Consider the following 115343-nt stretch of genomic DNA (forward strand, 5'->3'; position numbering starts at 1 on the left):
GCATCGAGCGCGAAGCCGGCTCGCTCTACCGCATCAACGGCAAGGAAGCCCGCGCCAAGGACGTGCAGCTTCTGTTCGCCGACCAGTCGACCGGCGCGCGCTCGCCTTCCATGGTCGGACAGGGCCGTATCGGCGAACTGATCCAGGCCAAGCCGCAGGCGCGCCGCGCGCTGCTCGAAGAGGCCGCCGGCATTTCCGGCCTGCACACGCGCCGTCACGAGGCCGAGCTTCGGCTGAAGGCGGCCGAACAAAATCTGGAACGGCTGGACGATGTCGTCGGCGAACTGGAGAGCCAGATCGAAAGCCTTAAGCGCCAGGCGCGCCAGGCATCGCGCTTCAAGAACCTGTCGGCCGATATCCGCAAGGCGGAAGCCACGCTCTTGCATCTGCGCTGGACTTTGGCCAAGACCCAGGAGGGCGATGCGCGTTCGGCATTGGCGGTTGCCACAGCTCTGGTCGGCGACCGCGCCGCCGCCCAGATGGCTGCCGCCCGTGAGCAAGGCATCGGCGCCCACCGGCTGCCCGATCTGCGCGATGCCGAGGCCGCCGCGGCTGCCGCCTTCCAGCGCCTGTCGATCGCCAAGGCTCAGATCGAGGAGGAGGCTGGCCGCATCCGCGCCCGCCAGGCCGAACTCGAGCGCCGGCTGCAGCAGCTCGACGGCGACATCGCCCGCGAAGAGCGCATGGTGCGCGACAATGCCGACATCCTCGAGCGCCTGCGCGAGGAAGAAGCGACACTCAACTCCGAAAATGCCGGTGCCGCCGAACGCGAAGCCACCACGCGCGCCGCTTTCGAGCAGGCCGGCGCAACGCTTATAACAAGCGAAGCAAAGCTCGCTGCGCTGACCGCCGAACGAGCAGAGGCCGCCGCCTCGCGCAACCAGATCGAGCGCACGCTGCGCGACACCGCCGAACGCCGCGATCGCTTTGCCCGCCAGCTGGCCGATGTCGACCGCGAGCTATCGGAGATCGTCTCGAAAGTCGCCGGCCTGCCCGATCCCGCCGAGAAGCGCGCTTTGGTCGAGGACGCGCTCGCCCGGTTGGAGGAAGCCGAGGCCGGCGCCATTGCTGCCGAACAGGCCGTCGCCGAGGCGCGCGCCACCGAGAGTGCCGCCCGTCCGCCGCTGCAGGATGCCAGGGCCGAACTCGCCGGCATCGAGACCGAAGCCCGCACGCTGGCCAAGATCCTCAATGCCGCCAGCGGCGATCTTTTCCCGTCGGTACTGGAGCAACTCAGCGTCGAACGCGGCTATGAGACGGCCCTCGGTGCTGCGCTTGGCGAGGATCTCGACGTGCCGCTCGACCGCAGCGCGCCGGTGCATTGGGGCGAAAGCCAGGTTGAACCAGGCGATGCGGCTTTGCCGGAAGGCCTCAAGAGCCTCGCCAGCGTGGTGCGCGCGCCTTCGCAGCTTGCCCGCCGGTTGGCGCAGATCGGCATCGTCGATGCGGCGGACGGCAAACGCCTGCAGGCGCTGCTTGCCCCCGGCCAGCGGCTGGTCAGCCGTGACGGCGCGCTGTGGCGTTGGGATGGCTTGACCGCCAGCGCCGATGCACCGACCGCGGCCGCGCAGAGGCTGGCGCAGAAGAACCGGCTGGCCGAGCTCGATGCCGAGGCGGTGCAGGCGACGCAGATGATGCGTGAGGCAGAGGCTGCCCTTGCCCAGGCCGAACAGGCGCTGCGTGAGGCGAGCGAGGCCGAACGCAACGCCCGCCAGGCCGGGCGCGATGCCCAGCACGGCCTGGACGCCGCCCGCAGCGCGCTGGCCGAGGCCGAAAAGGCCGGTGGCGAGCTGGCAAGCCGCCGCGCCGCCCTGGACGAGGCGCGCGCGCGAATCGTCGACAGCCATGAAGAAACGGCCGCCGCCTTCGCCGAGGCCGAAATGCTGCTGCAGGACGCCCCCGATCTCGGCGACCTGCAATTGCAGCTTGAACAATCCGCCGCCAATGTCAGCCGCGATCGCGCAACCTTGGCCGACGCGCGCGCCGTCCATGAAGGCCTGCGCCGCGAAGCCGAGGCGCGCACGCGCCGGCTCGACGCCATCGGCGCCGAGCGCAGCAACTGGTTGCAGCGGGCCGAAAACGCCTCGACGCAGATTGCCTCGCTGGGCGAGCGCAGGGCCGAGGCCGAGGCCGAGCGCGAAACGCTGGCCGACGCCCCCGACGAGATCGACTCCAGGCGGCGCGCGCTGCTGTCGCAGCTGACCGAGGCCGAGACCTTGCGCAAGGCGGCCGCCGACCGTTTGCAGGAGGCCGAGAACAAGCAGGCCGAGCTGGACAAGGCCGCCACCGCGGCCATCCAGTCGCTGGCCGATTCCCGCGAAACCCGCGTCCGCGCGGAAGAGCGATTGACCGCCGCCGATGAGCGCCGGCTCGAGGTCGAGGCGCGCATCCAGGAAACGCTGAACACGCCGCCGCATCTGGTCATTCGCCATACTGGCCTGGAAGCCGACAGCCCGATGCCGGAAATGGCCGAGATCGAGCGCCAGCTCGACCGGCTGAAGGTTGAGCGCGAGCGGCTCGGCGCCGTCAATCTGCGCGCCGAGGAAGAGCAGAAGGAATTGTCGGACCGGCTGGAGACCATCGTCTCCGAGCGCGAGGACATCATCGAGGCGATCCGCAAGCTCAGGCAAGCGATCCAGAGCCTGAACCGCGAAGGCCGCGAACGGCTGCTTGCCGCTTTCGAGGTGGTCAACGGCCATTTCCAGCGGCTGTTCTCGCATCTGTTCGGTGGCGGCACGGCCGAACTGCAGCTGATCGAATCCGACGACCCGCTCGAAGCCGGGCTCGAAATCCTGGCACGTCCGCCCGGCAAGAAGCCGCAGACCATGACGCTGCTGTCGGGCGGCGAGCAGGCACTGACGGCGATGTCGCTGATCTTTGCCGTGTTCCTGACCAATCCGGCGCCGATCTGCGTGCTCGACGAAGTCGACGCGCCGCTCGACGATCACAATGTCGAGCGCTTCTGCAATTTGATGGACGAAATGGCCGCGACCACCGAGACGCGCTTCGTCATCATCACCCACAACCCGATCACGATGGCGCGCATGAACCGCCTGTTCGGCGTGACCATGGCCGAGCAGGGCGTCAGCCAACTGGTCTCGGTCGATCTGCAGGCCGCCGAGGCGATGCGCGAGGCGAGCTGACGCAGCATGCTTTGTTGATTTCGTCGGCGATGGCGTCGATCCGACTGTTGCAACAGGACCGTCGCCCTTGCGACCTGCTTGCGACGCGCATTCTGTAAGGTTCGAAGAGAAGGAATTTAAGCGCCACCTGAGAGCGAACGCCAAAGCCCACATGCAAAGCGCCCGGCCAACGCGAAAGCGATGCCTACAAGGCGCAGATGGCAATAGGCTCCGACCGCAATTCAGCTGCCACGTTTATCGGAAGCCCAGGAAGCTCAGTATCGCAATCACGATAACGACTGCTCCGATGAGCCAGATTATGTTGTTCACCGTATCTCTCCCGAACTAGTTGCTGGGAGTGAACTCGTAAGAGCCTACTAATGTTCCCGCATTTTCTGCGTCGAAACAAAATGGCGGCCATCGCTTCGTCGATTGCCAGACCAAGGTCCGAACAGGGTATGACTGAAGTCCTGACGTCGGAGCCATAGGCCTGAAGGCGGGCAACCTATGCCCTCCCGATGCATTGGAACCGGGCTGCCGAGCATGAGTCCCTTCATCGGTGGTCAATCGGGTGCCCGCCATTCCTGAGAGGTTAGCGGGCACCCGATTGTCGTGAGACCGCCAACGGGGTGCGTTTCAATAGCGAGGCTAACAGTGACCTTTGTCCAGAGATCTGTGCGTGACGGCGCAACCCGACCCGCAAACGACAACGACAGTCCTGCGGAAGTTTCTTCCGTTCTTGACCTCATACCATCGGCTGACGACGACAACGTCGCTGAACTTGTCAGGCGAACAGAGCGCCTGGCAATCGCAGTGGTTATCGGAATCGCGGTTCTGCTGATCTTGGCGCCGGTGGTTTACCTTGCACTTTCTTACGGGATCTGAGACGGCCCGACTTAGGCGATCTAAGATGGCCTGATTGGTCGTATTCTCGTAAATCTGAAAAGTTGTGCCGACGGTCCTCCTCGCAAGACAAGTGTTTCCCGTTACAGATCATGAGATCGAACGCGACGACATAGAATGGTCGTGCGCAGCGCTGCTTTGTCGAGTTGCGTAACCTTGGTGGCCGGCTTGAAAGAGCGTGCTGAACAGAATTTGCCAACAAGAGCTGTTGTCGCAATTACTTCCTTCACACTGCCGTGTTGCGCGGGAGCAGCCGTCACTGATCGCGCCCGTGGACCAACGACGCTACTCGGAACCAAAGGGATGGGACGCGGTTATCCCCGCGAAGGGATAATTAGCAGATGGAGATATTACAATGAAAACAATGATCGTGAGCGCCTTGGCGCTGTTCATTGCCATGCCGACGATAGCTCCGGCAGCCGAAGCTGACGTGGTCATCACGACCCACCATCGACATCATCACAGGAGCGTAAAGGTCATCAATGACCAGGGTCAACGCCTTCATCACCGCAGACACGGCACGGTTGCCTTCTACGACCACGGCCGCAGACATCATCGCCGGGATACGGTCATCGTGACCGGCTCGATCGAGCGCAGCCATCATCGCTATTATCGACATCATCGGCATCATCCCGTCGTCATCCAGGACGACAACGATTACTGATCCTCTCCGCACGGCCCCGGCTCTGTCAACGGAGTCGGGGTCGCGTGGGAGTCAGATAGCTCCTGACGGCAGCCATCGATAAGGTCGGTAAATCATTGATTCCAAAGGCATGTGATTTGGCTGGGGCGCCAGGATTCGAACCTGGGAATGTCGGTACCAAAAACCGATGCCTTACCACTTGGCGACGCCCCAGCAAGCGAGCTTTGCCCGTTGCGCGCGGCCTTATAAGACGAGCGGCACGAAAGCTCAATGCCGAGTTGGCCACTGTGCAAAACTGATCCACCGCTTCGCGCGGGGAAGCGCTATTCGCCCCAGACCGCCAACTCGTTGCCGGCGGGATCGGCGAAATGGAACCGCCTGCCGCCCGGGAACGAGAATATCGGCTTGACGATCGTGCCGCCGGCGCTTTCGACAACGTCGAGGGTTGCTTCCAGATCCTGCGAATAGAGCACCGGCAATGGTTTCGCCGGAGCCTCGCCTGCATCGGCCTGGAAGCCGCCATCGAGCCCTTCGCCGAAGGCTGAATAGGTCGGCCCGTAATCGGTGAACGACCACGAGAAGGCGGCGCTGTAGAAAGCCTTGACGCTGTCCAGCGTCGCGCCGGTCGCGGGCAGTTCGAGATAGTCGAGTTTTCCGTTGAGTTTCATCACGCTGCTCCCAACTTGTTCCCTATATGTTCTATATCTTGGGCAGCGATACGGCAAGTCTTTTTGATGCGGCTTTCCTTAATCGATTGTAGTTGGCGCGCCTGGCCGGCCACGCCTTGCCTTTCGCACTGCAGCATAATAACGCTCGGGTCGGAGCGCGGGGGAACCGGGTCTTGGCCCCGGGGTTCTAATCTTCCGAGACCTTGGAGGGCGAGCATGACCAAATGGGTCTACACCTTCGGCGATGGCGCCGCGGAAGGACGTGCGGGCGACCGCAACCTTCTCGGTGGCAAAGGCGCCAATCTGGCCGAGATGTGCAGTCTTGGCCTGCCGGTGCCGCCGGGCTTTACGCTCACCACCGAAGTCTGCAACGCCTATTACGCCAACGGCAACAGCTATCCGGCCGGGTTGCAGGCCGATGTCGTCAAGGCGCTGGACCATATCGGGCAACTGACCGGGCGCCGTTTCGGCGATCCGTCGAAGCTGCTTCTGGTCTCGGTCCGCTCCGGGGCCAGGGCCTCGATGCCGGGCATGATGGACACCGTGCTCAATCTCGGCCTCAATGACGAGACGGTCGAGGCGCTGGCAGCCGATTCCGGCGATGCCCGCTTTGCCTATGACAGCTACCGCCGCTTCATCCAGATGTATTCCGATGTCGTCATGGGTCTCGACCACGAAGTGTTCGAGGAAATCCTCGAGGACCAGAAGGCGAGCCTCGGCCACGAGCTCGACACCGAACTGACAGCGCAGGAATGGCAGAGCGTCATTGCCCTCTACAAGGCCAAGGTCGAGGAGGAGCTCGACAGGCCGTTTCCACAGGACCCGCACGAGCAGCTGTGGGGGGCGATCGGCGCGGTGTTTTCCAGCTGGATGAACAACCGCGCCATCACCTACCGGCGCCTGCACGACATCCCGGAAAGCTGGGGCACGGCGGTCAATGTCCAGGCCATGGTATTCGGCAACATGGGCGAGACGTCGGCCACCGGCGTCGCCTTCACGCGCAACCCCTCGACCGGCGAAAAGATGCTCTATGGCGAATTCCTGGTGAACGCGCAGGGCGAGGATGTCGTAGCCGGCATCCGCACGCCGCAAAACATCACCGAGGCGGCGCGCATCGCCGCCGGCTCCGACAAGCCGTCGCTGCAGAAACTGATGCCGGACGCGTTCCGGTCCTTCGTCGACATCTCCGACCGCCTGGAACAGCACTACCGCGACATGCAGGATCTCGAATTCACCATCGAGCGCGGCAAATTGTGGATGCTGCAGACGCGTTCCGGCAAGCGCACCGCCAAGGCGGCGCTGAAGATTGCCGTCGAAATGGCGCGCGACAAGCTGATCACGACGGAGGAGGCGGTCGCCCGCATCGATCCCGCCTCGCTCGATCAGCTGTTGCATCCTACCATCGACCCCAAGGCCGCGCGCGATGTCATCGGCGTCGGCCTGCCGGCTTCTCCGGGCGCCGCGACCGGCGAGATCGTCTTCTCGTCCGCCGATGCCGAGGATCTGAAGACGCAAGGTCGCAAGGCAATCCTGGTGCGCATCGAAACCAGCCCCGAAGACATTCACGGCATGCATGCTTCAGAAGGCATCCTGACCACGCGCGGCGGCATGACCAGCCACGCCGCCGTGGTCGCGCGCGGCATGGGCAAGCCTTGCGTTTCGGGCGCCGGCTCGCTGCGTGTCGACTACAAGGCCGGCACGCTGATGTCGATGGGCCAGACCTTCCGCAAGGGCGACATCATCACCATCGATGGCAGCAACGGCCAGGTGCTGAAGGGCGCCGTGTCGATGCTGCAGCCGGAACTGTCGGGCGATTTCGCCGCCATCATGGAATGGGCCGATGCGGTGCGCCGCATGAAGGTGCGCACCAATGCCGAGACGCCGCTCGATGCGCGCATGGCGCGCTCCTTCGGCGCCGAAGGCATCGGCCTCTGCCGCACCGAGCACATGTTCTTCGACGGCGAGCGTATCGTCGCCATGCGCGAGATGATCCTGGCCGATACCGAGAAGGACCGCCGCACCGCGCTTGCCAAGCTGTTGCCGATGCAGCGCTCGGATTTCCTCGAACTGTTCGAGATTATGGCCGGCCTGCCGGTGACGATCCGGCTGCTCGATCCGCCGCTGCACGAATTCCTGCCCAAGACGGAAGCGGAGGTGGCGGAGGTCGCCGCCGCCATGAACGTCTCGCCCGACAAGCTCAGGCAGCGCACAGAAGCCCTGCACGAGTTCAACCCGATGCTCGGCCATCGCGGCTGCCGTCTCGCCGTCTCCTATCCCGAGATTGCCGAGATGCAGGCGCGCGCCATTTTCGAGGCAGCCGTCGAGGCCGGCAAGAAAGCCGGCGCGCTGGTCGTTCCCGAGATCATGGTGCCGCTGGTCGGCCTGGTGAAGGAGCTCGACTACGTCAAGGCGCGCATCGATGCGGTCGCCAAGGCTGTCATGGACGAGACCGGCGTCAAGATCGACTATCTCACCGGCACGATGATCGAGCTTCCGCGCGCGGCGATCCGCGCCCACGTCATCGCTGCTACGGCCGAGTTCTTCTCCTTCGGCACCAACGATCTCACCCAGACCACTTTCGGCATCTCGCGCGACGATGCGGCGTCCTTCCTCGAGACCTATCGCCAGAAGGGCATCATCGAGCAGGACCCGTTCGTCTCGCTCGACATAGACGGCGTCGGCGAACTGGTGCGCATGGCTGCGCAAAAGGGCAGGGCGACACGGCCCGACATCAAGCTCGGCATATGCGGTGAACATGGCGGCGATCCGGCCTCGATCCGCTTCTGCGAAGAGGTCGGCCTCGACTATGTCTCGTGCTCTCCCTACCGCGTGCCGATCGCAAGATTGGCCGCAGCCCAAGCCGCGGTGCAGATTGCCAAAACAGCAGTGCCGCGCCCCAAAAAGAGCGCCGCGGCATCCTGATTTCGACACAGTCCTTTCGGTATCGATGAAACGGCCACCCCTGGGTGGCCGTTTGGCGCTAAGCTTACGATTTTGTAAGCAAATTCACGCTGATGTGCGCGCCCCAACACGCAATCCCGACATCGTTTCTTCCCAATTTCACGGCCCCCCAACCCGCCCGGTGCCGAGAAAAAGATGTTACAGATTTCGCCCAGACCCTTCCGCTCGATCCTGATTATCCAGACCAAGTTCATTGGCGATGTTGTTCTGTCCTCCACGCTCGCCAAGAACCTGCAGCTCGAATATCCCGGTGTCAGGATCGTCTTTCTCTGCGAGGCGCGCCTCGCCAGTTTCGTCACCGCGCACGGCATCGCCGCCGAGGTCGTCAGCTTCCGCCGCGCCGCCATGCGCGGCACCCCGCTGGAGCGTGGGCGCGAGCTCTATTCTATGATCAGCAAGCTGCGCCAATTCCGTTTCGACCTGACCATCGACCTCACCGATTCAAAGACATCGCGGCTCATCGTCAGGTTCCTCAACGCCAGCACCCGCATCGGCTACAATCCTCCGGAAAGGCCGCTGCGCTGGCATGAGCGCCAGCCCGCCAATGTCTTTGCCGAGCCGTTCGGTTTTGGCGAACGTCACTATCTCTACCGCTACCTTTCGCCGCTCGAGCCGCTCGGCGTCGGCCTGCGCGTGCGGGTGCCGTCGATTCGGCCATTGCCGATGGAGACGGCGAGGGCCCAGGCATTGCTGGACAAACACCATTTGCGGCCAAACGGGTTTATCGCGGTGCATGCCGGCGCCAGTTTTCACGGCCGGCGCTGGCAGCATGAACGCTTTGCCGCCGTGATCGACACGATTTCGCGCGAAACCGGACTGGATTTCGTACTCGTCGGCGGCCCTGACGAGCGCAAGCCGGCCGAGCAGATCCTCGCCAGTGCCGCGTCGATCGTCAACCTCGTCGGCGCGCTGTCGCTGGAAACGCTGCTGGCGGTGTTGCAGCAGGCGCGGCTGTTTGTCGGCAATGAGAGCGGCCCCATGCACATGGCAGCAGCGGCCGGAACGCCGGTTGTCGGCCTGTTCGGCCTGACCAGCCCGGCCGTCTGGGGACCGGTCGGCGTGCCCAGCCTCGCCTTGCAGCCATCCATGCCGTGCAATTGCGTGGCGGGCAGCCTGTGCAATCCGCTCGATCCCAGCAAGGCCTGCTGCGTCTGGCGCCTCGAGGTCGAACCGGTCGTCGCGGCCGTGCGCGAAGTCCTCTCACGGACGCATGTGGAACTGGAACACGCCGTCTGACGGTGCGCGGCGGTCACATTGTCGGGATATCAGCTTTCTCACGGCCACTATCCCAATTTCCGCCTTGTTGCGGGTCCTGGGATGCGGCTATGACAGCGCCGATTCTCAGACAAGACAGGCATCCCTTGCAAAAGCTGTTTTGCGCCTTGGCGCTATCTATCCTGGCCGTGTCCTCGGCCCAGGCCGCGCCGCTTGTCGAGCCGACGCTGCATCTGAAGGCTGAGGATGGTGGCAGTGGCAATGTCGGCCGCGTCGCGCTTACGCTCGACGCCTGCGGCGGCCAGACCGATACGAGGATCCTGTCGGCGCTGGTGGAGAACCGGATTCCGGCGACGATCTTCGTCACCGGCATCTGGCTGAAGCGCAACGCCGCCGTCGTCGAGATCATGCGCGCGCATCCGGACCTGTTCGAACTGGAAAACCATGGCGGCCATCACATCCCGGCCGTCGACACGCCGCGCAAGATCTATGGCATCCGCAGCGCCGGCAGCCCGGAAGCGGTGCGGGCCGAAGTCGAATCGGGCGCCGCCGCTCTCGCTGGCACCGGCGAGCCGGCGCCGAAATGGTTTCGCGGCGCGACCGCCGAATACAGTCCGTCTGCCATCGCCATGATCCGCAGGCTCGGCTTCAAGATCGCCGGCTTTTCGATCAACGGCGATGGCGGCTCGTTGCTTGGTGCAAAAGAAACCGCTCGGCGCATCGCCGCCGCCAAGGATGGCGATGTCATCATCGCCCACATCAACCAGCCGACCCACGCCGCCGGCGAGGGCGTCGTGCAAGGTCTGCTCGCGCTGAAGGCCAAGGGGCTGATGTTCGTGCGGCTGGATGACGCCGACGGTGTCGGCAACGACGGGACGACTGATTAGGATTGGGCGGCGGCAGGCAGTTTCATCGCCTTTGGACTAACGTCGCCGACGTTTGAGATTAGCCGAGGCCTCTAAACTTCGTCATCCCAGGATGAAACAGGAGCGAAGCTCCGTCGCGAAGACCCTGGGATGACGAAGCGAGCAACGGCGGCTTGAGTCGCTTGCTCAGGCCGGTGCTGCTTCGATAGTGACCCTGTTGGGATAAAACGCGCCGTGGTCGCGAATCTCAGCCATTTCGTCGAAGGGCTGCTCATAGCCCCACATCGCGTCCTTGCCGGTCTCACCGGCCGGCAGCACGCTCCAGTAGCTGGCGTCGCCCTTGTAGGGGCAGTGGGTCGACAGGGTGGTTTTGCCGAGCTGGGTGAAGTCGATGTCTTCGAAGGGGATGTAGAATGCCTGGGGGTAGGGCGGTTCGGACAGAAGCTTCGCCCGCGTCGATGAGGCGATCACCGTATCGCCGGCACGCACGACCACGGTACCGCGATAGGGTTCGACGGTGATGACCTTGCCGGGATTGCTCTGAAAGCCGGGGGCGGGGTTGGCGATCTGGTCCATGCGGGGTTCTCCTTCTTCGATTGGGAGCACAGTCCGATTGAGAGCGTGCGGGATTGCTTCCCATGTCTCTAAAATGTGTCTGGAGAACCCGTTGCGCAAGCATTTGCCAGATAGGCCAGAGCTGGCCTTCCGATCACTAAAAACGATCCCGCGTGGAATGCTCAGGCTGCGGTCTTGAACACGTCCATGAGGCCGGCATAGGCCGCGGCAATACCGGCTACCGGGTTGGTGCTTCTTGACGTCGTCTCGACCTTCAGTGGGCCGCCGCCTGTCGGCAAGGTGAGCAGCAGGAACTGGCGATTGCCGCCGTCGCCGATCGATGCGGCGGCGACATGCTGGCCTTCGCCTTCGTTCTGGACGCACATTTTGAACAGCAGCGTGCCGCCGACCGCCTCAAGGGCGCCGCCGACCACCTCGACAAATTCGTCTTCGGAAACCTTTTTGGCCTCCGGCACGAGATCGGCCAGACTTGCGGCAAGCGTGTCTTCAAGCTCTTTGTCGTCGAGTTGAATATCGTCCAACTGCACGTCTTCGGCCCCGCTGTCAGCCAGCTGCCTGCCGTCGATCTGCCTGTCGTCGATCTGCCTGTCGTCGATCTGCCTGTCGTCGATCTGCTTGTCGTCGAGCTGCGTGTCCATGCGAACCTCTTTCAGTCGCCAATCCGCACCCCTACCCCGTTAACGAACCTTAACGTCGACGATGGCCGGATTGTGGCGGTTTTCCCCGCCTTTCGATCACTGCTTGCTTCAGCCGTTAACGGTTGGAGACGTCATGGCTGGACAATCCGTCCGTTCGTCCCACAATGGAACAAAAGACGGGAAAAACGAGGAAGCAATGGGAGGAACCAGATGCTCGGACTGATGCAGGAATGGCCGCTGCTCTGCCACAAGCTGATCGACAATGCCGAGCGGCAGCACGGGACGCGCGAGATCGTCTCGCGCTCGATCGAAGGTCCTGTCGTTCGCACCACCTATGCTGAAGTTCATCGCCGCGCGCTCAAGGTCGCTCAACGGTTGGAGCGCGATGGCTTTGTGCTCGGCGACCGCATCGCGACCCTGGCCTGGAACACGGCGCGCCACATAGAGGCCTGGTACGGCATCATGGGCATCGGCGCCATCTACCATACGCTTAACCCGCGTTTGTTCCCCGAGCAGATCGTCTGGATCATGAACAATGCGCAGGATAGAGGGATCTTCGTCGACCTGACCTTCATGCCGCTGCTGGAAAAGATCGCCGGCGCGGTCAAATCGCTGAAAAAGGTGATCGTCCTGACCGACAAGGCGCATCTGCCTGAAACGACGCTGCCGAATGTGGTTGCCTATGAGGACTGGTTGAACGAGGCCGATGGCGACTTCGCCTGGAAGGTTTTCGGCGAAAACACCGCAGCCGGCATGTGCTACACCTCCGGCACGACGGGCGATCCCAAAGGCGTGCTCTACAGCCATCGCTCGAATGTGCTGCATGCCATGATCGCCGCCATGCCCGACGCCATGGGCCTATCGGCGCGGGACACGATCCTCCCCGTCGTGCCAATGTTTCATGCCAATGCCTGGGGCCTTGGCCAGAGCGCGCCGATGATCGGCGCCAAGCTGGTCATGCCCGGTTGCAAGATGGACGGCGCCTCGATCTACGAGCTGCTCGACACCGAGAAAGTGACCTTCAGCGCCGCGGTGCCGACCGTCTGGATGATGCTGCTGCAGCATCTCGAAGAGACCGGCAAGAAGCTTCCCCATCTCAGCAAAGTCGTCATCGGCGGCTCGTCCTGTCCGCGCGCCATCACCAGGAAATTCCAGGACAATTACGGCGTCGAAGTCATCCATGCCTGGGGCATGACCGAAATGTCGCCGCTCGGCACGCTGTGCACCATGAAGCCGCAATATCAAGCGCTCGAGGGCGAGGCCCGGCTCGATATCCAGGGCAAGCAGGGCTACCCGCCCTTCGGCGTCGAGATGAAGGTGACGGACGATGACGACAAGGAACTGCCCTGGGACGGCAAGACCTTCGGCCGGCTGAAGGTGCGCGGTCCAGCCGTCGCCAGCGCCTATTATGGCGGCGTCGGCGCCGAGCAGTTCGACAAGGACGGCTGGTTCGACACTGGCGATGTCGCCCATATCGATTCCGGCGGCTACATGCAGATCACCGATCGCGCCAAGGACGTCATCAAGTCGGGCGGCGAGTGGATATCGACCATCGACCTGGAGAACCTCGCCGTCGGCCATCCCGATGTCGCCGAGGCCGCGGCGATCGGCGTCCATCATTCGAAATGGGGCGAACGGCCCTTGCTGGTCGTGGTCGCCAAACCCGGCAAGGAGCCGAGCAAGGCGGACATACTGGCGTTCATGGACGGCAAGGTGGCGAAATGGTGGATGCCCGACGACGTCGCTTTCATCAGCGAAATCCCGCACACCGCCACCGGCAAGATCCAGAAGATCACCTTGCGCAAGCAGTTCAGCGACTACCGCTTGCCGACGGATTGACCGGGACCGTGCGTTTCCTTGACCTTCAAGCTACCGGCGGCAAAAACGTTAGGGCAGGGGATGTTCAATTTGAGCATCCTTTGCTCTAAGCGTCTGTGCGGGTTGGGGCGGTGCTGAAGACAATGGAAATTGACGAGCGGCAGACATCGAAGGCGGCCGGCTGGTCGCGGCGCACGGGCGCTTTTGCCCTGGTCCTGCTGCTGACCGTGCTGGCCGGCCATCATTTCGAACTGGTCGAAACGCCGGCCTTCCTGTGGGTGCTGGCGATCGTCGCCTTGCTTGCCGCGTTCGCTTTGCTGTTTGCCGGCCTCGCTTTGTCCCGGCTGTGGCATTTCGGTGACCGTGGCGGCCGCGACCTCTCGGTCGGCGCCCTGCTGGCGCTGCTGGTGCTGACGCCCTACGGCTTTGCCACCTATTTGGCGGCGACCACGCCGCCCCTGAGGGACATCACGACGGACCTCGACAATCCGCCAGTGCTCGACACCAGCGACCGCACCAAGGACATGAACGTGCTCGCGCTGCCAACGCCGGGCGAAGCGCGCCTGCAGGCCGACGCCTATCCGCTGGTCACCGGGCATAGCTACAATCTGCCTTTCGAAACCGTCGTCGACGCCGTTGAAACCGTGCTCGACCGCCGCGATTGGCAACTTACTGCGCCATATCCGGTGACGGACGGTCAGGACGAGGTGACGATATCGGCCGTTGCCCGGAGCTTCGTGGTCGGCCTGCCCGCCGACGTCGCCATCCGGGTCAGCAATGACGGCGACACGATCGTCGTCGACATGCGCTCGGCCTCCCGCTACGGCCGCTACGACCTCGGCGACAATGCGGCGCGCATCGTCGGGTTCCTCGCCGAACTCGACCAGGAGGTTGCAGGGCAGGTGGGTGCCGCGCCGGCTGAATAGTTCTCTACCCCACCGGCACAAAAACGCCGTCGATGGCCGGGTCACCCTGGGTAGCAACCAGGCCGCGCGCCACCAGGTCCTCGAGATGGGCAAGCACCGACAGGCCGGCGGCGCCATGCAGGCGCGGGTCGGTGTCCCGGTAGATAGCCTTGACCATGTCCGGGATCGTCCGGTCGCTGTCGCGGATCCGCTCGAGGATCGCCCGTTCGCGCATCTTGCGATGGGTCTTGAGGCCGCGCATGAAGCTGCGCGGCGCGGTCACCGGGCCGCCATGGCCGGGCAGCAGCAGGCGATCGCCGCGCGCGATCAGCCTGTCGAGCGAGGCCATGTAGTCGGCCATCGCTCCGTCCGGCGGCGCCACGATCGATGTCGCCCACGCCATCACATGGTCCGCTGAAAACAGGATGCCAGTGCCTTCGAGCGCAAATGCCGCGTGATTGGCGGTGTGGCCCGGCGTCAGCACCGTCCGGATCGTCCAGTCATCGCCCTCGACCAGCGCATTGTCGGGCAACGCGATCTCCGGGACGAAAACCGTGTCGGCGCTGGCGTCGAGCGGGTTGATCTCGCCGATCCGCAGCGGCCTTGCCGGGCGGTGCGGGCCTTCGGCCAGTACAATAGCGCCGGTGTGCGCTTTCAGCCGGGCGGCCAGCGGAGAATGGTCGCGATGCGTGTGGCTGACGAAGATATGGCTGACCGGCCGGTTTGCGATCACCTTGAGCAGCGTCTGGAAATGCGCCTCGTCATCGGGGCCGGGATCGATCACCGCCAGCGTATCGCGCCCGACGATGTAGCTGTTGGTGCCGTGAAAGGTGAACGGGCTGGGGTTTTTGGCGGTGACGCGCAAGACGTCCGGCGCAACGGTGACGCCCTCGCCATAGGCCGGATCGAAGCTGGTGTCGAATTTGAGCGCCATGGCGGTGTCGTTGAATCTCTGTTCAGGAAGACGGCAAAACTGATTGCCGCATAACACGGAAGCCAATATAGAAAAACGCAAGGCCGCGATCTGCGGCAATCCGGATTGGGGAAGACCATGGCACTTGCAACGACGATGCGCCCGCTTGTTTCTCTCGCTTTGCCCCAGGAGGGCGCGCAGCGCCTGGCAACCCAGCTTTTGCTGGCGATCGCCGGAACGCTGCTTTTGACCCTGTCGGCCAAGACGAAAGTCGTGCTCGGGCCGGTCGACATCTCGATGCAGACGCTGGCCGTCCTGCTGATCGCCACCGCATTTGGCCTGCGGCTTGGCGTCGCTACCCTGCTTCTCTACATGGCCGAAGGCGCCATGGGCTTCCCGGTCTTCCAGAGCACGCCTGAAAAGGGCATCGGCATCGCCTACATGATCGGCGGCACCGGCGGTTATCTCGCCGGCTTCGTCGTCATGGCAGCCATTGTCGGCTGGGCCGCCGACCGCGGCTGGGACCGCCACCCGATCAAGCTGTTCAACGCCATGCTGGTCGCCGAAATCGTCATGATGGCCATGGGCTTTGCCTGGCTGGCCACCCTCATCGGCGTGGAAAAGGCGTGGCAGTTCGGCGTTTTGCCGTTCGTCCTCGGGGATTTGATCAAGGTTGCGCTCGCCGCCAGCCTGGTGCCGGCGGTATGGTCGCTGCTGCCCAAGCAGCCCTGAAACCGGACAAATGAATGAGCCGGCGGGCCCAGGGCCCGCCGGCTTTTTGTTGTCACGCGTCCGCCAGCCGATGGTGCAAGCCGGTTGCCAAATCGCCACGCCCATTTGCATCGTCAGCTTGTGCCTGGTCGGTCAAATTGCCGCGAGGCGGCAGATGCAGAGCAATTCTGGCGCCGATCCACGGCCGAGATTGAATTGACAAGCCATTGCGCGAAACCTAAGCACGGGCAACTTGATTTCGAGGCGGGGGCCGGTAATTCAAGGAGAGCTTGTTGAAGGGAATAATCCTTGCAGGAGGCAGCGGGACGCGTCTGTATCCCCTTACATTAGCGATCTCTAAGCAGATTCTGCCAATATACGACAAGCCGATGGTTTTTTATCCGCTGAGCGTCTTGATGCTCGCCGGTATCCGCCAGATTTTGATCATTTCGACACCTCGCGACTTGCCGGTGTTTCGGGAGTTGCTGGGCGACGGTTCGGAATTCGGGGTCGAATTCTCCTATGCCGAGCAGGCGCAGCCCAACGGGCTTGCCGAGGCCTTCATCATCGGCCGCGACTTCATCGGCAAGGATAATGTGTCGATGATTCTCGGCGACAACATCTATTTCGGCGAGGGCCTGTCGCAGCTCTGCCGCACTGCTGCGCAGCGCCAAAGCGGCGCGTCGGTGTTCGCCTACCATGTCGAGGACCCGCAGCGCTACGGCGTGGTGTCGTTCGACAAGCTCAGCGGCACGGCTTTGACAATCGAGGAGAAGCCGCGGGAGCCGAAGTCCAACTGGGCGGTCACCGGCCTCTATTTCTACGACAATGAGGTCGTCGACATCGCGTCGACGATCAAGCCCTCGGCGCGTGGCGAACTCGAGATCACGGCGGTCAACAACGTCTATCTCGAGCGCGGGAAATTGCACGTGCATCAGCTCGGCCGCGGCTATGCCTGGCTCGACACCGGCACGCATGACAGCCTGCATGAAGCCTCTTCCTTCGTGCGCACGATCGAGCACCGCCAGGGGATCAAGGTCGCCTGTCCTGAAGAAATCGCTTTCGAGCAGGGCTGGCTGACCGCCGACAAGGTGCTTGAGCGCGCCACGCGCCTGGGCAAGAACGAATACGCCGCCTATCTGCGCCGGCGTGTCGCCGAGCTGACGGAGACATAGAGTGCTGGAAGTCAGGCAGCTCGGTTTGGACGGCGTGCTGGAAATCGTGCCGAAGCGGCACGGCGATGCGCGCGGTTATTTCACCGAAACCTGGAATGCCGAGGCCTTTGCCGAGGCCGGCATCGATCTGCGTTTCGTCCAGGACAATCATTCCTATTCGGCTGCCGCAGGTGTCGTGCGGGGGCTTCACTATCAACTGCCTCCACGCGCGCAGGACAAGTTGCTGCGTGTGATCCGAGGCAAGATTCTCGACGTGGCGGTCGACATCCGCCGCAGCTCGAAAACCTTCGGCAAATGGGTCGCGCTCGAAATATCGGCCGAGAGAGGCAACCAGATCCTGGTGCCGAAGGGTTTCGCGCACGGTTTCGTCACGCTCGTGCCGGACACCGAGGTTCTGTATAAGGTCACCGACACCTATTCGCCGGCGCATGATCGATCGATCCGTTTCGACGATCCTGATATCGGCATCGATTGGCCGTCGCCGGCCGGCGCCTTCGAGCTCTCGGCCAAGGACCTCAAGGCGCCGGCGCTTGCTGAGGCCGAGGTGTTCGCATGACGCGCGACGATGTGAGGAGAGCGCCATGAATTTTCTGGTGACAGGCGGTGCCGGCTTCATCGGCTCGGCCGTGTGCCGGCATTTGTGCGCCAATCCGGCCTACCATGTGACCAATCTCGACAAGCTCACCTATGCCGGCAATCTGGCCTCGCTGCGCACCATCGAGAATGCACACAACTACAAATTTGCGCAGGCCGACATCTGTGACGAGCGGGCGGTTCTCGACATCCTCCACCGCGACGAGATCGACGTCGTCATGAACCTCGCCGCCGAAAGCCATGTCGACCGCTCGATCGACGGACCCGGCGCCTTCATCGAGACCAACATCGTCGGCACCTACCGGGTGCTGAATTCGGCGCTCGAATATTGGCGCGGCCTTGACGAGGACAGGAAGGCGCTCTTCCGCTTCCACCATGTCTCGACCGACGAGGTGTTCGGCGATCTGCCCTTCGATGGCGGCATGTTCGTGGAGGAGACGCCTTACGCGCCATCCTCGCCCTATTCCGCCTCCAAGGCCGCATCCGACCATCTGGTGCGGGCCTGGCACGAGACGTACGGCCTGCCGGTCGTGCTCTCCAACTGTTCGAACAATTACGGGCCTTATCACTTCCCCGAAAAGCTGATCCCGCTGGTCATCCTCAACGCGCTCGACGAAAAGCCGCTGCCGGTCTACGGCGCTGGCGCCAATGTGCGCGACTGGCTGTTCGTCGAGGATCACGCCCGTGCTCTGGAACTGGTCGCCACAAAGGGCCAGCCCGGCGAAAGTTACAATGTCGGCGGCAATTCCGAGCGTACCAACCTTGGCGTCGTCGAGACGATCTGCGGCCTGCTCGACATCAGGCGTCCGCGCAGCGGCGGCAGGAGCTACCGCGATTTGATCAGCTTCGTCACCGATCGTCCCGGCCACGACCGCCGCTATGCAATCGATGCCTCCAAGATCGGCCGGGATCTCGGTTGGGCGCCGGCGGAGAGTTTCGACAGCGGCCTTGCAAGGACCGTCGACTGGTTCCTCGACAACAAATGGTGGTGGGGACCGATCCGCGAGCAGCGCTACGCCGGCGAGCGGCTGGGGCAAGCCCGGTCGCGCGGCCAGGTTGAAGGCAGGAAGGGCGCGGCGTGAGGCTGGTTGTCACCGGACGCGACGGTCAGGTCGCTGCCAGCCTGCTGGAGGCCGGGCAGAGGCGCGATGGCATCGAGGTCGTCACCCTCGGCCGCCCAGTGCTCGATCTGGCGCGGCCCGATACGGTGTTCGACGCACTCGCGGCAGCGCGGCCGGATATCCTGGTGTCGGCTGCCGCCTACACCGCCGTCGACCAGGCCGAGGACGAGCCCGATCTTGCCTTCGCTGTGAACGCCGTCGGCGCCGGCAAGGTCGCCGAGGCGGCCGCGAAGCTCGGCGTGCCCGTAATCCATCTGTCGACCGACTACGTCTTCGATGGCACCAAGGACGGCGCCTATGTCGAGACCGACGCCACCGCACCGCTCGGCGTCTACGGCGCCTCCAAGCTTGCCGGCGAGCTGGCCGTGGCCGCCGTCAATCCGCGCCATCTGATCCTGCGCACCGCCTGGGTCTACAGCCCGTTCGGCAAGAATTTCGTGAAAACCATGCTGCGGCTGGCCGGCGACCGCGACGAGATCGCCGTGGTCGCCGACCAATGGGGAAATCCGACATCCGCACTTGATATTGCCGACGCGATCCTGCATGCGGCGGCGGTGTTGCGCGGCGACGACAGCTTCGACGGCTATGGGATCTACCATCTCGCCGGAGCCGGAGACGTCAACTGGAGCGGCTTTGCACGCCACATTCTGGAGGCAAGCCTGTCACATGGCGGGCCGTATGCTGCGGTACAGGATATTACGGCGCGCGACTACCCGACCAAAGCGCGTCGCCCGGCTAATTCGCGTCTTTCGACGCAAAAATTCACAGCCGCATTCGGATCGGAGGCACAGGGGTGGCAGCAATCGACGGGGCTTGTGGTGCGCCGCATCTTGCAAGCCCAGCCGGCAGCATGGAAAGACGTAGCGATTGTGTCTGTTAAGCGATGAAACAGCTTGTCGCTATCTTTATGTCGGCCGAGTCGCCATATCGCGGCGCCTTCATGCCTGTCGCGGAAATTACCAAGCCTGAGCAAGTTACACTGAAGGAAGTATCATAATGTCGGGTGTATCAATGGTTTGGCTTCGGCTCGCGCAGTTTGACATACGGCTTCGTTACCGGAATTCGACTTTCGGGCCTTTCTGGATTACGCTGAACACGGCAATATTTGCCCTTTCAGTTGGGCTTCTATATGCTGTGTTGTTTAAGCAGCCAATAAGGGAGTTCATACATCACTTGGCTACGAGTGTAGTCTTGTGGCAATTTCTGTCTGGAGCAATAATTGAAGGTTCGGAAACTTTAATTGGATCTCACGATCTTCTTCTAAATACGAAGATCTCGCCGGCCTCATGCATATTTCGTTGTGTCTCTAAGAACATAATAATATTGATGCACAATGTGCTAATTATATTTATAACTCTAATTATTGCGTATCCGAACTCCGGCTTGAACATACCAATGTTCATCGTCGGAACCGCGCTGTTGGCTGCCCATGCCGCCTGGATATCGACAATCGTAGCGATTGTTTCTGTGCGATACAGAGACGTTCCGCTGATCACCGCTGCCGTTATGCAGCTTCTGTTCATGCTTTCGCCGATTATCTGGACGGCAAAGGTTCTCCCTACCAGCTCTCCGTTCCTGGTCTACAATCCTGTCGCCTACATCATCGATGCAGCGCGAACTCCACTGATGAGCGACGGCACCGACTACATGAGCGTGCTCGTGTCCGCCATTATTGCCGGCGCGGGGAGCATCGCCGCCTATATTCTCTATCGAAGGACGGAGCACCGAATTCCGTACTGGCTTTGAATTCTGACGCCGTCACACAATTGTATTGGAAGCCCCATGTCACCGCCATCCATTCATCTGAGCGACGTCACCGTCCGAATTCCGGTCTGGTCCGCTCCGGCAAATCGTTCTCTCAAGCAAGCCGCGCTCCGTTTCACCACGGGCGGGCGTTTGCTGGCCGGTGACTCCGGCCGTTTCGAAGTCGCGGCTCTCGATGGCGTGTCGCTCGATCTTAAACCCGGCACCCGGCTGGGGCTGAGCGGGCACAACGGTGCTGGCAAGACGACACTGTTGCGCGTCTTGGCAGGCATTCTCAAACCCACCAGCGGGACAGCTGTGATCAACGGGGACTCGGCCGTTCTGATAGCGCCCTCCATGGGTTTATCTCCCGAACTCACGGGCCGAGAGTTCATCCGGCTTCAGAGCCTCATGACCGGTATCGCCCCCCGTGAAATCGAGCGCCAGACCGAATCGATTATCGAGTTCTCGGAACTGGGCGATTTCATAAATTTGCCGGTACGCACCTACTCGTCCGGCATGCAGACACGGCTGTCGTTTTCGGTTGTCACCGCATATCCGACCGATATTGTGCTTCTTGACGAAGGGCTGGGCACGGGCGACGCGTCATTTCAAAAGAAGGCCAGAGAGAGAATGGAGCATTGGCTCAACAATGCCGCCATCGTCGTGCTGGCATCGCATTCCGATGCCCTGATCCGGTCAATGTGCAGTTCCGCGGTGTTTCTCGAGAAAGGTCGCGTCGTGAGAGAGGAGACCTTTGGCTAATGCGTCGTCAGCTGACTGCAACGCTCGCCGGCGCCGGCGCCCGAATCTTCGGGCACCAGGATTTGAAACAATCCTACCATAAGGTCTTCGACCCCGACGTTCCCCTGCAAAGCTATAGGGGCAGGCTTGCCTATTGGTGCATGTCGGCGGCGCACCGCCTTGGCTTCCTCTCCGACCTGCAACTGTCCTACCTGTCGCAGCTGCCGCTCGTCCCGGCGGTCGCTCCGCCAAACCATGTCTATGATCACGAGTTCTTGAACCTGCGGCTGAATCGAATCTACGACATGCCGGACGTCGAGATAGATGAGCGCCGGCCGCAGACGATCAATGTCCTGGTTCCTGCTTTCGACTTCAAATCGATCTCGGCCGGGTTCTTCGGCGTCTTCCAGATGGCGCTGTTCTTGCGCAAGACGGGTATCAATGTTCGCCTCGTCCTATTTGATAATTTCTATTTCAATATCGCCGACTTCAGAGAAAAGGTTCTGAAATACCCCGGTATGGAGGGTGTCTTCGACGAACTCGAAGTCGAGTATATCGGCGAGAGGCGGAAACCGCTTGCTATATCGCGCTTCGACTATGCCGTGGCGACCGTTTGGTATTCAGCCTATTTTGCAGAGAAGATTACAGCGCGCACAGAGAGCAAGAAGTTTATATACCTTATACAGGACTATGAGGCTGTATTTTATCCAGCAAATAGTCTATATGCCGTTGCAGATCGTACATACGCGATGGACTACGACGCGATATTTTCAAGCGAAAGCCTTATGCAGTTCTTCATTTCGAATGATGTCGGCGGCATAAGGTCTCGCGGCATGTCGCATACGTTTTTCAACAACGCCTGCTCGTCCAATCTCCTGCCCAAGGACATGTTCATCCAACGCAATCTTGCAAAGAAAAAGAAGACGATCGTCTTCTATTCCCGGCCGGTGGTGGATCGGAATATGTTCGAACTTACAGCGTTAGCTCTTACGACGGCCTTCAGGCGGGGCATTTTCGACCCCGAGGAATGGGATTGCGTGGGCATGGGCTTGGGAGAAGGTGTTGTCGAGCTGCAGCCCGGGGTTCGATCGGTTTCGTTGCCAAGGATGGACCTCAGCAAATACATCGAGGAGGTCTCGGGTTTTGATATCTGTCTCACGCTGATGGCTTCTCCGCATCCGAGCATGATCCCGATGGATCTGGCCGGATCCGGCTGTGTCGTTGTGACAAATACCTTCAAGACAAAAACTGATGATTATTTGAAGGGCCTCAGCGGAAATATCATCCCGGCTGCTTCGGAATTGAATGAAATCGTTTCAGCTTTGGAGCTGGCAAAGTCGAGGAGCGGGGACCTGGAGCAGAGGTACAGATTTGCCAAGGCAATGAAGTATCCGCGGGATTGGGACCAGTCGCTCACTGCCAAACATCTGAATTTCTTCAAGCGTCGCCTGCAGGTTCGCGCGGAAAAAGCAGCAACCGGAAAACAATAACCGTCATGAATTTTTTCGATTGCCGGCGTCGCGGTCGGGCGACTGCGAACATTGGGACACTAGGAGCGTAAGACGGTGGCGATGGCTACATCACACAAGGCGGTCAGACTCGCGTTGCCGCTGGGGCCACGAACCCTGATAGTGGTCGGATGTGGCCGGGGCGGCACAAGCCTCGTCGCCGGTGCGGCCATAATCCTGGGTGTGCCCATGGGATCGTCACCCGCTTCTATCATCCATGAGGATATGGAGCTCGTTTATGCGGCCCAGGGTCGGGACATCGATGGCCGCCTGATCGATGGTTCGGCAGATAATGGCTTGAAGAAGCTGGAAGAGATCATCGAGGCGAGAAATGATGCCAATGATCTATGGGGTTGGAAAGATCCGTCTGCCGATCTTTACCTCGGGGCGATAGCGGAGGTCGTGAGGAACCCGTTCATCGTGTTCGTCAACCGCGACATGGCTGCGGTCGCCCAGTCCGAAGTCAAGCAGATGCAGTCCTCGATCGAGCAAGCCTATGACCTGGCGCTGATCAGGTACAGCAGATATTGGGAATTGCTGCAGCGATTGCAGTGGCCGACGCTCCTTGTCAGCTATGAGCGTTCGCTGTTGAACCCGGAGTCACTGTTGTGCGAGATCGCAGATTTTATTGGACTTGAGGCCCCCAGCGAAAGACAGCGCGGTTTCATCAAGCAGTTCGCTTCCGGGCGGGATTATCAGCAACTGGACTTGGCAAACGCCGCTGTCTAGGCTTGATGGCTTGCCGGGCACTTTCGTCGGGGGGCGAGAGACAGTGGTGACAAGGACGTAACCTTGGCATGGGGACGCATGCATTGGACCAGCCTGTGTTGGGTTTCATCGTTGGTGGGGTGCAGAAGTCCGGCACGACCAGCCTGTTCGGCTATCTCAGGCAACACCCACAGCTGGCGACGCCGTCCGTCAAGGAGATGCATTTCTTTGACGACGAGACGCAGAACTGGACGGAGCCGGACTATCGCAAGTTGGGAAGCTTTTTTTCCGACGATGCTGGGAGAGGCATCGGATTTGACGTGACCCCGATCTATCTCTTCTGGCCGCCATCGCTGGAACGGATAAAGCGATACAATCCCGCAATGAAGCTTGTCTTCATCTTTCGCGATCCGATCGAGCGAGCCTGGTCGCAATGGCGTATGGAGACCGGTAACCGGTCGGAGTATCTGCCTTTTCACCTGGCGATCCGGCAAGGCCGCTGGCGACTAAAGGGGTTGGATCAGACCGATCCGGCATGGCGTGTGTATAGCTATGTCGAACGGGGCTTTTACGCACGCCAACTACGCCTGCTATTTGCCTTGTTCCCAAGGGAGAACGTTCTGCTCCTGCGTTCACTGGATTTGTTGAGGGATCACCAACCTACGCTGGATGCCGTTGCCGGGTTCCTTTCCATCCAACCGTTTCTCCCCCTTGCTCCGCGAACAGATCAGCTTGGGAGACGATGTGAGAACGAGCTTCGACCTGAGGACGTAACCTATTTGCGCGAGATTTTTTACGATGACACCGTCGAATTCTCCCGACTTTCGGGGCTGTCGGTTTCCGACTGGCCGACTATTGATTCGGGCCTGGCGGTAGAAGGCTGATGGAGCGACCCAACATCCTCTTCATCGTGGCTGACGACCTCAATTCCTGGATTGCGCCGTTGGGCCGCCATCCGGACGTCAAGACGCCTGCAATCGACCGACTCGCATCGCGTGGAACGACGTTTCTGCGCGCCTACTGCACGGCGCCCTATTGCAATGCCAGCCGGATGTCCGTGTTTACCGGATGCCTGCCGACGACAACGGGTGTCTATCAGAACGAGCCATTCTGGGAGGCGCCGCTGCGCAGGGTCACACTGCTCGAGCGCCTGCGCGAGGCCGGGTATTTCTGCATGGGTGCGGGGAAAGTGTTCCATGGCAGTTTCGACTACGCCGATGCAGGGCGCAACAGGACGCCGTCGGCAAGATGGAGCGACATCGAGAACCGCCCAGCCTTGTGGGACGAATTCCATACGACCGCCGCCGAGCCGATGCCGTTGCATCGGCCGCTCAACCGCATGTTTGATTTTGATGATTTCCCGAACGTAGCGTCGATGAATCATCACTTCGATTGGGGCGCCATCGAATCCGCTCGCGAGCCGGAGATGCCCGATTTCAAGACCGCGGACGCGGTTTGCGCCTTCCTGCAAAAACCGCACGAGCAGCCGTTCTTTTGCGCGACGGGTTTCTACAAGCCGCATTTGCCCTGGTACGTACCGCAACGATTCCTTGATCTTTATCCTCTCGACAAGGTCAGCCTGCCCTTTGTCAAGAATGACGACCTTGACGACGTTCCCGCCATCGCAAAGGCTTGGGCTCTGTCGCCGCCTGACCACGAAACCGTCCTGAAACACGGGCAATGGCGCAACGCCGTCCAAGGCTATCTCGGGGCCATTTCCTACTGCGACAGTCAGATTGGACGTGTGCTTGACGCCCTGGATGCTTCGCCCGCCGCCGACAATACGATCGTGGTCCTTTGGGGAGACAACGGGTTCCACCTGGGCGAAAAGCTGCACTGGCGGAAATTCGTGCTGTGGGAGGAAGCAACGCGAGTGCCCTTCATTCTGGTGCCGCCACGAGGTATGGCGACATCGGCTCGCGTCGACCAGCCGGTCAGTCTGGTCGACTTGTTTCCTACGCTTCTTGATCTTTGCGGGTTCGAGCCGCCAGCGGACATAGACGGCCGTTCACTCATGCCTTTGGCGCGGGGCGGCAAAATGGAAGACCATTGTGCGATCATGACATGGTTGCGCGGCAATCATTCTGTGCGGTCAAGCCGCTGGCGCTACACGCGCTACTCCGACTTGTCGGAAGAACTCTATGATTTGAGCGCCGACCCTTATGAGTGGAACAATCTGGCCGGCGACGCCCGCTTTGAGCAAATGCGCATGGATCTCGGTGCGCGCCTCCCGCCCGATCGCCTGGATTGAAGGCCAGCCAAGGGAATTTCCAAAAAAATATCTGGCGATCACTACAACTCCACGCTATGCGATACAAAGCGGCGGGGCTGGGGATTGGCACTCTAAACAGGTGATCGGTGACGGGTTTCCGTCGCTCTTGCACCACGTTAGTGTCCATGTCCTTGCGCCTGGAGTTCAGTACTACCCAATGACATCCTATGTAGAGGTCGTGTCCGGACTTCGGCCGAAGATGCGGCGCGCCATTATAATGATCCAGGATCTGGTCATGGTCCTGGTCGCGGTGGCGCTGAGTCTGGGGCTTTCTCAGTCGAGACTTTCATTCGACGCGCTCTCCACGGCCGGCCTGGCGTGCTGGGCAAGTATTGTTTTTCTCAGCCATATGCTGTTTCGCTATTGCGGCCTCTACAACACCGTGTGGCGTTTCGCCTCCACGCCGGACTTCTTCAACATCCTGAAGAGCTGCGCCATCCTGACCGTCACGCTCTATGTCGTCTCGCTGGCGGTTCGATCGTTTCAGCCGGTGACCGGCCTCAACGAGCGCCAGTTCATCGTCTTTTTCCTCGTCTCCTTCACCATCATATCGGCGCCTCGGCTCTATTACCGGTTCCTGCGCGACGGGGCGAGCTGGCGAATCCTAAGCCGCAACGCAAACAATGCGGCGATCAAACAAGCGCTGTTCGTCGGCAGGCTTGGCGAAGCAGACGTCATCATCCGCTTCACACGCACGGCCGAGCCGGCCGAATATTCCATCGCCGGCATCATGGCCATCGAGAACGGCGCGCCGTTGGGCACGCAGATCCAGGGCGTTCCGGTGGTAGCCGTGCGGCCCCGCCTGGTCGAGGTCCTCGAAGAATATGCAAGAGGCACCAAAAGCCTCGACATGCTGATTTTCGGCAATGGCACCGAACGCGAGATCGAGGAATATTCGGAACTGGTCCGTGTCGCCCGTCACAGCGGTATCGCCGTCGTCCAATTCTCCGGCGTTTCGGAGCTCGGCCAAGGCGGAAAGCTGGTACTCGACGCTGTCGAGATGGAAACCATCCTGCGCCGCCCCACAGTTGCTTCCGATATTGAGCGGATCGGCGGCTTTATCGGTGGCAAGCGCGTCCTGGTCACCGGCGGCGCCGGCTCAATCGGTCGCATCCTGGTCAAGCGGTCGCTGGAACTTGGCGCCGAGGCGGTTCTGGTCGCCGATATCTCGGAGTTCGGTATTTTCCAGCTCGACCAGCAGGTTGACGAAAAGGACCATGTCCGGCTCAAGAGCCGCATCGTCGATGTCACAGACCGGCGCCAGATCACCCGCGTCGTCAGCGATTTCAAGCCCGACATCATCTTCCATGCCGCCGCGCTCAAACATGTGCCGCTGCTCGAGGAAAATTGGGAATCGGCGATCCAGACCAACATTTTGGGCACCCTCGTCTGCGCCGAGGTTGCCGCCAAATGCGGGGTGCCGCAGTTCCTGCTGATTTCCAGCGATAAGGCGGTCGATCCGACCTCGGTGCTCGGTATGACGAAACGCGCCGCCGAGCAGATCGTCTCTTCGCTGCACGAAACGCACGCCACCGGGGCCAGCGGCCGTCGCTCCGGCACCAAGTTCATCGCCGTGCGGTTCGGCAATGTCTTCGGCTCCAATGGCTCGGTCGCCACCATCTTCCAGGCGCAGATCGAGGCCGGCGGTCCGGTCACCATCACCGATCGCCGCATGACCCGCTACTTCATGACGGTGGCCGAAGCCGTCGACCTCGTCATCATGTCGGCGGCCGACGCCGAGCGGCGCCAGGGCAAGGACGACTACGCCATCTACATGCTCGACATGGGCAAGCCGGTGCCGATCCTCGAAGTCGCTGAAACCATGATCCGCATGGCCGGCAAAAGCCCCTACACCGACATTCCGATCCGTTTCACCGGGATCAGGCCGGGCGAGAAGCTTCACGAAGTGCTGCATGGCGGCAATGAGGAGATCGTCGCGCTGGATATCCCCAAGATCTTCGGCCTCAGGACCGATGTCGTGGGATGGCCCAAGGTCCAGGCGGCGCTGACATTGCTGCAGGCGGCCATGCGCGATCAGGACAAGGCCTCGGCGCTCGCCGTCATGGCCGGCCTCTATCAGGCGGAAGAGCCTCCAAGTGAGGCACGCCGGGAAACCGTTGCGAAAACAGTCGGGCAAGCTGGTTAGAGCAATTCCAAGAAAAGTGTGGAGCGGTTTTCCGTCCGGGATTGCGTCAAAACAAAGAGCCTGTCCTGATCGACCGGGATTGGCTATTGAAACCGATCCGATGGCCGTTCCCAGGCGTTTGCAGATGATTTTGAACCAGTGAGCAGACAAGATCAGCGCGTGGCCGTGCTGCTGGGCACGAAAGATGGCGCGGCTTTCCTTGACGAGCAGCTCGCGTCGCTGGCTGCGCAATCGCATCCTGTTGTCGACCTCTGGGTTTCCGACGACGGTTCGACAGACGGCACTTCGGCCATTATCGGCGCCTGGCAGAGCCGCTGGTCCAAGGGCCGGTTGACCCTGTCGAATGGTCCTCGCCAAGGCTTTGCCGCCAATTTCCGCGCGATGATCATCGATCCGCGCATCGAGGCCGACTACTACGCCTTCTGCGACCAGGACGACATCTGGGAGCCGGACAGGCTGGAGAGCGCCATTGCCTGGATGCAAGGGCACGACGCCGGAACGCCGCTGCTGTTTTGCTCCAGAACCGCGACCATGTCCGAAACCGGAGCAGCGCAAGGGTATTCGCCGCTGTTCCAGCATCCACCCGCATTTCGCAATGCGCTTGTGCAAAGCATTGCCGGCGGCAACACGATGATGATCAACCGCGCCGCGCGAAAGTTGCTGGCAAAGGCATCGGCAAGGACCGAGTTCGTCAGCCATGACTGGTGGACCTATCTGATCGTCACGGCTGCCGGCGGCATTGTCCGCTATGACCCGCGACCGCTGGTGCGCTACCGCCAGCATGAGGCAAACCTGGTCGGCGCCAACGTGTCGTGGAAGGCGAGGCTGTCGCGGCTGGGGCGCCTCTTCAGGGGCGAGTTCGCCGTCTGGACCGATCACAATCTGAGCGGCCTGGCCGTCAATCGCGACATCCTCACGAGGGATGCCGCCGCCTGTCTCGGCCTGTTCATCAGGGCGCGAAAGGGCGGTATCTTGCGACGCCTGCGCCTTCTCAGGAAAAGCGGCGTCTACCGGCAGACGCTGGCTGGGACGCTTGGGCTCTATGTGGCCTTCATCTGGCGGCGGATCTAGAGCATGCTGAGATGGCCATGAGGGAACCCAAGCGAGCTTTCGATCTCGTCGCGGCGGCGGTTCTGTTGCCGCTGACCTCGCCCGTCACCCTGCTTGCCATACTGGCAATCAGGCTGTCGTCGCCCGGACCGGCACTCCTCTCCCAAACTCGCGTCGGCCAGCACGGGGTGCTGTTTCGCTGCCACAAGTTGAGGACGATGGTTGTGGGAACGCCATCTCTGCCCTCGCATCAGGCGCCGGCAAACTCCGTCACCGCCGCCGGTAAGGTGCTGCGAAAATTCAAGATCGACGAGCTGCCGCAGCTCTGGAACGTGCTGAAGGGCGAGATGAGCCTGGTCGGGCCGCGTCCATGCCTGCCCACGCAAACCGAGTTGGTCGACCGCCGCAGGCAATTGGGTGTGCTTGCCGCACTTCCAGGCATTACCGGGCTTGCGCAGATGAGAGGCATCGACATGTCGGATCCGAAACTCTGCGCCGAAACCGATGCCGAATATCTCAGGGGAGCCTCGATCGGACTCGACGTCAAAATCCTGCTTGGCACAATCTACCGGACCTGACGGGCCTGTCGTGCAAGTTCCTCAATCCGGCCGAGCGTGTCGGTTTCCGGCATCCAGCCTTCCGAGATCAGCAGTGACGGGTCGCAAATCTGTGTCGCCATGGAAGCGTCGTACGCTGCTTTTCTGCCAAGCAGTGTGGCGAACAGCCTGAATGGCCAGGCCGGCACAGGAACGAGCCGGGTCGGAACGTCGTATCCGTGCCTGAATGCAGTCAAGATTTCGAACATCGCAACGGGGGAAGCATCGCCCAGGACATAGGTCGGGCGCGGTGGCGTGGGACGAGTCAAAAGATGCGCCACGGCGCCAGCCACCGCGTCGCGCGATATCAGCGAACGAACTGCGGTGAAAGCGCCTAAGGGCAATGGTAAGGCAATGGCGGCAGCCCGCATCATTCCACGCAGGTTTCCCTTCATGCCTTCGCCATAGACCGGCGGCAGGCGCAGCGCCGTGGCATCGGAGGGCCTGGACGCATAGGCTTCCAGTGTCTTGATCTCGCCTTCGCGTTTCGAGCGCCCGTAGGCGCATTGCGGGGCAGGGAGCGTCGCCTCGCTGATCGTTCCGCTGAAACCGGGACCGGCTACTGCCCGGATCGACGACAGATAGATGAAGCGCCCGCTTGTCCGCGAGGCGGCCGCGCGCGCCAGCTGCGCGGTCAGTGTCGCGTTGGCTGCCATGAAGTCGGCTTCGCTCGCCTTGCGGTCATTGTTGAGCGCCGCACAGTGGACGACATGGGTGATATCTCGCATCAGCGCCTGGTATGCCTGAGCCGGTGCGTCGAAGTCCGGCAACAAAACCGCATCGCTCACGGGATCGAGCCGTTCCGGGTGGCGCGATGCCATGCGCACCCCGAACCCGGCTTCGCGCAGCTGGTTGACGACCTGCCTGCCGATGAAACCCGTCGCGCCTGTGACCAGCACTTTCACGGCCGGCTTGCCTGGGGCGCCGGGGCCGGTGCCTGTTGTTCCGGCAGCATTTGTTGCCGGCCCGATGCAAGATATGTCCCGGACACCAGGAACACCATCAGTGTGGCATCGAGGATGTCGTGGCCGACCAGAATGCCGGTCAGGCCGCCGATGAGGTAGGTGATCGCAGTGACGACAATCATCGTGGCGCCGAACCGCTCGATCGCGTCCGTGCTGGTGCGCAGCACGATGGCCGCGTTTCTCGCGGCAACGAAGAACACAGCCGCGAGCGTTACGGCTCCAAGCAGCCCGGCCTCCACCAATGCAGTCAGGAAGCCATTGTGAAAATGGCTGAAGCCCGTGGACGGCATGTGGAACTGATTGTGGAATCCATCCTTTATCAGCTCACGGCTTGCAGCAATGCCGTGACCGAAAATCGGCATGTCGTGGAAGGCGCTCAGCCCAATCTGCCAAAGTGCTGCGCGCAAGCCGAGCGCGGTCGTGTGGTCGCCCTTCGTGGCGAGCGCATCCCAGTCGCTGAACAGGAAGGCCGCGCGCTCGGAAATGATGGGGAGACCAATGACCGCGATGACGATGCCGATCGCGCCCGCAATCAGCAAAAGCCGAATGGCGTTTCTGTTGTTGAGCTTGCGACGGTTGATCAGCAGGACCGCGATGCCGGCCACCAGCATCGCCAGCCAGATGATCCGCGACCCCGAATAGACAATGTCGACCGCGCCAGCCAGTGTCGCGCAGGCCAGCAACGCCCTGTTCTTTTCGACACCCGATAAGGCGCCTGCCAGGCACATCATCATGCTGAGGCAGGCGACGGTCGCGAACACGATCGGATTGCCGGCGCCGCCTTCGGCCCGTATGCCCAGCCCGTGATATTGCACGACCGCCAGCAGCAGGGCGCCAAAACAGGCGGCGGCGCTCGCCAGCACGACGATGCGCGTCAGCGTGGTTTTCTCGGTAATGCTCCAGGTCGCGTATGAGACAGGGAAAAACAGGAAGGTGATCAGCCCTGCCAGATGCGGCGCATCCCTGGCGATCGAATTGTTGACGATGGAGGCGAGCACGCTGGCTGCGCAATAGGCATAGATGGCCACCGTCATCGCGGTCATCGGCCGGTCGATGTTGAAACGCCGTCTTTTCAGCGCAAGCAGAAGCACCGACCACAGGCCGCCGCCATTGAACAAAAAGCTGACCGCCGATCCCAGTACCGGCGGGAAAAAGAAGCACAAAATGGAGAAGGTGACGTTGATCCGTGACGGCGAAACGTGCTGCTTGATGGCGGAGATCGGGGTCAATGCTCTGGTTCACAATGCGCTGGGTCGCGTGGCGACGGACAATGTTTGGCGGCGGCATTTGCGGCATGCCGCCCGGCGCAGGTTCAGGAGCCGGTATAGCGGCTGGGTGCGGTTTTCGAAAGTGCGACGAGGTCCGGCCGGCGTTTCTTTCGGTCCAGGCAAGATTTTTCCCGGCCTTTGAATGCTATCGCTCCGTCGGGCAGGAATTTTCGGATTCTAGGCTTTTCATGGAAAATTCGTTGCCGATCGGTGTGGCCGCCGGCCTTTCCAGCGTTGTTATATCAGGTGGCGATCTGCTAGAACGCCGGCACGAACCGATAGTGTCCAGCAGTGAAGCTTGAACCGGGCGGCTGAAAAGGACGCCCGATCCATCTGATGCAAGGTCTGGATTGCACGAGAGAACGCTCACAGTCCATGAACATCGCGCTTACGCACCTGCAGCGGCTCGAGGCCGAGTCCATCCACATCTTCCGTGAGGTTGCCGCCTCCTTCTCCAAGCCGGTGATGCTCTATTCCGTCGGCAAGGATTCCTCCGTGCTGATGCATCTGGCGATGAAGGCCTTCTATCCGGCCAAGCCGCCTTTCCCCTTCCTGCATGTCGACACCACCTGGAAGTTCCGCGAGATGATCGCCTTTCGCGACCAGATGGCGCAGAAGCTCGGCTTCGACCTGCTGGTCCACGTCAATGAAGACGGCGTGCGCGACGGTATCAACCCCTTTGACCATGGCTCGAACACCCACACCCATGTCATGAAGACGGTGGCGTTGCGCCAGGCGCTCGACAAATACGGCTTTGACGCTGCCTTCGGCGGGGCTCGGCGCGACGAGGAGAAGTCGCGCGCCAAGGAGCGCATCTTTTCCTTCCGCAACGCCCAGCATGTCTGGGACCCGAAGAACCAGCGGCCGGAGATGTGGAAGATCTTCAACACCCGCATCGCGCCGGGCGAATCGATCCGCGTGTTTCCGCTGTCGAACTGGACCGAGCTCGATATCTGGCAGTACATTCTGCAGGAAAACATCCCGATCGTGCCGCTCTATTTCGCCAAGGAGCGGCCGGTGGTCGAACGCGACGGCATGCTGATCATGAAGGATGACGATCGCATGCAATTGCGCCCCGGTGAGACGATGGAGAACCGTCTGGTGCGTTTCCGCACGCTCGGCTGTTATCCGCTGACCGGCGCCATCGAATCCGACGCGGACACGCTCGAAGCCATCGTCGGCGAGATGCTGACGGCGCGCACCTCCGAGCGCCAGGGCCGCCTCATCGACCGCGATGAAGCCGGCTCGATGGAAAAGAAGAAGCGCGAGGGATATTTCTGAGCATGCGCCATATCCTGGCCAAGAGCCTCGCTCCCACCGACGGCGTGCGCGAATACATGGCGGCGCAGGAGAAGAAGTCGCTGCTGCGCTTCCTCACCTGCGGCTCGGTCGACGACGGCAAGTCGACGCTGATCGGCCGTCTTCTGTCCGACACAAAGCAGATCTTCGAGGACCAGCTCGCCGCACTCGAGCGCGATTCCCGCAAGCACGGCACCACTGGCGACGACATCGACTTCGCGCTTCTGGTCGACGGCCTCGAGGCCGAGCGCGAGCAAGGCATCACCATCGACGTCGCCTACCGCTTCTTCGCCACGCCCAAGCGCAAGTTCATCGTCGCCGACACGCCCGGCCATGAACAGTACACCCGCAACATGGCGACCGGCGCATCGACTGCCGATCTCGCCATCGTGCTGATCGATGCGCGCCAGGCTGTGCTGCGCCAGACCCGGCGCCACTCGATCATCGCTTCGCTGCTCGGCATCCGCCATATCGTGCTTGCCGTCAACAAGATCGACCTCGTCGATTTCGACCAGGCGGTGTTCGACCGTATCGTCGAGGACTACCGGCAGTTCTCGCACGAGCTCGGCTTCCAGACGATCGTGCCGATCCCGATGTCGGCCCGCTATGGCGACAATGTCACCAGCCGCTCCGGAAAGACGGCGTGGTATTCCGGCCCGTCGCTGATCGAGCATCTCGAAACCATATCGGTCGACGAGGCCGCGGTCGAACTGCCGTTCCGGTTTCCGGTGCAGTATGTCAACCGGCCCAATCTCGACTTCCGCGGCTTTGCCGGCACCATCGCGTCCGGCTCCGTCGCGCAGGGCGACGAGGTGGTGGTCGCCAAATCCGGCAAGGCCTCGCGGGTCAAGCGCATCGTCGCGCAAGGCGGCGATCTTGCCCAGGCGGTGGCCGGCCAGGCCATCACCCTTGTGCTCGATGACGAGGTCGAGGTCTCCAGAGGCAACATGCTGGTGTCGCCGGCGGCACGGCCGCAGGTCGCCGACCAGTTCGCCGCCAACATCGTCTGGTTCGACGAGGCAGCGCTGCTGCCGGGACGCTCCTATATACTGCGCACCGAGACCGACCAGACCAGCGCCACCGTCACCGACCTGAAATACCGCGTCAACGTCAACGACTTCGCTCGCGAGGCGGCGAAGTCGCTCGAGATGAACGAAGTCGGCATCTGCAACATCTCGACCCGGGCGCCGATCGCCTTCGACACCTTCGCCGACAACCGCGATACCGGCGCCTTCATCCTGATCGACCGCATCACCAATGCCACGGTCGGCGCCGGCATGATCCTGCATACCTTGCGCCGCGCCGAAAACATCCACTGGCAGTCGCTCGATGTCGGCAAGCGTGGCCGTTCCGACTTGAAGAGCCAGCGTCCCGCCGTGTTCTGGTTCACCGGCCTTTCCGGTTCGGGCAAGTCGACCATCGCCAACCTGCTCGAGAAGAAGCTGTTCGCTTCCGGGCGCCACACCTACATTCTCGACGGCGACAATGTCCGCCACGGCCTCAACCGCGATCTCGGCTTCACCGACGCCGATCGGGTCGAAAACATCCGCCGTGTCGCCGAAGTGGCAAAGCTGATGGCCGATGCCGGGCTGATCGTCATCGTCTCCTTCATTTCCCCCTTCAGCGCCGAGCGGCGCATGGCCAGGGAGTTGATGGCCGACGGCGAGTTCGTCGAAGTGTTCGTCGATACGCCGTTCGAGGAATGCGCCCGACGCGACCCGAAAGGCCTTTACGCACGGGCGCTGAATGGCGAGATCAAGAACTTCACCGGCGTCGATTCCCCGTATGAAGCTCCCGAAAATCCCGAAATCCATCTCAAGACACTCGGCAAGACGGCCGAGGAGATGGTAGAGGCTCTGGAACACTGGCTGAATGAGCGCGACATTGCCGAAGACCAATATGACAGCGGCGGCGGCATCTGACGACGAAGTGATGCTCGACGTGTTCGAGCGCCTGGCGCTCGAAGCCGGACGCGAGGTGATGCGGGTCTTCAAGGCCGGCTGCGCGGTCGACAGCAAGTCGGACTCCTCGCCGGTCACGGAAGCCGACCGCGAGAGCGAGACGATCATCCTCGCCGGCCTGCGTGCGGCCTATCCCGATATTCCCTGCGTGGCCGAGGAAGAGGTCGCCGAAGGCATTGTGCCGCCCGATCTGGATGGCGCCTTCTTCCTGATCGATCCGCTCGATGGAACGAAGGAATTCGTCAACCGCCGGACCGATTTCACCGTCAACATCGCGCTTGTCCGGCACGGCGTGCCGGAGATCGGCGTCGTCTTCGCACCGTGCAGCGGGCGGTTCTTCTCTGGACGGCCGGGCTGGGCCGAAGCAATCGAGGTCGATGGCGACTTCCGTATCGTCGGCCGCCGGCGGATTTCGGTTAGGAGGGCGGTCACGCCGCTGGCGGTCGTTGCCAGCCGCTCGCACAACACCCCGGAGACCGAAGCCTTCATCAAGGATCTCGGCGCCGCCGAGATCGTCTCGGTCGGCTCATCGCTGAAATTCTGCCTGCTCGCCGCAGCCGAAGCCGACATCTATCCGCGCTTCGGCCGCACCATGGAATGGGACACGGCGGCCGGCGACGCCGTACTGCGCGCCGCCGGCGGCATGACGCGCACGCTGGACGGCGAGCCGCTCACCTATGGCAAGCGCAAACAGAGCGACGACGAGGATTTCGCCAACCCGCATTTTATTGCGAGCGGGAAGGCGGCGGACGCGGCGTAACTTACGCCGCCGCTACATGCGCCGAGTTCGAGCCAATGTAGTTGCGGATCGTCTCGATGATGCGGTCCTGGTCGGCTTCGCTGAGATAGGGATGCATCGGCAGGCACAGGATGCGCTTCGGCAGTTCCTCCGAAACCGCAAGCCCGGTCGGCGTGCGCGGATAGTCGCGATAGGCGACCTGCTCGTGCAGCGGCTTCACATAATAGATCACCGAAGGGATGCCCTTTTCGCCGAGATGCGCCCTCAACCCGTCGCGCTTCGGCGTCTCGATGGCGTATTGCGCCCAGGCCGAGCGGCCACCGCCCAGATTGCGTGACGCCTTGACGATGTCGCCGAGACCTTCGGCGTAGCGCTTGGCCACCACCTGGCGGGCGACCATCTCGTCTTCGAGGATGGCGAGTTTCTCGATCAGGATCGCCGCCTGGATGGTGTCGAGGCGTGAATTGATGCCGACGCGGACATTGTCATACTGCGTCCCGCCCTTACCGTGGAACGCAAACGAGCGCAGCTGGTCGGCCAGCGCGTCGTCATTGGTGAACATCGCGCCGCCATCGCCGTAGCAGCCCAGCGGCTTGGCCGGATAAAAGCTGGTCGAGCCGACATGGCCGAAGGCGCCGCACATTGTGCCGTCGGCCGAACCGCCGATCGACTGCGCCGCATCCTCGATCACCAGCAGCCCTTCGCGCCTGGCAATCGCCATGATCGCCTCGTAGTTGGCGGCAAGCCCAAACAAGTCGACGGGAATGATCGCCTTCGGCTTCAGCCGGCCTTCCTTCTTGATCATGGCGATCGCCGCCTCGAGGCTGGCGATGTCGATGTTGTAGGTCTCGGCCTCGACATCGACGAACACTGGTTCGGCCTTGGCAAGCGCCACCACTTCCGCCGTCGCGGCAAAGGTGAAGCTCGGCACGAACACCGCGTCGCCGGGGCCGATACCGGCGGCAAACAGCGGCAACAGCAGCGCGTCGGTGCCGTTGGCGCAGGCCACGACATGCTTGGTGCCGATATAGGCTGCGAGCTTGTTTTCGAATTCGGTGACTTGCGGTCCGAGGATATAGCGGCCTTCCTCGACGACATTGTCGATCGCGGCCTTCAGCCGGTCGCGGATACGTTCGCGCTGCGCGCCAAGATCGATGAACTGCATGTCGGCCTCAAAACGGTGTGGTGCGGGCTGCCCCGGGGACAATGACACGCACAGAAACAACAACTTAACCGGGCCGCTGGTACCAGAGTTGGGCCGGTCTAGAAAGCCGGACCGGCCGCGGGACGGGTTGTCTAGGTGTCGCAGCCTGTTACTTCAGGCTTTCCCTGCATTGCCGCAAGATGCCGGAAATCCGGGCTTCGCCGCCTATTAATCCGGCTGATCAGTCCGTCTTTCCGGCTCGCGGAAACATAAAGTGATCGGCTGCTTGCAGCGGCTGGCGGCGGACTAAGCGTGGATCAGGCGATTTCGTGCCGCCAGGGCGGGTTGGCGCCGGCCCGCGACACGGTCACCGCCGCCGCTTTGGCGCCGAGCGCCAGCGCCTGACGGATGGCGTCCTCCGAAAGGCCGCCGATCCCGGCCTTGGTGAGCAGGCCTTGCTCGTGCAGCGAGGCCAGAATGCCGGCATTGAAAGTGTCGCCGGCGCCGACCGTGTCGACCACCTCCACCTTATGCGGCATCACCGTGACCTTGTGTTCCCTGCTGTAGCCGACGGCACCTTCGCTGCCGTGGGTAACGACGATCAGCTTCGGGCCGCGATCCAGCCAGTTGCGGATGACGTCCTCATGCGAGCCGGCCTCGCCGAACCAGTGCAGATCCTCATCCGATAGCTTCACGATGTCGGCCATCGCCATCATCGAGCGGATGCGCCGGAGGTGCTTGGCTTTGTCGGGGATGAAGTTCGGCCGGATGTTGGGGTCGAGCATCATGACGCGGCGTTCGTGCTCGCGTTTCATGAATTCTTCGTAGGCAGCACCCGCCGGGTCCGAAATCAGGCTGATGGCGCCAAACAGCATGGCTTCGATCTCGGCGCCCAGTTTCGGCAGATCCTCTGTCGTCAGCATGCGCCCGGCGGTGTTTTCGTCGTAGAAAGTGTAGGTCGCCTGGCCGTTGGTGAGCCGCACGAAGGCGAGCGTGGTCGGGCGAGGGGAGGTGTGCGCATAGGTGGAGCTGACCTTGCTTGCGCCGAGCGCCTCGCGGAACTGGCCGCCGAACAGATCCGACGACAGGCCGGAAAAGAAGCCGGCGGGCGCGCCGAGGCGGCCAAGCGCGATCGCCGTGTTGAACACCGCGCCGCCGACATAGGGCGCAAAGGCCGGCTCGCCCTGTGTCGTGGTGCGCGGCAGCATGTCGATCAGGGCTTCGCCGCAGCAGAGGATCATGATTTCTTGTTCTCCGGCGGATAGATCACGCCCTTGCGGATGATGATGTTGGCGTAGAGCCGGGGTTCGCTGGTCCCGACGATCGCATATGCCGACCGGACGCGTGCATAGAAGTCGGCGCCCGCCAGCGCAACCACCTTGCGGCCCGGCGCGCGCCTGGTGCAGATCGTTTCGATTTCATGGTGGACCGGATCGGCGACCGAGGGATCGCCTTTTACCGAGGCACGAAACAGCGCTTCCGGCACGAAGTCGTCCACCGGCAGCACGCTCAAAATGGCGTCAAGCACCGGTATGAGGTGAAGACCGTCGGCGCGGATCAGCCGGTTTGCCTGTTCTTCCGCCGGATAGTTGCCGTCGACGAGCGCGATCTCGTCGCCATGGCCCATGGCGCGCAATGTCGCCAGAAGCTCCGGACCGAGCAGCGACGGAATACCGATCAGCATTCAGATGCTCCTGGAAATCGTGGTCGAACCGATGAGGAAGCGTTCGGACAGCGGCAGGCTGGCGCCGCCCAGCGCGCGGGCATGGATGCCGACGGTGCCTTCGCGCACCACCGGAAGCTTCAGCCCTTCGCCATCGATCGTACCGATCGCCTGCCTGATCGCATCGACGAGCCGGCGCCGGACAGCGAGCGGCATCCAGCCGTCGATCACCGCGGCCTCGAAATCGATCACCGAGGACGCCGATACGATGGCATAGGCCAGCGCCTGAGCGGCATTGGCGATCCAGTCGTCGAGCTCGTGACCGATCTCGCCCCAATCCTCAGGCGACGTCCACAGATGCGAAGCCTCGACGCCGCGTGCGTTAAGCGCCTTTTCCAGCATGGCGATCGAGGCGACGTCGATGAGCTGCGTCGGCTTGCCGTCCGGCCCCGGCACCGGCATCGAACCCAGCGCCCCGGCATTTCCGGTTGGCCCGCCGAACAGCCGGCCGTTGAGCACGATGCCGCCGCCGGCAAAGGCGCCGATATAGAAATAGACGAAGTCGCGCGCCCCGCCGGTCTGGCCGAACACCAGTTCGGCGCCGCAGGCGGAGGTGGCGTCATTCTGCAGATAGACCGGGAATTCGCACTGCGCCTGGATGTCGGCACGGATGTCGCGATGGCGCCATTCGTCCATGATGTCGCGCGGCGCGCCGGCGGTGTCGGCCCAGTTCCACAGTTCGAACGGCATGGCGATGCCGAGCCCGGCAATGCGCTTGTCCTGCGCAGGTGTCAGTTCGGCGCGCATCGTCTTCATGCCTTCGGTGACGAACTCAACCGTCTCGCGCGGCGCCGGATAGCGGTAGGAGTGCTGCAGCATGGAACGCACAGTTCCGAGGAAATCGATCAGCACCAGTTCGGCGCTGCGGCGGCCGATCTTGAGGCCGATGAAGAAGGCGCCTTCGGGGTTCAGCGCCATCGGGATGGAGGGCTGGCCGATCTTGCCGCGCAACGGCGCCTGGCGCAGCAGCAGGCTGTCTTCCTCCAGTTCGCGCATGATGACCGAGACGGTCTGCGCTGAAAGCCCGGTCATGCGCGCAATGTCTGATTTGGCCAAGCTGCCGTGCTGGCGAACCAACGACAGCACCAGCCGCTCATTGTGGTCGCGCATGCCGCTCTGGTTGGTGCCACGGTGGAGACGGCTGGCGGCCGCCTCGGGCGAACCGTGCCTCGCAATGCCGGTCTCCACCCTTGTTCCTTCCCTTGGTTTATTCTTACTGCTTTTGCGGCAGAATGAGTGAACCGCGCAAAGCTGTCAATAATAAATAAGAGTGATTTAATTATTGACAGGCGGCTCCCGCTGGTGTCATTTGAGGGCGCGTCCACACTGGGAGAACTTCAGTGGATGCGCTCAAGATGCCGGTTGGCGGCATCCGCATGGTTCCATGGGAGGAAGATCGTGACCAAAGCTTTATTGAAGTCCACCGTGTTCGCCGCGGCGGGCCTCGGCCTGATGGCGTTTGCTTCGACAGCATCGGCCGCCGGCGTCGGCGCCTGCCTGATCACCAAGACCGACACCAACCCCTTCTTCGTCAAGATGAAGGAGGGCGCGACCGCCAAGGCCAAGGAACTTGGCGTCGACCTCAAGACCTATGCCGGCAAGATCGACGGCGACAGCGAGAGCCAGGTGGCGGCGATCGAAAGCTGCATCGCCGACGGCGCCAAGGGCATCCTGATCACCGCGTCCGACACCAAGGGCATCGTGCCGACGGTGAAGAAGGCGCGTGACGCCGGCCTGCTGGTGATCGCGCTCGATACCCCGCTGGACCCGATCGATGCCGCCGACGCGACCTTCGCGACGGACAATCTGGAAGCCGGCAAGCTGATCGGCGCCTGGGCAGCCGCGACCCTCGGCGACAAGGCCAAGGACGCCAAGATCGGTTTCCTCGACCTGACCCCCTCACAGCCGACCGTGGATGTGCTGCGCGACCAGGGCTTCATGATGGGCTTCGGCATCGACGTGAAGGATCCCAACAAGATCGGCGATGAGGACGATGCCCGCATCGTCGGCCACGACGTCACCAACGGCAATGAAGAAGGCGGCCGCAAGGCGATGGAAAACCTTCTGCAGAAGGACAACTCCATCACCGTCATCCACACCATCAACGAGCCCGCCGCTGTCGGCGCCTACCAGGCGCTCAAGGCGGTCGGTCTCGAAAGCCAGGTGCTGATCGTCTCGGTCGATGGCGGCTGCCCCGGCGTGAAGTCGGTGACCGAAGGCGTCATTGGCGCCACCTCGCAGCAATACCCGCTGCAGATGGCGGCACTCGGCATCGAGGCGATCGCCGCCTTCGCCAAGGACGGCGCCAAGCCGAAGCCGACCGAAGGCAAGAACTTCTTCGACACCGGCGTCAACCTCGTCACCGACAAGCCGGCCAATGGCGTGAAGTCGATCGACACCAAGGAAGGCCTCGCCAAGTGCTGGGGCTGATGGCTGCCTGACAGCCAGCGGCAAGCTGACGGCCGGGGGCTTGATCCCCGGCCGCTTCGGGTGGACGATGCGTCACGCGAATAATCCCGGCAGCAGACCGGACAGGCGCGAGCGGGTATCGGCATGGAGCTGAAGCCCAGGGGAGGAAACATGGCTCAAGCACAGGAATTCGAGAAGGTTCTCTCGAGCAGCGACACAAGCGTTGCCGCCTTTGACGAGCACAAATCGGCCGTCAAGCGGATCCAGCATTTCCTGCACTCCACGCCGGCGGCGGTGCCGCTGATTGTGCTGGTCTTGTCGATCGTCATTTTCGGCATCGCCATTGGCGGGCGTTTCTTCTCATCCTATACGCTGACGCTGATCCTGCAGCAGATCGCCATCGTCGGCATCCTCGGTGCCGCGCAGACACTGGTCATCCTGACCGCCGGCATCGACCTGTCGGTCGGCGTGATCATGGTGATTTCGGCCGTGATCATGGGCAATTGCGCGGTCAGCTACGGCATGCCGGCCGTGCTCGCAGTGCCCATCGGGCTTGCCGCCGGCGCAGCCTGCGGCCTGCTCAACGGCTTGCTGGTCGCCTACATGAAGCTGCCGCCGTTCATCGTCACGCTCGGCACCTGGAACATCGTCATGGCGACGAACTTCATCTATTCGGCCAATGAGACGATCCGCGATACCGACGTCGACGCCCAGGCGCCGCTGCTGCATCTCTTTGCCCTGAGTTTCAAGATCGGCACGGCGGTGCTGACACTGGGCGTCATCGCCACGGTCGTGCTCGTTTTGATCCTCTGGTACGTGCTCAATCACACCGCCTGGGGCCGCCATGTCTACGCCGTTGGCGATGATCAGGAGGCGGCGAAGCTGTCTGGCATCCAGACCAAGAAGGTGTTGATGACGGTCTACACCCTTGCCGGGTTGATCGCCGCTTTCGCTGCCTGGGTGTCCATCGGCCGCAACGGCTCGATCTCGCCGTCAGCCGCCGTCACCGACTACAACCTGCAGGCGATAACCGCGACGGTGATCGGCGGCATTTCACTGTTCGGCGGGCGCGGCTCAATTCTGGGCACGCTTTTCGGCGCGATGATCGTCGGCGTCGTCTCGATGGGCCTCAACATGCTGGGCGCCGATCCGCAATGGAAGGTGCTGCTCACCGGTGTGCTGATCATCGGCGCCGTGGCGATCGACCAATGGATCAGAAAGGTTTCGGCATGACCGTGGAACCCATCCTCACCGCGCGCGGCCTGATCAAGCGCTATGGCCGTGTCACCGCCCTCGACAATGCCGACTTCGACCTCTACCCCGGCGAAATCCTGGCCGTCATCGGAGACAATGGCGCCGGCAAATCATCGCTGATCAAGGCGATTTCCGGCGCCGCCGTGCCCGACGAAGGCGAGATCCGTCTTGAAGGCAAGGCTGTCGCTTTCAAATCGCCCATGGAGGCGCGCGAGGCGGGCATCGAGACGGTCTACCAAAACCTGGCTTTGTCGCCGGCCCTGTCGATCGCCGACAACATGTTCCTGGGCCGCGAGATCCGCAAACCCGGCTTCCTCGGCGACTGGCTTCGTATGCTCGACCGGCCCGCAATGGAAAAGCGCGCCCGCGACAAGCTCACCGAGCTTGGGCTGATGACCATCCAGAACATCAGCCAGGCGGTGGAAACGCTGTCGGGCGGCCAGCGCCAGGGCGTGGCGGTGGCGCGCGCCGCTGCTTTCGGCAGCCGCGTGGTGATCATGGACGAGCCGACCGCCGCACTCGGCGTCAAGGAGAGCCGCCGCGTGCTGGAACTGATCCTCGACGTCAAGAAACGAGGCCTGCCGATCGTGCTGATCTCGCACAATATGCCGCATGTCTTCGAGGTTGCCGACCGCATCCATATCCATCGGCTGGGTCGCCGCCTCTGCGTCATCGATCCCAAGCAATATACCATGTCCGACGCCGTCGCCTTCATGACGGGAGCGAAGGTTCCGCCGGAGGCTGCACTCGCTGCCTGATCCGCTCGACGGATAAATTGCCGCAGGGGAACTGGCGGCATGCTGGTCTAAATCGATTGAACGTATGTTGCGATGCACTAGGATAGGCTGGGACTGAGAGCGAAAGCCGGTATGATCGCAGCACGATCACGAGAGGCAGTATGACGCGAACAATGACAGCCAAAGCCCCCGATCTCGAAATACCCGATCCCAAGACGCTGGCCGACGAAGTCTTGCTGGCTCTCAAATACCGGGTCGGCAAAGGCACCTCCGTTGCCACGCAATATGATTGGCTGACAGCCTCGATCAAGGTCGTGCGCGACCGCATCGTCGATCACTGGATGCAGGCGACGCAGGAGGCCTACGCCCAGCAGGAAAAGCGCGTCTATTACCTGTCGCTCGAATTCCTCATCGGCCGGCTGATGCGCGATGCCTTCTCCAATCTCGGCCTGATGGACAATATGCGAGAAGCGCTCAAGTCGCTGGGCGTCGACCTCGACCTCATCGCCGGGCTCGAACCGGATGCAGCGCTCGGCAATGGCGGTCTCGGCCGGCTCGCCGCCTGCTTCATGGAAAGCATGGCGACCGTCGACATTCCCGCGCATGGCTACGGCATTCGCTACGCCAACGGCATGTTCCGCCAGGAGATCCATGACGGCTGGCAGGTCGAACTGCCCGAAACCTGGCTCGACCACGGCAACCCCTGGGAGTTCGAGCGCCGCGAACGCGCCTTCGAAGTCGGCTTCGGCGGCTCGGTGGAATCGATCACCTCCAAGGATGGCCGGCTCGAACGTCACGTCTGGAAGCCGACCGAGCATGTCCAGGCCGTCGCCTACGACACCCCGGTGGTTGGCTGGCGGGCCAACCGCGTCAACACGCTGCGGCTTTGGTCCGGCATGCCGGTCGATCCGATCCTGCTCGACAAGTTCAACGCCGGCGACCACATCGGCGCGCTGGCCGAAAGCAACAAGGCCGATGCCTTGTCGCGCGTGCTTTACCCCGCCGATTCCCACAAGGCCGGCCAGGAACTGCGGCTGCGGCAGGAATATTTCTTCTCCACCGCATCGCTGCAGGACATCGTCCAGCGCCATCTCAGCCAGTATGGCGATCTCGCCTCGCTGCCCGACAAGGCGGCGATCCATCTCAATGACACCCATCCGGCGATCGCCGTGCCAGAGCTGATGCGCCTGCTGATGGACGTCCATGGCATGGATTTCGACCAGGCCTGGGACATCACCAAGCGCACCTTCGGCTACACCAACCACACGCTGCTGCCAGAAGCGCTGGAAAGCTGGCCGGTGCCGCTGTTCGAACGGCTTTTGCCGCGCCATATGCAGATCGTCTACGCCATCAATGCGCAGGTTTTGCTTGAGGCCCGCGCCACCAACCAGTTTTCCAATGAGCAGATCAGCCGCATCTCGCTGATCCAGGAAAATGGCGACCGCCGCGTGCGCATGGGTAACCTGGCCTTTGTCGGCTCGCACTCGATCAATGGCGTGTCGGCGTTGCACACCGAGCTGATGAAGGAGACGGTGTTTGCCGATCTCCACAAGCTCTATCCCGATCGCATCAACAACAAGACCAACGGAATCACGCCACGCCGCTGGCTGATCCAGTGCAATCCAGGCCTCACCGCGCTCGCCCGCGCGGCGATCGGGGACCGTTTCCTCGACGACATCGACGCCATCAAGGGGCTCGAAGCCTTTGCCGGTGACGCCGCCTTCCGCGACAAGTTCGCCGCCGTCAAGCGCTCCAACAAGATCAAGCTCGCCAATCTGGTCGCCGACCGGCTCGGCATCAAGCTCGACCCGTCGGCGCTGTTCGACATCCAGGTCAAGCGCATCCACGAATACAAGCGCCAGCTGCTCAACATCCTGGAAGCGATCGCGCTCTACGACCAGATCCGCTCGCATCCCGAACAGGACTGGATGCCGCGCGTCAAATTCTTCGGCGGCAAAGCGGCGCCCAGCTACCACAATGCCAAGCTGATCATCAAACTGGCCAACGACGTTGCCAAGGTCATCAACAGCGACCCGTCGGTGCGCGGCCTGCTGAAAGTGGTGTTCGTGCCGAACTACAATGTCAGCCTGGCCGAGGTGATGATGCCGGCCGCCGACCTGTCCGAGCAGATTTCGACTGCCGGCATGGAGGCGTCGGGCACCGGCAACATGAAGTTCGCGCTGAACGGCGCCTTGACCATAGGCACGCTCGACGGCGCCAATGTCGAGATCAAGGAATGCGTCGGCGACGACAACATCTTCATCTTCGGCCTGAGCACGGCGGAAGTCGCCGAGCGGCGCAGCAATGGCTACAACCCGCGCGCCGTGATCGAGGGCTCCCCTGAATTGGCGCAGGCTGTTGCCGCAGTATCGTCGGGCGTGTTCTCGCCCGACCAGCCGGATCGCTACCGCGAGCTGGTCGACGGTCTCTACAACAGCGACTGGTTCATGGTGGCGGCGGATTTCGACGCCTATGCCGCCGCCCAGCGCGATGTCGACGCCGTCTGGCGCAACAGCCCCGATTGGTACGCGCGCGCTATCCGCAACGTTGCCCGCGTCGGCTGGTTCTCTTCCGATCGCACGATCCGCCAATATGCGAAAGAAATCTGGAACGTGCCCGCCTGATATGATTGCATGAGGCCACGACAATGGGTCTTGTGCACAAGAACTGGTTCCCAGGGAGGGACACCGCCTGATGAAGAAACCGCGCGCGACCGCGACGACGAGCGGGTCGGACGGGCTGGCGTCAGCCGGCGATGTCGCCGCAATTGTTGCAGGCACGCATGGCGATCCTTTTGCAATCCTGGGCGTGCATGATGCCGGCAAGAGCCTGGTTGCCCGCTGCTTCGTCCCCAATGCCGAGTTCGTCACCGCATACACGCTGGCCGGCAAGAACGCCGGCGAACTCACGCGGCGCGACGACGCCGGTTTCTTCGAAGGCAGACTGTCGATCAAGAAGCGTCAGCCGCTGCGCTATCACGCCAAAAATGCCGGCGGCGACTGGTGGCTGACCGATCCCTATTCCTTCGGCCCGGTGCTCGGCCCGATGGACGACTACTATATCGCGCAAGGGTCGCACCTCAGGCTGTTCGACAAGCTCGGCGCCCATCTCCTCGACCATGAAGGCGCGTCGGGCGTCCATTTCGCCGTCTGGGCGCCCAATGCAAGGCGCGTCTCCGTGGTCGGCGACTTCAACGAATGGGACGGCCGCCGGCACACGATGCGCGACCGCCGCGACACCGGCATCTGGGAGCTGTTCATTCCCGATATCGGCGCTGGCCACCCCTATAAATACGAGATCATTGCCCCCGACGGCGTGCGCCTGCCGCTCAAGGCCGATCCGTTCGCCTTCAAGTCGGAATTGCGCCCGGCCACAGCCTCAGTGACGGCGGTGCCGCCGGCGCATGAATGGGGCGACGAGGCGCATCGCAATTACTGGCGAAAGGCCGATCCCCGGCGCGAAGCCATATCGATCTACGAGGTCCATGCCGGTTCGTGGCAGCAGCACGATGATGGCAGCTTCCTGTCATGGGACGAACTCGCCAACCAGCTGATCCCCTATGCTGTCGAGACCGGCTTCACCCACATCGAGTTCCTGCCGATCTCCGAACATCCCTATGACCCGTCATGGGGTTATCAGACAACCGGACTTTATGCCCCCTCGGCGCGCTTCGGCGACCCCGACGGCTTCGCCCGTTTCGTCGACGGTGCGCACCGCGCCGGCGTCGGCGTCATCCTCGACTGGGTGCCGGCGCATTTCCCGGTCGACGCGCATGGCCTGGCCAATTTCGACGGCACAGCACTTTATGAGCATGCCGACCCGCGCAAGGGTTTTCATCCCGACTGGAACACCGCGATCTACAATTTCGGCCGCCGCGAGGTGGTGTCGTTCCTGGTCAACAATGCGCTGTTCTGGGCCGAGAAATACCATGTCGACGGTTTGCGCGTGGATGCAGTGGCCTCGATGCTCTACCTCGATTATTCGCGCAAGGCTGGCGAATGGATCCCCAACGAGAAAGGCGGCCGCGAAAACCTCGAAGCGGTGTCCTTCCTGCAGAAGATGAACAAGGAGGTCTACGGCCACCATCCCGGCGTGATGACCATCGCCGAGGAATCGACCTCATGGCCGAAGGTCTCGGCGCCGGTGCATGAAGGCGGGCTGGGCTTCGGCTTCAAATGGAACATGGGCTTCATGCACGACACGCTGGAGTATTTCGCCAAGGAGCCGATCTTCCGCAAACATCACCACAACGACCTGACCTTCGGCCTGACCTACGCCTTCTCCGAGAATTTCGTGCTGCCGCTGTCCCATGACGAGGTCGTGCACGGCAAGGGCACGCTGCTCGGCAAGATGGCCGGCGACGACTGGCAGAAGTTCGCGACTTTGCGCGCCTTTTACGCCTTCATGTGGGGCTATCCCGGCAAGAAGCTGTTGTTCATGGGCCAGGAATTCGCCCAGCGCCGCGAGTGGAGCGAGGCGCGCGCGCTCGACTGGAACCTGCTCGACTTCCACCCGCATCGCGGCGTCTGGCAGACGGTGCGCGACCTCAACTATCTCTACCGCTCGCGCCCGGCGCTGCATGCGCGCGACTGCGAACCGGACGGCTTTTCCTGGCTGATCGTCGACGACAAGGAAAATTCGGTCTTCGCCTGGCTGCGCAGCGCGCCCGACGGCAACCCGATCGCCGTCATTTCCAACTTCACGCCGGTGCCGCGTGACAATTATCGCGTGCCATTGCCCAAGGTCGGCAAATGGCGCGAAATCATCAACACCGACGCTTCGGACTACGGTGGTTCGGGCAAGGGCAATGGCGGTGCGGTCGAAGCCAGGGTGGAAGGAGGAGGCATTTCGGCAACGATGCTTTTGCCGCCGCTGTCGACGATCATGCTTGAACTCGTTGCGGACTAGATCCGTCAACTCGTTTCGGATTAGGTCCGTCGACCCGTTGCGGACCGGGCGATGCTCCAGACTGGTAATTTGGGAGGGTAAAAATGGCAGACTTGAAGAGAACCCAGCCGCTGGCGCGCGATGCCATGGCCTATGTGCTGGCCGGCGGCCGCGGCAGCCGGCTCAAGGAATTGACCGACCGCAGGGCCAAGCCGGCTGTCTATTTCGGCGGCAAGACGCGCATCATCGATTTCGCGCTGTCCAACGCGCTGAATTCCGGCATCCGCCGCCTCGGTGTCGCCACCCAGTACAAGGCGCATTCGCTGATCCGCCACCTGCAGCGCGGCTGGAACTTCCTGCGCCCGGAGCGAAACGAAAGCTTCGACATCCTGCCGGCCTCCCAGCGTGTCTCGGAAACCCAGTGGTATGAAGGCACGGCCGACGCCGTCTACCAGAACATCGATATTATCGAAGCCTATGGCCCCGAATACATGGTCATCCTCGCCGGCGACCACATCTACAAGATGGACTACGAGCTGATGCTGCGCCAGCACGTCGACGCCAATGCCGACGTCACTGTTGGTTGCCTTGAAGTGCCGCGCTTGGAAGCGACCGGCTTCGGTGTCATGCATGTCGACGGCAAGGACAACATCATCGCCTTCGTCGAAAAGCCCGCCGACCCGCCCGGCATTCCCGACAAGCCGGAATTCGCGCTGGCCTCGATGGGCATCTATGTCTTCAAGACCAAGTTCCTGATGGAACAGCTGCGCCGCGATGCGGCCGAGCCAGGCTCCAGCCGCGACTTCGGCAAGGACATCATCCCCTACATCGTCCAGCACGGTAAGGCGATCGCGCATCGCTTCGCCAAGTCCTGCGTGCGCTCGACGGCCGAGAACGAAGCCTATTGGCGCGATGTCGGCACGGTCGACGCCTACTGGGAAGCTAATATCGACCTGACCGACATCACTCCCGAACTCGACCTCTACGACCGCGACTGGCCGATCTGGACCTATGCCGAATTGAAGCCGCCGGCAAAGTTCGTGCATGACGAGGATGGCCGGCGCGGTTCGGCCGTCTCCTCGCTGGTCTCAGGCGATTGCATCGTCTCGGGTGCTTCGCTGAAGCGCAGCCTGATCTTCACCGGCGCGCGCATCAACTCCTATTCGACGCTGGAAGAGGTCGTCATGCTGCCCGACGTTCATGTCGGCCGGAACGCAAAGTTGAAGCGCGTCGTCATCGACCACGGTGTAAGGATACCGGAAGGGCTGGTGGTTGGCGAAGACCCTGTTCTCGACGCCAAGCGTTTCCGGGTTTCGGAAAAGGGCATCTGCCTGGTCACGCAGGACATGATCGACAAGCTGAAGCTGTAAGACGGGGTACCATAAACGCATGCAGGTTCTGTCGGTCACGCCCGAGATATTCCCGCTGATCAAGACCGGCGGACTTGCCGACGTGACCGGCGCATTGCCGATCGCGCTGGCCGCCAAGGGCGTGACCATGCGCACGCTCATCCCCGGCTTTCCCCAGGTGATGGACGCCTTCAAGAAAAAGAAGGCTGTCTACCAATACCCGCTGCTGCAGGGCGGCAAGGCTTCGGTCCATGCCGTCAAGATCGCCGGGCTCGACCTGTTCGTGCTCGACGCGCCGCATCTCTACGACCGTCCCGGCGGCCCTTACGGCAATGCGGCCGGCGCCGATTGGCCCGACAATTGGCGGCGTTTTGCTGCGCTGAGCCAGGTCGGTGGCGATATCGCCGGCGGCGCCATTTCCGGCTACCAGCCGGATCTCGTCCACGCCCATGACTGGCAGTCGGCGATGACGCTGGCCTATATGCGCTACGGCAAGGCGGTCGGCGTGCCGTCGCTGATCACGGTTCACAACCTTGCCTTCCAGGGTCAGTTCGGCGCCGGCATTTTTGGCGAGCTCGGCTTGCCGGCCGCGGCGATGGCGCTTGACGGCGTCGAATATTATGGCGGCGTCGGCTTCCTCAAGGCCGGCCTGCAGGCGGCCTGGGCGATCACCACGGTGAGCCCCACCTATGCCCAGGAAATCCGCTCGCCGGAATTCGGCATGGGCCTCGACGGCCTGATCAACATGCGCTCTTCCGACCTCTACGGCATCGTCAACGGCATCGACACCGACATCTGGAACCCGGAGACCGACAAGCATCTGGTGTCGGCCTACTCCGCCGCGACGCTCAAGGCTCGGCTTCCCAACCGGGCGGTTGTCGAGGACCGCTTCAGCCTCGAGCGCGATGACAGTCCGATCGTCTGCGTCGTCAGCCGGCTGACCTGGCAGAAGGGCATGGACATACTGGCGGCTGTGGTCGACGGCGTCGTCGCCACCGGCGCGCGGCTGGCGATCCTCGGCTCAGGCGACGCCGGCCTGGAAGGCGCGCTGCTGGCTGCCACCGCCCGCCATCGCGGCCGTGTCGGCGTCGTCGTCGGCTATGACGAGGGGCTTTCCCACACCATGCAGGGCGGCTGCGACGCCATCGTCATCCCGTCGCGCTTCGAGCCTTGCGGGCTGACCCAGCTTTACGGCCTACGCTATGGCTGCGTGCCGGTCGTCGCCCGCACCGGCGGCCTTGCCGACACCATCATCGACGCCAATGAAGCAGCGATCTCGGCCGGTGTCGCCACCGGCTTCCAGTTCGCGCCCAATAGTGGCGGCGCCATGCTGCACGCCATCCGCCGGCTGGTCGATGCGCATTCGAGCCCGGCCGTCTGGGAACAGATCCAGCGCCAGGGCATGAAGGCCGATGTCTCCTGGGACAAGAGCGCCGACAAATACGTTGAACTCTACCGCCTGCTGCTTTCGAAAAGGGTTGCCTGAAGCATGATCCGGACCGTCGCCACCAAACCCTATCTCGACCAGAAACCCGGCACGTCCGGCCTGCGCAAGAAGGTGCCTGTCTTTCAGCAGGAGCACTATGCCGAGAACTTCATCCAGTCGATCTTCGACGCGCTGGAGGGCTTTGAGGGCAAGACGCTGGTGATCGGCGGCGACGGCCGCTTCTACAACCGCGAGGTCATCCAGAAGGCCATCGCCATGGCGGCGGCCAACGGCTTCGGCAAGGTGATGGTCGGGCAGGGCGGCATATTGTCGACGCCGGCGGCGTCGCATGTCATCCGCAAATACAAGACCTTCGGCGGCATCATCCTGTCGGCCAGTCACAATCCGGGCGGCCCGCACGAGGATTTCGGCATCAAGTACAATGCCGGCAATGGCGGCCCGGCGCCGGAAAAGCTGACCGACGCGATCTTCGAAAAGACCAAGACGATTTCGAGCTTCAAGACCGTTGACATCGACCAGATCGACATCGACAAGATCGGCACGGTGACCGCCGGCGGCATGGCGGTCGAGATTATCGACCCGGTCACCGACTATGCCGAATTGATGGAGAGCCTGTTCGACTTCGACGCCATCCGCGCCAATTTCAAATACGGCTTCCGCATGCGCTTCGACGCCATGCATGCGGTCACCGGCCCGTATGCCAAGGAAATCCTCGAGCGCCGGCTCGGCGCGGAGAATGGCACCTGCCGCAACTACAAGCCGCTGCCGGATTTTGGCGGCCATCACCCGGATCCGAACCTGGTCCACGCCAAGCATCTCTATGACGAGATGATGGGACCGGATGCGCCCGATTTCGGCGCCGCTTCCGACGGCGACGGTGACCGCAATCTCATCATCGGCAAGGGTATTTTCGTCACCCCGTCGGATTCGGTGGCCATGCTTGCCGCCAATGCGCAATTGGCGCCGGGCTACAAGGACGGCCTCAAAGGCATCGCCCGCTCGATGCCGACCAGCGGCGCTGCCGACCGCGTCGCCGAACAGCTCGGCATCGGCATCTACGAGACGCCGACCGGTTGGAAGTTCTTCGGCAATCTGCTCGATGCCGGCATGGCAACGATCTGCGGCGAGGAAAGCGCCGGCACCGGCTCGAACCATGTCCGTGAAAAGGACGGGCTGTGGGCGGTGCTGTTGTGGCTGAACATCCTGGCCGTGCGCGGCGAAAGCTGCAAGGACGTCGTCACCGAACATTGGGCGACCTACGGCCGCAATTACTATTCACGTCATGACTATGAGGAGGTCGAAACCGAGCGCGCCAACGCCCTGGTCGACGAGTTGCGCGCCAAGCTCGCTTCGCTGCCCGGCACCAGCGTGCGCGGACTGAAGATCGCCAATGCCGACGACTTCGCCTATCACGATCCCGTCGACGGTTCGGTGAGCAAGAACCAGGGCATCCGCATCCTGTTCGAAGGCGGCTCGCGTGTCGTGTTTCGTTTGTCCGGCACCGGCACGTCGGGTGCTACGCTGCGCGTCTACATCGAGCGCTACGAGCCGGACAGAGCGCGGCATGATCTCGACACGCAAGAGGCGCTCGCTGACCTGATCGCGGCTGCCGATGATATCGCCGGGATCAAGAGCCACACCGGGCGCAACAAGCCGAGCGTGATTACTTGAGGGTGGTGACGTCTTTACCCTCCCCCTTGTGGGGAGGGTCGATCCGCGCAGCGGATCGGGTTGGGGGTGCTCGTAAAGCGCTTTCCCCGCGCCGACCCCCACCCCGCTCACTTCGTTCGCGACCCTCCCCACAAGGGGGAGGGTGGAGGATGCGCCGATGACCCAACTCGGCGCAACGGTCACTCCCGAAGGCATCCGTTTTGCCGCCTGGTCGTCCTCGGCGCGGCGGCTCTGGGTGTCGATCTTCGACGACACTGGCGCCCACGAAATCGACCGGCTCGAACTCCAGCCGGAAAGCGAGGGCGTCCATGCGCTGTTCGTCGCCGGCCTTGCCGCGGGTACGCGCTACGGCTTTCGCGCCGACGGCGAATATGCGCCGGTGCGCGGGCTGTGGTTCGATCCCGACAAGCTGCTCACCGATCCCTACGCCGTCGAAATCGACCGGCCCTACCAGCATCATTGGCGGCTTGCCGCCCGGCGCAACGAAGGCGCCGACACCGCGCCACTGATGCCGAAGACCATCGCGCGGGCTCAACCGAAGCCGCTGCCGGCCAAGCCGCCTTTGTTCCAGCCAGGCGGCCTGATCTACGAACTCAACGTCCGCTCCTTCACCAGGCTGCATCTGGACGTACCGGAAGCGCAGCGCGGCACCATTGCCGCACTTGCGCATCCGGCCATCCTCGAACACCTCAGAAAGATCGGCGTCTCCGCCGTTGAGCTAATGCCCGTGACGGCATGGATCGATGAGCGCCATCTACCGCCGCTCGGCCTCAGCAACGCATGGGGCTACAACCCAGTCACCTTCATGGCGCTCGATCCGCGGCTGGCGCCGGGCGGCCTCGCCGAATTGCGTGATACGGTGGGGGTGCTGCGCAAGGCTGGCATTGGCACGATCCTCGATCTCGTCTTCAATCATACCGGCGAAAGTGACCGGCTCGGGCCGACGCTGTCGCTGCGCGGCCTCGACAATCAAGCCTACTACCGCAGCGAGCCGGACGGCAGGTTGGTCAACGATACCGGCACCGGCAATACCATCGCCTGCGACCATCCGGTCGTTCGCGACATGGTACTCGACACGCTGCGCCATTTCGTCCGCCAAGCCGGCGTCGACGGTTTCCGCTTCGACCTGGCGCCGGTCCTCGGTCGCGTCGATGGCGCATTCGATCCGGCAGCCCCGTTGCTCGAAACCATCGCAACCGATCCCATCCTTGCCGACAGGGTGCTGATCGCCGAGCCCTGGGACATCGGCCCGAATGGCTATCAGCTCGGCAATTTCCGGCCGCCTTACCTCGAATGGAACGACCGCTACCGCGACGACGTCAGGCGCTTCTGGCGCGGCGATGCCGGCACGGTCGGTGCGCTGGCGACAAGGCTCGCCGGCTCCTCCGATGTGTTCGGCAGGGAGGGCCAATCCGCCAGCCGCACGGTCAACTTCATCGCCGCGCACGATGGCATGACGCTGGCCGATATCGTCGCTTATGAAGCCAAGCACAACCAAGCCAATGGCGAGAAGAACCGCGACGGCCACAATGAGAACCTGTCCTGGAACAACGGCGTCGAGGGCGAAACCTCGGACAAGGTGATTGCCGAGGCCCGTTCCCATGATCGCTTCGCGCTGCTCGCCACTCTGTTTGCCTCGCGCGGCACCATCATGCTGACGGCCGGCGATGAATTCGGCCGCACGCAAGGGGGCAACAACAACGCCTATGCGCAGGACAACGCCATCACCTGGCTCGACTGGGCCGGGCGCGACGTCGGGCTGGAAGCCCATGTGTCGGCGCTCGCAGCTCTGCGCGGCGCGGTGCCGGCGCTTTCCGATACGCGCTTCCTGACCGGAGAGCCGCCGGACGGTTCTGATGTGCCCGACGTCGCCTGGCTGACCGAGACCGGCGCGCTGCTCAGCGAAGCCGACTGGAACGATGGCTCGCGCCATCGCCTCGTCATGCTGCTCGGCGATGGCGGGGAAGGCCGCCTGGCTGTGATCGTCAATGGCGATCGCCGCCAATGCGTCTTCACGCTGCCCGCGCGGCAAGGGTTTGAATGGCAGCCGGCTGTTGAAGCGCAAGCGGTCGACCTCGCGTGGCCGCTGCCCGGCCGCAGTGTCAGTTTCATGATCGAGCGCCGGACCGCAAAGGCCCGCGCCAGGAAGGGTCCGTGATGGCCGACGACAATGCCCAGCCGGGACCCGAACAGAGCGCCGACTGGTGGCGCGGCTGCGTCATCTACCAGATCTATCCTCGCTCGTTCCAGGACACCACCGGCGACGGCAGCGGCGACCTCTCAGGCATCACCTCACGGCTGGCGCACGTCGCCTCGCTCGGCGTCGACGCCGTCTGGCTGTCGCCCTTCTTCAAATCGCCAATGGCCGATATGGGCTACGACGTCTCCGACTATCAGGCGGTCGATCCGATGTTCGGCACGCTCGACGACTTTGACGCGCTGGTTGCCGAGGCGCACAGGCTCGGCCTGAAGGTGATCATCGATCAGGTGTTGTCGCACTCCTCCGACAAGCACGAATGGTTTGTAGAGAGCCGTGCCAGCAAGGATAATCCCAAGGCTGACTGGTATGTCTGGGCCGACACCAGGCCGGACGGCAACGCGCCCAACAACTGGCTGTCGGTCTTCGGCGGCCCGGCCTGGGAGTGGGACGCGACCCGCCGGCAATACTACATGCACAATTTCCTCGCCTCGCAGCCGGACCTCAACTTCCACAATCCTGAGGTTCAAGACGCGTTGTTGCAGACGGTGCGGTTCTGGCTCGAGCGCGGCGTCGACGGCTTCCGCCTGGATACGGTCAACTACTATGTCCACGACCGCTGGCTGCGCAGCAATCCGCCGCTGGCGTCGAGCGTCGCCGGCACCAATGGCGAAACCAACACCTATCTCTTCCAGGAGCATCTGTTCGACAAGACGCAACCGGAAAACCTCGGTTTCCTCAGGCGCTTCCGCGCTTTGCTCGACGAATATGACGGCCGCGCCAGTGTCGGCGAGGTCGGCGACGAAGGCCGTTCGCTGCAGACGCTGGCCGCCTACACATCCGGCGGCGACAAGCTCAACATGTGCTACACCTTCGACCTGCTCGGTCAGCAATTCTCAGCCGCCCATGTGCGCGGATGCGTCGAGGCCTTCGAGGCAGCTGTCGCCGACGGCTGGGTCTGCTGGGCGTTCTCCAACCACGATGTCGTGCGCCATGTCAGCCGCTGGACGCGGCCGGGCGGCGATCCAGATGCGGTGGCGACATTCGCTATCGCTTTGCTCTCCTGCCTGCGGGGCTCGATCTGTCTCTACCAAGGCGAAGAGCTTGGGCTGGAGGAGGCGGAACTGACCTTCGAGGATCTGCGCGATCCCGTCGGCATCCGTTTCTGGCCGGGGGTAAAGGGCAGGGACGGCTGCCGCACACCGATGGTCTGGGAAGCGGGCGCCGACAATGCCGGTTTTTCCTCGGGAAAACCCTGGCTGCCGGTGCCGGAAAGCCACCGCGCTCGGGCGGTCGATATCCAGAACGCCGACGACAAGTCCGTGCTCGCCGGCTACCGGACGATGCTCGCCTTGCGCAAGGCGCATCTGGCGCTGGTCAAGGGCCCGATCCGCTTTCTCGATACCGACGGCGATGTCCTTGCCTTCATCCGGCAGGGCGAGGACGAGATATTGCTCTGCGTCTTCAATTTCGCCGACAAGCCGGCCGACTGGCGGCTGCCGGATCTCCAGCTTGTCGAGGCGATCGCTCTGGGTGGCGGTGCCGTCCTGCAGGAGGAGGGGCTGTCGCTGCAGGCCCTGGGCTGGTTTGTCGGCAAGGTAGGCTGATCTTTCAGGGACGCCGTCCGGCGTAAACAAAGATCGTGTCCGCATGCAACCATGCCGAGCGATCCGTGCAACGCCACCGGCGCCACGTTTTTCATTTTCGGGCTTCTTCGGTACTTTCGTCGAGCTTGGCCACGAACGGCATTCCTGAAATGTTTCCAGATGGTTGCGCTAATGACAACTGCTGAGGGCAAAACCCAAAATTCAGGACAACCACAAGCTGCACCCAATTGGACCTTGTAATATAGATTAGCTATGGCTGGTTTAGGGTGAGGATGCTCACTTAGCGTCAAGCAAGACTCGGTTGAAATAATATTTCCGTCTGTCTAGTCTCCTGCCACCAGCTGCCGGAACGGGAACCGGCGGCGCGCTCGAAGGGGCCAGAAATCGGTTCCGGGGCGTCAACACTCGTAAGGCGCAGCCGATGGGCAGCGCCACAGGGAGAGACTTCATGCTGAAAAATATGCTGAAGGCGACGCTTGTCGCCGCGACCATGACCTTTGCCGCAGGCACGTTCCTGACGCCGGCCCTTGCCGAGACCGTCTATAACAGAGGCAGCGCCGCCGAAGCGGAGACGGTCGATCCGCACAAGACCTCGACCGTCTACGAAGCCGATATCATACGCGACCTGTTCCAGGGACTGGTCATGCACGATCAGAAGACCAACCTCATCCCGGGCGCCGCCGAAAGCTGGACGGTATCTGATGACGGCACCGTCTACACCTTCAAGCTGCGCAAGGACGGCTTGTGGTCGGATGGCAGCCCGGTGACGGCGGACGACTTCGTCTATTCCTTCCGTAGGCTGGAGGATCCGGCGACCGCCGCCGAATACGCTTCCATGCTCTATCCCGTGAAGAACGCCGAGGAAGTCAACACCAAGAAAGGCAAGCCCGAGGACATGGGCGTCAAGGCGATCGACGCCAACACCCTGGAAGTGACGCTGAAGGCGCCGACGCCATACTTCCTCGAGATGCTGACCCACCAGGCTACCTACCCGGTCAACAAGGCCTCGATCGACAAGCTCGGCGCCGACTGGATCAAGGCGGGCAATCTCGTTTCGAACGGCGCCTATACATTGGCCGAGTGGATTCCCAACGACCACATGAAGCTGGTCAAGAATCCGAAATTCTGGGATGCCGCGACCGTCAAGATGGACGTCGTCAACTACATCCCGACCGAAGACCGCTCTTCGGCGATGAAGCGCTTCGAGGCAGGTGAACTCGACAGCTACGGCGACCTGCCGACCGAACAGCTCGCTGACCTCAAGACCAAGTTCGGCGATCAGGTCCGCGTCGGACCGTATCTCGGCACCTATTATTACGCGATCAAGACCGACAAGGCGCCCTGGGACAATGTCGAGCTGCGCAACGCCATCTCGATGGCTATCGACCGCGACTTCCTGGCCGAAAAGGTCTGGCAGAATTCCATGCTGCCTGGCTATTCGATGGTGCCTCCGGGCATCGCCGGCTACACGCCGGCAATGGCCAAATACGCCGACATGCCGCAGATCGACCGCGAGGACGCCGCCAAGAAGATCCTTGAGAAACTCGGCTATACGCCCGAGCATCCGCTGAAGATGGAGATCCGCTACAACACCTCGGAAAACCACAAGAACACCGCGGTTGCCATCCAGGAACAGTTGAAGCCGCTTGGCGTCGAGATCACGCTGCTCAACACCGATACCAAGACCCACTATTCCTTCCTCGAGCAGAAGGGCAACTACGACGTGGCGCGTGCCGCCTGGATCGCCGACTACAAGGATCCCGAGACCTTCCTCGGCATCACCCGCAAGGCCAGCGGCAACAACTATTCGAACTACGTCAGCCCGGCATATGAGGCGGCCATGGACAAGGCCGCCGCTGCCGGCGGCAAGCCGGAAGAGCGCATGAAGGACCTCACTGAGGCCGAGCGCATCCTTGTCGATGACGTCGGCAACATTCCGCTTCTCTACTACAGCTTCCACGATATCGTTTCCTCGAAGCTGCATGGCTTCGATGACAATGTGATGGACATCCATCCGTCCCGCTTCGTCTCCAAGGACTGATAATCATCCTTGACTGGACCGCCGCGCCCCATTTGGGCGCGGCGGACTGGTCGGTCATCGCACCGGTTCGAAAGTCGTGGTCGATTTTCGGCAAGCCCGGTGCGAAGATTTGGCGCCGGAGCGTGGCAATGCGTCCGCATGGACGTATGTCGCTCTGGCCGAAGCGGGGCGCCGATGCTGCGATACATCTTACGGCGGCTTCTGACCGCCATTCCGACGCTATTCGTCATCGTGACCATGGCGTTCTTCCTGATACGCGTCGCACCGGGCGGCCCCTTCAATCAGGAGCGGGGCCTCAGTCCCGAGATCAGGGCCAATCTGGAAGCACAGTTCGGCCTCGACGATCCGCTCTGGCTGCAATATGCCCACTATCTCGGCAATCTTCTGCGCGGCAATTTCGGGCCGAGCTACAATTTGCCTGACTTCACCGTCACCGAACTGTTTGCCAAGGGGCTGCCGATATCGGTCCAGCTCGGCACCTCGGCGCTGATCCTGGCGCTGCTGCTTGGTTCGGTGCTCGGCACCATCGCCGCGCTCAACCAGAACAAGCTTGGCGACTATACGGTGATTGCGCTGGCGACCGCCGGCAGCACCATCCCCACCTTCGTCATCGCTCCTGTGATTCAGCTGGTGTTCGGATTGACCTGGAAGCTGTTGCCGATCGGCGGCTGGGGTGATGGCGCATTGATCAACAAGATCGGCCCGGTGCTGACGCTGGCCTTGCCGCAGATCGCCATCGTTGCCCGCCTGATGCGCGGGTCGATGATCGAGAGCTTGCGTTCGCATCATATCCGAACGGCGCGTGCGCTCGGCCTCTCCGACTGGTCGGTGGTGGTCAAGCACGCGCTGCGCGGCGCCATCCTGCCGATCGTTTCCTTCACCGGCCCGGCAGCCGCGGCGCTGCTCACCGGTTCGGTCATCGTCGAGACCATCTTCTCCATTCCCGGTGTCGGCCGCTATTTCGTCGATGCCGCGCTCAACCGCGACTACACGCTGGTGATGGGGACCGTGGTGGTGATCGCGCTCTTCACCATCGTCTTCAACCTGATCGTCGACGTCATGTACGCGGTCGTCGACCCGAGGGTACGCTATGACTGAGGGTGCGCTATGAGTGACATCACAGCCGCCGCCGCTCCGCCGGCCGTCGTCGGCCGCTCGCTCTGGGGCGACGCATGGGCGCGCCTCAAAGCCAACCGCGCCGCCATGTTCAGCCTCTATTACCTGGCCTTCATTGGCGTCATCAGCATCTTCGGCCCCTGGTTCGTGCCGCATCAGTACACCACCATCTATGCCGACTATGTGCGCACGCCACCAAGCTTTTCAGCCTATCCGAAGCCGGACATGATCGAGACGGCGCTCAAGGATGCCATCAAGCGCATGCGCGTCGACATCAAGGAGTGGAGACTGGAGGGCAGTCGCGTCACCGTCACCGTCACCTCGACCAAACCGATCGACGACCGCAACATCCGCTATCTCGACCGCTCCGATGCCTTCGACGATACCAAGATAGAGAGCAAATCGGCCGACGGGCTCGAATTGACTATGACTGCGTCGGTCAAACAGCAGTACTTCCTGTTCGGCACCGACAACACCGGTCGCGATCTTCTCTCGCGAACGCTGATGGCAGGGCGCATCTCGCTGGCCATCGGCCTGCTTGCCGGCATTGTCGCCGTGGTCATCGGCGTCCTCTACGGGGCGGCGGCAGGCTTTTCCGGCGGCAAGATCGACGAGGTGATGATGCGCATCGTCGACGTGCTCTATTCCTTGCCCTTCATTTTCTTCGTCATCATGCTGGTGGTGTTCTTCGGCCGCAACTTCGTGCTGATGTTCCTGGCGGTGGGAGCGGTGCTGTGGCTCGACATGGCGCGCATCGTGCGCGGCCAGGCGCTGTCGATCCGGCGGCAGGAGTATGTCCAGGCGGCCGAAGCCATGGGCGTCGGCCGGCGCGGCATACTGCTGCGCCATGTCATCCCCAATCTGCTCGGACCAGTGGTGATCTACATGACGCTGCTGGTGCCGCAGGTCATCATCCTGGAAAGCTTCCTGTCCTTCCTCGGCCTTGGCGTGCAGGAGCCGATGACCAGCTGGGGCGTGCTCATCTCGGTCGGCGCCAAGAACATCGGCACCGCCAACTGGCTGCTTTTGTTCCCCGCCTTCTTCCTCGTGTCGACGCTGTTTGCGCTGAACTTCGTCGGCGACGGCCTGCGCGACGCGCTCGATCCAAGAGACCGATGAAGATGGGACGGATAAAGATGGGGACCGATAAGATGGGGACCGTTGCGATGGAAGCGCCCGAAACGATCCTCAGCGTCAAGGACCTTCGCGTCCGCTTCCGCACGCTCGACGGCGCGGTCGAAGCGGTCAAGGGCATCAACATCCACGTCAAGGCAGGTGAAACCGTTGCCGTGGTCGGCGAATCCGGATCCGGCAAGAGCCAGACCATGATGGCGGCGATGAGCCTGCTGGCGTCCAATGGCGAGGCGACGGGTCACGTCGATTATCGCGGCCGCAATCTTCTGACCATGACCAAGAGCGACCTCAACAAGGTGCGCGGCGCCAAGATCAGCATGATCTTCCAGGAGCCGATGACCTCGCTCGATCCACTCTATTCGATCGGCAACCAGCTTATCGAACCGATCCGCAAGCACCGCGGGCTGAACGCAGCCGAGGCACGGAACGAGGCGCTCAAGTTGCTCAGGCTGGTGCATATCCCCGATCCCGAGCGGCGGATGAAATCCTATCCGCACGAAATGTCGGGTGGCCAGCGCCAGCGCGTCATGATCGCCATGGCATTGGCCAACGACCCCGACATCCTGATCGCCGACGAGCCGACGACGGCGCTCGACGTCACCATCCAGGCGCAGATCCTGGTGCTGCTCGCCGAATTGCAGCGCAAGCTCGGCATGGCCATCGTCTTCATCACCCACGATCTCGGCATCGTCCGGCGCTTTGCCGACCGCGTCTACGTCATGCGCTATGGCGAGGTGGTCGAGGAAGGCGAGGCGGAAGCACTTTTCGCCAACCCGCAGCATGCCTATACCAAAATGCTGCTGGCCGCCGAACCGACCGGCACCAAGGCGGCGCCGCCGCCCAGCGCTCCGGTGCTGCTGGAGGGCCGCAATGTCGAAGTGACCTTTAAGATCGGCGGCGGCTTCCTTGCCGGCGAACCGCTGCTGCTACGCGCCGTCGATCACATTTCGATCCGGCTGAAGCGCAACCAGACCATCGGTATCGTCGGCGAGTCCGGTTCGGGAAAATCGACGCTCGGCCGCGCACTTCTGCGCCTGTTGCCCAGCGACGGTGTCATCCGCTTCGGCGACCGCGACATCTCCACCGCCGACCGCCAGGCGATGCGGCCGCTGCGACGTGAGATGCAACTCGTCTTCCAGGATCCGTTCGGCTCGCTGTCGCCGCGCATGACCGTCGGCCAGATCATCACCGAAGGGCTTCTGGTGCATGAGCCGAACCTGTCAGGTAAGCAACGCGATCAGCGCGCCGTCGAGGCCTTGCTCGAGGTCGGCCTCGACCCCAACGCACGCAACCGCTACCCGCACGAATTCTCCGGCGGCCAGCGCCAGCGCATCGCCATCGCGCGTGCCGTGATCCTGAAGCCCAAACTGGTGGTGCTGGACGAGCCGACTTCGGCGCTCGACCGCTCGGTGCAGAAGCAGATCGTCGAATTGCTGCGCAAGCTGCAGGCCGACCACGAACTGTCCTACCTCTTCATCAGCCACGATCTCTCCGTGGTGCGCGCCATGGCCGACTACATCATCGTCATGAGGCAGGGCAAGATCGTCGAGGAAGGCCCGACGGAAGAGATCTTCAGCAACCCGCAGGCCGCCTACACCCAGACGCTGATGGCTGCGGCGATCGATGTCACGCGCTTCAGGCTGAGTGCTTAAGGCGTGACGTTCAGCAGATAGTCAGGGTAGGGCCAGTTCGCTTAGCCCGCTGACCTGGGGCATCTGTTGGCCCTTGTCGCGACAATGGCCTCTTGCCGCTGCTTCAGCAGTTCGATTCTGGCCGTCTCACGCTTGGCCACTGCGCTCTTCACGCGCGTGCCGCCGAGCAGCCAGTTCGGCACGCTGGTGTTGGCGACCTTGCCGCGGGTGATGGCGGTTTGCGAGATGTCGCGCGCGGTATCGCCTACGGCGGTGTTGAGCTCGGCGCATGTCATGCTGTCGTATTTCGCCGGGTTCACCGCGCTGCCCAGCGATGAGCAGCCTGCCGCCAGGGACAAAGCGAGCAGCGCTGACAGCCGGCTTGAAATCAACAAATTCATCTTCCGCAAACCTCGTTCCGGCCGCTGTCTCGGCGGCATTCCTATTATCGAGTTAGCGCGGAAGGTTGTCGCGTCAAAACACCATGCTGACAGCGACGCCGACGCAGCCGGTTTGCATCAAGCTATCTTGTGGGTCGGGAGAACAAACACCTAAGTGTCTGTTTTTTCTGGTCGGAGTGGCAGGATTTGAACCTGCGACCCCCTCGTCCCGAACGAGGTGCGCTACCAGGCTGCGCTACACTCCGTGACCAGACCGCGGGCTTATAGCTGCCACATACCGTTCCTGCAAGCGGCAATGGCAGCGCTTCTGTCGCATTTCGTTGGCTTTCGTTGGGCATTGCCGCAAAGCTTGGCTTTCCCTCCCGGGATAAACCCGGCTTAAAGCCTTGTGTGCTAAGTCGCAGCCTCGATAAATCGCGTTTTCGCCATCTGGAGCTTTGCTGCCTTGCCCCTGAAAATCGTAGGCGACGCCCGGCCCAACAGCTTCGAATTCGAAACCGAAGCGCTGATCAAGGCGTCCGGCTTTCGCGAATACGACGCGCGCTGGTGGTTTGGCCATGCCGGTTCGACGCAACCGCCGGACCTGAACCTGATCGGCGTCCAGGCGCTGGGCATGGGCCTGGGCACTTTGATCCGCCGTCTTGGCGCCGGGCCCGACATCGTCACCGGGCATGATTTCCGTTCCTATTCGCTTGCCATCAAGCTGGCGCTGGTTTCCGGCCTGATGGCTGCGGGCGCAAAGGTGAAAGACATTGGCCTGGCGCTGTCGCCCATGGCCTATTTCGCCCAGTTCGCACTCGACGTGCCATCCGTCGCCATGGTCACGGCGTCGCACAACGAGAATGGCTGGACCGGAGTCAAGATGGGTGCGGCGAGGCCGCTCACCTTCGGACCAGAGGAGATGAGCGCACTGAAACAGATCGTGCTGTCGAGCGACTTCGATCTCGCCGGCGGCGGCTCCTACGAATTCGTCTCCGGTTTTCGCGAGACCTATCTCGACGATCTGGTGAGCGACAAGCGCATCGCGCGAAAGCTGAAAGTCGTGGCCGCTTGCGGCAACGGTACTGCCGGCGCCTTCGCGCCACAGGCGCTGGAGCGCATCGGTTGCGAGGTGATCCCGCTCGATGTCGAGCTCGACCACAGTTTTCCGCGCTATAACCCCAACCCGGAAGACATGCAGATGCTGCACGCCATCCGCGACAAGGTGCTGGAGACCGGCGCCGATGTCGGGCTGGGCTTCGATGGCGACGGCGACCGTTGCGGCGTGGTCGACAATGAGGGCAACGAGATTTTTGCCGACAAGGTCGGCGTCATGCTCGCGCGGGACATATCAACCCAATACCCCGGCTCGGCTTTCGTCGTCGATGTCAAGTCGACCGGCCTGTTCAACACCGACAGCGTCCTGCGCGCCAACGGCGCGAAGACAGATTACTGGAAGACCGGCCATTCCTACATCAAGCGCCGGGTCGCCGAACTGGGCGCCGTTGCCGGCCTCGAGAAGTCGGGCCATTTCTTCTTCAATCCGCCGATCGGCCGCGGCTATGATGACGGTCTCATCACGGCAATAGCCATTTGTGAGATGCTCGTCCGCAACCCCACAAGTTCGATGGCCGATCTCTATCGCGCGCTGCCGCTGACCTTCGGCACGCCGACCATGTCGCCGCATTGCGCCGATGACGTGAAATACGGCGTGGTCGATCGGGTGGTGGCGGACTTCCAGGCGATGCAGCGCGCCGGCAAGGCTTTTGCCGGCCAGAAGATCGCTGACCTGATCACCGTCAACGGCGTGCGCATCGTGGCCGAAGATGGCACCTGGGGCTTGGTACGGGCGTCGTCGAACAAGCCGGAGCTTGTCGTGGTTGTCGAAAGCCCGGTATCGTCCGACCGCCGCCGGCAGATGTTCGAGGCCGTCGACGCCGTGCTGCGCCGCAGCCCCGAAGTCGGCGCTTACAACCAGACGTTCTGATTGGACCTTTCATGAGCGAGCGCATCGTCAGTTTTGTCATGAGCGGCGGTGTCGGCTCGCGCCTGTGGCCGCTGTCGCGCCAGGACAACCCGAAACAGTTCCACGATCTCTCCGGCGACGGCTCGATGCTGGCCAAGACCTTGCGCCGGCTGACGGCGCGGCCGGAAGGTGAGACGCCGATCTTCCTGATCGCCGCCGAGCGCCATGCCGAGCGTGTCCATGCCGACCTTGCCGGCCTCGACCTCGCCGGCGGTGGCCCGCTGTTCGAGCCGACCGGGCGCAACACGGCTGCCGCCGTGGCGCTGGCCGCGTTGCGCACATTGTCGGAGTTCGGCGACAGCCTGGTGCTGGTGGTGCCGTCAGACCATGAAATCGCCACGCCCAAGCAGTTCTGGCAGAGCGTCGAGGCTGGCAGCCTGGCAGCCCTTTCCGGCCGTCTGGTGGTGTTCGGCATCAAGCCGACGCAGCCCGAGACCGGCTATGGGTATATCGAAGTCGCAGCCGAAAGCGGCGGCGTCTTCGACGTGTCGCGCTTCGTCGAAAAGCCCGACCTCGCCACCGCGCAGAGCTATCTCAGTGCGGGCACCTTCTACTGGAACACCGGCATTTTCCTGTTTCGCGCCAGCGCCATGCGCGATGCATTTGCGGCCTTCCAGCCCGACATCTGGCAGGCCACCCAAGCGGCCTACAAGGCAGCGACTTCGGATCTGTCCGGCCTCTATATGCCGCTCGACCTCTACGCCGCCATCCCGTCGAACTCGATCGACTACGCCATCATGGAGCGGGCCAAGGACATCGTCATGGTACCGGCCGGCTTTCGCTGGAACGACCTCGGCTCCTGGCAGTCGCTGCTCGATGTCGGCCCTGCTGATGCCAATGGCAATGTCGTCGTCGGCGATGTTGTCGCCATCGATTGCGAGAACTCCTACATCAGAAGCGACGGCCGGCTTTTGTCGGCTATCGGCATGAAGGACGTCGCGATCGTCTCGACGGCGGACGCCACCTTCGTCGCACCGGTCAGCCACAGCCAGCACGTCAAGAAGATCGTCGAGCAGCTGGAGAAATCGGGACGGCTGGAAACCAGGTTTACGCCGGCACACGACCGCGTCATCGAGAGCGGCGCCTGGCGTCGGCGCGTGCATCACTGGCTGTTCGAGGAGACCTTGCCGCTGTGGTCAACTTCAGGCGTCGATGAGCGTCATGGCGGCTTCCACGAGGCGCTGGGTTTCGATGGCAATCCGCTGTTGAAGCCCAAGCGTATGCGCACGACGGCCAGACAGGTCTATGCCTTTGCGGTCGCCAGGGCACGCGGCTGGGACGGTCCGGCGGACCGGTTGATTAGCCACGGCATCGCCTTCATGGCCGGCAAGGGCCGCACCGAGAGAGGCGGCTGGGTGCGCACGCTCAATGTCGACGGCTCCGTCGCCGACCCAACCGAGGATGCCTACGACCATTCCTGCGTGCTGCTGGCGCTGGCGCATGCGCATATGTGCGGCAATCCGGATGCGCTGCGGCTGGGCCAGGAGACCTTCGTGTTCCTCGACGCGCATCTCGAGGACAGCCGCATGACCGGCTTCCTCGAGACGTCGGACGGCGAGGGCGAGCGGCGCTCCAACCCGCATATGCATCTGCTCGAGGCCTTCCTCGCCTGGTATAAGGCGACCGGCGACCGCACCTATCTGCGCCGCGCCGCGCGCATCATCGACCTTTTCCGCAGTCATTTCTTCGATGCCGAGAGCTGGACGCTGGGCGAATATTTCGACGCCGGGTGGAAGCCGGCCGCCGGCGAGAAGGGCACATGGACCGAGCCCGGCCATCATTTCGAATGGGCCTCGCTGCTCACCGATTTCGTCGCCCGCAGCGGCCAGGGCGAGTTGAGCAATTTTGCCCGCAAGCTCTACGCCTCGGCCATCGCCAACGGCCTCAACCGCGCCACCGGCCTTGCCTACGGCGCGGTCTCCAGACAGGGCCTGCCGCTCGACCTTGTGTCGCGGAGCTGGCCGCAGGCCGAAGCGATCAAGGCGGCGATTGCGCTGGATGGCTCGGGTGGTCCCGACCTCAAGCCCGAAATCGAGGCGCGCGTCGGCCGGCTATTCCGCTGGCACATCGACCCGGCGCCGCTCGGCCTGTGGATCGACCGCATCGACGAACGCGGCCGCTCCTTGGCATCGGACGTGCCGGCCAGCATCTTCTATCATCTGGTCTGCGCGCTGACGCAGTATCTTGATGGGACAGCGCAGAAGGGGTGAGGTTGTTGAGAGGCCGGTGCGAGGCACCCCCCTCTGCCGTGCAGGGCAGAGGGGGGTGCCTCGCGCCAACCCCTCAATACGGGCTCGCTACATCCCCGGTCTCGACATACACCGCCTTCAGCTGCGAATAGAGCGCTAAAGCCGCCAGCGAGTTCTCGCGCCCGATGCCGGATTGCTTCACCCCGCCAAACGGAATTTCCACCGGCGTCAGATTGTAGGCGTTTATCCAGCAGGTGCCGGCCTGCAGTTCGGCGATCACCCTATGAGCGCGCTGCAGGTCGCGGGTGAAGACGCCGGCGGCGAGGCCGAATTCGGTGTCGTTGGCGCGGTCGATCACCTCGTCCTCGCCGTCGAACTTCAGCACGCTCATCACCGGCCCGAAAATCTCCTCGCGCGCAATGCGCATCTTATCGGTGACACCGGTGAACACGGTTGGTTCTACAAAGAAGCCGCCATCGAACCCTTGCAGCGACGGCACGTTGCCACCGCAGGCGAGCGTTGCTCCATCCTGCCTGCCGGCCGCGATGTAGGAAACGACCTTCTCCTGCTGCGCCTTGTTGACCAGCGGCCCCATCTGCGTCTCAGGATCGAGCGGATCGCCGATGCGGATCTTTTTCGTCCGCTCGACCAGCCGGTCGACGAAGCGGTCATGGATGCCGCTTTGTACGAAAACACGCGTGCCGTTGGAGCAGATCTGCCCGCTCGAATAGAAATTGCCGAGCATGGCGCCGCCGATGGCGTTTTCGAGATCGGCATCGTCGAACACGATCAGCGGCGACTTGCCGCCGAGTTCCATCGTCGCATGCTTCATCTTCGAACCGGCGAGCGACAGCACCTTGCGGCCGGTCGGCACCGAGCCGGTCACCGAAACCTTGGCAACGACATCATGGCCGACGAGGCCGGCGCCGACTTCGCCATAGCCTTGCACGACGTTGAACAGCCCGTCGGGCAGGCCCGCCTCTGAGTAGATCTCGGCCAGCGCCAGCGCCGACAGCGGCGTGTTCTCCGAAGGCTTGAATACCATGGCGTTGCCCATGGCGAGCGCCGGGGCGGATTTCCAGCCGGCGATCTGGATCGGATAGTTCCAGGCGCCGATGCCGACGCACACACCGAGCGCCTCGCGGCGCGTATAGGCAAAAGGTCCACCAAGATCGATCGCCTCGCCGTTGAAGGCGGCAACCGCGCCGCCGAAATGTTCGAGGCAGTCGGCGGCCGATAGTGCATCCGCCACCAGCGTCTCCTGGATCGCTTTGCCCGTGTCGAGCGTCTCGATCCGCGCCAGATCGGCGTTGCGCGCGCGCAAAATGTCGGCGGCGCGGCGCAGGATGCGGCCACGCTCGACCGGCTTCATCCGCGCCCAGGCCGGTTGTGCGGCCCGCGCGGCTTCGATGGCGAGCTCCAGCACGTTCGGAGTCGCCGAATGCAAAGTGGCGATGACCTCACCGGTCGCCGGATAGATCACCGGCAGCGGCGCGCCGCCTTCGTCCTCGATGTAGCGGCCGTTGACATAGTGCGATGCCGTTGGCTGGGCGCGCATGCTGTTCTCCAGATGTATTCGCTATTGCGGAGCAGTCCGCCGGACAATGCCCTATCGATCCGCCACCTGCCAGCGCGGATTGATCCAGGGTTCCTGGTTGGATGGCGCCAGCGGCGTGCGGCCGAGAATGTGGTCGGAGGCCTTTTCGCCGGTCATGATCGAGGGCGCGTTGAGATTGCCATTGGTGACGCGCGGAAAGATCGAGGAGTCGGCGACCCGCAACCCGTCGATGCCGATGACGCGGCACTCCGGATCGACGACGCTCGTGATGTCATCGGCCCGACCCATCTTGCAGGTGCCGCACGGGTGATAGGCGCTCTCGGCATGATCCCGGATGAAGGCGTCGAGATCCTCGTCCGACTGGACATGCGAACCCGGCGAGATTTCCTTGCCGCGGAAGCCGTCAAAAGCCTTCTGGCCGAAGATCTCGCGGGTCAGCCGGATGCAGTGGCGGAACTCGGTCCAGTCGTCTGGATGCGACATGTAGTTGAAGCGGATGACCGGCGTCGCTTTCGGGTCGGGCGAGCGCAGCGTCACCGAACCGCGCGACTTCGACCGCATCGGCCCGACATGCGCCTGGAAGCCATGGGCCTTCGCCGCCGCCTTGCCGTCATAGCGCACCGCAGCCGGGATGAAGTGATACTGGATGTCGGGGTAGTCGACGCCGGCCTGCGAGCGCACGAAGGCTGCGGCCTCGAAATGGTTGGTGGCGCCGAGGCCGGTCTTGAAGAACAGCCACTGCGCCCCGATCAGCGCCTTGGAGAATGGGTTGAGAACCGAATTCAGCGTGATCGGCTGGGTCGATTCCTGCTGGATGTAGAGCTCCATATGATCCTGCAGATTGCGGCCGACACCGGGCCGGTCGGCCACGACCTGGATGCCGTTCTCCTTGAGATGCGCGGCCGGGCCGATACCGGACAGCATCAGGATCTTGGGCGAATTGATCGATGATGCGGCAACGATCACCTCACGTCGCGCCTTAACGACCTGAATCTGTTTGTGAGCTTCGATCTCGACTCCGACGGCACGCTGATTCTCGATGATCACCCGGCGGGCGAAGCCTCTGATCACGCTGACATTTTGCCGCTTGAGCGCCGGCTTCAGATAGGCTGACGCCGCCGACCAGCGGCGGCCGCCGCGAATGGTTTGCTCCATCGGTCCGAAGCCTTCCTGCTTCGAACCGTTATAGTCGTCGGTCAATTCAAAACCCGCCTGACGGCCGGCTTCGACAAAGGCGCCGTAGAGCGGATTCTTTCGCAGGCCGCGCTGGACGTGCAGCGGGCCGCCGTGGCCGCGCCAGCCGTCCTCGCCGCCGTCACTGTCCTCCATGCGCTTGAAATAGGGCAGCACGTCGGCGAAGCCCCAGCCGGCGGCCCCCTGTTCGGCCCAGTGGTCGAAGTCGCGTGCGTGGCCCCTGACATAGACCATGCCGTTGATCGAGGACGAGCCGCCGATCACCTTGCCGCGTGGCGTCGCCAGCACGCGGCCGCCGAGATGCGGCTCCGGTTCGCTGGCAAAGCCCCAGTCGTAAAGGCTCATGTTGAGCGGGATCGACAGCGCCGACGGCATCTGGATCAGCGGCCCGGTATCGGTGCCGCCGAACTCGATGACGATCACCGAATGCTTGCCGTCTTCCGACAGCCGGTAGGCCATGGCCGAGCCGGCCGAGCCGGAGCCGATGATGACGAAGTCTGCTTCAAGCATGGTTCACATGCGCCCATCGTTCATATGCGAAATAAAATCGGCGAGCGAGACATTGCCGCCGGTAGCCACAACCAGGACCGCTTTACCCGTCACATCCACCTTGCCGCCGAGCAGCGCCGCCAGAGAGGCGGCGCCCGATGGCTCGAGCACCAGCTTCATCCGTTCGAAGGCGATCTTCATTGCCCGCCGCACGGAGGCATCATCGACGGTGATGCCGCGCACGCCGGCGGTCTTGACCGCCGCAAACGGCGCGTCGCCCGGCCGCCGCGACATCAGCCCGTCGCAGATCGACTTCGGCGCGATCGGCATGGTCTCGATGGCGCCATGCGCTAGCGATGAACCCATGCCGTTGAAGCCTTCCGGTTCGACGCCGATGATCTCGGTTGCCGGCGACAGATAGTGGAAGGCGAGCGAGACGCCGCCGATCAGCCCACCACCGCCGACCGAGCAGAACAGAAGGTCGGCACTGGCGTCCTTTGCCTCGAGTTGTTCGAGCGCTTCGAGCCCGGCGCCGGCCTGGCCGGCAACGATCTCCGGATCGTCGAATGGATGCAGCAACGCCAGCCCTTCGGTCTCGGCAATCTCGCGGGCCTTGGCGGCTGCGACCTCTTCACGGGCGCGCTCGCCATGATCTGTCAGCACGACGCGCGCGCCATAGCCTGCGGTCGCATCGCGCTTGGCGGCCGGCGCGTCGATCGGCATGACGATGGTGACGGGAATGCCGAGCGCCTGGCCGGCAGCCGCCAACCCTTGCGCGAAATTGCCGGAGGAGTAGGCGACGACGCCTTTTCTGGCCTCATCCGGCGACAGCCGCTTCAACCGCCAATAGGCCCCGCGCACCTTGAACGATCCCGCCCATTGCAGCGATTCCGGCTTGATAAAGACGCGGGCCGCACCCGTCTCCTTGGCCAAGGCTGTCGATTCCAGCAAAGGCGTGATCTGCGTCGCCTTCGACGTCACGGCATAGGCCTGTCTGAGGTGCTCGAGGGAGGGGACAATTGTCATCATTCGCCTCGCGGAAAGCGTTTCTGTTCCTCGAGATTGTCGAGGTTCATGTGGTTGCGCATGTAGCGTTCCGACGCCTTCTGCAGTGGCTGGAATTCCCAGGGGTAATGCGTGCCGTTGCGCAGCGCGGGATAAACCACCCAGCGCCGCGCCTGGCTGACGCGCACCGCGGCATCGAATGCCGTCATGTCCCAGCGCGCTCGCACGGCTCCCGTGAAGGCCGCCACCAGATCGGCATGCGCCGGATCGGTGGCAAGATTGGTGCGTTCTTGCGGATCGGCTTCGAGATCGAACAGAAGCGGCGGGTCGATCTCGCAATGGATGAATTTGTAGCGGCCGTCGCGGATCGCCACCAACGGCGCGTTGGAGCCCTCGGCGGCATATTCCATCAGCACCGGCGCGGTGCGCTGTCCGCCATCAAGCAACGGCAGCAGCGACTGGCCATCGGTCCACGGCGCGATGGCAGAGATGTCGATGCCGGCGAGATCGCACAGTGTCGGCGTCACGTCGAGATTGGAGACCGGCGCCTCGACCAGCCCGGCAGGAATGCCTTTGCCGGCGATCATCAGCGGCACCCGCGCCGAACCTTCGAAGAAGTTCATTTTGAACCACAGGCCGCGCTCGCCAAGCATGTCGCCGTGGTCGGAGCAGAACAGGACGACCGTGTCGTCCAGCATGCGCGTGCGTTCCAGCACCGACATCAGGTCGCCGACCTTGTCGTCGAGATAGGAGATGTTGGCGTAGTAGCCGCGCCGCGAGCGGCGGATCTGCTCCGGCGTGATGTTGAAACTGTCGTAGTCGCTGGCCCGGTAGAGCCGCTGCGAATGCGGATCCTGATCTGCATAAGGGATGAATCCCACCTCCGGTTCAAGCGCCGGACAGTCTTCATAGAGATCCCAATATTGCCGCCGAGCGACATAGGGGTCGTGCGGATGGGTGAAGGAAACCGTCAGGCACCAGGGCCGGCTCGCCGCATCGTCGGAGGTGCGGGCAAGATCGTAGAGTTTTTGCACCGCGTGGAAGGCGACCTCGTCGTCATACTCCATCTGGTTGGTGATCTCGGCAACGCCGGCGCCGGTGACCGAGCCCAGATTGTGATACCACCAGTCGATGCGCTCGCTGGGCTTGCGGTAATCCGGCGTCCAGCCGAAATCGGCGGGATAGATGTCGGTGGTCAGCCGCTCCTCGAAACCGTGCAACTGGTCCGGCCCGACGAAATGCATCTTGCCCGACAGGCAGGTGTAGTAGCCGGCGCTGCGCAGATGATGCGCATAGGTCGGGATCGAGGAAGCGAACTCGGCGGCGTTGTCATAGACCTGGGTGCGCGACGGCAATTGCCCGCTCATGAAAGCGGCGCGGCCCGGCGCGCAAAGCGGCGAGGCCGTGTAGTTGTTGCCGAAGCGCGCCGAGCGTGCGGCCAGCGCCTTGAGATGCGGCACATGCAGGAAGTCCGCCGGCCCGTCCGCAAACAGCGTGCCGTTGAGCTGATCGACCATGACGATCAGGATGTTGGGTCGCCTTGATATCACTGAGGCTGTCACTGTGTCTGTCGCCCGCCGAGTTTGATTTCGAGATAATCTTCGACCAGCGCGATCGCGGTTTGAGCATCCGGCACGCCGTCCTTCAGCGCGCGCCTGATGTACAGCCCGTCGATCATCGCCGCGACCGCTTCCGCCGCGCGGTCGGCTTCGTTGCGCGGCAGTATGCCGATCAGTCCGCTCATCAGGTTGGAATGCAGCCGCCGCGCATAGACCCTGAGCAGCCGGCGCAGGGCCGATGATTTTTGTGCCTCGACATAAAAGGCGAGCCAGGCCGCGATGGTTTCCGGCCGGAACTGGATGTCGGAGAAGTTGACGGCGACCACCGCCGAAACGCGTTCGCGCGGCGAGCCGGCGGATTGCAGGGCGCGCCGCATGTCGATGGTCAGCTCGGCCAGTATGTGCCGCATCGTCGCCAGAAGGAGCTCGTCCTTGGCGCCGAAATAGTGGTGGGCAAGGGCCGACGACACGCCCGCCCGTCCGGCGATCTCCGACATGGTCACATCAAGCGAGCCGCGCTCGCCGATCGCCGAGATCGTCGCGTCGATGAGCGCCTTGCGGCGCAACGGTTCCATTCCGACTTTCGGCATTGGGGAGATCCAGATTAAAACGGAGATTATTTTTTATTGACGGATCAATCAATAAAAAACTCGCGCTCGGATCAATCGATCATGTCGCTCTGGCCCATCCTTTGGACTGGAAAACAGTTCACTGTTGAACAATATTAGAGGCTGATGCCGCGCTATGACATGTTAGGCTTGCGGCAAACGGAGGTTGCCATGACCGCATGCATCGTCGGATGGGCGCATTCGCGCTTCGGCAAGCTGGAAGGCGAGACGCTGGAAGGCCTGATCACCAAGGTCGCGGTCGACGCGCTCGACCATGCCGGCATCGGTCCGGACGAGGTCGACGAGATTGTGCTCGGCCATTTCAACGCAGGCTTCTCCCCTCAGGATTTTACCGCCAGCCTGGTGCTGCAGGCCGATGACCGGCTGCGCTTCAAGCCGGCGACGCGGGTCGAGAACGCCTGCGCCACGGGTTCGGCAGCGGTCCGCCAAGGGATCCGCGCCATCGACGCCAATGCCGCCCGCATCGTGCTGGTGGTCGGTGCCGAGCAGATGACGACGACCCCCGGCCCCGAGATCGGCAAGAACCTGCTCAAGGCTTCCTATCTGCCGGAGGAGGGCGACACGCCGGCCGGTTTCGCTGGCGTCTTCGGCAAGATCGCGCAGGCCTATTTCCAGCGTTATGGCGACCGGTCCGACGCGCTGGCGATGATCGCCGCCAAGAACCACAAGAACGGCGTCAACAATCCGTATGCGCAGATGCGCAAGGATTTCGGCTACGAGTTCTGCCGCCAGGAAAGCGAGAAAAACCCGTTCGTGGCCGGTCCGCTGAAGCGCACGGACTGTTCGCTGGTCTCCGACGGTGCTGCCGCCCTTGTGCTGACCGACACCTCGACGGCGTTGATGATGCGCCGCGCCGTCGCCTTCCGCGCCAACGAGCATGTCCAGGATTTCCTGCCGATGTCGAAGCGCGACATCCTGTCTTTCGAAGGCTGCGAGCAGGCCTGGAACCAGGCTTTGAAGAAGGCCGGCGTGACGCTCGACGACCTCTCCTTCGTCGAGACGCATGACTGCTTCACCATTGCCGAACTGATCGAATATGAGGCGATGGGCCTGGCCAAGCCGGGCGAGGGCGCCAGGCTGGCGCTAGACGGCACGACGGCAAAGGACGGCAGGCTGCCGGTCAATCCTTCGGGCGGGCTGAAGGCCAAGGGCCATCCGATCGGCGCCACCGGTGTGTCGATGCATGTGCTGACCGCCATGCAGTTGACCGGCGAAGCAGGCGGCATCCAGGTGCCGGACGCAAAGCTTGGCGGCATCTTCAACATGGGTGGCGCTGCCGTCGCCAACTACGTTTCCATCCTCGACCGGATCAGGTAGAAGCGGCCCGTATTTTTCGGGGTGGTGATGACAAATCCGGTTCTGGTCGAAGTCTTGCGCGGCGCGATCGTCGAGAGCGCCCATCGCGGCGCTGTCGCAATCTTTGACGGTGACGGCAAGCCTGTCCTGGAGATCGGCGATACGGCGCGGCCGGTGTTTCCGCGCTCGGCGGTCAAGGCGATCCAGGCGCTGCCGCTGGTCGAAACGGGTGCCGCCGATGCCTATGGCTTCGGCGACCGCGAACTGGCGCTGGCCTGCGCTTCACATTCAGGCGAACCCGCGCATGTCGAACTGGCGCAGGCGATGCTGGCCAAGGCCGACCTCGACAAGTCGGCGCTGGAATGCGGCGCGCATTGGCCGTCGAGCCACGACGCGACGATCGCACTGGCCCGCACAGGCGTCTCGCCGAACGCACTGCACAACAATTGCTCGGGCAAGCATTCCGGATTTCTCTGCACCTGCGTGCACTCAGGGATTGCCCACCAAGGCTACGTCAAGGCAGGCCATGGTTTGCAGGAGATGGTGCGCGACGCCATGCAGGCGGTGACCGGCGCTGCCCACGATGCGGATCACCGGGCAACCGATGGCTGCTCGATCCCCACCTATGCCGTGCCGCTGAAAAGCTTTGCGCTGGGCTTTGCCCGCATGGCGACGGGCAGGAGCCTTGGCCCTGAGCGCGCCAAGGCGGCCAAACGCCTGCTGTCTGCCTGTATGGCCGAGCCTTTCCTGGTCGCCGGCACCGGCAAAGTGGATGTGGCGCTGATGCAGGCCGCGCCCGGCCGCATATTCGTCAAGACGGGCGCCGAGGGTGTCTATTGCGCCGCCGTTCCGGAGCTTGGCCTCGGCATCGCGCTAAAATGTGATGACGGCGCCGGCCGCGCCGCCGAGGTGATGATTGCCGCTGTGCTGGCAAAACTTCTCAGCGCCGACGGCGCACTGGAGGCGAACCTTCTGGAGCGGGCCAATCCGCCGATCGAAAGCCGCATCGGCGCCAAGGTCGGCTCGCTACGGCCGACGACGACGCTCAGCTGACCCTGTTTCGCTCGACCGTCAGATGCGCATTGCCGCTTACGCTTGACCGCGCGAGGTCGCCGGTCGCCGGTTCGGCCCAGCGCTGGCCGATGATGGCGCCGTTCCTGGCGCCGTCGATGACGTTGTCGGAGATGATGGCGTTCCCAGCGCCTTCGACCACAGTGACGGCGATGCCGGTTCCCGCCTTGCGGATGATGTTTCCCGTCGCCACAACATTGCGCATATAGGCGCCCCAGCCGATCTGCATGCCGTAGAGCGGCGCGTTCTCGATGACATTGCCCGAGACGGTGGTGTCGGCCTCGACGCTGATACCGACGCCGAAGCCCGGCGCGTCGGCGGGGTAAGGGCCGGCGGTCGAGAGGTTGCGCACGATGTTGTTCGAGCAGACACCCATACGGCCGCCCTCGTTGAAATTGACGATCGAGATGCCGTTAGCGGCACCATCGACGATGTTGTTGCCGATGATGGTGCCTTCGAAGGAGAATTCGGAATAGAGCGCCGTTTCGCCCGACCGCGAGCAGGTGTTGCCGGTCATCTGCAGATTGCTGGAACTGTTGGCGCGGATTGCCGAGAAGGCGCAGTCCGAGACGATGTTGCCGGTGACCGAGACATTGCCGGCACGGAATGCGTTGATGCCATTGCCGTTCTGCCCGGTGCCGCCGCTGCGGGCGCCGATCCGCTGCACGCGGTTGCCGCTGACGATCGTGCCGTCCTCGGCCTGCTGCCAGCGATGGACAAGAATGCCGCCATTGCCGCAGTCGGATACGGCATTATCGGATATCGCCAGGCCAGCGGCCTCGACGGAGTAGATGCCGGCGTCCGCAGCCCCCGAAATCTCGGAGCGCTCGACGCGGCCCGACGCATGCTCCAGCGCCAGCCCATGCTTGCCGCTGCCGGTGATCGTGCAATTGTCGATGACGAGATGGGCGACGCGGCGCAGGTCGAGCAGGCCTTGCGCATCGTCGGCCAACCCGCCGTTGGCGCCGTCGAAGACCAATGCGGTGAACTCTATATGCTCGGCCTGTTCGGCCGTCAGCAAATGGCCACTGCCGCCATAGAGGATGCGCGAGGCGCCCGGCACGCCCGAAAGCCTGACGCGGGCGGGCAGGGTCAGGTTGGACACGACATAGGTGCCCGGCGGCAGGAACACCGGCGCATTGCGCTGGCTTGCCTCGGCTAGCATCCTGGCGAAGGCCCTGCTCTGGTCGTCCGGTGCGTCCGGCTCCACGCCAAGCTCGGCGGCATTGATCGAGCCAAGCGCTGCCGTCTTCGCCAAGGCGTTGTCCAACGAAACGCCGAGCACCGCAAAGCCGACAGTCCCCTTGAGAAGCGTTCGTCTGTTCAACATCGGCACAGATCCCTGCGATGAAATGGTTCTTCGCAGGAATTGGGCCAGCCGCATAGGTCTCCGCTCGGCGATAGTCCGACCAATGACCGGGTCCGCCAAGTGGCTTGTACAGTCGCCGAAGCGGGCCTAAGTTTATCCGATGAGCAGGGCTTTCACCCGCGAGGAAGACAGCGAAAACGCCATTGCCGGCATCGGCGAGCGGCCGATCAGCCAACACCGCAATCTGGTGACGGAGCGCGGCCTGGCGATGATCGAGGACAATCTGGCCGATCTGCGCGACATTTTGGCGAAAGCCGAGCGAAAAGCCGATCGCGAGCGCATTGCCGTCGTCTCGCGCGACCTGCGCTACTGGACAGCGCGCCGCGAAAGCGCCGAGCTTTCCGTGCCGGAACCGGGCAGCGACCAGGTGCGCTTCGGCATGGGTGTCACGCTGGAAAGCGATGACGGCAAGAAAGTGCACTGGAAGATCGTCGGCGAGGACGAGGCCGACCCCTCAAAGGGCAGCATCTCACACGTCTCGCCAATGGCCGTGGCGCTGTTCGGCAAGAAGGTCGGCGACGTCGCAAGCGTCAACGGCAAGGAATGGGAAATCGTCAAGCTGTCGGACGCCTGACGCCAGCTCACCCTATTTGCACAGCCAGCTTTCGCAACGCGGGCTCATACTTGTCCATGACATCGCGAGCAGCACGTATTTGCCGTTCGACGTCGTCACACGGCACCGGCCTTAGGATGATGCCGTCGTGGTTTCGATGATCTGGAGTTCATCGCCCACTTGCAGGCTCAAGCTGTCGAGCGTTTCCCGCGGCAGGATTACAACGCCCGATCCGTCCTCAAGTCCGTGAATGATGGTGTTCATAGCTATACCATAGGTTGCGCCCGATATTGTAACGCAACTTTGATAAGCAGTGCAACTGTTTCAATCAGCCCGCCAGCAGCCGGTCCAGCAACCGATCCGCAGCCTCCGGGATAACCGTCCCTGGCGGAAAGATTTCCGCGGCACCCGCTTCCAGCACTGCGCCGTAATCCTGCGGCGGGATGACGCCGCCGGCGACGATCAGCATGTCGCTGCGGCCGAGCTTCTTCAGCGCGTCGCGTAGTTCGGGGATCAGCGTCAGGTGCCCCGCCGCCAGCGACGAGGCGCCGATGACATGGACGTCCTGCGCCACCGCCAGCCTGGCGATCTCGTCGGGTGTCTGGAACATCGCGCCGACCGTCACGTCGAAGCCGAGATCGGCGAAGGCGGTGGCGATCACCTTCTGGCCACGGTCGTGGCCGTCCTGTCCCATCTTTGCGACCAGGATGCGCGGCTTGCCGCCGGACTTCTTCTCAAAAGCTTCGAGCTTCTCCAGCAATCGGTCGACCGTCAGATTGTCGCCAAGCGCATTGCGATAAACGCCGGAGATCGTTTGCACCGAGGCGACGTGACGGCCAAAGACCTTTTCGAGCGCCAGCGAGATCTCGCCGACCGTGGCATTGGCGCGCGCGGCGAGGATGGCAAATTCCAGCAGGTTTTCGTTACCCTGCGCAGCGCGGGTCAGCGCATCGAGCGCGCTCTCGACCGCGCCGACATTGCGCGTGCCTTTCAGGTTCTGCAGCTTCGACAATTGCCGGGCCTTGACCTCGGCATTGTCGATCTTCAGCACGTCGACCTCGCTATCGTTCTCCGGGCGATGCGCATTGACGCCAACCAGTATCTGCTCGCCGGAATCGATACGCGCCTGCGTGCGCGCCGCCGCTTCCTCGATGCGCAGTTTTGGAATGCCCTGTTCGGTTGCCGCCGCCATGCCGCCAAGCGCCTCGACCTCTTCGATATGGGCGAGCGCACGCGCCGCCAGATCGTGCGTCAGCCGTTCGATATAGGCCGAGCCGCCCCACGGATCGATGATGCGGGTGGTGCCGGATTCCTTCTGCAGGATCAACTGCGTGTTGCGGGCGATGCGCGCCGAGTGGTCGGTCGGCAGCGCCATCGCCTCGTCGAACGAGTTGGTGTGCAGCGACTGGGTATGTCCCTGCGTCGCCGCCATCGCCTCGATCATGGTGCGGGTGATGTTGTTGTAGGGGTCCTGCGCCGTCAGCGACCAGCCGGAGGTCTGGCAATGGGTGCGCAGCGACAGCGAGCGTTCATCCTTCGGTGCAAAATTCTTCTGCATCAGGGTCGCCCACAACAGGCGCGCCGCGCGGAGCTTGGCGATCTCCATGAAGAAGTTCATGCCGACCGCCCAGAAGAAGGAAAGCCGCGGGGCGAAACGGTCGATATCGAGCCCGGCGGCGACGCCGGCGCGGGCATATTCGATGCCGTCGGCGATGGTGTAGGCGAGCTCCAGGTCCGCGGTCGCGCCGGCCTCCTGCATGTGATAGCCGGAGATCGAGATCGAATTGAACTTCGGCATGTGCTGGGAGGTATAGGAGAAGATGTCAGACACGATCCGCATCGAGGGCTTCGGCGGATAGATGTAGGTGTTGCGGACCATGAACTCCTTCAGAATGTCGTTCTGAATGGTGCCGGCGAGATCCTTCTGCGCAACTCCTTGTTCTTCGGCCGCAACGATATAGAGCGCCATGATCGGCAGCACCGCGCCGTTCATGGTCATCGACACCGTCATTTCGTCGAGCGGGATGCCGTCGAACAGCTGGCGCATGTCGAGGATGGAATCGATGGCCACGCCCGCCATGCCGACATCGCCTGATACGCGCGGATGGTCGCTGTCATAGCCGCGATGGGTGGGCAGATCGAAAGCGACCGAAAGGCCCTTTTGGCCGGCGGCGAGATTGCGCCGGTAGAAGGCGTTGGATTCCTCGGCCGTCGAGAAGCCGGCATATTGCCGGATCGTCCACGGCTGCTGGACATACATGGTCGGGTAGGGACCGCGCACGAAGGGCGGCATTCCCGGATAGGTGTCGAGATGCGGAAGCCCCTTGAGATCGCCCTGGCTGTAGAGATGCTTGACGGCAATGCCTTCCGGCGTCAGCCGCTGGCCCTTGACCTCGACCGGCGCGCGCCGTGGCGCCGACCAGCCAACATGGCTGAAATCCGGGATCACTGTGCGGCTCCGATTGCCTGGTCGATGCGGACGGGAAACAGCGCCTCGCACACCGCCACGCCCTCTGTGAAAGGCGGCCGCCGCTCAGCCGCCAGCGTCTCGACCGGGGCATCGTTTTTCAGCGGGTAAAGCGTGGTGCCGATGATTGCCCGTTCACCACTCCGATAAGCTTCGGCGCGACGCGCGGACGCTGCCTTCACGCGCGACTGGATATGCCCTTGCTGCAGGCTTGCCAGAACGCCGCCTTCCGCTTCGATCCGCTGGAACTCTTCCCACGCCGCTTCGCACAGGCCCAGGGTCAGCGCCTCGACCGCGCCCGACCCCAAGGCTGGGTCGGCGACATGGTCGATATGGCTTTCATTGGCCATGATCAACTGTGCATTGCGGGCGATGCGGCGGGCAAAGCCGGCCGGCAGCCCGTGGGCGATGGTGTGTGGCAGGGTGGAGATCGAGTCCGCGCCGCCTGCTGCCGCTGCAAAGCTGGCAATGGTGGTGCGCAGGATGTTGGTTTCGGCATCCGCCGCCGTCATCATGCGGAACGACGTCTCGGCATGGATGTTGGCTGTCGATGCCGGGATGGAACAGGTTTCCTGGATACGTGCCCACAGCCTGCGCAACGCCCGGACCTTGGCCATGGACAGGAACTGGTCCTGGTCGACGCTCAGCGCAAAGCCGATATGGGGAGCGGCATAGACAAGCGGCTGGCGCGCATCCTCGAACATCCTGAGGTAGGACACGGCGGAAGCGAGCATGGTGCCGAGTTCCTGCGCCTCCGTGGCGCCGGCATTGTGGAACACCCGCCCGTCTGCCTCCAGCAGCACACCCGGCACGCCCAGCGAGAAGAAATGCGCCAGCGATTGCGGCATCGATGCCTGCAACGCCTCGATCGACATGCGCAGCCGGCCGGTTCCGGCAAAGATTGCCGCCGGGTCGATGCCGAAGGAGAGGTTCAGCTTTGCCGGGTCGGAGCGGCGCTTGCTCAGGAACGCCACCAGCCAGTCGGCAACGGCACGGCTCCAGGGATGGGCGTCGATGCGGATCTGCGTGCGGTTTAGCGGTACGCCGTCCAGCACCGTCTCCAGCGCCTGCGCCGTCCTCGGCAGGCCATAGCCGAACGCATTCGGAGCACCCTCGAAGACAAGCGACAATCCCGTCGCGCCTTGTGCCACATCGTCCAGGGCCTGCGTCTTGGCGCGGCCGATATCGGGATCGTCAATGCGCTGGCTGACAATCCAGGGCAATTTGGGGTTGGCGCGCACAAGCGGCTCGGCGCCGCCGGCGCGATCGTAGAGCGGTTCGATGCGAATCTGATCGTCGGTATGCGAGACCAGTTTTTCCTCGAAGGAGGCGCCGGCGAGCGCCTTTTCGGCCAAGGCCAGCCAACGCTGGCGCTCGACGTCAGCGGGTTCGATGCTCCTGGTCAAGGCTCCGGCGCCCATCCATGCTCCTCGTTTTTATGCGGCCGCACCAACCTCAGCGGTCCAGTCTACGGTTCCCTGCCCGATATCGCAATGCAATGCGCCTGCGACGGCTGGATTCGATGTCTTGGATATAGGGCAGCCTGCGTGGACGAACCATGAACGATTGCCAAACAGCGGCAAAATCCGCAAGTTCCAAAAACCGATTTGGAGGATCGGTTCAATTTAGACGATTGGCCCAATCTGGATGAATAGCCAACTGGATGGATAGCCCAATTGGAGAATAGCATTGTCGCTGCGCAATGGCCTGACTATACCCTGCGGCAAGGCCACAGGCTTTTAACACATCGGTTTGCGGAGACATGGCCATATGGCTGACGACACCAGCATTTTCCTCGGCGCCAGCCGCAAGCCCGACGACAGCTATCAGCGCGCCGAACAGCTCTTGCTGCAATATGGCAACCGCCATGGCCTGATCACCGGCGCCACCGGCACCGGCAAGACGGTTAGCCTGCAGATCCTGGCCGAGGGGTTTTCCAATGCCGGTGTGCCTGTGTTCTGCGCCGATATCAAGGGCGACCTGTCCGGCATCGCCATGATGGGCAAGGCGCAGGATTTCCTGGTCAAGCGGGCCGAGCAGGTCAAGCTCGACCCTTACGACTTCCAGGAATTCCCGGTCATCTTCTGGGATCTGTTCGGCGAGCAGGGTCACCCGATCCGCGCCACCGTCTCGGAAATGGGGCCGCTGCTTCTGTCGCGGCTGATGAACCTCTCCGAAGCGCAGGAAGGCATCATGAACATCGCCTTCCGCATCGCCGATGAGGATGGCCTGCTGCTGCTCGACATGAAGGATCTGCAGGCGCTGCTGGCCAACATCGCAGCGCGCGCCGACGAGATCAGTTCGCGCTACGGCAATGTCACCAAGCCGTCGGTCGGCGCAATCCAGCGCACGCTTCTCGTGCTGGAACAGCAGGGTGCGGCGCATTTCTTCGGCGAACCGGCTTTGCGCATCGCCGACATCATGCGCACCACCCGCGACGGCCGCGGCGCCATCAGCGTGCTCGCTGCCGACAGGCTGATGATGAACCCCAGGCTCTACGCCACCTTCCTGCTCTGGCTGATGTCGGAGCTGTTCGAGGAATTGCCCGAGGTCGGCGATCCCGACAGGCCGAAGCTGGTGTTCTTCTTCGACGAGGCGCATCTGCTTTTCGACGAGGCGCCGAAGGTGCTGATCGACCGCGTCGAGCAGGTGGTTCGCTTGATCCGCTCCAAGGGCGTCGGCGTCTATTTCGTTACGCAGAACCCCTTGGATATCCCTGAAAAGGTTCTCGCCCAGCTCGGCAACCGTGTGCAGCACGCGCTGCGCGCCTATACGCCGCGTGAGCAGCAGGCGGTCAAGACCGCCGCCGACACCTTCCGGCCCAATCCCAATTTCGACTGCGCCACCGCCATCACCCAGCTCGGCACCGGCGAGGCGCTGGTCTCGACGCTGGAGGTCAAGGGCGTGCCGTCCATGGTGCAGCGGACATTGATCCGGCCGCCGTCGTCCAGGCTTGGCCCGATCACGGCGGACGAGCGCCGCAAGCTGATCGACCAGAGCCCGGTCGCCGGCCAGTACGACCAGACCATCGACCGCGAATCGGCCTTCGAGATGCTGCAGAAGAAAGCCAGGGATGCGCAGGACGAGCAGGCGCAGCAGGCCGACAGCGGGCGCTCGCGCTGGACCATTCCGGGCTTCGGCAATGACGATCCGCCGCCGCAGCAATCAGGCGGTCGCCGGCCCCCTGCGCCAAGGCCGTCCAACCGCCAGACGGTTGCCGAAGCCGCGATCAAAGCGGTGGTGCGCTCGGTCGGCTCGTCGGTCGGCCGCGCGATCGTGCGCGGGATTCTGGGCAGCCTGTCCAGGGGGCGGTAAAAGGCATCAGCCCGCAAGAATGCCGCATGGCGGGCACCTAACCGAAACGGTTGCTCGGTCGGCCTCGTTCTCCCGGCCGGAGCGCAAAAACGCCGCCCTCGTTCGGATGCGCGTCAAGGTGCTCCGCCGTCATCGTGAAGCGCGCTGAGGTGACGAACAGCGTATCGAGTTTGGCGCCGCCAAAGGCGCAGCTTGTCGGCCAGGAGCAGGGTAGTTCGACGATCCGATCCAGTAGGCCGTCCTGCGCGATGCGAGCAAGGCAGCTGCCGCCGACGACCCGGCAGTTCCAGATGTAGCCTTCGGCGTCCATGCAGGAGCCGTCGGGCAGGCCCCGCTCGAAGGCCCCGAAAAACCGGCGCCGGTGTTCAAGCCGCCATGCGGTCCTGTCCCAAGCATAGCTGTAGAGTTCGTTCTTCATTGTGTCGGCGGTGATGAAGCGACCGTCCGGTGTCCATGCCATGGTGTTGGTGATGCCAAAGCGGTCGTCGGACAGGCGCGTCACGCGGCCGTCGGGAGCAACCCGAAACAGCTGCCCGGCCTCCTGCGCGATGGCGACGGGCGTATCATCCGGTCCGATGTTGTTGGCCATCGTGCCGACCCAGAATGACCCATCGGGCGCGATGACGCCTTCATTCAGCCGGATGTCGGGTCTGTCCGGCTCGATCGTCGCAATCGTTCGGAACTTCCCGCCGAAGTCCCACAAGGCAATCTCGTTCCTGAGGCCGACAATGGCGCCGCCATCGGTGCGCAGCCCGATCGAGGTGACCAGATCGGGTGTCTCCCAGGACTCGTGAACTGAGGTCAGCGGATCCAGTCTGTGGATCCTGCGGCCGATAATGTCGATCCAGACCAGCCGGTCGCAGCGGTCGTCCCAGATCAGGCTCTCGCCGACGACATCACGCGCATCGAAGAGCAGGCCAGCGTTCATATCGTCCATGCGGTTCCTCCAGACCAGCGCATCCAGAACACGCTTGACATATATCTTTCGGATGAATTATCAGCAACTGAATAACAACCTGTCATACAGGTTTAAGGGAGAGACATGCAGGATCCGACGGAGGCAGCGGCTGAGCCGAATCCCGGCCTTGTGAGCACGGCGATCCAGGCAATCACCCAGCACATCCGCTCGGAGGGCCTTGCGGCCGGCGATCCGCTGCCCAGCGAAGCGGCCATGACGCGCCAGCTCAATGTCTCGCGAACCGTCGTGCGCGAAGCGTTCCGGTCGCTTTCTGCAATGCGCCTGATCGACATGAGCGCCGGGCGCCGCGCCACCGTCGCCAAGCTCGACACCGGCGCCATGTCGATGGTGATCGAGCACGGCATCACCACGCAGCAGATCAGCGTGCATCAGGTCTATGATGTCAGGCGCACGATCGAGATGCGCACCGTGGCGCTGGCGGCGCTCCGCCGCACCGAGGCGGAAGCCGCGGCAATCGCGCAATCCGCCAGGCTGATGCGTGAGAATTTCCAGCACCCTGAGATCGTCATGGAGCACGACATCGCCTTTCACGAGGCGATCGCGGCGGCCTCGCACAACCCGGTCTTCTCGCTGATCGTCACCGCCTTCAGCGGGGTCACGCGCCGCACCTGGGTGATCGGCTGGCGGACACGCTCCTCCAGCGAAGACCAGCTCAAGATGATCAAGGGGCACGAGGACATAGCCGAGGCGATCCTCAAGGGCGATCCGCGGCTCGCCGTCGAGCACATGGCGCAACATTTCGACAAGAGCGTCAAGGCGCTCCTCGACGCGGGAATCGCCTGACATGAAGATCACCGCGATCGAGACCATTCGCATCGAGGAGCGGCCCAACCTTCTCTGGGTCGAGGTCCATACCGACGAGGGCATCACCGGGCTCGGCGAGACCTTCTTCCTGTCGCGCACCGTCGAAGCGTATCTGCACGAATATGTCGCGCCACGCGTGATCGGCCGCGATCCGCTCGAGATCGACCTTTTATCCGCCGACCTTGTCGGCTATCTCGGCTTCCGCTCCAGCGGCGCGGAGGTGCGCGGAAATTCGGCCTTCGACATCGCGCTGTGGGACATTTTCGGCAAGGTCACAGGCCAGCCGATCGCTCAGCTTCTGGGTGGCTTCAGCCGTCGCTCCATCCGCACCTACAACACCTGCGCCGGCACCGAATACATCAAGGACGCCAAGGGCCAGACGACGGCCAATTACGGCATCGGCGCCGGGCGCGACTACGACGATCTCAACGGCTTCCTCAACCGCGCCGGCGAGTTGGCCGAGGAACTGCTCGAGGACGGCATCACTGCCATGAAGATCTGGCCGTTCGATCACGCCGCCGAAAAGACGCGTGGCAATGACATCTCGGCGACCGACCTGAAATCGGCGCTGCAGCCGTTCGAGAAGATCCGCCGCGCCGTCGGCGACAAGATCGACATCATGGTCGAGTTCCATTCGATGTGGCAGCTTTTGCCGGCCATGAAGATCGCCGGCGCGCTGAAACCTTATGCCACTTATTGGCACGAGGACCCGATCCGCATGGACAGCCTCGGCGACCTGAAACGCTACGAGGCGGTGAGCCCGGCGCCGATCTCGGCCTCCGAGACACTGGGCAGCCGCTGGGCCTTCCGCGACCTGCTCGAAACCGGGGCTGCCGGCATCGTCATGCTCGACATCTCCTGGTGCGGCGGCCTGTCGGAGGCGCGCAAGATCGCCGCGATGGCGGAGGCCTGGCGACTGCCGGTCGCGCCACATGACTGCACCGGTCCGGTCGTGCTCGCCGCCTCGACGCATCTGTCGCTCAATGCGCCCAATGCGCTGGTGCAGGAGAGCGTGCGCGCCTTCTACCGCACCTGGTACCGGGACCTGGTGACGGCGCTGCCGGAAGTGAAGAACGGCATGATCACCGTGCCGCCTGGACCGGGCCTGGGGCTGGCGCTCAACCCCGACCTCGGCAAGGCCTACACCGTCCAGCGCCGCGTCTCCGACAAGACCGACATCTAGGAAATCCAAAGGGAGGAATCGAAATGAGAAAACTGACTGCAACACTTCTGCTTGGCGTCGCTATCTTCGGCGCCCAGACCGCCGCGCGTGCCAACGGGTTGAACATCGTCTTCACCCACCATTCGTCGGCATCGAACACCTTCTGGCAGGCGGTGAAGAAGGGTTTTGACGACGGCTGCGCCAAGGTCGAGGCCAGCTGCAACATGGTCTTCACCCAGACCGAGGGTTCGATCGAACAGCAGGTCGCCAACATGCGCGCGGCCCTTGCCGCCAAGCCCGACGCGCTGCTGACCTCGATCGTCGACGACCATGCTTTCGATGACGTCATCAAGGAGGCGCGCGATGCCGGCGTGCTCGTGATCGCCGTCAATGTCGACGACACCGAAGGCGCCAAGGGCAATGCGCGCCAGGCCTTCGTCGGGCAGGGCTTCAAGCCGGCGGGCTATTCGCTCGCCAAGGCTATATCCGAAAGCTTCCCGAAGGATGGCCCGATCAAGGTGCTGGTTGGCATCTCGGCGCCCGGCCAGAACTGGTCCGAGAGCCGTGGCGCCGGCGTGATGCAGTTCCTTGAGGAATACAAGGCCGCGCATGCCGACCGCGATGTGTCGTGGGAGCGCATCGACAGCGGCACCGACCTTGCCGTCACCTCCGACCGCGTCGGCGCCTATCTCAACGCCCATGCCGACACCACCGCCTATTTCGACACCGGATTCTGGTGCGCCGGCGTCGCCCGCGTGCTGCAGGACCGCGGCGTAGCGCCGGGCAAGGTCCTGCTCGGCGGTTTCGACCTGGTGCCCGAAGTGCTGCAGCAGATGCAGAAGGGCTACGTGCAGGCGCTGGTCGACCAGCAGCCCTACATGCAGGGCTTCATGCCGGTGATGGAGGCCTATCTCAACAAGAAGATCGGCCTGGCGCCTTCCGACATCGACACCGGCCAGGGCATCGTGCGGCCGAACGAAGCCGATGCGATCATGGCGCTTTCCGCCCAGGGAATGCGCTGACAGCGCAGCGCCGATGAGCGGTTTTGCATCGGCGGCGCCCGCGCGCCGCCGATGCCTCAACAGAAGTTCGAATTCCTGGAGCCTGACGTGAAGCGTCTGTTCAAGACCTATCTCGAAAAGCCGGAGCTGGCCGGTCTGATCCTGCTCTTGCTGCTGATCATCGTGTTCCAGATCCGCTCGCATGGCGTGTTCCTCAACCAGGACAATCTTCGCGGCATTCTCGGCATCCTGCCGGAGGCCGGCCTTGTTGCCATCGGCGTCACCATCCTGATGATCAGTGGCGAGTTCGACCTCTCCGTCGGCTCGGTGTTCGCGCTGATGCCGATGACGATGGCGGTGCTGATGGTGCACGACGCCCCGTTCCCGCTGGCGCTGCTCGCGGGACTGCTTGTCGCAGCCGCCATCGGCTTCATCAACGGCTACATCACCATCCGCTTCGCCATACCGAGCTTCATCACCACGCTCGGCATGCTGTTCATGGCGCGCTCGCTCACCGTCGTCGTTTCGGGCGGCTTCCCGCCGCTGCTGCCTGCCGACCTGCCGAACTGGCTGTTCACATCCTTCGTGGGCCCCGGCAACATGTTCCGCATGTCCTTCCTCTGGTTTGCCGGCATTGCGGTGCTGACCTCGCTGATGCTTTCGCGCACCAATTTCGGCAACTGGATCAAGGCCACCGGCGGCTTCCCGCCGGCCGCCGCCGCGATGGGGATCCCGACCACCAGGGTCAAGATCATCTGTTTCATGCTCTGTTCGATGCTCTCCGGCTTCGCCGGCATGCTGCAAGTGCTGCGGCTGGGCTCGCCCTTGCCTTCGATCGGCGAGGGCATGGAACTGCAGGCGGTGGCGTCCGCCGTCATTGGCGGCGCTTCGCTCGCCGGCGGTATCGGCACCGTGATGGGCGGCATCATCGGCACGACGCTTATCCGCGTCATCGACAACGGCCTCGTGCTCAGCCATGTCGACGCCAATTGGTTCAAGTTTGCCATCGGCTTCCTGACCATATTCGCCGTCGTCGCCAATGCTTGGATGCGCAAGCGCGCCAAGGCCATCAAGATGGAGGATTGAGCGATGGCCGACGCGATCATCTCCGTGCACAACCTTCACAAATGGTATTCCGGCGTCCATGCGCTGAAAGGGGTGACGCTCGACTTCACCCGGGGCGAGGCGCTTGGCCTGGTCGGCGACAATGGCGCCGGCAAATCGACCCTCATCAACATCCTCTCCGGTGTCCACACGGCGGACCAGGGCGAGATCAAGGTCGAGGGTAGGACTGTCCGCATCGCCAAGCCGCGCGATGCGATGGATCTCGGCATCGAGACGATCTACCAGTACAATTCCATGGTACCGACCATGTCGATCGCCAGGAACCTGTTCATCGGCCGCGAGCCGACCCGGTTTTCGGTCTTCGGCGTCGGCTTGCTCGATCAGAAGAAGATGGCCAGCGAAAGCATCCGCGCGATTGCCAATGTCGATCTGCACCTGCGCTCGCCGGATGCCCTTGTCGGCGAGCTTTCCGGCGGCCAGCGGCAGGGCGTCGCCATCGCCCGGGCAATGCATTTCAAGTCGAAGGTGATGATCCTCGACGAGCCGACCAACCATCTCTCCGTCAAGGAGACGAGGAAGGTGATCGGCTTCGTGCGTGGCCTGAAAGAGCAAGGCATCACCGGCGTCTTCATCAGCCACAACATGCATCATGTCTTCGAATGCTGCGACCGCGTCGTGGCGATGGCGCGCGGCGAAATCGTGCTGGACAAGCGGGTCGCGGAGACGTCGATCGATGAAGTCCACGGCGTTCTGTAAGAGGTGGCGGCAATGAAAGCCCTTGCCGATCGCGTCGTGCTTCTGACCGGCGGCCTTGGCTCGCTCGGCCGTGCCCAGGCGGTGACGCTGGCGCGGGCCGGCGCGCGCGTGCTGGTGCTCGATCGCCCCAATAGCGAAGACGGGCCAGGGATTGCCTCGGAAATGGCCGCGCAGACAGGCGGCAACGTCGCCTTTGTCGGCTGCGACCTCAACCGGCTTGCGGAGGCGGAGGCTACGGTGGCGGCGCTGGCGGCGAGGGAAGGGGGCATCGACGTCTTGATCAACAACGCTGCCCTGATCATCAACCGGCCGTTCGAAGAATTCTCGCTGACCGAGTATGAGGATCAGATCCGTGTCAACTCTTCGGCCGCCTTCGCCTTGGCGCGGGCCTGCGCGCCGGCGATGAAGGCGAAGGCCTATGGCAAGATCGTCAATTTCTGCTCCATCACGCTCAACGGCCGCTGGGACGGCTACGTGCCCTATGTCGCGTCCAAGGGCGCGATGCTGGGTCTGACCAAATCGCTGGCGCGGGAGCTTGGGCCGCACGGCGTCCGGGTCAACGCCGTGTCCCCGGGCGCGGTTGTTTCGGAGGCCGAGGCGCGGGTGTTCGGCGACCGGCTGGCGCAATACAACGAGTGGATCCTGGAGAACCAGGGTCTCAAGATGCGCATCGAGCCGCATCACGTTGCCGATCTCGTACTGTTCCTCGCATCGCCCGCCTCGGACATGATCAGCGGCCAAAATATCGCTATTGACGGCGGTTGGTAGGGATGGCCGGCCTCCTGGAACTGCGCGACGACCGCGCCCGTCTGGTCCTGGCGCCGCAAAAGGGCGCGGCGATCGCCCGCTTCGATGCACTGGTCGGCGGCGCAACGGTGCCGCTGCTCCGCCCCGACGATGGCACCGGCGCCTCCGGCTGCCAGCTTCTGGTTCCCTGGTCGAACCGCATCTCAGGCGGCGGTTTCGCCTTCGACGGCCGCTTCCATGCGATCGAGCCGAACGTGCCGGGGGAGGCCTTTCCAATCCATGGCGACGGCTTCCAGAGGGAGTGGCGGATTGCCAGCCACAGCGCCACCGAGGCAGAACTGGTCCTCGACGCCGGTGAAATCGGCCCCTACCGATATACGGCGCGGGTCGCCTATGCGCTGCATGACGGGGCCTTGGATGCCACGCTCACGGTGGAGAATCGCACCGGCATTCGCCTGCCTTACGGGCTCGGCTTTCATCCGTGGTTCCCGCGCAGCGCCGGAACGACGCTCGAGGCGAAGGCGGCGCGGGTCTGGCTGGAGGACAAGCATCATCTGCCGGTCGGCGTGGCGCCGGTGGCCGATTACCCCGCGTGGAATTTCTCGAACGCCTCCCTGTTGCCGCGAAGCTGGGTCAACAACGCCTTCGACGGCTGGGACCACCGCGCCAGGATCACCCGGCCCGAGGACAGGATCGCCATCTCGCTCACCGCCTCGCCATTGCTCGACGTCTTCATCCTCTATTCGCCGTCGCAGGATGCCGATTTCTTCTGCTTCGAGCCGGTGTCGCATACCGTCGATGCGCATCACGGCAAAGGGCTGACCTCGCTTGAGCACGGCGCTGCGCTGAGTGCAAACATGCGCCTCGATTGGCGTTCCGCTGCTTCGCTCTGATGCGTCATGTGCACACCCACTCGCGGATCTTGCATTTTTGTCCGTTCCGCTCGCACGCCTGCAGTGTCAGGTCTTCGGCATCCCGGCGTGTTTGCGCCGTCTCGGCGCCCCAACTGGTCAGCCGCCCTTCCGGCTTCTCGCCTACGGCGAAGGCGCCGCAATGCTTGTAGGGAAAGCCGGTATTGTCGTCATCGTCCCAATGGCGATGATTGCGGAATACGCTGACCACGGCGCAGCTGCCGCCGCCGGCGTTCTGGCAATGCTTCAGCGCGATGTCCATCGCCTCCTGCCGCTTGTCGGCGCCCCAAAAGAAGCCGTGCTTCTCGTCGGGGCTCGAATAGGCGATCGCCGCCCAGATGCCTCTCTCCTCCTGGGCCGGCGGCTCGGGCACGTCCGCCGCCGGGGCGAGGTCCGCCGCGCCCAGCCGTCCGGCGCAAAGCAACAGCATGCCGATCGCCGCAATGGCGGAATTCACCCTCATTGTACGCCTCCTTGTTTACCTGCTGCCGAGGCCACGGAAATGACGACGCAGCTGTTGCCGGTTGGCAGCAGCATCGCGTTGCCCCCTCCATTGGCCAGTTCATAGACGCTGATTTGTCCAAGATTGTTGGCGAGCTTGCTGTCTTTCGGAAGCAGGGCCGGAACATCGGCGCAATTGGCCGCGAATGGCGCCACCCTGACCATCGTACCTTCGCAAACGGATGCGGTGGGTGCCGCGAACACCAGGCCTGCCGCCGGGCCGCTGTAGCCCTGTGTGGCGTAGTTCATGCCGACCAGGGCTTCCACGAGGTGTTTGTCGGGGGCCTCGTTGTTCCAGATCGACTGGACGCTGTACGTCGTGCCGGTTGTCAGCATCTGCCCAAGGGCTGGGAAAATGTTGGAACAAGACTGCAAGCCTGCCTCTTTGGCGTGTTGCAGAAATGGCGTCTCGGCCAGGGCCGGATTGGGCTGGTTGGTCTCCGCGACCGCCGGCTGCGGCAATAAATTGTGGAGCAGGTCGTAGCGCATGGCCGCGAAGCCGGCCGTGGCGACGACGGCAATGGCGAGCAACGAGAAGACAGCGGTCCTCGCGCGGTTTCGTTGCGGTCTGCTCCGGTCTTCGATGCCGGCCCGGACAGCATCCTTTCCCTGGTTGCGGGACATTATCCGGTCATGGATCGATTGCTGGTTCATCGCGATTGCCTCGTCAATTGATCGCCGCAACGGCCGCGGTCAAGCCCTTGAGGGTCGCGGTTACGTTGATCGTCCTGCCATCCGTGGTCGGAAAGGAGATGACGGATGCCGCGGCCTTCGAAATCTGTTCGCGCATGATCGGACCAACCGGCAGCATGCCGACGCAGACGGCCTGATTGCATCCGTCGAGTTGAATTTTAATCGGCTCCTTGCGCCCCTCGAATGTCAGCGAGACAGGAGCGTCGCTCTTGGCGATCGGCGGGGCGCGCAAGATCATGTAGGGGTTGCCTTCCTTGGTGGCGGCAAGCGACCAGCTGAACGCAACCTGTCCTGCCTGGTCCTCGATGATCTGGGTGACATTGCAGACCTTTTGGCGCGCCTTCAGGTTCTCGTCGCAGATCAGCGTCCAGTTCTCGAACGGACGGGTGGTCCGTTGATATTCGCCAAGCTTCGCATCCGCAGGGATCGCTACGTCGGAAGGTTTTACCCTGTAGCCGGAAGGGATTGCTTCCTGCCCGGCCGCTAACGGGCCGGACAGGAGCATTGACGTCATGGATATCGCGACAGCAAGGACTGCCTGCCTGATCATGGCCGGGCTCTAGTTCAGCGTAAGGCTGACGCCCGCGCCGACACCCCAGTGTCCGCCTGCCGTCGTACCGGACAGGTTCGCTCGAACACGTCCTTCCTCGCTGGTGTAGCCGGCGCCGAAGGCCAGGGCGCCTTCACCGCGCCAATAGCCTCCGCCGGCGGCCACGCTCAGCTTGCCGGGACGATCGTCGTAGCGCAGCGAGCCGGCCGCCAAGCCGATTGCCGCAGCCTGGCGCGCCTCGCCCCTGACCTCTCCCATGTCCATGTTGAGCTGGCTGAGTTTGGAGTCCGCATACGCATTGGCTTGCTGCAGCGTGGTGGCCGCCACCTGGTTGGTGTAGTTCTTCGAATTGTCCAGGTTGAGTGCTAACCCGCTGTTGAACTGCTGAACATTGACCGCATCGGTGTTGGCAACGCCCGGCCCGACATTGTGGATGACCACCGGCGTGTTGGGATCGCCGCCGGCAAGGGTAATCGAGTTGGACTTGTTGCCGTTCCCGTCCTTGTCGTACTGGACGGCGAACTGATTCAGGTCGCCGACGCTACCCTGCATGGCTTCGACCGCCTGGTTGGTGGCGAAGAGCTGGCTGCCGTTGATGGCGTCGGTGGAGGTGCCGCTGATCCGGCCCGCCGCGACATTGGTGACGGTGCGCTCGTTGCCGACGGTGCCGACGCTGACCGTGCTCGTCGGAGCTGTTCCGGCGAAGGTATAGGCAACGCCGTTGATCGTGGTGCCGGTGGTGGCGACCGCCGCCGCCGTCGTCGAGCCCGCGCCGAGCGCGACGCTGCCCGGCTCGTTGGCCTTTGCGCCGGCGCCGAGCGCCACCGCCTGCGCTCCGTTGGTGGTCGCGTTGGTACCGAGGGCGATGCTGTCGGCCTGGTTGACCGTCGAATTCTGGCCGATCGCGATGCCTCCCGGCGCCGTCTGCTGCACGATGGCGCCATTGCCGATGCCGATGCCGTTGTCGCCATTGACGGTGGTGCGCGGACCGACCGCAACCGAATCGACGCCGACCGCAAGCGAATCCGCGGCCGTCGAATTGGCGTGGAAGTACAGGCTCCCCGTCACCGCGAACGAGCTCAGCGCGCCCTTCAACTGGCGAAGCGTGACCGCGTCCTGGTCCTGCGTGCCGTCGGCCACGTTGATGATCTGGCGATAGGAGGTGGAGGTGCCGACCGAGACGGCGCCGAGCAGGCTCATGTCCGCGGTGTTGTAGGGAATGAGGCCGGTGCCGGAGAGGATCGATCCCGATACGGGTGCGACCGCCCGATCCGAAACCGAGCCGGCGCCGAGCGCCACGCCGCCGATGACGCTGGCCTGGGTGTCGCGGCCGAGCGCCAGCGCATTGTCGGCGCTCGCGGTCGCCTGGTAGCCCAGGGCGGAAGAGCCGATCCCTTGCGCGAAGGAGTCCGCGACGGCAAGCGTCCTATCGTTGGTGCGCACATAGCGGATGCCGTCGCCATTGGCGTCGGTGTAAGCCAGCGAGGTGTCGCCGGTAATATTGCTGATCGAATTGCCGAGATTGGTGATGTCAGCAGTATTGGCGGCGATATCGGTGGTGTTCTGCGTCACCTGCTGGTTGGTCGCAAACAGCTGCGAGCCGTTGACCGCATCGGTCGAGGAGCCGCTCAACTGCCCGGCCGCGACATTCTGGATCTGGCGTTCCGCGCCCACCGAGCCGACCGAAAACGCTCCCGCCGGCGTGGTTCCGGCGAAGGTGTAGGCAACGCCGCCGATCGTGGTGCCGCCGACCGCCGTCGTCACGGTCGACACCGCATTCGCGCCGATCGCCACGTCGCCGGCATTGTTGGCCACGGCATTCGGGCCGATGGCAACGGAATCCGTCCCCAGCGCCTGCGAATCCGCCAGCGTCGAATTGGCGTGGAAATACTTGATGCCGCCGCCGGTGCTGATGCTGTTGATCGTGTTGCCGAGATTGGTGATGTCGGCGGTGTTGGCGGCGATCGCCGTGGTGTTCTGCGTCACCTGCTGGTTGGTGGCGAAGAGCTGCGAGCCGTTGATCGCGTCGGTCGACGAATTGCTGAGCCGCCCCGCCGCGACATTGGTGATGGTCCGCTCCGCGCCGACCGTGCCGATGCTGACGGTGCTCGCCGGCGTCGTGCCGGCGAAGTTGTAGGCGACGCCGCCGATCGTCGTGCCGGCGGTGCCGACCGCCGCTGCGGTCACCGAGCCCGAACCCAGCGCCACGTCACCTACGTTGCTGGCAGCAGAGCCGGCGCCCAGCGCGATCGCGTTCTGGGCGGCGGCATTCGCGCCTACGCCGAGAGCGGTTGCCTGAAAGCCGGTCGCAAACGCGTTCTGTCCGATCGCGGTGCTGGACGTGGCAGTAGCATTGGCGTTGGCGCCGACCGCGGTGCTGTATTGGCCCGAAGCCTTGGATATGTATCCCATAGCCGTTGCGTCAAGCGCCGATGCGACGGCGCCGCTGCCAATGGCCGAGGCGTTGGCATTGGAGGCGCTCGAATTGACACCCGCCGCGATGGCGTTCGTCCCCGTCGCGGTGGAGACCGGTCCGATGGCGACGGAGTCCGTGCCCGTTGCCGACGAATCCGCCGCCGTCGAGTTGGCATGGAAATACTTGATGCCGCCGCCGGTGCTGATGCTGTTGATCGTGTTGCCGAGATTGGTGATGTCGGCGGTGTTGGCGGCGATCGCCGCCGTGTTCTGCGTCACCTGCTGGTTGGTCGCAAACAGCTGCGAGCCGTTGATCGCGTCGGTCGACGAGTTGCTGAGCCGGCCCGCCGCGACATTGGTGATGGTCCGCTCCGCGCCGAGCGCGCCGACGCTGACAGTGCTCGTCGGCGTCGTGCCGGCGAAGCTGTAGGCCGTGCCGCCGATCGTCGCGCCGCTGGTGCCGACCGCCGTCGCGGTCACCGAGCCCGAACCGAGCGCTACGTCGCCGGAGCTTGCCGTCGCCGTCGCGCCGTTGCCCAGCGCGACATTGCCGGCAAGGCCGGCTGCACCCGCCGTCGAGCCATTGCCCAGCGCCACGGAGCCTTGCCCGACGGCCTTGTTGTTGTTGCCGATGGCAACCGCGCCTGCGGCCTGGTTTGCGGCTGTGGCGGTTGCCGTGCCGTCGCTGTTGGCGATGTTGTTGGCGCCGCCGGTGAAGGCGCCGGTGCCGCTGGCATAGCTCGGATCGCCGATGGAGACCGCGCCGTTGCCGTAAGCGGTGTTGCCGGCGCCAATGGCGACAGCCTTGCCGCCCGTGGCCGTCGCGGCCGTGCCGATGGCAACCGCGTCGGCGGAATTGGCGACCGCAGCATTACCGATCGCCACGGCGTTGGTGGCACTGGCCTTGGAGCCGATGCCGAGCGCGGTGCTGGCAATCCCGCTAGCGGCGGCGCTGACACCGGCGGCAAGAGAATTGTCTCCCGTCGCATTCGCGCCGGACCCGAATGAGGAGGCGTTCGCGCCGCTGGCGACAGCCGTGTTGCCGATCGCTGTGCTGGCGGAGCCACTCGCAACCGAGGTAGGACCCATCGCCGTGGCGAAAGCGCCCGAAGAGAGCGAATTGGTACCGATCGCGATGCTGTTGGGCACAGCCGTGTTGGCCTGAACGCCCGCCTGCGCGCCCGTGCCGAATGCGATGGACTGGTTGCCCCATGCACTGGCTCCTCTACCCACCGCTGCGGCGTTCGTTCCCGTTGCTTTGGTCAGGACGCCAATGGCAAGGGCGTTTTGCTGATTTGCTGTGACATCCGTGCCAAGGGCGATGGCGCCTTGGGCCAAGGCCCCTGACCCCGCAACGGTGCGCGCGCCGATATTGATAGAGTTGATATCGGACGCGACCGACTGGAAGCCTATCGCGATGGCGTTTTGACTGCCTGCATTGGCGTTGGTGCCTTGGGCAAGGGAATCGATTCCGCTCTGGGTTGCTTGATATCCAAGCGCCATACCGCGCAGGCCACTAGCGCTGGACTGATAGCCCATGGCGTATGCGTATTGGGACCGAGCGGCTGTCGGCCGCGCCCGCGATCCAGTTTCCGACAAAGCTTGAAGAAAGTTCGATCCTTCTCCGCCCCTCGACGCGTTTGGTCATGCTAGTTTTTCCTCGCAATTGCCGAGGCGCTCTGATGTGCCGCACCATTCGCCTCGGTGGCCAAAAAATCTTCGAAATTGCGCGTCTTCTCCCGCAACGAGAGACCGACCTTCGCGCCTTGTTTTTCAATCAGCTGATAGGCGCTCGCGACCCATGGCTGCGTCGGTTCTGGAACCGCATGCAGTGCAGCCTCCGTCCGTTCCGGCGGTAGGTTTACCGCCACCAGCGCGCGGCAGAGATCGAAATGAAATCCCGGATCGCCTTCACCACAAGCCGGAGAGGTCAGTCCAAGCACGAAACAGGCCAGGAGATGGTCGAGTTCCGCAGCGCTGATCCGGCTGGCGTATTGGCGTTGCAGTGCAGCCCAGGCCGCTTCGGCCTTAGGCGCGAAGACCTCGATTTCCGCGAATTGAATGTCCATGGGACAATCCGACATGCTGTATCATCTGGTTGCTCCCCCGCCCCAAATGACTTCAATCGCGACCATGAGCACATTCGCGGTGCAGGTATTTTGGAATAATCCGGAATCTTTGTAGGAAAATCCGGTATTTGGTCCCTGCGCCACAACTGTGACTGCTCTGCCACACAACCTTCGACTATACTGAAGATCAATCGAGGTATCGCCGCGGACAATCATGCGCGCCGCAACAGTCGTTAACGTTGCAGCTTCACCTGCCTGGGGGTTCTGTTCCGGTATCTGGACATGGTGACTGTCAAGTGGCTCTGGTCCGAGAATCCACTGAGATGAGCGACTTCCGCAATCGACAGGTCGCTCTCGATGAGAAGTTTTTCGGCGAAATCGAGACGCAGCCGCAGCAGGTATTTGTGCGGCGGCTCGCCAAAGGTCTTGGTGAATGCCAGGATGAAATGGCTCGGCGAAAGGCCACAGAGTGCGGCCAGCTCGGCCACCGCGATTTTGCTGGAAAAATTTACCTCCAGGAATTCGCGCACCCGCCGGGCGCTGCGGTTCGACAGACCGCCCTTTGGGGCTTGTGGCAACTTTCGCGCTCCTGCGTAGTTCCGAAGCAAATGGACGCCGAACATGGTGACCAACGAATCGATATAGAACTCGTTTGGAGTTTCCCGATCCGTCAGTTCCGCCTTCAGCAACTGCGCGAGTTGCAGCGCTTGGAAGTCGACGGTCCCGTACGGCGGCGGCTGAAGCTCGGCATGGCCGGTGTCGAATTCACGCGTTGCCAGCTCGAAGAGACTCTCGGGGGTGAGCGCCACGATTACGCTTTCCGTGGTGGATGACCGAGTCACCTTGCCGCCGAGGTCGGCTGGGACGATCATGATCATGCCGACGTCGCCGTCGTATTCGTGGACTTTGTCGCTGCCCAGCGATGCCGCAATCCCTGGTGAGGGTGTAAGCAGAACCGAAGCGAAATGTTCCGCCGCTTTGAATGTGTGTGATCCCGGCCCATGAACGACATGTGCCGCGCCGCCTCGAAACGTGACCAGGTAGCGCCCCGCGCTTTCCGGAATTCCGTCGAAGATGCGACGATCCGCGCGCCGCCGCTCTGTCCCGGCGCTTTCCTGGACGTTGCCTCTATGTTGCATCTTCGTCTCTGCCACTGCTGCGCCGATCAATCCAATCCTGTGCTGTATCGAGGAGCCCAGAATTCACGTTTGCTCCTGGGCGTTCCTTCGAATCCTACAGATGCTGCTTTATATTGCAAAGAAGAATTTGAGCTCAAGCGAAAATTTTACCAGGATTTTGACTATAAATTTACAGGTTTGAATTTTTAGCCAAGGCTACCTGACTATTTTCCGATCTTATCTTACCATTTTTAGCCTAGTTATTGTGCATAGTGCGCCGTCACAATCCAGCGTTGTATCCTGAATATAGATCGCGCGGCCATTGACAGAGCTGGTCGACTATCTGTCATCGCCACGGACGATCCAGCAGCAGTTATCGCCCGAACCATGGCTTCATTCCCTTGTGCTTCTTCATGGCGGTGGCCAAATGGCCTTGATCCGAAAATCCCGCGAGGTAGGCGACTTCGGCGATGGCGACCCTCCAGGAGCGATCCAGGGCTGCGGACAGAGCATATCCCGCTCCCCCGCATGGTTGCTCTTCTGGGATTGGCATTTTCGGGGATTGTGTCGAGGGCGTGCCGATCGACCCGATCGGCGCCTGCGCTGCGTTCCTGAACCTCGCCCGCATTTTTCATTCAGCCTTGCCTCAGCCGCTTTGCCAGCCCATCGAAATTCCGTGCCGTGCAAACAGCCAACCCGGAAATCCGGACGGTAATTTGTATCCCCCATAGTCCTGCCCAAAGGCAGCGTAGCGCATCCCGCGGATAGAAAAAACATTGTAAGTGAAGAAAAAAGTTCGCGCGAGAAAAACATGGCCTGGCTTGGCCGGCGCTACGGAATTATCCGGCTCACGCAGGCCTGCTAAAGATCGCCTCGGCGTTTCTCGTACAGATCCCAGGACAGCTCGACCATGGCCAGAAGAACGTCTTCCTGGCTCCACCCGGCGGCAACCGCCGCCTCGACAATTCCACGGACGAGCGGCAGCAATTGGCGCTCGCATTCGGCCGACAGATTGGCCTCGGCGCCGTCGGCAGGCGGACTATCGAAATCAAATCCCACCATCGGCGTTCCCCCGCCATCAATGATCTAATGAAATGTATGTCTCTGCAATCATACTCCCGTCTAATATACATCAATCGGTGACGAAACACAGCAGCGTCGAGATTGACCGGCATGGACGCCAGACTGCACCCGGTCGATGGTTCGTCTGGACGTCTTTTTGGCCTCCTGCTGCCGGCATTGCATATCTTGGATGCGAACCCCAGGCATTTGCGTAAAGCTATCGGGATCCTGGCGAGCTTTGCCGCATGGAGCGGAACCTGCCGCTTCATGGCATCGATGAAGTCGATCAGGTCACCGGGCCGAGCAGGACCGAGCCATCCGGCACCCCGCCATCGATCGGGATGGCTCTGCGGTTTGCGCTCGCCGCCATCGGCTGGCCGATGTCGGACGTCACGATGACCGGGCTCTTCGACGGCACGCGGTCGTAGAGGTCGATGATGTCCTGATTTATCAGGCGCACGCAGCCTGACGAGACGGATTTGCCGATCGAGTTCCATTCCGGCGAGCCATGCAGGCGGTAGAGCGTGTCGACGTTGTCGTGGAACAGGTAGAGCGCGCGGGCGCCGAGCGGGTTCTTGAGGCCGCCGGGCATGCCGCCGTTCTTGGCGCTGTATTCTTCCAGTTCAGGCTGGCGGGCAACCATCTCATCGGGCGGCGTCCATTTCGGCCATTTCTGCTTCCACTGGACGACGGCGTCTCCCGACCATTCGAAGCCGGCGCGGCCGAGGCCGACGCCGTAACGGATCGCCTGGCCGCCTTCGCGCACCAGATAGAGGAAATGGTTGGTCGTATCGACGATGATGGTGCCTGGCCGCTGGCCGGTCGGATCGGGAACGATCTGGCGCAGGAACTGCGGGTCCATCTTCTTGATCGGGATGGCCGGGAGTTCGAACCCGCTGTCGGAAATCGGGCCGTACATCGTCGCATAGTCGCCGAGCGGCGGCTCGTCATAGGTCGGCGGTGGCGGTTCGACCGGCGCCGGCGCCGGTCCGGTGGTGGTGCAGGCGGAGACCGCAATCGAAGCGGCGCCAAGGGCTGCAGCATTCAGAAAGCCGCGACGGCTCAGGCGATAGGGGTCGATTTCGGTCTTCAACATGGTTGCCTTTTTTAAGTCTCGAATCGCAAGAAAGCGTGAATGCCTTCAAGCGGCGCAGTGGTCGGCCTCCCCCAATGCCTAACGCGATAGGCGGTTCCGATTCTGGCCTGAGGGTGGACAAACAAAGGCGAAGCTGTGACCGCCCTGCCACTGTTGCTCGAAGGCAACAGAGTGATCAGCCGCCGGTCAGCAGGCCTTCAAGCGACGGCAGGATCAGCGCCGGCGGGAAATCCCGGTATTCCTCGGGCTGGTTGGCGCGGTTGATCCATACGGTGCGAAAGCCGAATTTCGTGGCGCCGGCGACGTCCCAGCGGTTGGACGACTGGAATGAGACGGCGCCCGGATAGAGTCGCCAGCCCGTCGCCACCATGTCGTAGGTCGACGGGTCGGTCTTGAAGCGCCTGACGGCGTCGACCGAAAAGATATCGTCCAGCACCTGGTCGAGGGCGGCCGACTTGACCGCCGCTTCCAGCATCTCGGGCGAGCCGTTGGACAGGATTGCGAGCTTGGCGCCGGATGCTTTCAGCGCCTTGAGCACGGCCGGCACTTCCGGATAGCAGTCGAGCCGCCAATAGGCTTCGAGCAGCTTGGCCTTCAGTCCCATGTCGGCGGAGGGAACCTTGAGCAGGGCGAAATCGAGCGCCTGTTCGGTGAGCTGCCAGAAATCGGCATAGCCGCCCATCAGCGTGCGCACCCAGGAATATTCCAGCTGCTTGGCGCGCCAGATTTCCGAAAGCAGCGGGCCGTCGGGGCCGATCTCGCCGTCATGACGGCGCACGGCTGCGTGCACGTCGAACAACGTGCCATAGGCGTCGAAAACGTAAGCCGCGTAATGCATGGCGACAGTTTTGAGGGCAGGCGGCGCAAGGTGCAAGCATCGATTGTAGTCTTGATCGCTTTCTTGGGGCGCTCTGGCCTCAACAAAAACCGCTCCATGCCGGTTGACGGCGCCGGTCAAAGCATCTTCCAATGCTTGGCACAGGCAGCTTTGAAGCGGAACCGAACAATGACACTGGCGACTGCGGCGCTATCGGCGACATGGACCTTCGTCGACGGCGACTGGTACGAAGGCAACGTCGCCATCCTTGGGCCGCGCAGCCATGCCATGTGGCTCGGCACCAGCGTCTTCGACGGCGCCCGCTGGTTCGAAGGCGTCGCCCCCGATCTCGAACTGCATGCCGCCAGAGTGAACGCCTCGGCGATCGCGCTCGGCCTCACGCCATCGATGAACGTCGACCAGATCGTCGGCCTGACCTGGGACGGGCTGAAGAAGTTCGACGGCAAGACAGCGGTCTACATCAGGCCGATGTACTGGGCCGAGCATGGCGGCTATATGGGCGTGCCGGCCGATCCGGCCTCGACCCGTTTCTGCCTCTGCCTTTACGAATCGCCGATGATCTCGCCGACCGGCTTTTCGATCACCGTGTCGCCGTTCCGGCGGCCGACCATCGAGACCATGCCGACCAATGCCAAGGCCGGCTGCCTCTATCCCAACAATGGCCGCGCCATTCTCGAAGCCAAGGGACGCGGCTTCGACAATGCGCTGGTGCTGGACATGCTGGGCAATGTCGCCGAGACCGGAACCTCGAACATCTTCCTGGTCAAGGACAGCCACGTGTTGACGCCGGCGCCCAACGGCACCTTCCTGTCCGGCATCACCCGCTCGCGCACCATGACGCTGCTTGGCGATTACGGCTTCAAGACCACGGAGAAGATGCTCTCGGTGCGCGACTTTCTTGAAGCCGACGAGATATTTTCGACCGGAAATCATTCCAAGGTCGTGCCGATCACCCGCATCGAGGACCGCGATCTGCAGCCCGGGCCGGTGGCCAAGAAAGCGCGCGACCTTTATTGGGAATGGGCGCATTCGACTTCCGCCGGTTGAGCCGCTAAAAGGCAATTGGCGCTTCATTCCGGAGTTGTTCCAGATCAATGCAGCCCTATCTTAATCCGGTATCCGCACCGGATTTTTCCATGAGGAGTATGACCGATGGCTTTTGAATTGCGCGCCTTGCCCTACGACTACGAGGCCTTGCAGCCTTACATGTCGAAGGAGACGCTGGAGTATCACCACGACAAGCACCACAAGGCTTATGTCGACAACGGCAACAAGCTGGCCGCCGAAGCGGGCCTTGGCGATCTGTCGGTCGAAGAGGTGGTCAAACAGTCGTTCGGCAAGAATGCCGGCCTCTTCAACAACGCAGCCCAGCACTACAACCACATCCATTTCTGGAAGTGGATGAAGAAGGGCGGCGGCGGCAACAAGCTTCCGGGCGCCCTGCAGAAGGCTTTCGACGCCGACCTCGGCGGCTACGACAAGTTCAAGGCCGACTTCATCGCCGCCGGCACCACGCAGTTCGGTTCGGGCTGGGCCTGGGTCTCGGTCAAGGACGGCAAGCTGGCGATATCCAAGACGCCGAACGGCGAGAACCCGCTCGTCCTTGGCGCATCGCCGATCCTCGGCGTCGATGTCTGGGAACATTCCTATTACATCGACTACCGCAACGCGCGGCCGAAATATCTCGAGGCCTTCGTCGACAGCCTCATCAACTGGGACCATGTCCTTGAAATGTACGAAGAGGCGAAAGCCTGATCGACCCAGAGAAGCCCCGGTACTCCGGGGCTTTTCTTTCTCAGCTGAAGCAGCAGGCACACAAAATTCGGCGGAATCCGGCCGGCGGACAGGGAATAATCCCGGCCCGCCCTCCGTTAACGGTAGGTCGCGACCCCTCATCATCCTGGAGCCAATTGAATGAGAAAGCTTGTTATCGCCATCTCTATGCTCAGCCTCGCCGCCTCGGCGGCTTTTGCCGACCCGATCCTCGACCGACAGGGACTGATGAAGGAACGAGGCAAGATCGTCGGCGGCCTGTCAAAAATCGCCAAGGGCGAGGCAGACTTCGATGCCGCCGCCGTGCTGACGGCGCTGCAGGCGCTGCAAGTCAATGCCGAGAAGTTCGATGTCGACACGCTGTTCCCGGCCGGCAGCGACAGCGGTGATACCACCGCCTCGCCCAAAATCTGGAAAGACATGGCGGGCTTCAAATCGACCGAAGACAAGTACCTCGCCGACGTCAAGGCCGCAGTCGCCGCCGCACCCGCCGATGTCGATGCGTTGAAGGCGCAGATCGATACGCTCGGCAGTGATTGCGGCACCTGCCACAAGACCTATCGGGTGAAGAAGAGCTGATCCCGGGCAATGCCCTTGTGGAAAAAATTTGTCGGCGCCGCCCTTGTCCTGGGTGTCGTCGGTGCCGGCGCCGGCTGGCTGTTGTCGGCGCCGGTCAAGCTCGACACTGACACCCTGGCGCAGCTCGGCCCCGGCGGCGCCGCCAGGGGCAAGCGCATTTTCAATGCCGGCGGCTGCACCTCCTGTCACGCCAAGCCAGGCTCGCAGGGTGACGCCCGTTTGCAACTGGTCGGCGGCCTCGAGCTCAAGACGCCGTTCGGCACCTTCGTGCCGCCCAACATCTCGCAGGATCCCAAGGACGGCATCGGCGCCTGGACGGTCGAGGACCTTGCCAACGCCATGCTGAAGGGCGTGTCGCCGTCGGGCGAGCATTTCTATCCGGCCTTCCCCTACACATCCTACGCCCGCATGAAGCCGGCTGATATTGCCGATCTCTATGCGTTCCTGAAGACGCTGCCGGCGGTCGCCGGCAAGGCGCCGGACAATTCCCTGAGTTTCCCCTTCAACATCCGCCGCGGCCTCGGCCTGTGGAAGCGGCTCTATCTCAGCAAAGAGCCGGTGATTGCCTTTGCCGATGGCACGCCTGATCCGGTACTCGCCGGCCGCTATCTGGTCGAGGGGCCTGGCCATTGCGGCGAATGCCACACGCCGCGCGACTTCACCGGCGCCACCAGGAAGAGCCAGTGGCTGGCTGGCGCGTCGGCAGCCGAAGGCAGCGGCGTCGTGCCGAACATCACATCGGGCGAGGGCGGGCTCGGTGACTGGTCGGAAGCCGACATCGCCAACTATCTCGAAACCGGTTTTACCCCCGATTTCGACTCGGTAGGCGGCGCCATGGTCGACGTGCAGCGCAACATGGCCGAACTGCCGCCGGGAGATCGCGCGGCAATAGCCGCCTATCTCAAGGCGGTGCCGCCGCATCCCAACGGCTACCCGGTGCGCAGCAAGCCGGCCAAGTGATCCCGGCTACAGGTGGCCATCTACAGGTGGCGATCGCCGAGGAAGTCGAAGCCCGTCTCGAAGAAATGGCTGTAATTGCAGGTCAGTTCCTCGCCGGGTGCGATGTCGCGCAAGGCATAGGTTTCCTCGGGCGAGGAGACATCGCAATTCGGTTCGTCGTCATGGTTCATGTAGCGGGCGTCGTCGGCTTCGAAGACGATGTAGTTCGGATCCCGGCGGTCTGGATAGGAATAACGGTCGAGATAGTTCTTCACCGGGCCGCTCTCGCCTTCATAGGTCTCGACGTCGATGATCCGGTCGAATCTGGGGTCGAGCTTCCAGACCAGCGTGCCCTTGGCAATGTGGTTCCTGGCGAAAACCCCGATGCCCTGGATCGGTGATTTCTCGAGATAGGTGTCGACGAGCAACATAGTGGCCCCTTTGCGTATGTCATGGTCTGGAAGGTGGCGCGCATGGGTAGCGCGCAGCCATTGCAAATGCGAGTGAAAATGAGCAGCCCGGAATTCAAAAAGTGACGACCGGCGCGCCTCGACGGGCGCGCTTTTCGCTTCGACATCAGCGCTGCTGCAAGGCCAGACGAACGCCTAACGCGCAGTAGATGCCGCCAACCACCTTGCCTTGCCATTTCACCACCGACGGATTGCGGCGCAGGAACGTGCCGAGCCGGCCCGCACTCACGGCAAAGACGACTGTGCTGAAAAGGCCGAGCAGAACAAAGATTATGCCCAGCGTCATCAGCTGGAGCATCACCGATCCGTTTTCAGGCCGCACGAACTGGGGCAGGAAGGCAAGGAAGAAAAGCGCCGTCTTTGGATTAAGCACTTCGGTCAGGACAGCTTGACGAAACGCCTTGCTGGCGGAGATCGCGAGTGCACCGGCAGTAGGATCGGCCGGTATTTTCTCGATGATTGCGCGAATGCCGAGGTAAACGAGATACGCCGCGCCGATGTATTTTACGACGCTGAACAGCGTTGCCGAAGTGGCGATGATCGCCGAAATGCCGACCATCGCCATGATGGTATGGAACACATCGCCAGCCGCGACGCCCGCGCCCGTCGCGACGCCAACCCTGGTTCCGGAACTCGTCGCTCGCGCGACCGTCAAAAGCGTGGCTGGGCCTGGAATAAACACAAAGCCAAGCACAACCGCTATGTAAGCCGTCAAGGTGGATAGATCGATCATTGCGACGCCTCCGTTGCATTCTCAGCCTTGCCCGTAACCTCGGGTTCGGGCTTGGCCGTAACCTTGAGCGCGAAGGAGTAGGTATAGGCGATCTCCTCCAGCCTTGAAAAGCGGCCGGAGGCGCCGGCATGGCCGGAATCCATGTTGATCTTGAACAGCACCGGATTGTCGCCGCTCTTGCGCTCGCGCAGCCGCGCCACCCATTTGGCCGGCTCCCAATAGGTGACGCGCGGATCGGTGAGGCCGGCCAGCGCCAGTAGCGGCGGGTAGTCGTGATCGGCGACATTGTCATAGGGTGAGTAGGCGGCGATCGTTTGGTAATCTTCCGCCGACGCGATCGGGTTGCCCCATTCCGGCCACTCCGGCGGCGTCAGCGGCAAGCTTGCGTCGAGCATCGTGGTCAGCACGTCGACAAAGGGAACCTCGGCAACGATGGCGCCGAAACTATGCGGCGCCATGTTGGCGATCGCACCCATCAACATGCCGCCGGCCGAGCCGCCTTGCGCGACGATGCGGTCGTGTTGGGTGTAACGCTCGGCGACGAGATGCTGCGCGACGGCGATGAAATCGGTGAACGTGTTCATCTTGTGCGCCCGCTTGCCGTCGTCATACCAGCCATAGCCCTTGTCCTTGCCGCCGCGGACATGGGCGATGGCAAAGACAAAGCCACGGTCGACCAGCGAGAACCAGTTGGTGTTGAACGCCGCCGGAATGGCAATGCCGTAAGAGCCGTAGCCGTAAAGCAGGCACGGTGCGGAGCCATCGAGCGGCGTGTCGCGGTGGTGCAGCAGCGAGACCGGCACCAGTTCGCCATCGGCGGCCGGCGCCATCAGCCGGCGCGTGACATAATGATCCGGATTGTGACCGGACGGCACTTCCTGGGTCTTCAGCAGCACACGCTCGCGGCTGCGCATATTGTAGTCGAAGACCTGCGCCGGGGTCGTCATCGACGAATAGGTGAAGCGCATGATCTCGGTGTCGTATTCATAGGACCCCGACAGGCCGAGCGAGAACGCCTCTTCGTCGAACGAGATCAGATGCTCCTCGCCGCTGCGGCGATCGCGAACGACGATGCGCGGCAGCCCTTCCTTGCGCTCGAGCCTGACCATATGATCCCTGAAGCCGACCACCGACAGGATCAGCCGGCCTGGCTCGTGCGCCACCAGCTCTTCCCAATTGGCGCGAACCGGGTCATTAGCCGGCGCCGTCATGATCTTGAAGTCCTTGGCGCCGTCGGCATTGGTGAGGACGAAGAAGATGTCGCCGCCTTCTTCCAGATCATATTGCAGGCCAGTCTCGCGCTTTGCCACCAGCTTTGGCTCGGCGAAAGGCTCATCGGCGCGCATCAGGTGATATTCCGAGGTTTCGTGATCGTTGATCCCGATCATGATCCATTCGTTGGAGCGCGTGCCGCCGACATCCATGAAGAAGCCGGGATCGGTTTCCTCATAAATCAGCCGGTCATTAAGGGGGCTGCCGCCGAGCGCGTGGAACAGCACCTTGGACGGGCGATGATTGTCGTCGAGCCTTGTGTAGAAGAAGCCGTCATCGGCGGCATTCCAGACGCCGCCACCACTGGTGGCCTCGATCTGGTCGCTCAGTTCCTTGCCGCTGGTGAGATCGCGCACGCGAAGTGTGAAGAATTCAGAGCCCTTGTCGTCGAACGCCCACAACAGCTTGCGGTGATCGGCCGAATGGTCGACGCCGCCGAGGCGGAAATAGGGCTTGCCCTCGGCTTCCGCGTCGCCATCGAGCAGGATCTGCTCATCGCCGCCATCGCGCGGCATGCGGAAATAGCGGGGCTGTTCGCCGCCAAGCTTGAAGGATGAGCCGTAAGCATAGGGGCCATCCTTCATCGGCACCGTCGAATCATCTTCCTTGATGCGCCCCTTCATCTCGCCGAACAGCTGCTTCCGAAGCTCTAGCGTATCGGCCATAAGCACTGCTTGATAGGCGTTTTCGGCTTCGAGATGGGCGCGGATGCGGCCCTCAAGCAGGGAAGGGTCCCTGAACATCGCCTGCCAGTTCTCGGCCCTCAGCCAGGCATAGTCATCTGTGCGGGTAATGCCGTGGTGCGTGTCGAAGACGGGGTGTTTCTCGGGGCTCGGCGGGCTGGCGGTCGGAAAAGCTGAGGTCTTGGTCATTGCGTCTCACTGAAGAAATTACTTGAATGGCAAATGAACACGCCGATCAGCGCGGGTTCAAGGGCCGGGATGTATTGGTTGCGGCGGGCTCGGGAGATGAGCCAAAAGGAGAGGATGATGAATTTCCATATCAACACCGCTGCGGCTCTCGCCGTCGTCGCTTCGACCGTTCTGGCTTTCACCGGCCAGTCTCATGCAACCGCGTTCGCCGCTTGGCAAGTGGCTGGCGTGCCGTTCGGCGACACGCTCAACGTTCGCAAATATCCGTCCGGCACCTCGCGGAAGCAGGCCGCCTATCCTAACGGGACGATCCTGCAGATGACCGGCAAGTGCACCGGCGGCTTGAATCTTCTGGAGATCGCCGGCCAGCCGCACTGGAAACAGAAACAGGCAATTCGCTATCAATGGTGTCAAGTTTGGCACGACCCGGCGCAAAATGGTGGTTTTGTTAGTGGCTGGGTCTATGGAAAATACCTCACGCCGTATTGAATCCGGTCAGACCGAAGATCTTCTTCGGCGTGTTTCGCCAACGCTTTGCAACTTACAGTTTGGTACGAATCCGACAATCAGCCGCCCAAACCTCGAAGCATAGACCAAGCATCGCTGCCCACTTTATGAGTCCTTGCTGATTTAGCGGTGGTGTGACCTTACGTCATGCTAGTCCTGGTCCGACCAGAAAATATCGCGAAGTTACAGAGTGCACGAAAGATTGAAGCTGAAGAGCGACTATTCGATGAATATCGTTGAATATAGCGCAAGCTGCGAATTGACTTACTTTGTCTGTGGGCTCATTAAGATGCCCGGACGCGAATCCATGAAGCTCTTCCCGCGTGAAATTCGCGCCATGCCCGATCTTCCAAAAAGGGCGCAAACAGAAACATCCTTCGTTGGGGCCTAAACCATGGATATCGTCGAAACACCTTCCAGAAATAGCGATGCGCTGATCGAGCTGACCGCCGATGTGGTGGCAGCCTATGTCAGCAACAATCCCGTGCCGGTCGGCGAATTGCCGAACCTTATCGCTGATGTCCATGCCGCTCTCGGGCGCGTGGGCGGAGCAAGCGAACAGCCTCCGGCCGACAAGCAGAAGCCTGCGGTAAACCCGAAGCGCTCTGTTCATGACGATTACATCGTCTGCCTTGAAGATGGCAAGAAGTTCAAGTCGCTGAAGCGCCACCTGATGACCCATTACGGTCTGACGCCCGATGAATACCGCGAGAAGTGGAATCTCGACGCCAGCTATCCGATGGTTGCCCCCAACTATGCCGCTGCCCGTTCGCAGCTGGCCAAGAAGATGGGCCTCGGCCGCAAACGCAAGGGGCGGTAACACCGGCTCCAATGGACAAGATCAACGGCGCCCCTTACGGCGCCGTTTTGTTTCTAGAACAATTCCAGGAAAACTGCCGAGCGCTTTCTCTTGGGAATTGCGTCGAAAGAAGAGAAGATAGAGCAATCAAGCAGTCTGCTTGAGAGCCATCTCGGCGTCGCGCTTGATGCGCTTGACCATTGAGCGCAGGCCATTGGCCCGCTGCGGCGACAGATGTTCGTCGAGGCCAAGCGACCTCAGCGTCGCCTCGGCGTCCGTTTCAAGGATCTGGCTGGCAGTCCGTCCCGAAAACAGCGCCAGCATGATGGCGACCAGACCGCGTACGATATGAGCGTCTGAATCGCCTGTGAAGGTGATGACCGGATCGGCGCCCGGCGCTCGGCTCGTGGTCAGCCAGACCTGGCTGACGCAGCCCGGCACCTTGTTGGCGGCGTTGCGTTCGGCGTCGGGAAATGGCGGCAGCGCTTCGCCGAGCTCGATCACATAGCGATAGCGGTCTTCCCACTCGTCGAGCAGGGAGAAGTCGTCGCGGATCGTCTGGATCGTCGTGGCCATTGCTCGGGATATAGTCATCCGCGGCTGCGGCGTCACGGAAAAAGAAGAAAAGCACCGCAGGCATCGAGAGGTCCGACCGGCCTGCGGTGTCGCTGTAGATACCAGCTGAAACGGTGTTTAGTTCTTCGCCACCAGCTTGGCAGGTATGTTGACTGTCGCCGGCAGCACGATGTCCTCGGCGACGCTGCCGGTGGCCAGCGATGTATCGGGCGAGGTCTCGGCGCTCTTGTCGTCCAGCATGGCGGCGGCGATCTTGGCGGTTTCCTTGGCCCGGGCGCTGATCGTATGCATCGCCGACTTGCCGGTTTCGCAGACGTCCGGCTTACGCTCGCAAATGCCGGCGATGTCGCCGACCGCTTCGCGCGCCGCAAAAAGCGCCTGGAACGGCCCGACGCTCTCGCGGCCATCCTCGTCGGGGCCGACGGTCAGCGGCAGCGCCAGCAACACCAGCGAAAACCAGAACGCCATTCTTATCAAAAAGCCCATCGATCTGCCCTCTCGTCCAATGACCGGATCATGCGTCCATGCGCAATGACCTCTTTATATCAGCGACAATGGCACATGAGGCGCAAAGGACGGCTTTCTTGCTCAGTGAAAATTTTCCTCAAATTTTAGGCAAATTCGAAGCGAGGCGTTTTGCAGTGCATTAGCCTCAAATGCCGCCAATTTTCTTAACCTTGCAGTAACCATCTAAGCGATTGTTGCGCATGGATATCTTCAGAAGAGCAGGCATGCCGGCTCAGGGTTTCGCAGCCACGGGCACGCCCTTTGCACATAACGCTCCGTTTACTATGGCTACAAATGGCGGTGCATTCCGGTGCCGGCGCTCCAATTTTTGCCGCAGCGCGCTCGTTGTTCCGGTCAGCCTTATTCATTCCTTAAACGCTGGATGCGAGTTTCAAACAAGCAAAAGCGACCTGCAACGCAGGGGCAGTCACGACCGGGTGCGAGTGCGTTGAGTTTGACAACTGCCAGATATATTGAACTGCCTGGCGCGCTGGCGGCCGGTTGCGAACGCATGGTCCATCCGGCCATCATCGGCCAGGGCGATCGCCTGCGCCAGCGCCGGTTCATCGGCATCATGCTTGCCGCTCCGTTCTTCGCCGCCGGTGCGGCGGTGACACTGGTCACCTCGGGCATGGGCGCCGCCGTCACCGTCGCAACCATTTTCGCCGCCTTCGGTCTTTGCTGGTTCGCCGCCTTGCTGGTGGCGGCGTCGGGCAAGATGACGCTGGCAGCCCAGGTTGCCCTTGCCGCCGGCGGTCTTGCGCTTGCCGGCGCCGTCGCGGCAGCAGGCGGCCTGGCGTCGCCGGTTGCGCTGCTGGCCCTGGCACTGCCATTCGAGGCCTGGTGGATCGGCGGTTCAAAGCGCGCGGCACTTTGGGGCGGCCTCTCGGCCTTGGCCGCAATGCTGCTGCAGCCCTTTGTCGCCTCTGTCGTCCCGCTCGGCGGGGCGCAAGTCGCGGCGTGGCACTGGCTGCTGCCGCTCGCCTGGGGCCTGACGCTGGTTCCCCGGCTCGCAGCCCTAGGCGATGCCGCACGCGCGCAGCCCGCGCTGCTTCCAAACGACCGCCTTGAAGACATGATCGACGCCGTTGTCCTGCATGTCGCCCGGCATGGCGAGGTCCTGGATGCCTCAGCCAAGGCGCGCACCATCCTGAAGCTGCCGCCGGAACTGCTTTTCGGCGCCGGGCTGTTCGACCGCATCCACCTGTCCGATCGCGTCGCTTATCTCAGCGCGCTTGCCGACATGCGCGATGGCGCCCTGGCGCGCCGGCTCGATCTTCGGGTAAGGCTGCCGCAGGACGGCAGCGCCTCGACGGCCGACAATTACCGGCCATTTCAGCTCGAACTGATGCGTGCCGAAGAGCAGCAGGAGACCTTCACTCTGCTGCTGCGCGAGAACGACGAGACTGCCGAATTGCGCGACGAGCTTGCTGCCGCCAATGAGGCCGCAGCGTCGGCCGAGGTGGCAAAGGGCCGCTTCCTGGCGGTCGTCAGCCATGAGCTTCGGACGCCGCTCAACGCCATCATCGGTTTTTCCGACATGCTGCTGCATGAGATGTTCGGCGGCTTCAAGGACCCGCGCCAGAAGGAGTATGTCGGCCTGGTGAAGGAGTCGGGCCAGCATCTGCTTGCCGTCGTCACCTCCATCCTTGATGTCTCGAGGATCGAGGCCGGCGCCTACGCGACCGAGCCCGAACCGTTCCGATTCATCGAAGCGGTCGAGATGTGCCAGTCGATGATGCAGCTGCAGGCGAATGCCAAGAACATCGGTCTCCAGGCGCAGATTGCGCCGGACGCCGGGGAGATCAATGCCGACCGTCGTGCCGTGCAGCAGATCCTGATCAACCTCGTCTCCAATGCGGTCAAGTTCACGCCCGATGGCGGCAATGTCGTCGTCGGCGCCAAGCGGATCGGCTCGCGGCTGCATTTCTGGGTCAGGGACACCGGCATCGGCATCGCCGAGGAAGATTTTGTCAATCTCGGCAAGCCGTTCATGCAGATCCAGAACGACTATACGCGCCGCTTCGAGGGCACCGGGCTCGGCCTGTCGCTGGTCAAGGGCCTGGTGGCGCTGCACGACGGCACGATGTCGATCGAAAGCATGCCGGGCGAGGGGACGACGGTCACGATCAGCCTGCCGGTGAACGGGCCGAAGAGGAGCGCGACCGAGAGGAACGGCGTGCTGCCGATGCCCGCGACCAGGACGAAAGGCGACGCGAAAGGGGACAGGAATGGCTCGCTCCGCAAAACAGCCTAAGGCGGTCAAGCGCCGCAGCGGCGCGTTCGAGGCCGGCGCGATTGCGCTGGGCGGCGCGATCTCGCGCAATCCGGTCCTGGTCGGCGGCTCGACCGCCTTCCTGGTGACGCTGTTCTACGTTTCCGCCAACGCGCTGTGGTACCAGCCGTTTCCGCATGCCGGCGCCTTCTTCGCCACCCGCAGCATCGAGGGTTTTCCGCACCCCGGCGCGGACGAACCCGAAACCACCATCAACATCCTGCGGCCCGGCCCGGCTCCGGTCAAAAGCGATCCGACCGTCGAGCAGGTCCAGGGCATCCTGAAGGATCTCGATTTCTACACGGGAACGGTCGACGGCATTTCCGGGCCGAATACCCAAAAGGCGATCCAGGCATACCAGCAGAAAGTTGGCCTGCCGGCCTCCGGTGAGATCGACGCCGTCCTGCTCGACCAGCTCGGCGCCAAGCAGACAACGGCTGGCATCCCGCATCCTGTGCCGAGGCCCGTGGATATGGCCGCCGCTCGAGTTGCCGCGCCCGAGGCCGCGCCTGCGCCCATCCCGGTTTCCGCGCCGGTATCCGCCCAGGCGCCCGATGCCCGCATCGTCAAGATCCAGGCCGGCCTGAAGGCATTCGGCAATGACGACATGCAGCTCGACGGCGTCGTCGGCGCCCGCACCAAGGCGGCGATCAAGGAATTCCAGTCGCTGTTCGGCCTGCCGGAAACGGGCGAGCCCGACGAGGTCGTCTACGTCAAGATGCGCGACATCGGCCTGACCAATTGAGTGGTCAAGACGACCGCTCGCGGATAGACGAAAATCCGGCTAAGACGCCGCGCATGTCCTCCGGAGCCTCGTCATGCGCGTAACCACCGAGTTTTGGGTGTCGGCCCTGCTGCGCCGTGTTTTCGGCGCCGGCGGCTTTGCGGCCGTCGTCAAGCGCGGCGCGACCGAGGCCGGCGCTGTCTTCGTGCTCTCCCGCGGCAGGCTGGGCGACGTCTCCCTGTTCGGCCCGGCGCCGCAGACGAGCTACGATTCGGACAAACCGGATGATCGCTTTTTCACGCTGCTCGGCGCCGGCGACGATGCCGCCGCGCTTGACGCCAGGCTTGAGCGGGAGAAAAAATTCGATCCCGACATCTGGGTGGTCGAGATCGAGGCCGGAACGGTTTCCGTCGAGGAGCTTCTCTCCGTCAAGACGCCTTGAGGCTGGCCCCTAAGCTGGCTTTGTCGACGTCCGGCGCTTGGTCGCCATTCGCGGCGACAGGGGTGTTGCCGCGCACCGCTCGCGACAATGTTTCGGCCTTCCAGCCGCGCACCTTGTCGAGCGCCGCCTCGTGGTGCAGCAGCCGGTAGCGGTCGAGGAAGATGCGGATCGCCTGCGGGTGCGGAAACTCCCGGGGGTAAACCGCGACCACGATCAGGAATGCCCTGTCCTCACTGAGGTCGAGCGCCCGCAGCGCGGCGAGCAGCGAGACATAGCTCGAATGCTCGGTCAGCGACCGCGCCGTCGAGAAGTCGATATCGAGCGCGTCGGCAAGCGCGGTCTGGAAGAAGGCGGCGTTGCCGGTCAGCGCCGTCTCGCGCAGTTTGCTGTAAGTTGCTGAGCCGACGAAGGGAGTGACCGATGTCGCCTCGCCCTCGGCGAGCATCATCGAGCGCAGGCGGCGCCTGGCGGTTTCGGCGGCGCTGCCGGGCAGTTTTGGTGCGCTGGGAGCGGCGGCAGCGGCTTCGGCGCCGTCGCCCGCCACGTCGGCGATCGGCTCGGGCTGCCGCACGCGCACCAGAGTCGGCTTTTCCAGCGCCTTGATCAACTGCGCGATGGTCGGGTTCAAATCCTTGCGGCGGGCAATGGCGCGCGCATGCGGCAGGCCGTGGCGGCCGATCAACGCGATCAGGTCGATGTCGCCCAGCGCCCGCGAACGGACCAGCAAGGGCGCGCAGACATCGACCGGCTCCTCGCAAAGCCGCCGCACCAGGGCGGCCGGCGCATATTCGCATTCGGACAGGGCGGCGGCGACATAGCGGCGCGATTCGACCGGCACGCTGTCGAACAGCGGCAGCGTCAGATCCTCGAGCTGGGCGATCTCGCGGCGCGACGGGCGGGTCAGCGAGCAGAACGCCGACACCGCGGCGCGAAACAGCCTTTCGGCTTTTCCCGATTCCGTCCGTATGGCGATTTGCCTGAAATCCGAAGCTGACACGGAAGATACGCCCGACACTCGACACAACCCGGACCATGCTCAACCGCAACTGTGTCGGTTTCGCGTGAGGCCTGGAACAAACATCAAATTAGCCGCGATCCGTTAGCGCTCCGTTAACCCTCTGCCGGCCTTAATCACATTTGGAGGCGTTGCGTTGTGCTCCGGGGCAACCGAGAGGAATACGCGAACCATGGGCATGGTACTGTCTTTCGTGCCGCGATCGGCACCAGTCAATCGAGCAGTTCAGGACACCGGTACGCCGGCGGCGGTGATCATTTTTCCCGGCGTCCGCTACGAGCATCCGCCATTGGCGGGCCAGGCGCGACCGGCGGACAAGCCGGGCACACCACGGACGCCTGTTCCGCACCACTGAGTTTGCTGGTCGTCGGGCTGAGGTCAGTAGTCCTGCAGTTCGCAGGAGCTCTGGTCCAGGAACTGCGACACAACCGGCTTCCAGCTGTCGTCAGGCACGAAGGCGCGGATGACGAAGATGCCTTCCTCGATCGGCGCCTCGACGAAGATCGCCCCTTGCAGGTCTTCGGGAAGCTCCCTGCGCACGTCGATCATCTGTGCCGGCGTCAGCACCACGGTGTCCAGCTTGTTGCCGGTCGCCGTGCGGTCGTTGAATGAATAGAAATTGTGGCCGTTGCGGTCATAGACCGACACCGACCAGAACGGCACGCTGCCCGGCGCCTTGATCCGCACCATGCCTTCGGCAAGGTCGAAGCGGCAGGCGGCGGCGTAAAACAGCGGATCCACCGACTTCACCACCGGCGCGCCGCCCGCCTCGGCATCCAGCCTGGTCATCTTGTAGAGGTCGGACGCCATCGCCAGCC

The 115343-nt window shown here is 62.9% G+C and carries 97 protein-coding genes and 2 tRNA genes (2 of these 99 cut by a window edge); 60 read left to right on the plus strand and 39 right to left on the minus strand.

Going from position 1 to position 115343, the window contains the following annotated elements:
* A protein-coding gene (smc, locus tag ACYG97_RS01600) for a chromosome segregation protein SMC (protein WP_460221551.1) crosses the window boundary here: on the plus strand, positions 1-3143 show its 3' portion. The gene continues 316 nt to the left of window position 1, outside the view; only the last 3143 of its 3459 coding nucleotides appear in the window; its start codon lies off the left edge, out of view; the stop codon is at positions 3141-3143.
* 1237 nt (positions 3144-4380) lie between these two features.
* A complete protein-coding gene (locus ACYG97_RS01605) occupies positions 4381-4689 on the plus strand; it encodes a hypothetical protein (RefSeq protein WP_023670691.1) in 309 nt (102 codons plus the stop codon).
* Between the two features lie 117 nt (positions 4690-4806).
* On the opposite strand, the gene ACYG97_RS01610 is transcribed toward ACYG97_RS01605, so the two are convergent.
* Both ACYG97_RS01610 and ACYG97_RS01615 read right to left on the minus strand, forming a co-directional pair.
* Positions 4807-4881 (minus strand) — tRNA-Gln (locus ACYG97_RS01610).
* 110 nt (positions 4882-4991) lie between these two features.
* Positions 4992-5336 carry a VOC family protein gene (locus ACYG97_RS01615; RefSeq protein WP_023732083.1) on the minus strand — a complete coding sequence of 115 codons (345 nt, stop codon included), beginning with the start codon at positions 5334-5336 and terminating at the stop codon, positions 4992-4994.
* A gap of 216 nt (positions 5337-5552) precedes the next feature.
* Here ACYG97_RS01615 and ppdK point away from each other — a divergent pair, with 216 nt between their 5' ends.
* The 3 genes from ppdK to ACYG97_RS01630 all read left to right on the plus strand — a co-directional run bounded on the left by ppdK (position 5553) and on the right by ACYG97_RS01630 (position 10399).
* Entirely contained in the window at positions 5553-8258 is a 2706-nt protein-coding gene (gene ppdK, locus ACYG97_RS01620) for a pyruvate, phosphate dikinase (RefSeq protein WP_023732081.1), read from the plus strand.
* A gap of 174 nt (positions 8259-8432) precedes the next feature.
* Complete coding sequence (locus ACYG97_RS01625; RefSeq protein WP_023732080.1) at positions 8433-9533, plus strand: glycosyltransferase family 9 protein; 1101 nt, start codon at positions 8433-8435, stop codon at positions 9531-9533.
* Between the two features lie 89 nt (positions 9534-9622).
* Entirely contained in the window at positions 9623-10399 is a 777-nt protein-coding gene (locus ACYG97_RS01630; RefSeq protein WP_050590348.1) for a polysaccharide deacetylase family protein, read from the plus strand.
* A gap of 165 nt (positions 10400-10564) precedes the next feature.
* Here the strand turns inward: ACYG97_RS01630 and ACYG97_RS01635 are convergent, their stop codons facing one another.
* Positions 10565-10954, minus strand: a complete 390-nt coding sequence (locus ACYG97_RS01635) for a DUF427 domain-containing protein (protein WP_023698131.1) — start codon at positions 10952-10954, stop codon at positions 10565-10567.
* Positions 10955-11115: 161 nt separating this feature from the next.
* Positions 11116-11475, minus strand: coding sequence for a hypothetical protein (locus tag ACYG97_RS01640; RefSeq protein WP_023670697.1), 360 nt, complete (start codon positions 11473-11475; stop codon positions 11116-11118).
* A gap of 327 nt (positions 11476-11802) precedes the next feature.
* Between ACYG97_RS01640 and ACYG97_RS01645 the strand changes: the two genes are divergently transcribed.
* Both ACYG97_RS01645 and ACYG97_RS01650 read left to right on the plus strand, forming a co-directional pair.
* Complete coding sequence (locus tag ACYG97_RS01645; RefSeq protein WP_023732079.1) at positions 11803-13431, plus strand: fatty-acid--CoA ligase; 1629 nt, start codon at positions 11803-11805, stop codon at positions 13429-13431.
* Between the two features lie 122 nt (positions 13432-13553).
* Positions 13554-14336, plus strand: coding sequence for a DUF1499 domain-containing protein (locus ACYG97_RS01650; RefSeq protein WP_023684603.1), 783 nt, complete (start codon positions 13554-13556; stop codon positions 14334-14336).
* Positions 14337-14340: 4 nt separating this feature from the next.
* Here ACYG97_RS01650 and ACYG97_RS01655 read toward each other — a convergent pair whose 3' ends face one another.
* Positions 14341-15249 carry an MBL fold metallo-hydrolase gene (locus ACYG97_RS01655; RefSeq protein WP_023692735.1) on the minus strand — a complete coding sequence of 303 codons (909 nt, stop codon included), beginning with the start codon at positions 15247-15249 and terminating at the stop codon, positions 14341-14343.
* 117 nt (positions 15250-15366) lie between these two features.
* Between ACYG97_RS01655 and ACYG97_RS01660 the strand changes: the two genes are divergently transcribed.
* The 14 genes from ACYG97_RS01660 (at position 15367) to ACYG97_RS01725 (ending at position 29578) form a co-directional block, all read left to right on the plus strand.
* Positions 15367-15960 carry a biotin transporter BioY gene (locus tag ACYG97_RS01660; protein ID WP_023705510.1) on the plus strand — a complete coding sequence of 198 codons (594 nt, stop codon included), beginning with the start codon at positions 15367-15369 and terminating at the stop codon, positions 15958-15960.
* Between the two features lie 272 nt (positions 15961-16232).
* Positions 16233-17114: a glucose-1-phosphate thymidylyltransferase RfbA gene (gene rfbA, locus ACYG97_RS01665; protein ID WP_023732078.1), complete on the plus strand. Its 882-nt coding sequence runs from the start codon at positions 16233-16235 to the stop codon at positions 17112-17114.
* A 1-nt stretch (position 17115) separates the two neighbouring features.
* A complete protein-coding gene (rfbC, locus tag ACYG97_RS01670) occupies positions 17116-17670 on the plus strand; it encodes a dTDP-4-dehydrorhamnose 3,5-epimerase (protein ID WP_023732077.1) in 555 nt (184 codons plus the stop codon).
* A gap of 25 nt (positions 17671-17695) precedes the next feature.
* Complete coding sequence (gene rfbB / locus ACYG97_RS01675) at positions 17696-18790, plus strand: dTDP-glucose 4,6-dehydratase (RefSeq protein WP_023732076.1); 1095 nt, start codon at positions 17696-17698, stop codon at positions 18788-18790.
* Positions 18787-19716 carry a dTDP-4-dehydrorhamnose reductase gene (gene rfbD / locus ACYG97_RS01680; RefSeq protein ID WP_023732075.1) on the plus strand — a complete coding sequence of 310 codons (930 nt, stop codon included), beginning with the start codon at positions 18787-18789 and terminating at the stop codon, positions 19714-19716. The genes rfbB and rfbD overlap by 4 nt, the downstream gene beginning before the upstream one ends.
* Positions 19717-19840: 124 nt before the next feature.
* Entirely contained in the window at positions 19841-20575 is a 735-nt protein-coding gene (locus ACYG97_RS01685; protein ID WP_245260730.1) for an ABC transporter permease, read from the plus strand.
* A gap of 36 nt (positions 20576-20611) precedes the next feature.
* Positions 20612-21337, plus strand: a complete 726-nt coding sequence (locus tag ACYG97_RS01690; RefSeq protein WP_023732073.1) for an ABC transporter ATP-binding protein — start codon at positions 20612-20614, stop codon at positions 21335-21337.
* Positions 21337-22806 (plus strand): rhamnosyltransferase WsaF family glycosyltransferase, encoded by a 1470-nt coding sequence (locus tag ACYG97_RS01695; protein WP_023698140.1) that lies wholly within the window; start codon positions 21337-21339, stop codon positions 22804-22806. The genes ACYG97_RS01690 and ACYG97_RS01695 overlap by 1 nt, the downstream gene beginning before the upstream one ends.
* Before the next feature lie 81 nt (positions 22807-22887).
* Positions 22888-23553, plus strand: coding sequence for a sulfotransferase (locus ACYG97_RS01700; RefSeq protein ID WP_023732072.1), 666 nt, complete (start codon positions 22888-22890; stop codon positions 23551-23553).
* A gap of 83 nt (positions 23554-23636) precedes the next feature.
* Positions 23637-24416 carry a sulfotransferase family protein gene (locus tag ACYG97_RS01705; RefSeq protein ID WP_198029664.1) on the plus strand — a complete coding sequence of 260 codons (780 nt, stop codon included), beginning with the start codon at positions 23637-23639 and terminating at the stop codon, positions 24414-24416.
* Positions 24416-25783, plus strand: a complete 1368-nt coding sequence (locus ACYG97_RS01710) for a sulfatase (RefSeq protein ID WP_023687187.1) — start codon at positions 24416-24418, stop codon at positions 25781-25783. The genes ACYG97_RS01705 and ACYG97_RS01710 overlap by 1 nt, the downstream gene beginning before the upstream one ends.
* Before the next feature lie 178 nt (positions 25784-25961).
* Entirely contained in the window at positions 25962-27950 is a 1989-nt protein-coding gene (locus tag ACYG97_RS01715; protein WP_031197112.1) for a nucleoside-diphosphate sugar epimerase/dehydratase, read from the plus strand.
* Between the two features lie 138 nt (positions 27951-28088).
* Entirely contained in the window at positions 28089-29021 is a 933-nt protein-coding gene (locus ACYG97_RS01720; protein WP_023732070.1) for a glycosyltransferase family 2 protein, read from the plus strand.
* Between the two features lie 17 nt (positions 29022-29038).
* Positions 29039-29578 carry a sugar transferase gene (locus tag ACYG97_RS01725; protein WP_023732069.1) on the plus strand — a complete coding sequence of 180 codons (540 nt, stop codon included), beginning with the start codon at positions 29039-29041 and terminating at the stop codon, positions 29576-29578.
* Here the strand turns inward: ACYG97_RS01725 and ACYG97_RS01730 are convergent.
* Positions 29566-30501 carry an NAD-dependent epimerase/dehydratase family protein gene (locus tag ACYG97_RS01730; protein ID WP_023670715.1) on the minus strand — a complete coding sequence of 312 codons (936 nt, stop codon included), beginning with the start codon at positions 30499-30501 and terminating at the stop codon, positions 29566-29568. The genes ACYG97_RS01725 and ACYG97_RS01730 overlap by 13 nt on opposite strands.
* A complete protein-coding gene (locus ACYG97_RS01735; protein ID WP_031198404.1) occupies positions 30498-31790 on the minus strand; it encodes an O-antigen ligase family protein in 1293 nt (430 codons plus the stop codon). Before ACYG97_RS01735 ends, ACYG97_RS01730 begins: the two co-directional genes overlap by 4 nt.
* A 414-nt stretch (positions 31791-32204) precedes the next feature.
* Between ACYG97_RS01735 and cysD the strand changes: the two genes are divergently transcribed.
* Genes cysD through cysQ form a run of 3 tightly spaced genes read left to right on the plus strand, consistent with a single transcriptional unit; the run spans position 32205 to position 35849 of the window.
* The gene (cysD, locus tag ACYG97_RS01740; protein ID WP_023670717.1) at positions 32205-33110 is read left to right on the plus strand and encodes a sulfate adenylyltransferase subunit CysD; all 906 of its coding nucleotides are present in this window, start codon (positions 32205-32207) and stop codon (positions 33108-33110) included.
* Positions 33111-33112: 2 nt separating this feature from the next.
* Positions 33113-35050, plus strand: a complete 1938-nt coding sequence (gene cysN / locus ACYG97_RS01745; RefSeq protein ID WP_023684584.1) for a sulfate adenylyltransferase subunit CysN — start codon at positions 33113-33115, stop codon at positions 35048-35050.
* A 10-nt stretch (positions 35051-35060) separates the two neighbouring features.
* A complete protein-coding gene (gene cysQ, locus ACYG97_RS01750) occupies positions 35061-35849 on the plus strand; it encodes a 3'(2'),5'-bisphosphate nucleotidase CysQ (RefSeq protein ID WP_031196090.1) in 789 nt (262 codons plus the stop codon).
* Position 35850: 1 nt separating this feature from the next.
* Here the strand turns inward: cysQ and ACYG97_RS01755 are convergent, their stop codons facing one another.
* The 4 genes from ACYG97_RS01755 to ACYG97_RS01770 all read right to left on the minus strand — a co-directional run bounded on the left by ACYG97_RS01755 (position 35851) and on the right by ACYG97_RS01770 (position 39883).
* The gene (locus ACYG97_RS01755; protein WP_023684583.1) at positions 35851-36993 is read right to left on the minus strand and encodes a DegT/DnrJ/EryC1/StrS family aminotransferase; all 1143 of its coding nucleotides are present in this window, start codon (positions 36991-36993) and stop codon (positions 35851-35853) included.
* 296 nt (positions 36994-37289) lie between these two features.
* Positions 37290-38213 carry a carbohydrate kinase family protein gene (locus ACYG97_RS01760; RefSeq protein WP_023684582.1) on the minus strand — a complete coding sequence of 308 codons (924 nt, stop codon included), beginning with the start codon at positions 38211-38213 and terminating at the stop codon, positions 37290-37292.
* Positions 38210-38656 (minus strand): RbsD/FucU family protein, encoded by a 447-nt coding sequence (locus ACYG97_RS01765; RefSeq protein ID WP_023684581.1) that lies wholly within the window; start codon positions 38654-38656, stop codon positions 38210-38212. The genes ACYG97_RS01760 and ACYG97_RS01765 overlap by 4 nt, the downstream gene beginning before the upstream one ends.
* Complete coding sequence (locus ACYG97_RS01770; protein WP_023702241.1) at positions 38657-39883, minus strand: ROK family transcriptional regulator; 1227 nt, start codon at positions 39881-39883, stop codon at positions 38657-38659.
* Between the two features lie 264 nt (positions 39884-40147).
* On the opposite strand from ACYG97_RS01770, the gene ACYG97_RS01775 reads away from it, so the two are divergent.
* From ACYG97_RS01775 to ACYG97_RS01840, 14 genes are all read left to right on the plus strand, one after another.
* The gene (locus ACYG97_RS01775; RefSeq protein WP_081725578.1) at positions 40148-41125 is read left to right on the plus strand and encodes a sugar ABC transporter substrate-binding protein; all 978 of its coding nucleotides are present in this window, start codon (positions 40148-40150) and stop codon (positions 41123-41125) included.
* A gap of 150 nt (positions 41126-41275) precedes the next feature.
* Complete coding sequence (locus tag ACYG97_RS01780; RefSeq protein ID WP_023732068.1) at positions 41276-42337, plus strand: ABC transporter permease; 1062 nt, start codon at positions 41276-41278, stop codon at positions 42335-42337.
* Positions 42334-43116: an ATP-binding cassette domain-containing protein gene (locus ACYG97_RS01785; protein ID WP_023670726.1), complete on the plus strand. Its 783-nt coding sequence runs from the start codon at positions 42334-42336 to the stop codon at positions 43114-43116. Before ACYG97_RS01780 ends, ACYG97_RS01785 begins: the two co-directional genes overlap by 4 nt.
* 140 nt (positions 43117-43256) lie before the next feature.
* Positions 43257-45719 (plus strand): glycogen/starch/alpha-glucan phosphorylase, encoded by a 2463-nt coding sequence (locus ACYG97_RS01790; RefSeq protein WP_023670727.1) that lies wholly within the window; start codon positions 43257-43259, stop codon positions 45717-45719.
* Between the two features lie 70 nt (positions 45720-45789).
* On the plus strand, positions 45790-48003 hold the full coding sequence (gene glgB, locus ACYG97_RS01795; RefSeq protein ID WP_023732067.1) for a 1,4-alpha-glucan branching protein GlgB: 2214 nt from the start codon (positions 45790-45792) through the stop codon (positions 48001-48003).
* 83 nt (positions 48004-48086) lie between these two features.
* Entirely contained in the window at positions 48087-49352 is a 1266-nt protein-coding gene (gene glgC / locus ACYG97_RS01800; protein WP_023715696.1) for a glucose-1-phosphate adenylyltransferase, read from the plus strand.
* A gap of 19 nt (positions 49353-49371) precedes the next feature.
* A complete protein-coding gene (gene glgA, locus ACYG97_RS01805) occupies positions 49372-50817 on the plus strand; it encodes a glycogen synthase GlgA (protein WP_023692759.1) in 1446 nt (481 codons plus the stop codon).
* A 3-nt stretch (positions 50818-50820) separates the two neighbouring features.
* Positions 50821-52449 (plus strand): alpha-D-glucose phosphate-specific phosphoglucomutase, encoded by a 1629-nt coding sequence (locus ACYG97_RS01810; protein ID WP_023732066.1) that lies wholly within the window; start codon positions 50821-50823, stop codon positions 52447-52449.
* A 157-nt stretch (positions 52450-52606) separates the two neighbouring features.
* Positions 52607-54607, plus strand: a complete 2001-nt coding sequence (gene glgX, locus ACYG97_RS01815) for a glycogen debranching protein GlgX (protein ID WP_023732065.1) — start codon at positions 52607-52609, stop codon at positions 54605-54607.
* Positions 54607-56253: a beta-galactosidase BglA gene (bglA, locus tag ACYG97_RS01820; RefSeq protein WP_023732064.1), complete on the plus strand. Its 1647-nt coding sequence runs from the start codon at positions 54607-54609 to the stop codon at positions 56251-56253. The genes glgX and bglA overlap by 1 nt, the downstream gene beginning before the upstream one ends.
* Positions 56254-56701: 448 nt before the next feature.
* On the plus strand, positions 56702-58294 hold the full coding sequence (locus ACYG97_RS01825; protein ID WP_023670734.1) for a peptide ABC transporter substrate-binding protein: 1593 nt from the start codon (positions 56702-56704) through the stop codon (positions 58292-58294).
* A 174-nt stretch (positions 58295-58468) separates the two neighbouring features.
* Positions 58469-59392 (plus strand): ABC transporter permease subunit, encoded by a 924-nt coding sequence (locus tag ACYG97_RS01830; protein ID WP_023684574.1) that lies wholly within the window; start codon positions 58469-58471, stop codon positions 59390-59392.
* A gap of 9 nt (positions 59393-59401) precedes the next feature.
* On the plus strand, positions 59402-60529 hold the full coding sequence (locus ACYG97_RS01835) for an ABC transporter permease (protein WP_023732063.1): 1128 nt from the start codon (positions 59402-59404) through the stop codon (positions 60527-60529).
* A 47-nt stretch (positions 60530-60576) separates the two neighbouring features.
* Positions 60577-62196 carry an ABC transporter ATP-binding protein gene (locus ACYG97_RS01840; protein WP_023732062.1) on the plus strand — a complete coding sequence of 540 codons (1620 nt, stop codon included), beginning with the start codon at positions 60577-60579 and terminating at the stop codon, positions 62194-62196.
* A 41-nt stretch (positions 62197-62237) separates the two neighbouring features.
* On the opposite strand, the gene ACYG97_RS01845 is transcribed toward ACYG97_RS01840, so the two are convergent.
* A complete protein-coding gene (locus tag ACYG97_RS01845; RefSeq protein WP_023684572.1) occupies positions 62238-62576 on the minus strand; it encodes a hypothetical protein in 339 nt (112 codons plus the stop codon).
* 168 nt (positions 62577-62744) lie between these two features.
* Positions 62745-62821: transfer RNA gene (locus ACYG97_RS01850), tRNA-Pro, on the minus strand.
* 200 nt (positions 62822-63021) lie between these two features.
* Here ACYG97_RS01850 and ACYG97_RS01855 point away from each other — a divergent pair.
* The gene (locus ACYG97_RS01855; RefSeq protein ID WP_023732061.1) at positions 63022-64542 is read left to right on the plus strand and encodes a phosphomannomutase/phosphoglucomutase; all 1521 of its coding nucleotides are present in this window, start codon (positions 63022-63024) and stop codon (positions 64540-64542) included.
* Positions 64543-64553: 11 nt separating this feature from the next.
* Positions 64554-66791 (plus strand): mannose-1-phosphate guanylyltransferase/mannose-6-phosphate isomerase, encoded by a 2238-nt coding sequence (locus tag ACYG97_RS01860; RefSeq protein ID WP_023732060.1) that lies wholly within the window; start codon positions 64554-64556, stop codon positions 66789-66791.
* A gap of 73 nt (positions 66792-66864) precedes the next feature.
* Here the strand turns inward: ACYG97_RS01860 and betB are convergent, their stop codons facing one another.
* Genes betB through betI form a run of 5 tightly spaced genes read right to left on the minus strand, consistent with a single transcriptional unit; the run spans position 66865 to position 73165 of the window.
* On the minus strand, positions 66865-68328 hold the full coding sequence (betB, locus tag ACYG97_RS01865) for a betaine-aldehyde dehydrogenase (RefSeq protein WP_023732059.1): 1464 nt from the start codon (positions 68326-68328) through the stop codon (positions 66865-66867).
* A gap of 51 nt (positions 68329-68379) precedes the next feature.
* The gene (gene betA / locus ACYG97_RS01870; RefSeq protein WP_023732058.1) at positions 68380-70032 is read right to left on the minus strand and encodes a choline dehydrogenase; all 1653 of its coding nucleotides are present in this window, start codon (positions 70030-70032) and stop codon (positions 68380-68382) included.
* Between the two features lie 3 nt (positions 70033-70035).
* Positions 70036-71040 carry a threonine/serine dehydratase gene (locus tag ACYG97_RS01875; RefSeq protein WP_023732057.1) on the minus strand — a complete coding sequence of 335 codons (1005 nt, stop codon included), beginning with the start codon at positions 71038-71040 and terminating at the stop codon, positions 70036-70038.
* The gene (gene betC, locus ACYG97_RS01880; RefSeq protein ID WP_023732056.1) at positions 71037-72566 is read right to left on the minus strand and encodes a choline-sulfatase; all 1530 of its coding nucleotides are present in this window, start codon (positions 72564-72566) and stop codon (positions 71037-71039) included. Before betC ends, ACYG97_RS01875 begins: the two co-directional genes overlap by 4 nt.
* An 8-nt stretch (positions 72567-72574) precedes the next feature.
* The gene (betI, locus tag ACYG97_RS01885; protein ID WP_023670745.1) at positions 72575-73165 is read right to left on the minus strand and encodes a choline-binding transcriptional repressor BetI; all 591 of its coding nucleotides are present in this window, start codon (positions 73163-73165) and stop codon (positions 72575-72577) included.
* A gap of 189 nt (positions 73166-73354) precedes the next feature.
* Here betI and ACYG97_RS01890 point away from each other — a divergent pair, with 189 nt between their 5' ends.
* Positions 73355-74521 (plus strand): acetyl-CoA acetyltransferase, encoded by a 1167-nt coding sequence (locus tag ACYG97_RS01890; RefSeq protein ID WP_023732055.1) that lies wholly within the window; start codon positions 73355-73357, stop codon positions 74519-74521.
* A gap of 27 nt (positions 74522-74548) precedes the next feature.
* Positions 74549-75553 (plus strand): asparaginase, encoded by a 1005-nt coding sequence (locus tag ACYG97_RS01895; protein WP_023732054.1) that lies wholly within the window; start codon positions 74549-74551, stop codon positions 75551-75553.
* Here the strand turns inward: ACYG97_RS01895 and ACYG97_RS01900 are convergent.
* Positions 75546-76901 carry a TIGR03808 family TAT-translocated repetitive protein gene (locus ACYG97_RS01900; protein ID WP_023732053.1) on the minus strand — a complete coding sequence of 452 codons (1356 nt, stop codon included), beginning with the start codon at positions 76899-76901 and terminating at the stop codon, positions 75546-75548. The genes ACYG97_RS01895 and ACYG97_RS01900 overlap by 8 nt on opposite strands.
* A 139-nt stretch (positions 76902-77040) precedes the next feature.
* Between ACYG97_RS01900 and greA the strand changes: the two genes are divergently transcribed.
* Positions 77041-77514 (plus strand): transcription elongation factor GreA, encoded by a 474-nt coding sequence (gene greA, locus ACYG97_RS01905; protein WP_023670749.1) that lies wholly within the window; start codon positions 77041-77043, stop codon positions 77512-77514.
* A 111-nt stretch (positions 77515-77625) separates the two neighbouring features.
* On the opposite strand, the gene ACYG97_RS01910 is transcribed toward greA, so the two are convergent.
* The 3 genes from ACYG97_RS01910 to ACYG97_RS01920 all read right to left on the minus strand — a co-directional run bounded on the left by ACYG97_RS01910 (position 77626) and on the right by ACYG97_RS01920 (position 81381).
* Positions 77626-77757 carry an AbrB/MazE/SpoVT family DNA-binding domain-containing protein gene (locus ACYG97_RS01910; RefSeq protein WP_023732052.1) on the minus strand — a complete coding sequence of 44 codons (132 nt, stop codon included), beginning with the start codon at positions 77755-77757 and terminating at the stop codon, positions 77626-77628.
* Positions 77758-77821: 64 nt separating this feature from the next.
* The gene (gene scpA / locus ACYG97_RS01915) at positions 77822-79942 is read right to left on the minus strand and encodes a methylmalonyl-CoA mutase (protein ID WP_023732051.1); all 2121 of its coding nucleotides are present in this window, start codon (positions 79940-79942) and stop codon (positions 77822-77824) included.
* On the minus strand, positions 79939-81381 hold the full coding sequence (locus tag ACYG97_RS01920; protein ID WP_023732050.1) for a methylmalonyl-CoA mutase subunit beta: 1443 nt from the start codon (positions 81379-81381) through the stop codon (positions 79939-79941). The genes scpA and ACYG97_RS01920 overlap by 4 nt, the downstream gene beginning before the upstream one ends.
* A gap of 349 nt (positions 81382-81730) precedes the next feature.
* On the opposite strand from ACYG97_RS01920, the gene ACYG97_RS01925 reads away from it, so the two are divergent.
* The gene (locus ACYG97_RS01925; protein ID WP_023732049.1) at positions 81731-83275 is read left to right on the plus strand and encodes a helicase HerA-like C-terminal domain-containing protein; all 1545 of its coding nucleotides are present in this window, start codon (positions 81731-81733) and stop codon (positions 83273-83275) included.
* 37 nt (positions 83276-83312) lie between these two features.
* Here the strand turns inward: ACYG97_RS01925 and ACYG97_RS01930 are convergent, their stop codons facing one another.
* Entirely contained in the window at positions 83313-84212 is a 900-nt protein-coding gene (locus tag ACYG97_RS01930) for an SMP-30/gluconolactonase/LRE family protein (RefSeq protein WP_023732048.1), read from the minus strand.
* A 105-nt stretch (positions 84213-84317) separates the two neighbouring features.
* Between ACYG97_RS01930 and ACYG97_RS01935 the strand changes: the two genes are divergently transcribed.
* The 7 genes from ACYG97_RS01935 (at position 84318) to ACYG97_RS01965 (ending at position 90682) form a co-directional block, all read left to right on the plus strand.
* Positions 84318-85037 carry a FadR/GntR family transcriptional regulator gene (locus tag ACYG97_RS01935; RefSeq protein ID WP_023732047.1) on the plus strand — a complete coding sequence of 240 codons (720 nt, stop codon included), beginning with the start codon at positions 84318-84320 and terminating at the stop codon, positions 85035-85037.
* A 1-nt stretch (position 85038) separates the two neighbouring features.
* Positions 85039-86241: a mandelate racemase/muconate lactonizing enzyme family protein gene (locus tag ACYG97_RS01940; RefSeq protein ID WP_023732046.1), complete on the plus strand. Its 1203-nt coding sequence runs from the start codon at positions 85039-85041 to the stop codon at positions 86239-86241.
* Positions 86242-86264: 23 nt separating this feature from the next.
* The gene (locus ACYG97_RS01945) at positions 86265-87242 is read left to right on the plus strand and encodes a sugar ABC transporter substrate-binding protein (protein WP_023692778.1); all 978 of its coding nucleotides are present in this window, start codon (positions 86265-86267) and stop codon (positions 87240-87242) included.
* A gap of 87 nt (positions 87243-87329) precedes the next feature.
* A complete protein-coding gene (locus ACYG97_RS01950) occupies positions 87330-88307 on the plus strand; it encodes an ABC transporter permease (protein ID WP_023702213.1) in 978 nt (325 codons plus the stop codon).
* A 3-nt stretch (positions 88308-88310) separates the two neighbouring features.
* A complete protein-coding gene (locus tag ACYG97_RS01955) occupies positions 88311-89042 on the plus strand; it encodes an ATP-binding cassette domain-containing protein (RefSeq protein WP_023692780.1) in 732 nt (243 codons plus the stop codon).
* A gap of 12 nt (positions 89043-89054) precedes the next feature.
* Complete coding sequence (locus tag ACYG97_RS01960; RefSeq protein WP_023692781.1) at positions 89055-89810, plus strand: SDR family oxidoreductase; 756 nt, start codon at positions 89055-89057, stop codon at positions 89808-89810.
* A gap of 2 nt (positions 89811-89812) precedes the next feature.
* Positions 89813-90682 carry an aldose 1-epimerase gene (locus ACYG97_RS01965; protein ID WP_023732045.1) on the plus strand — a complete coding sequence of 290 codons (870 nt, stop codon included), beginning with the start codon at positions 89813-89815 and terminating at the stop codon, positions 90680-90682.
* 4 nt (positions 90683-90686) lie between these two features.
* Here the strand turns inward: ACYG97_RS01965 and ACYG97_RS01970 are convergent, their stop codons facing one another.
* The 9 genes from ACYG97_RS01970 to ACYG97_RS02010 form a co-directional block, all read right to left on the minus strand.
* Positions 90687-91163, minus strand: coding sequence for a DUF4189 domain-containing protein (locus ACYG97_RS01970; protein WP_023732044.1), 477 nt, complete (start codon positions 91161-91163; stop codon positions 90687-90689).
* On the minus strand, positions 91160-91855 hold the full coding sequence (locus tag ACYG97_RS01975; RefSeq protein WP_023732043.1) for a hypothetical protein: 696 nt from the start codon (positions 91853-91855) through the stop codon (positions 91160-91162). Before ACYG97_RS01975 ends, ACYG97_RS01970 begins: the two co-directional genes overlap by 4 nt.
* Positions 91856-91868: 13 nt before the next feature.
* Positions 91869-92444, minus strand: coding sequence for an invasion associated locus B family protein (locus ACYG97_RS01980; RefSeq protein WP_023732042.1), 576 nt, complete (start codon positions 92442-92444; stop codon positions 91869-91871).
* A 9-nt stretch (positions 92445-92453) separates the two neighbouring features.
* Entirely contained in the window at positions 92454-96458 is a 4005-nt protein-coding gene (locus tag ACYG97_RS01985; protein WP_460221552.1) for a YadA-like family protein, read from the minus strand.
* Positions 96459-96508: 50 nt separating this feature from the next.
* The gene (locus ACYG97_RS01990; protein WP_023673694.1) at positions 96509-96928 is read right to left on the minus strand and encodes a hypothetical protein; all 420 of its coding nucleotides are present in this window, start codon (positions 96926-96928) and stop codon (positions 96509-96511) included.
* A 233-nt stretch (positions 96929-97161) separates the two neighbouring features.
* Entirely contained in the window at positions 97162-98097 is a 936-nt protein-coding gene (locus tag ACYG97_RS01995) for a helix-turn-helix domain-containing protein (protein ID WP_306413643.1), read from the minus strand.
* A gap of 810 nt (positions 98098-98907) precedes the next feature.
* Positions 98908-99108, minus strand: a complete 201-nt coding sequence (locus tag ACYG97_RS02000) for a hypothetical protein (protein WP_023684556.1) — start codon at positions 99106-99108, stop codon at positions 98908-98910.
* A 286-nt stretch (positions 99109-99394) separates the two neighbouring features.
* The gene (locus ACYG97_RS02005) at positions 99395-100204 is read right to left on the minus strand and encodes a L,D-transpeptidase (protein ID WP_023692792.1); all 810 of its coding nucleotides are present in this window, start codon (positions 100202-100204) and stop codon (positions 99395-99397) included.
* A 175-nt stretch (positions 100205-100379) separates the two neighbouring features.
* Entirely contained in the window at positions 100380-101042 is a 663-nt protein-coding gene (locus ACYG97_RS02010) for a haloacid dehalogenase type II (protein WP_023727656.1), read from the minus strand.
* 168 nt (positions 101043-101210) lie between these two features.
* On the opposite strand from ACYG97_RS02010, the gene ACYG97_RS02015 reads away from it, so the two are divergent.
* From ACYG97_RS02015 to ACYG97_RS02030, 4 genes are all read left to right on the plus strand, one after another.
* Complete coding sequence (locus ACYG97_RS02015) at positions 101211-102089, plus strand: branched-chain amino acid aminotransferase (protein ID WP_023732041.1); 879 nt, start codon at positions 101211-101213, stop codon at positions 102087-102089.
* 105 nt (positions 102090-102194) lie between these two features.
* Positions 102195-102797, plus strand: coding sequence for a superoxide dismutase (locus ACYG97_RS02020; RefSeq protein ID WP_023732040.1), 603 nt, complete (start codon positions 102195-102197; stop codon positions 102795-102797).
* A 159-nt stretch (positions 102798-102956) separates the two neighbouring features.
* Entirely contained in the window at positions 102957-103394 is a 438-nt protein-coding gene (locus tag ACYG97_RS02025; protein WP_023684552.1) for a c-type cytochrome, read from the plus strand.
* Between the two features lie 9 nt (positions 103395-103403).
* Positions 103404-104354 (plus strand): cytochrome c, encoded by a 951-nt coding sequence (locus ACYG97_RS02030; protein ID WP_023727652.1) that lies wholly within the window; start codon positions 103404-103406, stop codon positions 104352-104354.
* 20 nt (positions 104355-104374) lie between these two features.
* Here the strand turns inward: ACYG97_RS02030 and ACYG97_RS02035 are convergent, their stop codons facing one another.
* The 3 genes from ACYG97_RS02035 to ACYG97_RS02045 all read right to left on the minus strand — a co-directional run bounded on the left by ACYG97_RS02035 (position 104375) and on the right by ACYG97_RS02045 (position 107680).
* The gene (locus tag ACYG97_RS02035; protein ID WP_023673684.1) at positions 104375-104764 is read right to left on the minus strand and encodes an SET domain-containing protein; all 390 of its coding nucleotides are present in this window, start codon (positions 104762-104764) and stop codon (positions 104375-104377) included.
* A gap of 145 nt (positions 104765-104909) precedes the next feature.
* Positions 104910-105536 (minus strand): LysE family translocator, encoded by a 627-nt coding sequence (locus ACYG97_RS02040; RefSeq protein ID WP_023687228.1) that lies wholly within the window; start codon positions 105534-105536, stop codon positions 104910-104912.
* Complete coding sequence (locus tag ACYG97_RS02045) at positions 105533-107680, minus strand: S9 family peptidase (protein ID WP_023732039.1); 2148 nt, start codon at positions 107678-107680, stop codon at positions 105533-105535. Before ACYG97_RS02045 ends, ACYG97_RS02040 begins: the two co-directional genes overlap by 4 nt.
* Positions 107681-107794: 114 nt before the next feature.
* On the opposite strand from ACYG97_RS02045, the gene ACYG97_RS02050 reads away from it, so the two are divergent.
* Positions 107795-108169, plus strand: a complete 375-nt coding sequence (locus ACYG97_RS02050; RefSeq protein ID WP_023673681.1) for an SH3 domain-containing protein — start codon at positions 107795-107797, stop codon at positions 108167-108169.
* Between the two features lie 412 nt (positions 108170-108581).
* Positions 108582-109007: a Ros/MucR family transcriptional regulator gene (locus ACYG97_RS02055; protein ID WP_023673680.1), complete on the plus strand. Its 426-nt coding sequence runs from the start codon at positions 108582-108584 to the stop codon at positions 109005-109007.
* A 126-nt stretch (positions 109008-109133) separates the two neighbouring features.
* Here ACYG97_RS02055 and ACYG97_RS02060 read toward each other — a convergent pair whose 3' ends face one another.
* Both ACYG97_RS02060 and ACYG97_RS02065 read right to left on the minus strand, forming a co-directional pair.
* Positions 109134-109562: a SufE family protein gene (locus ACYG97_RS02060; RefSeq protein ID WP_023684547.1), complete on the minus strand. Its 429-nt coding sequence runs from the start codon at positions 109560-109562 to the stop codon at positions 109134-109136.
* Positions 109563-109679: 117 nt separating this feature from the next.
* Positions 109680-110048, minus strand: a complete 369-nt coding sequence (locus ACYG97_RS02065) for a DUF5330 domain-containing protein (RefSeq protein WP_023732038.1) — start codon at positions 110046-110048, stop codon at positions 109680-109682.
* A gap of 532 nt (positions 110049-110580) precedes the next feature.
* Here ACYG97_RS02065 and ACYG97_RS02070 point away from each other — a divergent pair.
* From ACYG97_RS02070 to ACYG97_RS02080, 3 genes are all read left to right on the plus strand, one after another.
* Complete coding sequence (locus ACYG97_RS02070; protein WP_023732037.1) at positions 110581-112326, plus strand: sensor histidine kinase; 1746 nt, start codon at positions 110581-110583, stop codon at positions 112324-112326.
* Positions 112301-113089 (plus strand): peptidoglycan-binding domain-containing protein, encoded by a 789-nt coding sequence (locus tag ACYG97_RS02075; RefSeq protein WP_023732036.1) that lies wholly within the window; start codon positions 112301-112303, stop codon positions 113087-113089. The genes ACYG97_RS02070 and ACYG97_RS02075 overlap by 26 nt, the downstream gene beginning before the upstream one ends.
* Before the next feature lie 73 nt (positions 113090-113162).
* Positions 113163-113510 (plus strand): DUF1491 family protein, encoded by a 348-nt coding sequence (locus tag ACYG97_RS02080; RefSeq protein ID WP_023698568.1) that lies wholly within the window; start codon positions 113163-113165, stop codon positions 113508-113510.
* Here the strand turns inward: ACYG97_RS02080 and ACYG97_RS02085 are convergent.
* Both ACYG97_RS02085 and ACYG97_RS02090 read right to left on the minus strand, forming a co-directional pair.
* Positions 113497-114507 (minus strand): DUF2336 domain-containing protein, encoded by a 1011-nt coding sequence (locus tag ACYG97_RS02085; RefSeq protein WP_023732035.1) that lies wholly within the window; start codon positions 114505-114507, stop codon positions 113497-113499. The two genes, ACYG97_RS02080 and ACYG97_RS02085, sit on opposite strands and share 14 nt — an antisense overlap.
* A gap of 396 nt (positions 114508-114903) precedes the next feature.
* Positions 114904-115343: the 3' portion of a DUF1254 domain-containing protein gene (locus ACYG97_RS02090; protein WP_023732034.1), read on the minus strand. Its footprint extends 109 nt past the window's final position; only the last 440 of its 549 coding nucleotides appear in the window; its start codon lies off the right edge, out of view — the gene reads right to left on this strand; it ends in the stop codon at positions 114904-114906.

The sequence above is a fragment of the Mesorhizobium sp. W067 genome, assembly GCF_054719525.1.

Excerpts from the sequence above, each read along its gene's own strand:
- ACYG97_RS01605 (WP_023670691.1), top strand. The coding sequence starts at position 4,381 with ATGAAAACAATGATCGTGAGCGCCTTGGCGCTGTTCATTGCCATGCCG.
- ACYG97_RS01615 (WP_023732083.1), bottom strand. The coding sequence starts at position 5,336 with ATGAAACTCAACGGAAAACTCGACTATCTCGAACTGCCCGCGACCGGC.
- ppdK (WP_023732081.1), top strand. The coding sequence starts at position 5,553 with ATGACCAAATGGGTCTACACCTTCGGCGATGGCGCCGCGGAAGGACGT.
- ACYG97_RS01625 (WP_023732080.1), top strand. The coding sequence starts at position 8,433 with ATGTTACAGATTTCGCCCAGACCCTTCCGCTCGATCCTGATTATCCAG.
- ACYG97_RS01630 (WP_050590348.1), top strand. The coding sequence starts at position 9,623 with ATGACAGCGCCGATTCTCAGACAAGACAGGCATCCCTTGCAAAAGCTG.
- ACYG97_RS01635 (WP_023698131.1), bottom strand. The coding sequence starts at position 10,954 with ATGGACCAGATCGCCAACCCCGCCCCCGGCTTTCAGAGCAATCCCGGC.
- ACYG97_RS01645 (WP_023732079.1), top strand. The coding sequence starts at position 11,803 with ATGCTCGGACTGATGCAGGAATGGCCGCTGCTCTGCCACAAGCTGATC.
- ACYG97_RS01650 (WP_023684603.1), top strand. The coding sequence starts at position 13,554 with ATGGAAATTGACGAGCGGCAGACATCGAAGGCGGCCGGCTGGTCGCGG.
- ACYG97_RS01655 (WP_023692735.1), bottom strand. The coding sequence starts at position 15,249 with ATGGCGCTCAAATTCGACACCAGCTTCGATCCGGCCTATGGCGAGGGC.
- ACYG97_RS01660 (WP_023705510.1), top strand. The coding sequence starts at position 15,367 with ATGGCACTTGCAACGACGATGCGCCCGCTTGTTTCTCTCGCTTTGCCC.
- rfbB (WP_023732076.1), top strand. The coding sequence starts at position 17,696 with ATGAATTTTCTGGTGACAGGCGGTGCCGGCTTCATCGGCTCGGCCGTG.
- ACYG97_RS01685 (WP_245260730.1), top strand. The coding sequence starts at position 19,841 with ATGGTTTGGCTTCGGCTCGCGCAGTTTGACATACGGCTTCGTTACCGG.
- ACYG97_RS01690 (WP_023732073.1), top strand. The coding sequence starts at position 20,612 with ATGTCACCGCCATCCATTCATCTGAGCGACGTCACCGTCCGAATTCCG.
- ACYG97_RS01695 (WP_023698140.1), top strand. The coding sequence starts at position 21,337 with ATGCGTCGTCAGCTGACTGCAACGCTCGCCGGCGCCGGCGCCCGAATC.
- ACYG97_RS01700 (WP_023732072.1), top strand. The coding sequence starts at position 22,888 with ATGGCTACATCACACAAGGCGGTCAGACTCGCGTTGCCGCTGGGGCCA.
- ACYG97_RS01710 (WP_023687187.1), top strand. The coding sequence starts at position 24,416 with ATGGAGCGACCCAACATCCTCTTCATCGTGGCTGACGACCTCAATTCC.
- ACYG97_RS01715 (WP_031197112.1), top strand. The coding sequence starts at position 25,962 with ATGACATCCTATGTAGAGGTCGTGTCCGGACTTCGGCCGAAGATGCGG.
- ACYG97_RS01725 (WP_023732069.1), top strand. The coding sequence starts at position 29,039 with ATGAGGGAACCCAAGCGAGCTTTCGATCTCGTCGCGGCGGCGGTTCTG.
- cysD (WP_023670717.1), top strand. The coding sequence starts at position 32,205 with ATGAACATCGCGCTTACGCACCTGCAGCGGCTCGAGGCCGAGTCCATC.
- cysN (WP_023684584.1), top strand. The coding sequence starts at position 33,113 with ATGCGCCATATCCTGGCCAAGAGCCTCGCTCCCACCGACGGCGTGCGC.
- cysQ (WP_031196090.1), top strand. The coding sequence starts at position 35,061 with ATGCTCGACGTGTTCGAGCGCCTGGCGCTCGAAGCCGGACGCGAGGTG.
- ACYG97_RS01755 (WP_023684583.1), bottom strand. The coding sequence starts at position 36,993 with ATGCAGTTCATCGATCTTGGCGCGCAGCGCGAACGTATCCGCGACCGG.
- ACYG97_RS01760 (WP_023684582.1), bottom strand. The coding sequence starts at position 38,213 with ATGATCCTCTGCTGCGGCGAAGCCCTGATCGACATGCTGCCGCGCACC.
- ACYG97_RS01765 (WP_023684581.1), bottom strand. The coding sequence starts at position 38,656 with ATGCTGATCGGTATTCCGTCGCTGCTCGGTCCGGAGCTTCTGGCGACA.
- ACYG97_RS01775 (WP_081725578.1), top strand. The coding sequence starts at position 40,148 with ATGGCGTTTGCTTCGACAGCATCGGCCGCCGGCGTCGGCGCCTGCCTG.
- ACYG97_RS01780 (WP_023732068.1), top strand. The coding sequence starts at position 41,276 with ATGGCTCAAGCACAGGAATTCGAGAAGGTTCTCTCGAGCAGCGACACA.
- ACYG97_RS01785 (WP_023670726.1), top strand. The coding sequence starts at position 42,334 with ATGACCGTGGAACCCATCCTCACCGCGCGCGGCCTGATCAAGCGCTAT.
- ACYG97_RS01790 (WP_023670727.1), top strand. The coding sequence starts at position 43,257 with ATGACGCGAACAATGACAGCCAAAGCCCCCGATCTCGAAATACCCGAT.
- glgB (WP_023732067.1), top strand. The coding sequence starts at position 45,790 with ATGAAGAAACCGCGCGCGACCGCGACGACGAGCGGGTCGGACGGGCTG.
- glgC (WP_023715696.1), top strand. The coding sequence starts at position 48,087 with ATGGCAGACTTGAAGAGAACCCAGCCGCTGGCGCGCGATGCCATGGCC.
- glgA (WP_023692759.1), top strand. The coding sequence starts at position 49,372 with ATGCAGGTTCTGTCGGTCACGCCCGAGATATTCCCGCTGATCAAGACC.
- ACYG97_RS01810 (WP_023732066.1), top strand. The coding sequence starts at position 50,821 with ATGATCCGGACCGTCGCCACCAAACCCTATCTCGACCAGAAACCCGGC.
- glgX (WP_023732065.1), top strand. The coding sequence starts at position 52,607 with ATGACCCAACTCGGCGCAACGGTCACTCCCGAAGGCATCCGTTTTGCC.
- bglA (WP_023732064.1), top strand. The coding sequence starts at position 54,607 with ATGGCCGACGACAATGCCCAGCCGGGACCCGAACAGAGCGCCGACTGG.
- ACYG97_RS01825 (WP_023670734.1), top strand. The coding sequence starts at position 56,702 with ATGCTGAAAAATATGCTGAAGGCGACGCTTGTCGCCGCGACCATGACC.
- ACYG97_RS01830 (WP_023684574.1), top strand. The coding sequence starts at position 58,469 with ATGCTGCGATACATCTTACGGCGGCTTCTGACCGCCATTCCGACGCTA.
- ACYG97_RS01835 (WP_023732063.1), top strand. The coding sequence starts at position 59,402 with ATGAGTGACATCACAGCCGCCGCCGCTCCGCCGGCCGTCGTCGGCCGC.
- ACYG97_RS01840 (WP_023732062.1), top strand. The coding sequence starts at position 60,577 with ATGGAAGCGCCCGAAACGATCCTCAGCGTCAAGGACCTTCGCGTCCGC.
- ACYG97_RS01845 (WP_023684572.1), bottom strand. The coding sequence starts at position 62,576 with ATGAATTTGTTGATTTCAAGCCGGCTGTCAGCGCTGCTCGCTTTGTCC.
- ACYG97_RS01860 (WP_023732060.1), top strand. The coding sequence starts at position 64,554 with ATGAGCGAGCGCATCGTCAGTTTTGTCATGAGCGGCGGTGTCGGCTCG.
- betB (WP_023732059.1), bottom strand. The coding sequence starts at position 68,328 with ATGCGCGCCCAGCCAACGGCATCGCACTATGTCAACGGCCGCTACATC.
- betA (WP_023732058.1), bottom strand. The coding sequence starts at position 70,032 with ATGCTTGAAGCAGACTTCGTCATCATCGGCTCCGGCTCGGCCGGCTCG.
- ACYG97_RS01875 (WP_023732057.1), bottom strand. The coding sequence starts at position 71,040 with ATGATGACAATTGTCCCCTCCCTCGAGCACCTCAGACAGGCCTATGCC.
- betI (WP_023670745.1), bottom strand. The coding sequence starts at position 73,165 with ATGCCGAAAGTCGGAATGGAACCGTTGCGCCGCAAGGCGCTCATCGAC.
- ACYG97_RS01890 (WP_023732055.1), top strand. The coding sequence starts at position 73,355 with ATGACCGCATGCATCGTCGGATGGGCGCATTCGCGCTTCGGCAAGCTG.
- ACYG97_RS01895 (WP_023732054.1), top strand. The coding sequence starts at position 74,549 with ATGACAAATCCGGTTCTGGTCGAAGTCTTGCGCGGCGCGATCGTCGAG.
- ACYG97_RS01900 (WP_023732053.1), bottom strand. The coding sequence starts at position 76,901 with ATGTTGAACAGACGAACGCTTCTCAAGGGGACTGTCGGCTTTGCGGTG.
- greA (WP_023670749.1), top strand. The coding sequence starts at position 77,041 with ATGAGCAGGGCTTTCACCCGCGAGGAAGACAGCGAAAACGCCATTGCC.
- ACYG97_RS01910 (WP_023732052.1), bottom strand. The coding sequence starts at position 77,757 with ATGAACACCATCATTCACGGACTTGAGGACGGATCGGGCGTTGTAATC.
- ACYG97_RS01920 (WP_023732050.1), bottom strand. The coding sequence starts at position 81,381 with ATGGGCGCCGGAGCCTTGACCAGGAGCATCGAACCCGCTGACGTCGAG.
- ACYG97_RS01925 (WP_023732049.1), top strand. The coding sequence starts at position 81,731 with ATGGCTGACGACACCAGCATTTTCCTCGGCGCCAGCCGCAAGCCCGAC.
- ACYG97_RS01930 (WP_023732048.1), bottom strand. The coding sequence starts at position 84,212 with ATGGACGATATGAACGCTGGCCTGCTCTTCGATGCGCGTGATGTCGTC.
- ACYG97_RS01935 (WP_023732047.1), top strand. The coding sequence starts at position 84,318 with ATGCAGGATCCGACGGAGGCAGCGGCTGAGCCGAATCCCGGCCTTGTG.
- ACYG97_RS01940 (WP_023732046.1), top strand. The coding sequence starts at position 85,039 with ATGAAGATCACCGCGATCGAGACCATTCGCATCGAGGAGCGGCCCAAC.
- ACYG97_RS01945 (WP_023692778.1), top strand. The coding sequence starts at position 86,265 with ATGAGAAAACTGACTGCAACACTTCTGCTTGGCGTCGCTATCTTCGGC.
- ACYG97_RS01955 (WP_023692780.1), top strand. The coding sequence starts at position 88,311 with ATGGCCGACGCGATCATCTCCGTGCACAACCTTCACAAATGGTATTCC.
- ACYG97_RS01960 (WP_023692781.1), top strand. The coding sequence starts at position 89,055 with ATGAAAGCCCTTGCCGATCGCGTCGTGCTTCTGACCGGCGGCCTTGGC.
- ACYG97_RS01965 (WP_023732045.1), top strand. The coding sequence starts at position 89,813 with ATGGCCGGCCTCCTGGAACTGCGCGACGACCGCGCCCGTCTGGTCCTG.
- ACYG97_RS01970 (WP_023732044.1), bottom strand. The coding sequence starts at position 91,163 with ATGAGGGTGAATTCCGCCATTGCGGCGATCGGCATGCTGTTGCTTTGC.
- ACYG97_RS01975 (WP_023732043.1), bottom strand. The coding sequence starts at position 91,855 with ATGAACCAGCAATCGATCCATGACCGGATAATGTCCCGCAACCAGGGA.
- ACYG97_RS01980 (WP_023732042.1), bottom strand. The coding sequence starts at position 92,444 with ATGATCAGGCAGGCAGTCCTTGCTGTCGCGATATCCATGACGTCAATG.
- ACYG97_RS01990 (WP_023673694.1), bottom strand. The coding sequence starts at position 96,928 with ATGGACATTCAATTCGCGGAAATCGAGGTCTTCGCGCCTAAGGCCGAA.
- ACYG97_RS02000 (WP_023684556.1), bottom strand. The coding sequence starts at position 99,108 with ATGGTGGGATTTGATTTCGATAGTCCGCCTGCCGACGGCGCCGAGGCC.
- ACYG97_RS02005 (WP_023692792.1), bottom strand. The coding sequence starts at position 100,204 with ATGTTGAAGACCGAAATCGACCCCTATCGCCTGAGCCGTCGCGGCTTT.
- ACYG97_RS02010 (WP_023727656.1), bottom strand. The coding sequence starts at position 101,042 with ATGCATTACGCGGCTTACGTTTTCGACGCCTATGGCACGTTGTTCGAC.
- ACYG97_RS02015 (WP_023732041.1), top strand. The coding sequence starts at position 101,211 with ATGACACTGGCGACTGCGGCGCTATCGGCGACATGGACCTTCGTCGAC.
- ACYG97_RS02020 (WP_023732040.1), top strand. The coding sequence starts at position 102,195 with ATGGCTTTTGAATTGCGCGCCTTGCCCTACGACTACGAGGCCTTGCAG.
- ACYG97_RS02025 (WP_023684552.1), top strand. The coding sequence starts at position 102,957 with ATGAGAAAGCTTGTTATCGCCATCTCTATGCTCAGCCTCGCCGCCTCG.
- ACYG97_RS02030 (WP_023727652.1), top strand. The coding sequence starts at position 103,404 with ATGCCCTTGTGGAAAAAATTTGTCGGCGCCGCCCTTGTCCTGGGTGTC.
- ACYG97_RS02035 (WP_023673684.1), bottom strand. The coding sequence starts at position 104,764 with ATGTTGCTCGTCGACACCTATCTCGAGAAATCACCGATCCAGGGCATC.
- ACYG97_RS02040 (WP_023687228.1), bottom strand. The coding sequence starts at position 105,536 with ATGATCGATCTATCCACCTTGACGGCTTACATAGCGGTTGTGCTTGGC.
- ACYG97_RS02045 (WP_023732039.1), bottom strand. The coding sequence starts at position 107,680 with ATGACCAAGACCTCAGCTTTTCCGACCGCCAGCCCGCCGAGCCCCGAG.
- ACYG97_RS02050 (WP_023673681.1), top strand. The coding sequence starts at position 107,795 with ATGATGAATTTCCATATCAACACCGCTGCGGCTCTCGCCGTCGTCGCT.
- ACYG97_RS02055 (WP_023673680.1), top strand. The coding sequence starts at position 108,582 with ATGGATATCGTCGAAACACCTTCCAGAAATAGCGATGCGCTGATCGAG.
- ACYG97_RS02060 (WP_023684547.1), bottom strand. The coding sequence starts at position 109,562 with ATGGCCACGACGATCCAGACGATCCGCGACGACTTCTCCCTGCTCGAC.
- ACYG97_RS02065 (WP_023732038.1), bottom strand. The coding sequence starts at position 110,048 with ATGGGCTTTTTGATAAGAATGGCGTTCTGGTTTTCGCTGGTGTTGCTG.
- ACYG97_RS02070 (WP_023732037.1), top strand. The coding sequence starts at position 110,581 with ATGGTCCATCCGGCCATCATCGGCCAGGGCGATCGCCTGCGCCAGCGC.
- ACYG97_RS02075 (WP_023732036.1), top strand. The coding sequence starts at position 112,301 with ATGGCTCGCTCCGCAAAACAGCCTAAGGCGGTCAAGCGCCGCAGCGGC.
- ACYG97_RS02080 (WP_023698568.1), top strand. The coding sequence starts at position 113,163 with ATGCGCGTAACCACCGAGTTTTGGGTGTCGGCCCTGCTGCGCCGTGTT.